Origin of the sequence: Streptomyces sp. NBC_00250, from assembly GCF_036192275.1 — a bacterium.
Lineage (GTDB): Bacteria > Actinomycetota > Actinomycetes > Streptomycetales > Streptomycetaceae > Streptomyces.
Genome location: NZ_CP108088.1, coordinates 1,146,322 through 1,259,168, shown reverse-complemented (window position 1 = coordinate 1,259,168; position 112,847 = coordinate 1,146,322). Strand labels below are relative to the sequence as shown.

The following is a 112,847-nucleotide window of genomic DNA, read 5'->3' as shown; positions in this document are numbered from 1 at the left end:
TCGCACTCCAGGCCTTCGACCTGAAGGCGGTCGACTACGTCCTGAAGCCGGTCCGTCGCGAGCGCCTCGCCGAGGCCGTCCGACGCGTCCACGACCTGGTGCACGCGACCGCCGCCCCCGCCCCGGCCGCGCCCACCGCGCCCGCCGTGCCCGAGCAGGTCCCCGTCGAGCTGGGCGGGATCACGCGGTTCGTCTCCGTCGACGACATCGCGTACGTGGAGGCGCACGGCGACTACGCCCGCCTGCACACCGACCACGGCAGCCATCTCGTCCGCATCCCGCTCTCCACCCTTGAGGAGCGGTGGGCCGCGCGCGGCTTCGTCCGCATCCACCGCAGCCATCTCGTCGCCCTCGCCCGGATCGCCGAGCTCCGCCTCGACGGCGGCGCCACGTCGGTACGGGTCGGCGACACCGACCTGGCGGTCAGCCGGCGCCACGCCCGCCACCTGCGGGACCTGCTGATGCGACGCGCGGGGGGCTGACCGCACCCGTTCCGTCCGCCCCTACCGCAGGTGCTCCCACCTGCGTAGACTCCACGCGTCCCGGGCCCGAGGGCCGCCACTTCCGACGGAGGCGGACGCCGATGTCCGAGCAGCACCCTCCCCCGCCCTTCGGCCGGGGGGACCCCCAGCGCAGACCCCGCCGCGAGACCGTCACCTACGCCTCCGCCCACGGCGCCGGGACCGTGCCGGGCCCCGCGCGGCGGCGACCCGTCCACCCGCCGGCCCGCTCGGAGATCGACGAGCAGACCACCCTCGGCCACACCTACGTCCGTTCCCTGATGCGCAGCCAGCTGCGTGCCGCCCTCACCGCCCTCGGTGCGCTCGCCCTGCTCGTCGGCTCGCTGCCGCTGCTCCTCGCCCTGCCCGCCCCCGAGATCTATGTCTGGGTCGTGCTCGGAGTCGGGGTGTACCCCGTCGTCTGGGGCATCGCCCACTGGTACGTGCGCCGCGCCGAACGCAACGAGCGCGACTTCACCGGCCTCGTCGAACGGTGAACCGCCCCGCATGAACGCCCGCCGCACGAAGGGCCACCGCACGCGCGCCCTCCGCCCGCCCGCCCGCCGCACCGACGAGCCCCGCACGGCCGCCGCGTGAACCAGACCTACGCCGTCGCGGCCGTCACCGCCGTCGTCCTCGCCACCGTCCTCATCGGCGCCCTCGGCCTGCGCATCTCCCGTACGACCTCCGACTTCTACGTCGCCTCGCGCACCGTCCGGCCCGGCCTCAACGCGGCCGCGATCAGCGGCGAGTACCTCTCCGCGGCCTCCTTCCTCGGTATCGCCGGACTCGTCCTCGTCCAGGGCCCCGCGATGCTCTGGTACCCGGTCGGCTACACCGCCGGCTACCTCGTCCTGCTGGTCCTCGTCGCCGCCCCGCTGCGCCGCTCCGGGGCGTACACCCTCTCCGACTTCGCCGAGGCCCGCCTCGAATCCCCGGGGGCCCGCCGGCTCGCCAGCCTCTTCGTCGTCGGCATCGGCTGGCTCTATCTGCTGCCGCAGCTCCAGGGCGCCGGGCTCACCCTGGAGATCCTCACCGGCGCCCCCGACTGGGTCGGCGGGCTGCTCGTCGCCCTCGTCGTCACGGGGACGGTCGCCGCGGGAGGGATGCGCAGCATCACCTTCGTGCAGGCCTTCCAGTACTGGCTGAAACTCACGGCCCTGCTCGTCCCCGTCCTCTTCCTGCTCGCCGCCTGGTTCGGGGACGGGGCGCCCAGGGCCCGTTTCGACGCCCCCGCCGTCCTGCGTGGGCACACCGTCGTCAGGGTCGCCGACACGGTACGGATCGGACTCGACGATCCCCTCACGCTCACCGTCACCGGCAGCGTCGACTCGGTCCCGTACGAGCAGCGGACCGTGACCCTCGCACCCGGCACCCATCACGTCCTCGGCGGTACGACGCTCGCCTTCGCCCCGGGAGCGGAACTGCCCGGGAGGGTCGCCAGCGGCACGGACCCGCTCGGCTGGTCCCAGCCGCTCGCCGGGGGCCGCGACGGGCACCGGCTGTACGCCACGTACGGACTGATCCTCGCCACCTTCCTCGGCACCATGGGCCTGCCGCACGTCGCCGTCCGCTTCTACACCAGTCCGCACGGCCGCGCCGCCCGCCGCACCACCCTCGTCGTCCTCGGACTGGTCGGTTCCTTCTACCTGTTGCCGCCGCTGTACGGCGCCCTCGGCCGGATCTACGCCCCCGAGCTCGCCCTCACCGGTTCCGCCGACGCCGCCGTGCTGGTGCTGCCCGACCGGATCCTGGGCGGACTGCTCGGCGAGCTCCTCGGGGCGCTCCTCGCGGGCGGCGCCTTCGCCGCGTTCCTCTCCACCGCCTCGGGGCTCACCATGTCCGTCGCCGGAGTCCTCACCCAGGACGTGCTGCCCTCCCGGGGCGTACGGCACTTCCGGCTGGCGACCCTGCTCGCCACCGCAGTACCGCTCGCGGTGGGGGTGTTCGCCTCGAAGGTCCCGGTCGCCGACGCCGTCGGCCTCGCCTTCGCCGTCTCCGCCTCCTCCTTCTGCCCGCTGCTCGTCCTCGGCATCTGGTGGCGGCGGCTCACCCCGCCCGGTGCGATGGCCGGGCTGCTGCTCGGCGGGGGTTCCGCCCTCGCGGCCGTGATGGCGACCCGGGCCGGACTCGCCCCCGAGGGCTGGCCGCACACCCTGATGGCCTGGCCGGCCGTCTGGTCGGTCCCGCTCGGCTTCCTCACCATGGTCCTCGTCTCGCTGGCCACACCCCGCCGGGTCCCGCCCGGCACCCCGGCCCTCCTCGCCCGCCTCCATCTGCCCGAGGAGATCACCGGCACCGTCACCGCTCCCGCCCAGGAGGTCCGCCGATGAGCGGCATCGCGCTCGCCGCCGCGGCCGCCGCCGGTGCCGTGCTGCTCGCCGCCGGCTTCGTCCTGGGGCGGTTCGCCGCCCGGCGCGGGGGCCGCACCGCCGATCCCGACCTCGGCACGCCCGTCGAGCGGGCCACCTTCCACACCCTGCACACCGCCTCCCTCGCGGCCCCGCCGCTGCGCGCCGGACTCACCGAGGAGACCGCCCGCAGAGCGGCCGGCACCCTCCGCTCGCTGCTCGGCACGGAGGCGCTCTGCCTCACCGACCGGGGCGCCGTCCTCGCCTGGGACGGACCGGGCGAGGACCATCACCGCGCGCACGCCCCGGAACAGGTCGCCGAGACCCTGGAGACCGGCCGCAGCCGGTCCGCGCACACCGGCTGCGCCGACCCCGTGTGCCCGCTGCGCTGGGCGGTGATCGCCCCGCTGACCGGTGAGGACGGTGTCCTCGGCGCGCTCGTCGCCTACGGTTCGCGGGAGTCGGCCGTCCTGGTGCGGGCCGCGACCGAGGTGGCCCGCTGGGCCTCCGTACAGCTGGAGCTCGCCGAGCTGGACCGCTCGCGCACGCGGATCGTGGAGGCCGAGATCCGCGCCCTGCGGGCCCAGATCTCCCCGCACTTCATCTTCAACTCGCTCGCCGCCATCGCCTCGTTCGTCCGCACGGACCCGGAGCAGGCGCGTGAACTCCTCCTCGAATTCGCCGATTTCACCCGCTACTCGTTCCGCAAGCACGGTGAGTTCGCCCAGCTCGCCGACGAACTGCGCTCCATCGAGCAGTACTTGGCGCTCGCGGGGGCGCGGTTCGGGGACCGGCTGAAGGTGAGGCTGCAGATCGCCCCCGAGGTGCTGCCGGTCACCCTGCCCTTCCTCTGTCTCCAACCCCTGGTGGAGAACGCCGTGAAGCACGGTCTGGAGGACCGTGAGCGGGGCTGCCGCGTCACGATCGCGGCCCGCGACGCGGGCGCGGAGGCCGTGGTGACCGTCGAGGACGACGGCATCGGCATGGAACCGGAGCTGTTGCGCGCGGTCCTGCGCGGCGAGCACCCCGCCGGCTCCGGCATCGGTCTCTCCAACGTGGACGAGCGGCTGCGTCAGGTGTACGGGGCTGAGTACGGGCTCGTCATCGAGACCGGGGTCGGTGCGGGGATGAAGGTGACGGTACGCATCCCCAAGTACCGGCAGGGAGTGCACCGTTCGCCGCCGTGAACCGGTGACGCCGCCGTCCGGACCCCGCTCAGCGCAGATGCAGCGAGAGATGGGCGAGCGGCAGCCCCAGCTTCCAGGCCGGCAGCCAGATCCGCTCCTCCTCGTCGACCGGGCAGCCGGGGTCGTCGCCCGTCCGGCCGTCGAGGTCGGCGGCGAGCACCCAGGTGTCCCGCAGGTGCCGCCAGGCGGTCTCCGCGAGCGCCAGGTCGGGGCTGTCGCCGCCGTCCGTGCGCCGCGCGGCGAGCCGTTCCTCGACCCAGGGCGGCCAGGGCCGGTCGTACGCCGTGTGGTGCAGCCAGTCGTCGATCCGCCCGGCGGGCCGGCCGCCCGCCGGTCCGTCCGGCTCCTCCGAGAGGTGGACGGTGAGGGCGAGCGCCTGGAGGCCCGCCCGGTACTCCAGTGAGCCGGGCGCCACGAGTGCGGCGGCCCGCAGCACCTCGTCGGCCAGGTATTCGGCGCACAGCCAGGCCATCGGGACGGCGAGTCCGCCGCCACTCGTGCCGCCGGCGCCGTTCGTGCTCTCGGGGCGCAACGCTCCCACCTTCTCCCGGACATCGGGGACCCGGACGTGTGGGACCCGGGGAGAGCTTCCTCCGTGGAGGGCGCCCACGTGTCCCGCTTTGCTCAACTCGCCCGTGTGGTTTCGGATACGTTTCCCGGCCGGATCGGTGCCGGTGGGATTCCTGATGACACGGGAGGCGTACGAGGCGGGGGAGGAGTCTCGGGCAGGGGCGACCGGCCGTCGCGGAGGCTCAGCCGAGGAGCGCGTACACCGCGGTCGCGTGGGCCGCGGTCTCCTCCGTGCCCTCGGCCGTCATGGTGATGTCGGCGAAGGCCATCCGCTTTCCCGTCTTGGTGAGCCGGGCCCGCACGAGGACGTCGGCGCCGACGACCGCCCGCTGGAAGCTGATCGACTGCTGGACGGTGGTCATCGGCACGAAGCCGCCTCGGGCCGCGGCGACCGCGATCACCGTCGCCGTGTCGGCGGCGGCCATCAGGGCCTGGCCGGAGAGGCCGCCGCCCTCTCGGGCGAGCCGGTCCGACCACGGGAGCCGGAGCAAGGCCTCGTGGCCGTCGACCGAGGCGACGGTGAGTCCCAGATCGAGCACCCAGGGCGCGAAGTTGTCGGAGAGGATCTTCTCGGCGGCGGCGAGTGTCAGCGTCACGGCGTCATTGTGGGGCCGCGACGCGGGACCGGGCAACGGCCGGTCGCCCGGCGGCCGTGCGGTGCGGCCGGTAGCCGGGCAGGGAGCGGCCCAGCTGCCGCAGCGCGTAGTGCGAGCGGGACTTGACCGTCCCGGCGGGGATGCCGAGTTCGACGGCGGCCTCGTTGACGGTCAGACCGTGGAAGTAGAGCCGGACGAGCACCGCGCGGTGCTCGGGGCTCAGCTCGCGGACGGCCGCCCGTACGTCGAGCGCGGCCTCGGCCGAGGCCGTGGCGTCGGCCGGGTCGGGCGTCACCGCGAGGACGCCGTCCCCGATCTCGGCGGGCCGGGCGAGGCGCGAGCGGCGGGCGTCGATGGCGAGCCGGCGGGCCACGGTGAAGAGCCAGGGGCGCATCGACTCGTAGGGGCCGCCGAAGGCCTCGGGGTGGAGCCAGGCGCGTACCAGGGTCTCCTGGGCGAGGTCCTCGGCCCGCTGGCGGTCCCCGTAGGTGAGCCCGAGCAGGAAGGAGAGGAGAGCGGGGCCGTGGTCCCGCTGCAGCTCCTCGAGGGTCCGTTCGTCGGTGGTCGCCGTTGTCATGCTCCCCGCCTCTCTGCGGCTCGTCGTCCGGGGCGTATCGGAACGCATCCGGACGGCGAGGGACAGGGAACGGACATCGGTCTGCGACGAACGGTCGCACCGAGCGGCGAATGGTACGGCGAGCGGTCACGGAGTGGTCGACCGGAGGCGCTGCGTCCGTTTCAGCGGGGTTCATGATGCTCTGCGGCCTTGACCCTTGACTGCGGCTTTCCCGCGAGATCAATTCGTGTGAACAGATGTTCATCCCACGAATCGGGCGGAGCGCCGTACATGACCTCACGCACCAGACCCGCGGGAGTGGCGGCGCTCGCCGCCGTCCTGCTCGCGGCGGCGACCGGCTGCACCGACGGGAGCGGCCCGAGCGGCGGAGCACCCACCCCCGAGGCCACGTCCGGTCGGCCGGGGTCCGCGCGGCCCGCCGCCCCGTCCGCCGCCCCCGGCGGCGCCTCCGCGCCCGCCGGTTTCACCCTCGTCGCCTCCGGAGACGTCCTCCCGCACGACTCGATCATCCGCCGCGCGGCCCAGGACTCGGGCGGCGACGGCTACGACTTCACGCCCATGTTCTCCGGGGTGAAGTCCGTCGTCTCCACGGCCGACCTGGCCATCTGCCACATGGAGACCGTGTACGGCAGGGACGGCGGGCCCTACACCGGCTATCCCGCCTTCAAGTCGCCGCCCGAGGTCGCCGCGGCGCTCAAGGCCACCGGCTACGACTCCTGTTCCACCGCCTCCAACCACACCCTCGACGACGGCGCCGAGGGCCTCGGCCGCACCCTCGACGCCCTGGACCGGGCCGGTGTCCGCCACGCCGGGTCGGCCCGTACAGCGGAGGAGGCCGCGAAGCCCACCCTGCTCACGGCGGGCGGCGCCACCGTGGCCCAGCTGGCCTACACGTACGACACCAACGGCTATCCGATGCCCGAGGGGCAGCCCTGGGCCGTGCGGACGCTCGACGAGCAGAAGGTGATCGCCGACGCCCGTGCCGCCCGCGCGGCGGGCGCCGACGTCGTGGTGGTCAGCGTCCACTGGGGCAGCGAGTGGCAGACGGAACCCGACGAGCGGCAGCTCACCCTCGGCCGGGCGCTCACCGCCTCGCAGAGCGGCGGCCGCCCCGACATCGACCTGATCCTCGGCACCCACGCCCACGTCCCGCAGGCGTACGAGAAGGTCAACGGCACCTGGATCGTCTACGGGATGGGGGACCAGATCGCCGGAGACATGATCAACCACGAGGGCGCCTACGACCCCCGCGGCAACCAGGGCAGCATCGGCCGCTTCACCTTCGGGCCGCCCCGCGCCCCCGGCGGACGCTGGGAGGTCACCAAGGCCGAGTTCGTTCCCCAGTGGTTCGACACCGTGCGCGGCAGGGTCGTCAACCTCGGCGCCGCCGACGGCTCCGACCCGCGCCACGCCGACATCCGCGACACGATCCGTCAGGTGGTGCTCAGCCGCGGCGCCGACCGGGACGGCCTGGTGATGGGCAAGTAGCCCGCCCCTCACCGGGAGGGCCGGTCACGGCACGACGGTGACCGGCCAGCGGCCCGCCTTCACGAGCCGGACCGCCACCGAGCCCACGAACCGGTGGCCGGCCGACTCGGAGGCGCCCACCACCACGGCGTCCGCCGTCAGCTCGTCAGCGGCCTGGACCAGACCCGCGTAGGCATCGCCCCGGAAGGTGTGGAACTCCCACCGGATCCGCCAGAGGTCCTTCACCCGCTCGGCCGACGCGCGGATCTCCTCGACCAGGTCCCGGGCGATCTCCTCGGTGGTCCCCGCCGTCGGCGCGCCCATGGCGGCGCCCGCGGTGATCAGCGGCTGTACGTACACGAGTGCCAGCAGCGCGTTCTGGCGCCGGGCGAGGCCTGCCGCGTACGCCGCCGCGCGCAGCGAGGAGTCGGAGCCGTCCACTCCCGCCATGATCACCTTCGGACCGTCGGTACCGCGTTCGAACCGACCGGGCTGCTGTTCGCTCACCCGTGGAGGCTATCGGCTCATCGGGTGCTTTCGGACAGGGGGCCGGTGTCGATGAGGTGCGCGGGCCCTCATCCGTATGAACCATTGGTCATGAAAAAGGATCAGATGCCCAACGGGCGCCGGGCGGTGCTGCGGCTCGCCGCCGCCCTCGGGGCCACCGCCACCGTCGGCGCCATCGCGGCGGACCGGTTCGCGCCGCCCGAAGGGGCCTCCGGAGCCGCCGCACCTCCGGCCCCGCCCGGGCGGCGAGGCGCCGGAGCGGGCCCGGCCGCCGGCCCGCAGGCCCAGGCCGCCCGGCTCCGGCCCAGCTCGTACCGGCTCCAGCCGATGACCGCGTACGCGCCCCCGGCCTTCCGGCACGCGGTCCCGCCGGTGCGGCAGCGGCCCTTCCTCAGCATGTCCGGGGTCGGCCGCTCGATGGTGCTGAGCTTCGACGACGGCCCGGACCCCCGCTACACCCCGGGCATCCTGGAGACCCTGCGCCGCTACGACTGCCGCGCCATGTTCTTCGTCTGCGGCGAGATGGCGGTCGAGAACCCGGACCTGCTGCGGGAGATGGCCGCCGACGGCCACGTCGTCGGCAACCACTCCTGGTCCCATCCGCTCATCCCGAAGCTGCGGCCCTCCCGGATCCGCGACGAGCTCGGATCCACCAGCGAGGTCGTCGAACAGACCCTCGGCACGGCCCCGCTCTGGTATCGCGCGCCCTACGGGGCCTGGAACCGGCACTCCTTCGAGATCGGGGCCGAACTCGGCATGGAGCCGCTCGCCTGGACCGTCGACACCCTCGACTGGAAGGAACCCGCCGCCGCCGGCACCATCGTCCGCCGGGTCCTCGACGGCGCCGCCCCCGGCGCCGTCGTCCTCTCCCACGACGCCGGAGGCAACCGCTCCCAGACGGTGACCGCGCTCCGCCGCTATCTGCCCGAACTCCTCGACGCCGGTTACCACATCACCGTGCCCCGGCGCTGAACGCGCCACGGCGAAGGGCCCCGGCACCTCAGGTGTCGGGGCCCTTCGCCGTACCCGCTTAGCGGGAGCCGACCATGCGCGCGTACACGACGACGTTCCCGTCGTACCCGCGCGCGCGCGTGTAGCCGCCGCCGCAGGTGATGACCCGCAGTTCGGGCTCACCGGTGTCGGCGTACACCTGCACGCCCGGGAAGTTGTCCTTCGAGTACACCTCGAGCCCGTAGATCTCGAAGACCGCGATCCGGCCGTCGTAGCGCTCGACCTCGATGTGCTGGCCCTTCTCCAGGGAGCCCAGGCCGTAGAAGACCGCGGGGCCCTGCGCGTTGTCGACATGGCCGACGACCACCGCGGTGCCGCGCTGGCCGGGGGAGATGCCGTTCTGGTACCAGCCGGCGAGGTTGGTGTCCTGGGGCGGCGGGGCCGCCACCCAGCCGTCCGGGTCCAGGCCCACGTCCATGATCGGGGCCGCGACCTGGATCGCCGGGATCTTGATCCGGGAGGCGGGGGCGAAGGGCAGCGGCTCCAGCCCCTCGGTCGCCGCGTCCGGCGGCGTGACGGGCCGCGCCACGGGACGGGCCGCCGCGGCGGGCTGCGGGGGCCCCAGCGCGACGTCCACTCCGTTGCGCATCAACGCGATCCCGGACAGCATGGCGAGGGCCAGGACGCCCCAGGGTTGGCGTCTCCTACGCTCGAAGACGCGGAAGTCCTTCGGGGGCATGGTTCTCCCTTCGTGGCGTCGTCAGAACGGTAAGTGCGACCTGACGGACCGTCGCGCCGGGCGGTGCGAACGGGTGGGGGCCGCCGCCGGACGGGTGTCGGAGCGCGGGTACGGGAGTGCGCCCCCGGCCCCCCGTCCCCGGGGGCAGCATGGAGCACGCCCCGGGAGCCGGGCTGCCGACAGGTGGGTGACATGGGGCTGACCCATCCGAGTAATCGTCAGATAAGCAGCCCAGTCGGCTCTGACCTGCGGTTCCACCTCCTTCAAGGGCCCGATTCCGGGCGTGTCGCCTCACCGGGGTGGACCAGTGCCGAAATGCACAGCTCGCCACGACTTGTGATGGTTCGTCATGGAAGGCGTACTCGTCGAAACTCCCGGAGCACCGCTTTGGGGCGTCTTCCACTGGAGGTTCAACCATGCGTGCTGCACGCACTCTGGCGGTGACCGCCACCGCGATCGCGGCGGTCGGCCTTGCGGCCCCCCTCGCCGCCGCCACCTACGGTCCGGGCAACGTGCTCAGCGGTGGCTCGAACAACACCCCGAGCAACGTCACCGTCAGCCCCTTCGAGGTCCACCCCGGGTCGACGCTCACCATCACCGCCAGGGGCTGCAACCGGGGTGGCACGGTCACGTCCAACGCCTTCCCGGACGCCACCCTCTCGGGCGGCAACGGCGTCTCCACCGCCGTCGCCCGCGTCTACAACAACGCCACTCCCGGCAACTACAACCTGGCCGTCAGGTGCAACGGCGGCTCCAACGTGGTCACGGAGCCGTTCCGGGTCCTCCCGGGCCGCGGGGCCCAGGGCGGCCTCGGCGGCTCGCTGGCCCCCAGCTCTACGGAGATGGCCGTCGGCGGCAGCCTGGTCGCCGCCGCCGCGCTCGGCGGCGGGCTCTTCATCGTCCGCCGTCGCCGTATGACCGGTGCGGGGGTCTGACCGGTCGAACCTCCCGGTCGGCCCACCCCGCCCGTCGCCCCCGGGTCCCTGCAGGGACCCGGGGGCGACGGGCGTCCGTGGACGCCGGGCACCCACACCGGACCGGGCCATGACGGCCGCTCAGTGGCGACGGGTCGCGCCGGAGCGGCGACGGACCACCACGTACACGCCGCCGATGGCCGCGGCGAGCACGAGCGCACCGCCGCCGGCCAGTTCGAGCGGCTCCAGGCCGCCCACCGAACCGCCCAGACCACCCTGAACCCCGCGCGGGGGAGTGAGGATGGTGGAGCTGATCGTCGGGGTGGCGGTCGGAACGCCGCTGATCGTCAGATCGACGGTGTCCGAGATCCCGCCGGTGCAGTTGAACGACACCGTGTACACGGCGCCTCGTCGGGCGTCCGCGTCCACGGTGGCGATGGCCGCCGAGCCCGGTGCGATGGTGACGGTGTCGAAGATGCCGGCCGAGGCCCTCGCCGTACTGGCGCAGCCGGGGGCGCTGAGCGTCACCCGGCCGCCCGGGGAGACGAGCGAGGGCGACACGACGAAATCGCCCGGTGCCTTGGCTCGCGCTACCCGCGGGTTCGGTGCGGGAGCGCCGTCCGCCGCGACGGCGGCGGGGGCGGCCAGGGCGAGGGCGGCCGCCCCCAGCAGGGCAGTGGTCGCGGCACGTATCGCGCGCATGGTGAATCCTCCGGGTCCCGAGGGGCAGCCGCGGAAGGGGGCTTCCGCGAAAGACCGTGCGTGCACCTCGATGTCCGAAACGCTAGGAGCGCACTACCACAGCCGCGATCCCAGACGTGCGAATGGGGCATGGATGTCCCCCGACCGGCCCACACGGGCGTGTCGCCTCAGGGTGTGAGCTGCGGGAACAGATCGGTGAACGGCGCGGCGGTGGCCGAGATGCCCCGGCCGAACGGCGCGTCGAAGTCCCAGATGAGGAACAGCAGGAACGCGATCAGCACACTGAAGAGTCCGGCGAGCAGCAGTTCGCGCCCGGTCCTGCGGATCTGCAGGGTGAAGATCAGGCCGACCGTCACCAGGGCGCCGATGATCAGGCCGAACCACACCACCCCCGGCATGGTCGCCCCCGCGTTCTGCCCCCGGGCCCCCCGGGCGTCGTCGGCCACGGCCACCTGGTCGACCAGCGGCTGGTACGCCTGCCCCTCGAAGTCGTCGGCCGGCTGGTAGTCGGTGACGCTGCGCCGCACCTTCTCCAGGAGCGCGGTGCCCTCCTCGCTCAGCTCGCCGTGCTCCGCCATGTACGTCCACTCGTCGTCGACCACGTAGGCCACGTAGGCGTCCACATCGGCGCGGATGCGCTCGCGGACCGCCTGCGGGTACACCTCGACGCGAGCCGAGATCTCGTGCATCGCCTGGGCCTCCTGCCGCACGGTCTCCTGGGCGGCCCCGCGGGCCTCCCAGACACCGGCGATGGCGAGACCGAGGACGATCGCGTAGATCACGCCGATCATCATCGTCATGTACTCGATGACGTCCGGGGTCTCGCTGGGATCGTCGTCCTCGGGGATCCGGCGGTTGTTGATGACGACGATCGTGAGCACGACGGCGCACGCGGCAGCCATCGCAAGGGTGAGAACAAGCCATTCAGACATGGATTCCTCTTGCGGGACTCGGAGAGACGAAGGGGCCGATGGGCCGGCGGGTCACTTGGACCGGGGGCGCAGGATCGCCGTCGCGAGCACCGCGGGCGCGGTGATCATGAGGGTCGCGGTGACCACGGATGTGCCGTTCTTCGGCTTGGTGTGCGTGGCGCGGCGGTAGTGGGGCAGTGCCACGGGGCCGGGCGCCGGGGGCCGTGGCCGCACGGTGGGCGGCGGCGTCGGGCTCGGGCTCGGCGGCGGGGGCGGCGGGGGCGGCGCGGGCGCGGGCTCCGGCGGCCTCGTGGTCGGAGGGGCGGGCGGCGGCGGCTCCGGGCGGGGTGCCGGCTCGGTGGCCGGTGGCTTCGGTGCCGGCCGGGGCGGGAGAGGGGTGGGCGGGGGCGGCTCCGGCTTCGGTGACGGCGAGGGCGTCGGGGAAGGGGAGGGGGACGGGGACGGCGGTTCGGGCGTCGGCGTCGGCGTCGGCGTGGGAGTGGGAGTGGGCGTGGGAGTAGGCGTGGGCTCGGGCGTGGGGGACGGGCACGGCGGGGGCGGCTCGGTGGGGCAGGGCTTCGGGTGGTGGTGATGGCCGTGCCCCTTTCCCTTGCCGTGGCCCTTCCCGTGCCCCTTGCCCTTGCCTGAGCTGCCGTCGCCGTCGCCGTCGCCGTCGATGTGGCCGTCGCCGGCGATCGCCACCGCGACGTGGGAACCGCCCGGGCCGGTCGAGGCGTAGGCGCAGGCGTCCGCGGCGGCGGGCACCGGGGTGGCGAGCAGCCACACCAGTCCGAGGGCCGCCAGCGGCCGCGCGAGAAGTGATCCGTACAGAGACACGCCGTCGAGCTTGATCACAGACGCGGCGCGCCGGGGCGGAATCGAGCGGGATTCGCCGGATGGAGCGGATCTCCGTGCGCGCCGGTTTGACGTTTCGCCACGATCGAAGGCGGCGGGGGCGACTCGACGGTCTCAATGCCCGCGTATCGCGGGGCAGATGGATTCCGGAAGGCGGCGGACCGGGTCCGTTCCGGCCTCGGATCGATAACTGTCCGGTTGTCGCCCTGTCGGACGGGAAGGTGAACGGGGCATCCTGCACCGGCGACCAGGCCCCTCCGGCGGTAACAGCCGAGGTACGGGCGGGACCTGGGCGTCCCTCGCGGGGAACCGCGCTCGGCCGAAGAGCCGACGCACACTCATATGCACGTGAATTTGCACAGCCTGAAGGCGTGAACTCTTCGTTCCGGGAGCACGTGCCAATGGCGTGTGACCAAGAACGGACCGCGAATTTCCGTTTCTACTCGCTCTCTCGGCGGGCGATCAGTAGCCTCACCTCGAACACCGGCCGCGAACACCTGGCCGCATCCCCCATGGCGACTTGTTGGAGACATTGATGGAGCGTCCCGCCTGGGCTCCGCCTGGTATCGACATTTCGGTGCCGAGCGTGTCCCGTATGTACGACTTCTATCTGGGCGGCTCGCACAATTTCGAAGTGGACCGGGAAGCGGCGCGCAAGGCCATGGAGTTCATGCCTGGCCTGCCCAAGGTCATGCAGGCGAACCGTGCCTTCATGCGGCGCGCCGTCCGCCACGCCGTTGACAACGACGTCACCCAGTTCCTGGACATCGGCTCCGGCATACCCACCTTCGGCAATGTGCACGAGGTCGCCCGGACCGCCGACCCCTCCGCGCGCGTGGTCTACGTCGACCACGACCCGGTCGCCGTGGCCCACAGCCGCGCCGTCCTGGAGGGCGACGAGGGAGCCGCGGTCCTCGCCGCCGACCTGCGCAAGCCGGCCGACATCCTGTACAGCCCCGAGGTGTCCCGACTCCTCGACCTGGAGCGGCCGGTGGCGCTGCTCCTCGTCGCCGTCCTGCACTTCCTGGAGGACGAGGACCGGCCGTACGAGGCCGTCACCGAACTGCTCGACGCCCTCGCGCCCGGCAGCCTCCTCGTCCTCACCCACGCCTCGTACGAGGGCATCCCGCTCTCCGAGGAACAGGCCGGCGGCACCGTCGGGGTCTACCGGAACATCCGCAGCCCCCTGGTGATGCGCTCCGGCGCCGAGATCACCCGCTTCTTCGAGGGCACCGAACTGATCGAGCCCGGCCTCGTCCCGATGCCCCTCTGGCGTCCGGACAGCCCGGCCGAGGAGGAGGATCCCTACGCCTTCTCCGGTTTCGCAGGGGTGGGGCGCAAGGCGTGAAGGTCCCGTCTCAGCCGTCCGGCAGCGTTGCCGAAGCCGACGGCCCGGAGGACAGACTCAGGCGGTTCGTCACCATCTGGAGCCGTGCGATCTTCCCGGTGACCGCCACCTCGCTGACCCGCGCCGAGTTCGAGGGTCATCTGCTGCCGCTGGCCCGCACCCTGTACGACGCGCTGCACGCCCGGCCCTTCGACACGGCCCCGGCGCACCGCACGGGCGGGGCCCTCGTCGCCGCCCACTGCACCGACCCGGACGCCCTCGGCCGCAGCCTCGGGGTCGTCGACTCCTACCTGGTGCTCTACTGCGGTACGGAGTCGGACCTGCCGGCCGAGGAGCTCCGGGCCCGCTGCGCCCGGCTCCAGCACGCCATGGCCACCGGCTACGCCCAGGCCCTGCGCGAGCGGACCCGCGCCGAGCAGGAGGCCATCGCACGCTCCGCGCTCTCCGCCCGCAGCGCCGCCGAGATCGCCCTGCACGCCACCGAGAGCCGCTTCCGGGCGGTCTTCGACGGGGCGGCGATCGGCATCGGCATCGCCGACCTCGACGGCAACGTCCTGGAGGTCAACGAGACCCTCACCCGCATGTTCGGCGGGATGGAGGGCCCGCTCCGCAGCCGGAACGTCAGCGAGTGGGTCCACCCGGAGGACGGCCCGCACGTCTGGAAGCTGTACGAGGAGCTCGTCCGCGGCGACCGCGAGCACTACCGGGTGGAGAAGCCCTACTACCGCGGTGACGGAACGGTTCTCTGGACCAATCTCACCGTCTCGCTCCTCCGCGACGCCGAGGGCAACCCCCAGTACCAGCTGGCCCTCATGGAGGACACCACCGAGCGGCGCCTGCTCCATCTGCGCCTGCGGTACGAGGCCACCCACGACGCCCTGACGGGACTGCCCAACCGCACCCTGTTCTTCGAGCGTCTGGAGAAGGCCCTCGCGCCCGGCGACAACGCCCGCTTCGGCCTCTGCTACCTGGACCTCGACGGCTTCAAGGTCATCAACGACAGCCTCGGCCACTCCACCGGAGACCGGCTGCTCGTCGAGGTCGCCGACCGGCTGCAGAGCTGTGTCACCGGGTCCGGCGAGATGGTGGCCCGGCTCGGCGGGGACGAGTTCGTCGCGCTCACCACCGGCGCGGGCGGTGAGCGCGACGTCACCGAACTCGCCGACCGCATCCTCGCGGCCCTCTCCACCCCCCTCCGCATCGACGGCCGCGAACTCACCGTCCGCGGCAGCCTCGGCGTGGTCGAGGGACCGGCCGGCGAGCGGACCCCGGCCGAGGTGCTGCGGAGCGCCGACATCACCATGTACCGGGCCAAGTCCGCGGGCGGCAACCGCTTCGAGCTGGCCGACGCGGAGGCCGACGCCCGCGCCATCACCCGGCACGGCCTCACCACGGCCCTGCCGACCGCCCTGGAACGCGGCGAGTTCTTCATCGAGTACCAGCCGCTCGTCCATCTCGTCGACGGCAGCGTCCACGGCGCCGAGGCGCTCGTACGGTGGTGCCACCCGCAGCACGGCGTCCTCGGCCCCGACCGCTTCATCCCGCTCGCCGAGGACACCGGGCTCATCGTGCCGCTCGGCCGCTGGGTGCTCCAGGAGGCCGTGCGCCAGGCCCGCTTCTGGCAGACCCGGCACTCCGATGGCGGCCCGCTGCGGATCAACGTCAATCTCTCCCCGACGCAGCTCCACCACCCGCGCCTGGTCGCCGACACCGTCGACGTCCTGGAACGGTCGGGGCTCGAACCGGGCGCGCTCTGCCTGGAGGTGACCGAATCGGCGCTCATCGGTGCCGACGAGGACCTGCTCAAGCCGCTGCGGCAGCTCGCCGAGATGGGCGTGGACATCGCGCTGGACGACTTCGGCACCGGCTACTCGAACCTGGCCAACCTGCGCCGACTGCCGGTGAGCGTCCTCAAGCTCGACCGCTCCTTCACCCGGGGCATGCAGCAGCACCCGGTGGACCCGGTCGACCTCAAGATCGTCGAGGGGATCGTCTCCCTGGCGCACAGTCTGGAACTCGCCGTCACCGTCGAGGGCGTGGAGACCGGAGCCCAGGCCCGCCAGCTCCGCGACCTCGGCTGCGACACGGCCCAGGGCTGGTACTACGCCCGCCCCGGCGCCCCCGACCGCATCCACTCGCTGCTCCTGGCGGACGCGGTCTGAGACCCGAACGTACGAAACCGGCCTCCCCGCGCGAAGCGGGGAGGCCGGGAAGAGTACGGGGGAGGAAAGCGGAGAGGCTAATTCATTGGAGTATGAGAAGGAAGCCTCTCCATGGCCTCGCCCCGGAACGACCGTAGCACTCAGGCGGGCAGCAGGTCGCGCAGATTTTCCGGGGTGATCACGGACGAACCGGGAGCGAGGCCGTCCGGCCGCTCCAGGCCGATGTACGTGACGGGGGCGTCCGGCACCGTCCGGCCGTCCCACAGGGTCGTCGAAGCGCCCGACTCCTCCATCAGAGCCACCAGATGACGAACCGTCAGGGGCGTCCGGGCGAACAGACCGCGCAACAGGACCGCGATCGACACCCGGTGCTCCTCGACCCGGTTCCCCGACGGCGCCCCCCGCAGATACAGATGCAGCCAGTGCGCGTGCCAGCGGCCCTCCTCGTCCCGCCGGAAGGCGAGCGGCAGCGCCACCCGGCCGGGGCCGCGCAGATCCGACTTCATCCGCACGGTACGCGGCTCGAACGGCCGGCCACCCTGCTCGCCCTCGCGCAGCATGAACCCGAAGAAGCCCTCCGCCACCTGGTCGAAGCCCTCACCCGAGAAGACGTGCACCTGCGGGACGATGAACGTGCCCCGCACCGCGCCGAGCCGCAGATCGATGAACTCCGATGCCCCGTCCGGCGCTTCGGTGATGTCACCCGAGTGCCGGCCCTCGACGTCGGTAAGCGCCGTGTACGACAGCCAGGTGATCGTCGCGTAGTTCTCGTCCAGGACGGCCGCCGACAGATCCAGGTCGGTCGTGTGCCGCGCCTCGCGCCAGTACGTGAAGAAGCGCAGCAGCTCCCCCTCGACCGGCGAGACCGAGCCGCGCGGCAGCACGCCGAGCCCCGCCGAGGCCGCCCGGCCGCTCAACGGCAGGGCCACGTCCAGCACGTCCGGGTCGATCAACAGGTGCCCCGGGGTAGGGAGTCGGTGCCGGGTCTCGGCATCGAGGACCGCGATGAGCCGCTCGCGGTCGATGTCCTCAAGGGCCGGACGCGTGTCGGCGGTGACCCAGGCCTTGCCCTCCCGGTTCACGAACACCCGGCGCTCCCCACCGCTCCCGCCCGCCCGGTTCTGCAGGTGCTCGCGCACGGACAGGACGACCCGGCCCGACACCTCCGGCGCGGCCCGCTCGACGGCCGCGAGGACCGCCTCCCGCTCCTTGCCGTCCGCCGCACCGCGAAGGAGCCGGTCCAGGGCACGGAACAGGCGGCCCGGAGCGTGGGACGCCAGCAGCTCCGCCGCGGCCGTGACATCACCCCGACCGAGCATCTCCTCCGTTCGGCTGTCGAACGACGGCACCTTCCGCTCGCCCCGGGCCACGGCGAACACCTCCGCCGCGTGCGGCCGGTGCGGGTGCTCGTGGGGGTGCAGCCGCTCCCCGAGCCGCTTCCACGCCTCGGCGTGCGCGGACACGTCCGCGAGCTTGGCCGGGGACGCGGCCACGACCGCGTCGAGCCCCGCGAGCAGGGCGCGGCGGTACGGGCGGGACAGCGCGCGGAAACGGGTCGGCTCGCGCAGGGTGACATCGCCCTCCGCGAGGGCGCAGGCCAGCCGCAGGACGTCGGTCACGGTGTCGAGCAGCGGAGCCGCGCCCACCCGCAGCCGGGCGTGGTTGACGACGGCGCGGTTCTCCCGGACCGTGATCGTCTCGGGCTGGGGGCCGTCCGCGCAGTGCTCGGCGAGCACGGCCAGATCGCGCAGATGCTCCTCGCCGAGCGGAGTGGTGCTGCCGGCGAGGGCCAGATAGACCCCGGTGACCTCGGCGTCCCCGTCCGCGCCCGGGTGGAGCACCGTCAGCCGGTCACCGGCCGCCGCGATCAGCTCGTCGTGGGCGGCGAGCATCTCCTCGTACGTGTGCCGGTAGCGGCCGTACGACGGGAGGGTCAGCAGGTCGAGGACGCCGGCCCGCAGCCGGTCGACCGTGTCGGCGCGGGCGTCGACGTCGTCGAGCGCCTCGGCCACGCACGCCATCCAGAAGTCGAGCGTGTCCGGCACGTTGGCCGGGAAGTCGACGAAGTAGACGTTGTGCCGCACATGGTCGCCGACGAGTTCGCGGACCGTGGCCAGGGTGCGTACCGCGGTCTCGACGACCGTCGGCTCGGCGAAGCCCGACAGGCGCTCGATCAGCTCGGCCGAGAGCTTGAACCCGGCGGTCATCAGGGCCGCGTCGAACCTGCGAACGGCGGCTGACCCGTCCCCGGCCGGACCGGTGGGGTGGGGGAGACGGTGGGTGTGCCGGACGACCAGGTGTTCGAGAGCGTGGACCATACGGGCATGTTCGCAGTCGCCCGACGTCGGTCGCACGCGGATTTACGGGGGCCCAGGAGGGGCAGGTCACTCGGGCGACGGCTGCCTCAGCCGACGTCCATCGCCCGTTCGGGGCCACCCCGGCGCGAGGCGAGCAGCATCCGCTGGAGTTCCCGCGCCGCCCGTGGAGGCGCCACATCGCTCCGGTGTGCCAGGGCGATCGTCCGGCGCAGGCCCGGCCGGGCGAGGGCGGTCACGCGGAGGTCCCGGCCGGCGCGGGCCGCCACCATCGCGGGGACGACCGCGAGCCCGAGCCCGGCCCGTACGAAACCGAGGACCGCGTCCAGCTCGCCGCCCTCGACCGTGAAGGTGGGCTCGAAGCCCTCCGCACGGCAGGCCGCCACGGTCAGTTCCCGCAGGTCGTAGCCGTGCCGGAACATCACGAGCGGCTGGTCCCGCAGGTCGGTGATGCGCACCGGACGGCGTGGCGCCGGGGCCGACGCCGAGGAGACCACCACCAGGTCCTCCCGGAGCAGCTCGACCGTGGTCAGGGCCGGTGACGGGGTCGGCAGCGGCAGGACGACCAGCGCCAGGTCGAGGGCCCCGCGTGCCAGCTCCCGTACGAGATCGTGCGAGCCGCCCTCCTCGATGAGGAGCTCGATGCCCGGGTGCAGGTCGTGGAAGGCCCGCAGGACGTCCGGCAGCAGCCCCGTGCACAGGCTCGGGGTCGCGCCGAGCCGCACCCGGCCCCGCTTCAGCTGGGCCAGCTCCTGCACCTCGATCCGGGCCGTCTCGGTGTCGGCGAGGATGCGTCGGGCGAGCGGCAGCAGGGCCTCGCCCGCGTCCGTGAGCGTGATGTTGCCCCGGGCGCGGCTGAACAGCTCGGCGCCCAACTCCTGTTCCAGGGCCTTGATCTGCTGGGAGAGCGAGGGCTGCGAGACATGGACGCGCTCTGCGGCCCGGGTGAAATGGCGGGTCTCGGCCACGGCGACGAAGTAGAGGAGCTGCTGGAACTGCATGAACACCAGAGTAGGCGACTTTCATAGGAGTGGCCTATCGATATCAGCCGGACCATGTCTTGGACCTCTCGGGGCCTTCGGCCCTAGCGTCATGGGCATGGCTCTGGCACCCACGAGGGACCGGACGACGGGCCGCCCGCCGTCCCCCACACCGTCACGCGGATTCCTGTCATCGACCCTCGGCAAGAAGACGGTCATGGCCGTCAGCGGGCTGCTCATGCTCGGCTATCTCGTCGCCCATGTCGCAGGCAACCTGAAGGTCTTCTTCGGCCCCGAGGAGTTCAACGCCTACGGCCACTGGCTGCGGGTCATGGGCGCCCCCGTCCTGCACCACGAGTGGGCCCTCTGGCTCGTCCGGATCGTGCTCCTCGCCGCCGTCGTGGCCCACGCCGTCTCCGCGTACCAGCTCAGCCGCCGTGACGTGAAGGCCCGCCCCACCGCGTACGTCCACCGCCGCAAGCGCTCCTCGTACGCCACCCGCACCATGCGCTGGGGCGGGATCATCCTCGCCCTCTTCATCGTCTGGCACGTCCTCGACCTGACCACCGGCACCGTCCACCCCGGCGGCTTCGAGGAGGGCAAGCCCTACCAGAACGTCGTCGACACCTTCTCCACCTGGTACGGCAACGTCGTCTACATCGTCGCCATGCTCGCCGTCGGCCTCCACGTCCGCCACGGCTTCTGGAGCGCCGCCCAGACCCTCGGCATCGGCAGCGCCCGCCGCGAGCGCCTCCTGCGAGGCCTCGCCACCGCCCTCGCGCTCGTCCTGACCGCGGGCTTCGTCTCCGTCCCCGTCGCCGTCATGACCGGAGTGGTGAGCTGACATGAGCTTCCTCGACTTCGCGACCGGAGAACCGGTCGTCGATCACAAGGCCCCCGCAGGACCTGTAGCCGAACGCTGGGACACCCGCCGCTTCCAGGCCAAGCTGGTCAACCCCGCCAACCGCCGCAAGCACCGCGTCATCGTCGTCGGCACCGGTCTCGCCGGCGGCTCGGCCGGCGCCACCCTCGCCGAACAGGGCTACCACGTCGTCCAGTTCTGCTTCCAGGACTCCCCGCGCCGCGCCCACTCCATCGCCGCCCAGGGCGGCATCAACGCCGCCAAGAACTACCGCAACGACGGCGACTCCATCCACCGCCTCTTCTACGACACCGTCAAGGGCGGCGACTTCCGGGCCCGCGAGTCCAACGTCCACCGCCTCGCCCAGATCTCCGTCGAGATCATCGACCAGTGCGTCGCCCAGGGCGTCCCCTTCGCCCGCGAGTACGGCGGACTCCTCGACACCCGCTCCTTCGGCGGCGTCCAGGTCTCCCGCACCTTCTACGCCCGCGGCCAGACCGGCCAGCAGCTCCTCCTCGGCGCCTACCAGGCCCTGTCCCGGCAGATCGCCGCCGGAAACGTCGAGATGCACGCCCGTACGGAGATGCTCGACCTGGTCGTCGTCGACGGGCGGGCCCGGGGCATCGTCGCCCGTGACCTGATCACCGGCGAGATCTCCACCCACTACGCGGACGCGGTCGTCCTCGCGAGCGGCGGTTACGGCAACGTCTTCTACCTGTCGACGAACGCCATGAACTCCAACGCCACCGCCGTCTGGCGGGCCCACCGGCGCGGCGCGTACTTCGCCAACCCCTGCTTCACCCAGATCCACCCCACCTGCATCCCGCGCACCGGCGACCACCAGTCCAAGCTGACGCTGATGAGCGAGTCGCTGCGCAACGACGGCCGCATCTGGGTTCCCAAGGCCAAGGGCGACACCCGCCCCGCCGCCGACATCCCCGAGGACGAGCGCGACTACTACCTGGAGCGCATCTACCCCTCCTTCGGCAACCTCGTCCCCCGTGACATCGCCTCTCGCGCCGCCAAGAACGTCTGTGACGAGGGCCGCGGCGTCGGGCCCGGCGGCCAGGGGGTCTACCTCGACTTCGCCGACGCGATCCGCCGCATGGGCCGGGCGGCCGTCGAGGAGAAGTACGGCAATCTCTTCGACATGTACGCGCGGATCACCGCGGAGAACCCGTACGAGGTCCCCATGCGGATCTACCCCGCCGTCCACTACACGATGGGCGGACTCTGGGTCGACTACGACCTGCAGACCACCGTCCCCGGCCTCTTCGCCATCGGCGAGGCCAACTTCTCCGACCACGGAGCCAACCGGCTCGGCGCCTCCGCCCTCATGCAGGGCCTCGCCGACGGCTACTTCGTGCTCCCGGCCACCATCAACGACTACCTCGCCCGGCACCCCCACGCGGAGCCCGTCACCGACGACCACCCGGCCGTGCGGGAGGTGCTCGCCGAGACCGAGGACCGGCTGAACCTCCTCCTCGCGGTCGACGGCGACCGCACCCCCGACTCCTTCCACCGCGAACTCGGCGAACTGATGTGGGAGTACTGCGGGATGGCCCGCACGGAAGCGGGCCTGCGGACCGCACTGGCCCGCATCCCGGAGATCCGCGAGGAGTTCTGGAGCCGGATCAAGGTCCCCGGAACGGGCCGGGAGTTCAACCAGTCCCTGGAGAAGGCCAACCGCATCGTCGACTACCTGGAACTCGCCGAGCTCATGTGCCTCGACGCGCTGAACCGGGCCGAGTCCTGTGGCGGTCACTTCCGCGAGGAGTCCCAGACGCCGGACGGCGAGGCGGCCCGACGCGACGAGGAGTTCTCCTACGCCGCGGCCTGGGAGTTCAACGAGGGCGCCGCCCCCGTCCTGCACAAGGAAGACCTCGTCTTCGAGTACGTCCACCCCACCCAGCGGAGCTACGCATGAAGCTCACCCTGCGCGTCTGGCGCCAGAAGAACGCCGACGCCGCCGGCGCCATGTCCACGTACGACGTCGACGGCATCTCCGCCGACATGTCCTTCCTGGAGATGCTCGACACCCTCAACGAGGCCCTCATCCTGCGGGGCGAGGACCCCGTCGCCTTCGACCACGACTGCCGCGAGGGCATCTGCGGCGCGTGCAGCCTCGTCATCAACGGTGACGCCCACGGGCCGGAGCGGACCACGACCTGCCAGCTCCACATGAGGTCCTTCGACGACGGCGACACCATCGACATCGAGCCGTGGCGCGCCTCCGCCTTCCCGGTCGTCAAGGACCTGGTCGTCGACCGCTCCGCCTTCGACCGCATCATCCAGGCCGGAGGCTACGTCAGCGCCCCGACGGGCTCGGCCCCCGAGGCCCATGCCACGCCGGTCCCGAAGGCCGACGCCGACCTCGCGTTCGAGCATGCCGAATGCATCGGCTGCGGAGCGTGTGTGGCGGCCTGCCCGAACGGCTCGGCGATGCTCTTCACCTCGGCCAAGGTCAACCACCTCAACGTCCTGCCCCAGGGCGCCCCCGAGCGCGAGACACGCGTCCTGGACATGGTGGGCCAGATGGACGCGGAGGGCTTCGGCGGCTGCACTCTTACGGGCGAGTGCGCGACGGCCTGCCCGAAGGGGATCCCGTTGCCGTCGATCGCGGCGATGAACAGGGAGTGGTTGCGGGCGCAGCGAAAGGTGAAGGGGTAGGGAGGCGGGGGTTCGGGGCGGAGTCCGGATCAGGACAGTCTTGGGGCGTGGGCTCCGCCACACGGCGCACCCCGAGTCGAAAGATCATTCACGAAACGATCACTTTCTCCGTAAGATCTTCGCCTCGGGGCCCTGTCGGTCATGCGGACAGCAAGATCAACTCCGTTCAAGTCTGTACATTTCATGGCACGTTGTCCACTTCGCGGCCAACCGACTTCCGGCGATTTCCGCCCCACCCTCACCCCCGGGTACTGATGAGGACTGCCGGGGGCATATGACCAAACCCCCGGTCGCACAGACCATTTGGGGGTTTCATGTCCAGCATCACCCGCCGCCGGGTTCTCGGCGTCGCCGCGGGGGCCGCAGGGGCCGCCGCGGGCCTCGCCCTGGCCGGCTCCGCCGTCGCCGACGCTCCCCGGGCCGCCGCTCCCGCGGCCGGCCCGGCCCCGGCGTCCTTCGACGAGGTCTACCAGGGCCGCCGCATCAAGGGCGGGCCCGCGCACGGCGGAGGCCACCACGGGGGGCACCACGGAGGCGGCTACTCCGTGACGATCGACGGCGAGGAACTGCACGTCATGCAGAACGCCGACGGCACCTGGATCAGCGTGATCAACCACTACGAGCCCGTCGCCACGCCCAAGTCGCTGGCCCGCGCGGCCGTCCGTGAACTCCAGGGCGCCCCGCTCGTACCCCTCACCCTCGGCTGATCGATCCAGGAACGGCACCCACCATGACCGTACGCAAGAACCAGGCCTCCCTCACCGCCGACGAGAAGCGGCGCTTCGTCAGCGCCCTCCTGGAGCTCAAGCGCTCCGGGCGGTACGACACCTTCGTCACCACGCACAACGCCTTCATCATGAGCGACACCGACAACGGCGACCGCGTCGGCCACCGCTCGCCGTCGTTCCTGCCCTGGCACCGTCGCTTCCTCATAGAGTTCGAGCAGGCGCTGCAGTCCGTCGACCCGACGGTCAACCTCCCCTACTGGGACTGGACGGCCGACCGCACCTCCCGCTCCTCGCTCTGGGCGCCCGACTTCCTCGGCGGCACCGGGCGCGCCCGCGACGGCCAGGTCACCGACGGCGCGTTCGCCCGCAGCGGCAACCGCTGGACGATCAACGTCCGCGTCGACGGCCGCGACTACCTCCGGCGCGACCTCGGCGCGGGCGGCCGCCAGCTCCCCACCCGCGCCGAGGTGGACTCCGTCCTGGCCATGGAGACCTACGACACGGCCCCGTGGAACAGCTCGTCGGACGGCTTCCGCAACCACCTCGAAGGGTGGCGCGGTGTGAACCTCCACAACCGCGTCCACGTCTGGGTCGGCGGTCAGATGGGCACCGGAGTCTCCCCGAACGATCCCGTGTTCTGGCTGCACCACGCCTTCATCGACAAGCTGTGGGCCGACTGGCAGGCCCGCCACCCCCGGTCCCCGTACCTGCCGGCCGCGGGCACCGCGAACGTCGTCGACCTCGGCGACACCATGCGCCCGTGGAACGACGTGACCCCGGCGGACATGCTGGACCACACCCGCCACTACACGTTCGACACGGCGGCCTGACCCCGCCGGACGGACCTCAGTTCCGTCCGGCGGGACCCAGGGCGCGGAGCAGATACGGCGCGGTGCGGCTCTCCGCCGCCCGCGCCACCCGCTCCGGGGTGCCCGTGGCCACGATCCGGCCGCCCTCCTCGCCGCCGCCCGGCCCGAGGTCGAGCACCCAGTCCGCGGTGGCGACCACGTCCATGTCGTGTTCGACGACGACCACCGAATGCCCGGCGTCGACCAGCCCGTGCAACTGGCTCATCAACACCTCGACATCGGCCGGGTGGAGGCCGGTCGTCGGCTCGTCCAGAACATAGAGGGTGTGGCCACGGCGCAGCCGCTGGAGCTCGGAGGCGAGTTTGATGCGCTGCGCCTCGCCGCCGGAGAGCTCCGTCGCGGGCTGACCGAGCCGCAGGTAGCCGAGGCCCACATCGAGCAGGGTGCGCAGACTGCGCGCGGCGGCCGGGGTGTCGGCGAAGAACCCGGCCGCGGCCTCGACCGTGAGGTCGAGCACCTCGGCGATGGTGAGCCCCCTCAGCCGGACCTCCAGGGTCTCCGGGTTGTACCGGGCCCCGTGGCAGTCGGGGCAGGGCGCGTACGTACTGGGCAGGAAGAGGAGCTCCACGGAGACGAAGCCCTCGCCCTGGCAGGTCTCGCAGCGCCCGCCCGGCACGTTGAAGGAGAAGCGGCCGGCCTTGTAGCCGCGCGCCCCGGCCTCCTCCGTCTCGGTGAAGAGCTTCCGTACGACGTCGAAGAGGCCGGTGTACGTGGCCAGGTTGGAGCGGGGCGTGCGGCCGATGGGCCGCTGGTCCACCGTCACGAGCCGTCCCACTCCGGAGAGTTCCTCGGTCAGCGCGCCGACGAGCGTCGACTTCCCGGAACCCGACACACCCGTGACGGCCGTGAGGACCCCGACCGGGAAGGCCGCGTCCACCGCGCGCAGGTTGTGCCGGGTGACCGGACCCGTACGCAGCCAGCCGGCCGGGGCCCGTACCTTCCGCTCGGGCACCGGCTTCCGGTCGAAGAGGAACCGCCGGGTGGCGGACGCCTCGACGTCCGCCAGTCCGCGCGGTGGTCCGCTGTGCAGCACCCGCCCGCCGTGCACCCCGGCGAGGGGGCCGACGTCCACGAGCCAGTCGGCGTGCCGGACCACGTCGAGGTGGTGCTCGACGACGAAGACGGAGTTCCCGGCGGCCTTGAGCCGGTCGAGGACCACGAGCAGGGCCTCGGTGTCGGCCGGGTGCAGACCCGCGGAGGGCTCGTCCAGGACGTACACCACACCGAAGAGCCCCGACCGCAGCTGGGTGGCGAGCCGCAGCCGCTGGAGCTCGCCGTTGGACAGGGTGGGGGTGGCGCGGTCCAGGCCGAGGTAGCCCAGACCCAGTTCGGTCACGGTCGCGATCCGGGCGACGAGGTCCTCGGTGAGGACGCGCGCGGTCTCCCCGCCCTCGGACGTCGTGGTGGCGAGCAGCCCGGACAGCTCCGTCAGCGGCAGCGACGCGAGCTCGGCGATGGTCCGGCCCGCGAAGGTCACCGCGAGTGCCTCCGGCCGCAGTCGCGCGCCGCCGCACACCGGGCAGGGAGCGCTGGTGAGGAACCGCTCGGCCTTGGCGCGCAGCGTCGGGCTCTTCGAGTCCGAGAAGGTGCGCAGGACATGACGCCGGGCACTCATGTAGGTGCCCTGGTAGGGGCGTTGGATGCGATCGGCATCCCGTACCGGATGGACGGTGACGACCGGCTGCTCGTCCGTGAAGAGGATCCACGCCCGGTCCTTCGCGTCCAGCTCGCGCCAGGGCCGGTCGACGTCGTACCCGAGGGCGTCGAGGACGTCACGCAGGTTCTTCCCCTGCCAGGCGCCGGGCCAGGCGGCGATGGCACCTTGACGGATCGACAGTTCAGGGTTCGGTACGAGGAGTTCCTCGCCGGTCTCGTGGACCCGCCCGAGCCCGTGGCACGAAGGGCAGGCGCCCGCAGCGGTGTTGGGGGAGAAGGCGTCGGAGTCGAGCCGCTCGGCGCCCACCGGATAGCGGCCGGCCCGCGAGAACAGCATCCGGAGGGAGTTGGAGAGGGTGGTGACCGTGCCGACGGAGGAGCGGGCGTTCGGCGAGGACCTGCGCTGCTCCAGGGAGACGGCCGGCGGTAGCCCCGTGATCTCACCGACCGCGGGCGCCCCCACCTGGTGGATCAGCCGCCGCGCGTACGGCGCGACCGACTCGAGGTAGCGCCGCTGGGCCTCCGCGTAGATCGTGCCGAAGGCCAGCGACGACTTGCCGGACCCGGAGACCCCGGTGAAGACGACGAGCGCGTCGCGGGGGATGTCGACGTCCACCCCGGCGAGGTTGTGCTCACGGGCACCGCGGACGCGGACGTACGGATCATGCGGACTGTCGTGCATAGGGGGATGGTATCTATTGGTCCGCATCTGTCCTGGTCAGGAGGGCGGCAAGGGTGCCGTCAGACCGACGGCGTGCGCGAGCCGCCGGTACGACTCGCTCAGCGCGGCCCGGTCGTAGGTGCTCGTGGTGACCAGGACCTCCTGCGCCCCGGTCTCCTTCACGGCCCGCTCCAGGGCCTCGGCCACCTGCTCCGCCGTGCCGTGCACATGGCCGTCGAGCCCCGACTCGTAGAAACCGCGCTGCTTCTCCGTCATCGTGAGTCCCTCGATCCCCTCGGGCGAGACGAGTGGCGGGAAGACACCCCGGGTGCGCGAGTACGCCAGCGACCAGGCCTCCGGCATCAGCAGCCGCCGGGCCTCGGCCTCGGTCGCGGCCACCGCGACCGTCCCGGCGATGATCACGTACGGCTCGGCGGCCCACGGGGAGGGGCGGAAACCGGAGCGGTAGGTGTCGACGGCGGCGAGCAGCCGGTCACGGCCGCGCAGATCGCCGATGACCAGCGGCAGCCCGGCCTCGGCGGCGATCTTCGAGCCCTCGCCGGTCGCCAGTACGAACGGCGGGACCCGCAGCCCCTCGGCGGGCCGTGCGTGCACCTGCGGGTGGGCGGTCTGCTCGCCGGTGAACCAGCCGAGGAGCTCGGAGAGCTGCTCGCCGAAGCGGTCGGCGTCGTCCTTGTCGCGGCCGAGCGCCCGGCGGATGCCGTCGGTGAAGCCGACCGAACGGCCGACGCCCATGTCGATCCGGCCGGGGAACAGGGACTCCAGGACACCGAACTGCTCGGCCACGACCATGGGTTGGTGGTTCGGGAGCATCACACCGCCGGTACCGACCCGGATGCCCGACGTGGCGGCGGCCACGGCGGCCGCGAGGATCGTCGGCGCGGAGCCGGCGACCCCGGGCACGCTGTGGTGCTCCGACACCCAGAAGCGGTGGTAGCCGAGGGCCTCCACCTCCTGGGCGAGGCGCACGGTGTCGCGCAGGGCCCGGGGGGCGTCCTCGCCGTCCCGGGTACGGGAGCGGTCGAGGACGGAGAAGCGGATGCCGGCGGGAAAGGTGCTCACAAGGGCTTCAACGTTCGAGGCGGGTAGGGATTCCCGAATCGCCCACCCGCGATCGCACACGTGATCCACCGGGGCGGGGTGCTCCCGCCGCCCGCCTCCTAGGCTGGGGCCCGTGACAGCCGACAACCGGCCTCTGGCCGTCTTCGACCTCGACAACACGCTCGCCGCGACCGCCCACCGTCAGCACTTCCTGGAGCGGCGCCCGAAGGACTGGGACGCCTTCTTCGCCGCGGCGCCCGACGATCCGCCGCTCGACGAGGGGATCGCGCTGTGCCGCGAGGCGGCCGAGGAATGCGACGTCGTCTACCTCACCGGGCGGCCGGAGCGCTGCCGCCGGGACACCCTGGCCTGGCTTGCCGCGCAGGGGCTCCCGGAGGGGCCGATCCACATGCGCCGCAACCGGGACTTCCGGCCGGCCCGGGTGACCAAGGTGGAGATCCTGCGCCGACTGGGCGCCGACCGCCCGATCAGGATGCTCGTCGACGACGACCTGCTGGTCTGCGACGCGGCCGAGGAGGCCGGGTTCCCCGTCGTGCGCGCCCTCTGGGCGACCCCGTCCGAGGAGCTGAGGGACGCCCAGGAGAAGGAGGGCCGGACCTGATGACCGAGGACCGGTATGCCGCGGCGCCGGCCGTGGTCCGGCTGGAGACCTACGAGCAGTCCGAGATCTTCGGGGACACCGTCGATCCGTTCGGGGTGGCCGAGTGGGGTCTGGTCTGGCGGCTCAAGGAGCACCACTTCGGGATCAGGGAGGACGACCGGCTCGTCGCACACGCGGGGCTGCTCGTCCTGCCGCTGTCTGCCGGTGGGAGCCGGATGGATGTGGCGGGCCTCGGAGGCGTCGCCGTCGCCCCGGACCGGCGGGGCCGCGGGCTGTCCGCTCAGGTCGTCAGCGGGGCCCTTGAGCACGCCCGAACGCTGGGGCCCGAGTTCGCGCTGCTGTTCTGCCGCCCGGACGTGGCCGGTCTCTACGCGCGGCTCGGCTGGCGCGAGGTGGCCGGCGAGGTGGAGGTGGAGCAGCCCGACGGTCCGGCGGTGATGCCCCTGCGGACGATGTGGTTCCCGCTACGGGAGGGAAGCCGCTGGCCCGAGGGGCCGGTTCGGCTGCATTCCGCTCCGATGTGACGGCAGGGGGGTGGCCCACCTCGACTCGCGGCGGTCCCCGGTTCCGTGCAGTGTGGATGGAGTCGGAACGCGAAGGAGAGGCCGCCATGGGAGACCACGTTTACCGCGTCACGGAGATCGTCGGATCGTCCTCGGAAGGCGTGGACACCGCCATCCAGAACGGGATCACTCGCGCCTGCGAAACGCTCCGTGCGGTGGATTGGTTCGAGGTCACGGAAGTCCGCGGTCATGTCGAGAACGGCCGGATCGCGCACTACCAGGTGGGCATGAAGATCGGCTTCCGGCTGGAAGAGCCGGGCGCCTAGGGGTTTTCCGGCGGACCGAGCCGCATCGGCCGGGACCGGCCCCGGGCACGCTCGGTGCCGGGGGCCGGTCCGGGGTGCGGGCGCGCGGCAGGTGCTGTCAGAGCATGAGCAGCAGCCGCGTGTTCGCTACCAGCTTCCGGTTCACGCTCGTGCTCTGCACGAAGATCGTGAAGTCGTCGTTGTGGTCCGGCCGGACGCGCGCCTCCGCATCCGGCAGGCCGAGCAGGGCCCGGGCCTCGGGCCCCGTGAACACCCGGTCCGTCTTCTTCTCCAGGACCGCGATCCGCTTCCGTGCCTGGATCTTCTCCGACTTGCTCAGCTGGTAGAACGCACCGCCGGTACGGTAGGTGTGCCCGGATTCGACGACCCAGTCCCGGATGGCCGCGTCACGCGCCACCGGGATCAGCTGGTACCCCGACGGATCCACCGGAGCGAGGCCGGCCGCCTTGACGGTGTCCGAGTTCACTGTGTCCGCGCCCGTGGAGAACACCGCCCGCGATCCCCGGATGCCCTTGGTGCGGCCCACCATGAACTTCTCGGTGGCCTCCTGGATGACCTGCCCGGCCTCCTCCAGGCCCTGGGTGCTGGTGGCGTCCCAGATGGCGACGTTGTCCTTCGGGAAGCCGCTCTGCATGGCCTCGCGCTTGCCCATCTGGTCGGGCACGAGGACGGCCAGCGTCCAGTTGTCCTCCTGCGTCTCGATCATCCGGGCCACGGCCCCGACGAGCTCGCGCGCGTTCTTGGTGGGGGCGTCGGGGCAGCGATGGCTCGCGTTCTCCTGACCGTCGGTGAGCACGAAGGTCAGGAAGCTGTGGTCGCCGTACAGCTGGGCCGTCTGCGCGAGTTCCCGCTGCGACTTCAGCGCGGCCGCCAGCAGGGCCGTCATGCCGCCGACCCGGTAGAGCTGCTTCAGCGACGGCATCCGCAGCACGTCCTTGTCGTAGATGACGCACTCCACCTTGTCGGCGAAGACGTACACCGTGACGCGGGTCTCCTGGTCCAGCTCCCTCGACCGGCGGGCGAGGTACGCGATCTGCTGATCGGCGACGTCGACCACCTTGCGGCTCAGATGCGACATGGACGAACTGGCATCCAGCACGAGAGCGACGTGGTTGATGTAGTTCTGGGTTCCGGACATGGCAACTCCCCCTGTTTTCCGAGCTTTCCGACCCGATGCACCTACCGTCTCACCCACCACTGACAATCGAACGTCTTGTCGATGCGGTGCGCTTCACTGTCCGTCATGGAACTTACGCAAGCGACCGTCAACGACCTGTTGGAACGGATCGGGCCGCGTGACGTGTACGTGTACCTGCCCGGCGACGTGCCCCCGCGGGAACTGGCCGGCCTGCTCGACGGCAGGTACGGCGCCCCACGCACCCTTGTCCTGGACGGCTTCACCGATCCGACCGTCGACGAGTCCCGGGGTGCCGCCCTCCTCGCCCCCTTCGGGGACCGCGTCGTGATGATGCGGGCGTGGGCGTACGGGGATCGATGGGTCGGCACGGGCGCCGTGCGGGACTCCGAGGGGACCGAGCGGCCGGTGCTGGTGGTCGTCCCCAGGGTGGTGCCGGAACCCGTGCCGGTCTCACCGGCCCCGGGCTTCGGCGAGGGTCCGGAGGAGGGCCCGGGCGAGGGCTTCGACTGGAACGAGCGGCTCGAACGAGTCACCGGCTGGACGCAGCCCGCCCGACGGCCGGACTTGGACTGGGCCGAGGTGGAGGCGCGCCTGGGCGGCGCGCTGCCGCGCGACTACAAGCGCATGGTCGAGACCTTCGGTGAGGGCGCGTTCGACGGATTCCTCGACCTGAACCAGGAGCCGTGGACCGATCTCAGGGAGGAGGGTCTGCTGATCTGGGCGGGAACGGAGCACGAGGACCTGTACTGCTGGAGGATCGACGGTGACGACCCCGACCGGTGGCCCGTCGTGGTCCGGTCCTTCGACGACGGGGACGTCCCCTTCGGCTGCGGGACCGCGGAGTTCGTCTGCCGCGTCCTCACCGACCCGCGGCACCCGTACACGATGGCCCGCTATTTCGACACGCACTGGTTCATGAACTACCGGGAACCGGTCGACCAAAAGTGACCGACGGGTAATTACCGTCGGTAACGGAACAGATGGTGCGTCCACGGCGCGGAACGGGATGGTCAAGGACTTGACCATCCCGTTGGTCCAGACCAGAATCCAGGCCACATACCCGCGCGAACACCCCGTTCGGTCCCCCCATGTCGGGTCAGCCCCCCATGCCGCACGACCCTGTGCTGAACCGCAGAAGGTGACCTACGTGAAGAACCGCCATCTCGCCTGCCCCCTGGCAGCCGCCACCGCGCTCGCCCTCGCCGGCTGCGGGATGCTGCCCGGCGGGGGCGGCGGGACGAAGACCGTCAACATCTGGCTCATGCGGGACAGCGCCAGCGAGGACTTCCTCACCCGCTTCACCGAGGCGTACGAGGAGGAGCACGACGGCGTCGAACTCCAGATCACCATCCAGGACTGGACGGGCATCGGGAAGAAGGTCACCGAGGCCATCCAGGGCTCCGGCGGACCCGACGTCATCGAGGTCGGCAACACCCAGGTCGCCCAGTACGCCGACACCGAGAAGCTGTTCGACCTCACCCTGGAGTCGGTCCGCGACCTCGGCAGCGAGGACTGGCTGCCCGGTCTCGCCGAGCCCGGAAGCATCGGCGGAGCCCAGTACGGCATCCCCTGGTACGCGGCCAACCGCATCGTCATCTACAACAAGGACCTGTTCGCCGACGCCGGCATCGACAAGCCCCCGGCCACCCGTGCCGAGTGGCTCGCCGACACCGAGAAGCTCAACAGCAAGGGCTCCCAGGGCATCTACCTGGCCGGACAGGACTGGTACACCCTCGCCGGCTTCATCTGGGACGAGGGCGGCGAACTCGCCACCGACAGGGGCGGAGAGTGGACCGGCGCGCTCCACAGCCCGGCCGCCCAGCGCGGCATGGCCTACTACAAGGAGCTCCAGTCCCTCGGTTCGGGACCGAAGGACGCCGACGAGCAGAACCCGCCGCAGGCCGAGGTCTTCGCCAAGGGCGACGTGGCCCAGCTCGTCGCCGTGCCCAACACCATCGCCACCATCCTCAAGGCCAACCCGGGACTCAAGGACAAGCTCGGCTACTTCCCGGTACCCGGTTCGAAGCCGGGTCAGCCCTGCGCCGTGTTCACGGGCGGTTCCGACCTCATCATCCCGGAGAACGCACCCCAGCGCGGGGCGGCCCTGGAGGTCGTCAAGGAGCTCGCCGGCGAGAAGTGGCAGTCCGAACTCGCCCGCGCCATGGGCTACGTGCCCAACAAGAAGGGCCTCGCCTCCGTCGTCGCCGGCCAGGAGGCCACCGCCGTCATGGCCAAGGGCGCCGTGCGCGGCCGGGCCACCCCGAACTCCCCCCAGTGGGCCGACGTGGAGGCCGACAACCCCATCAAGCCCTACATGACGGCCGTCCTCCAGGGCGAGGACCCCTCGAAGGCCGCCAAGAAGGCCTCGGCCGCGATCACGGACACCCTCGCCGAATAGCATTCAGCGTTCGCACACCCGCGAGCCCCCGGACGGTCATGTCGAATCCAGCCGGTCACGGAAGAAGTAAGGAGCCGGGCCGCCGCTCACACGGCCCGGCGCCGCCCCTTCCCCTTCCGTACGCCGGAGGAGCCCGACATGGCCGCACCGACCCCCACGCTCGCCGTCCCCGGGCAGCCGCTCGCCACCCCCGCGCAGCCGCTCGCCGTTCCCGCCCAGCCCCAGCCCCAGGCCCACACCGCGCCGCCCGCGCCCCGGGCCCTCGCCGAGCCGTCCACGCCGCAGGCCCCCGCCGAGGAGCCCACGCCCCGGTACCTCGTCGGACTCGCCCGCGACCAGGAGGACGTCCGCGCCGCCCAGCGGCTGCGCCACCAGGTCTTCGCCGGTGAGCTGGGCGCCCGGCTCGACGGCCCCGAGCCCGGCCTCGACACCGACGCCTTCGACGCGTACTGCGACCACCTCCTCGTACGGGAGGAGACCACCGGCGAGATCGTCGGCACCTACCGCATCCTGCCGCCCGACCGGGCCGCCGTCGCCGGGCGCCTCTACTCCGAGAGCGAGTTCGACCTCACCCGGCTGGCCCCGATCCGCCACGACCTGGTCGAGGTCGGCCGCTCCTGCGTCCACCCCGCCCACCGCAACGGCGCCGTCATCGCCCTCATCTGGGCCGGGCTCGCCCGCTACATGACGAGCACCGGCCACAACTGGCTCGCCGGCTGCTGCTCCCTCCCGCTCGCCGACGGCGGCACCCTCGCCGCCGCCACCTGGGACACGGTCAGGACCAAGCACCTCGCCCCGGAGGAGTACTGGGTCACCCCGCACAAGCTCTGGAGCCCCGACGGCATCACCCGCCCCGAGGGCCGCACCGAGCTGCCGCCGCTGCTCCGCGGCTACCTCCGGCTCGGCGCCTGGGTCTGCGGCGCCCCCGCGCACGACCCCGACTTCGGTGTCGCCGACCTCTACGTCCTGCTCTCGCTGCGCCGGACCAACCCCCGCTACCTCAACCACTTCCTCTCGCTCGCCCCGGCACGGTGAACGGGACCACGGCCCCCTCGCCGTGGCTCCCCACGGCGCCCTGCACCCCGGGCCACTGCGCCACCCACCCCGAGTCCGCCCACCGTCGGTGCGGCGCCGAGGCGGACCCGGCCGGGTCCGTCCGGGCCGTGGTCCGGCTGGTCGCCGGACTCGGCACCGTCCTCCTCGGCCTCCTGCTCGCCCCCGCCTCCGGCCTCCTCCCGGCCGCCACCCGGCTCGCCCTCGTCCGCTCCTGGATGCGGGCGGTGGTCCGCGCCTTCGGCGTCCACGTCCGGTACGAGGGAGCGGCCGCCCCGGCCGGCGGCCCGCTCCTCGTCGTCGCCAACCACGTCTCCTGGCTCGACATACCGCTGATCGCGGCCGCCCTGCCCGGCCGGATGGTCGCCAAGTCGGAGGTGCGCCGCTGGCCCGTCCTCGGCACGCTCGCCGCCCTCGGCGGCACCCTCTTCATCGACCGGGACGGCCTGAGGGCCCTGCCCGGCACCGTGCGGACGATGGCCGGGGTGCTCGCGGGCGGCGGCCGGGTGGTCGTCTTCCCCGAGGGCTCGACCTGGTGCGGGCGGGAACGCGGCCGGTTCCGCCCGGCCGCGTTCCAGGCCGCCCTCGACGCCGGCTGCGCCGTGCAGCCGGTACGGATCGACTACCGGCCCACGGACGCCGCCGCGTACGTCGGGGACGATCCGCTCGGCTCATCCCTGTGGCGGGTCGTCTCCACCCGCCGGCTCACCGCCGTCGTCCGGCTCCGGGAGCCCCTTCCCGGCGCCCTGTACCCGGACCGCCGGGCCCTGGCGGCCGCCGCTCAGCGGGCCGTCGCGAGGGACAGCGCGAACCTGCCCTCGCTGTCGGTCCACCAGCGGTCCAGGTCGAGCTCCGCCTCCGCGAGCTCGACCCGTACGCCGGCCTGACGGAACTTCGCGGACACCTCCGTCCGCATCTCCTCGCCCGCCGCGAAGGGCACCACGAGATCCAGCTCGGGGATCTTCACGGTCAGCGCGCGGCGGGCCCGCAGCCGCATCTCGATCCACTCCCGCTCGCGGTCCCACACCGCCACGTGGTCGAAGGCGTCCGGATCGAAGTCCCCGCCGAGCTCCCGGTCGATCACCGCGAGCACGTTCTTGTTGAAGGCGGCCGTCACCCCGGCCGAGTCGTCGTAGGCGGCCACCAAGGTCGCCTCGTCCTTCACCAGGTCCGTGCCGAGCAGCAGCGCGTCGCCCGGCGCGAGCATCGCCCGTACGGAGCGGAGGAAGATCCGCCGCTCGTCGGGCAGCAGATTGCCGATGGTGCCGCCGAGGAAGGCCACCAGACGCGGCCCCGGCGTCCCGGGCAGCGCGAGTCCCCGGGTGAAGTCGGCCACGAGCGCGTGCACGTGCAGACCGGGGCGCTCGGCGAGCAGCGACTCGGCCGCCCCGGTCAGCGCGGACTCGCTCACGTCGACGGGCACATAGGCGTCCAGGCCGGGGAGCAGCGCGTCGATCAGGAACCGGGTCTTCTCGGAGGAGCCGGAGCCCAGCTCCACCAGGGTCCTGGCCCCGGAGGCGGCGGCGATCTCCGGCGCCCGTTCCTTCAGGATCGCCCGCTCGGCGCGCGTCGGGTAGTACTCGGGCAGCCGGGTGATCTCCTCGAACAGCTCGCTTCCCCGGGCGTCGTAGAACCACTTCGGGGGCAGCTCCTTGGGAGAGCGGTGAAGCCCGTGGAGGACGTCGGCGCGCAGATCGGCGCCGGCGGCGTCCGGGGCGAGGGTACGGGTCAGCTGGAACGGGCTCACGCGGAGGGCTCCTTGAGCGGGGTGAGGGTGACGTCGGCGCGGGTGGCGGTCACGAGCGTGCGCTCGGGGACCTCCTGCCAGCGCGGATCGCCGTCGTACGGTTCGGAGGCCACGACCACCCGGTCGGGGCCCGTCAGGTACCAGAGGCTGTTCTCCCAGGCGGTCGCGGCGATCAGCGCCCCGTCGGTGAGCAGCAGGTTGAGGCCGGAGCCGGGGGCCGCCTCGGCGACCTCCCGCACCGTGTCGGCCAGGGCGGGGCCCGGCGCGTCACCGGCCCGCAGCCGGTGCAGGACGAGCGCCCAGAGCAGTGCCGAGTCGGTACGGGCCTCAAGGCCGAGCAGCTCGCCGGCCGGGAGGGTCGCGGCGAGCGGCGTGAGCGAGCCCGGCCAGCCCTTGACGGCGCCGTTGTGGCTGAACAGCCAGGGCCCGGCGGCGAACGGCGCGGCCGCGGCCTCCCCGTCGGCGCCCGGCAGCGTCGCCCCCCGGACCGCCGCGAGCAGCGCCCCGGAGCGCACCACCCGCGCGAGGTCCGCGAAGGAGAGGTCGCCCCAGATGGGGCCGGAGCGCCGGTACCGGGCCGGCGCCGGATCGCCCTCGGCGTACCAACCCACCCCGAAACCGTCGGCGTTCACCACACCGCTGGTCTGTGTACGGGGCTCCCAGGACTGGCGCAGCAGAGCGTGCTCCGGCTGGACGATCAGCTCTCCGAGCGCCACCGGCTCGCCCACATAGGCGATATGACGGCACATCAGTCGAGCTCCGCGTTCCGGGCGGTACGGAAGCCGGCGAAGATCTGGCGCCGCACCGGCAGGTCCCAGTTGCGGAAGGTGCCCCGGCAGGCCACCGGGTCGACGGCGAAGGAGCCGCCGCGCAGCACCTTGTGGTCGGGCCCGAAGAAGACCTCCGAGTACTCCTTGTACGGGAAGACGGTGAACCCCGGGTACGGCAGGAAGTCGCTGGCCGTCCACTCCCACACGTCACCGATCAACTGCCGTACGCCGAGCGGCGAGGCGCCCTCCGGATAGCTGCCCGCGGCCGCCGGACGCAGGTGGCGCTGCCCGAGGTTGGCATGCTCGGGACCCGGATCGGCGTCACCCCACGGATAGCGGCGCGAGCGCCCCGAGTCCGGGTCGTACCGGGCGGCCTTCTCCCACTCCGCCTCGGTGGGCAGCCGCCGGCCCGCCCAGCGCGCGTAGGCGTCCGCCTCGTACCAGCTCACGTGCAGGACCGGCTCGTCCTCGGGCACCGGCTCCGTCACCCCGAACCGGCGGCGCAGCCACTGGCCGCCGTCCCGGCGCCAGAACAGCGGTGCCGCGATGCCGTGCTCCCTGATCTGCGCCCAGCCCTCGGGCCGCCACCAGCGCGGATCTGTGTAGCCGCCGTCGGCCATGAAGGCCAGATAGGCCCCGTTGGTGACCGGAACGGTGTCGATGTGGAAGGCGGGCACGACCCGGGTGTGTGCCGGACGCTCGTTGTCCAGGGCCCACGGCTCGTCCGAGGTCCCCATGGTGAACGGGCCGCCGGGGACCAGGACTTCGGCGGGCAACGGGCCGCTCCGCAGGGGTGGCGGCGGGGGAGCGGTGAGCGCGGCGGGACCCTTCCGCAGCTGATGGGTGATCAGCATCGTCTCGTCGTGCTGCTGTTCGTGCTGGGCGACCAGACCGAAGGCGAAGCCGGCGTGGAGCAGCGGCCGTCCGTCGAACTCGGCATGCTCCAGCACGTCGAGGACCCGCAGCCGCACGTCCGCCGCGTAGGTCCGGGCCTCGCCCGGCGCGAGCAGCGGCAGCGACGGGCGGGTGGCCCGGGGATGCTCGAAGGCGTCGTAGAGCGAGTCGATCTCGGGTCGCAGCGCGTCCTTCCCCGCGACGGCCCGCCAGAGCCACAGCTCCTCCTGGTTCCCGATGTGCGCCAGGTCCCAGACCAGCGGCGACATCAAAGGGGAGTGCTGGGCGGTGAGTTCGCCGTCCTCGACGCACGAGGTGAGCAGCGCCGTTCGGGCCCGCGCGGCGGTGAGGGCCTCCAGAGCCTTCCGGCGCAGGGCCTCGGGGCCGAGTTCCGTCCGGGTCTCCGTCATGACGTCACCACCTCCAGGTCGTCGGCCGGGCAGCTCCCGGGGATCACGTACCGCTCGTGGAATGCGGCGACCGCCCGCCGTACCTCCTCGCTCGCCCCGATCCGGGGCAGCGCCTCCATCGCCGTGGCGAACACCGCGAGGGCCGCGGAGTGGAGCTCGGGGTCGGTGAGCCCGTCACGTGCGGCCGCGAGCCAGAGCGGATTGCGCGGGGCGGGGGCGAGACCCGCCCGTTCCGCGAGCGGCTTCATCGCCCGGTACACGGTCTCCGCCGCCTCCGGGTCGTCGAACACCGCCGTCGTCACGGCCACCGGCACCATCCAGCCGTCCGAGCCCGGCTGCGCGTCGACCATCCGCAGCTCCAGATGGCCGCGCGGCCGCACCGGCGGGAAGAGCGTCGTCATGTGATAGCGCAGGTCGTCGGCGTCGGCAGGCCGGGGCAGACCCGTGCGCAGCCAGTCGCGGAAGGTCAGCTCCTCCGGCACGTCCCACGGCCCCTCGTCGGCCCGTACGCACATCACCGGGGTGTCCAGGACGTGCGCCGTGTACTCCGCGCGCGGGTCCCCGTCCGGCGAAGGCGCGAGGGCCCGCCGGGGGTCGAGGTCCGTCCACAGTGCCTGCCGCGTCGAGCGCCAGCCGGTACGACGGCCGCCGTGCAGCGGGGAGTTGGCGAAGACGGCCACCAGTACCGCGCCCAGGAGATGGGCGAGCCGCCAGCGCCGGTGGTAGCCGAGCGGCCCCGGCTCCTCGTGACCGGCGTCGAGACAGATCTGCACCGAGGCCGAGTCGCACATCATCGCCCGGCCGGCCGGGCCCGTGCGGTCGAGCGCGGCCTCCATGGCGTCGTACCGCGGCTCGTGGAGCACCCGGCCGCGCGGCGCGTGCCAGGGGTCCACCCCGTATCCGCTGAGGGTGAGGCCGAGCGGTCCGAGCGCCGACCGCACCGCACGGAGGTCGGCGGCGACGGAGTCGAGACATTCCATGAGCGATCCGGCGGGGCGCGAGCTGAGCTCCAGCTGCCCGCCGGGTTCGAACGTCAGGGCCGACACCAGCGGCAGCGACCGCACGGTGTCGAGGGCCGCCGCGAGCCGCGGAGGGCGGACGGGGAGCCGGGGGTCACGCAGCTCGTGCACGAGCCATTCCAGCTCCACCCCCACGGTGCGGGGCGGGCCGGTCTTGAAGCAGATACATCGCAGCAGGTCCTCTGCCTCCGCCTCGGTGAGAGCGGGGCCGCCGCGCGGTATGCCGCTGGACGACATCCGTACACCTCCTGGTAGTCGGGCCGGTCGTCGGGGCCGGGTTCCGGGGAGTTGCTGCTTCCACCTAAAGCCACCTCCGAGCGGCGTGCAAGAGCGCCCCGGACCGGCCGAACGCGCCCCGTGTGCCCCCGCCCGGCCGAAACTGCCCGCTCCCACGCCGTCCCCGGAAGGCCGTCGGCGAATCCCGGGAGTCCCGCCCGCGTCCCGGGAAATCCTGTTGTCCCGACCGGGACGAAACGATCATCCTGAGGTCATGAGTGCACGACTGCGCGCGATCGCGCGGCAGACCGAGGAGATCGTTGCCGCAGGCCACTACCAGGCACCCGACGGCCGGACCGTCTCCGTCGCCGACGACCTGACCGCCGCCCTGGCCGGAACGCGCCTCCACGGCCCCGAACCCGTCACCGTCACCCCCGACACCGACCGGACGCCCACCCTCGACGTCACCGGCGAGAGCAGCCTCGCCGCGGCCCGGCGCATGACCGCCGCCGACGCGACCCGCCCCGTGGCCGTCCTGAACTTCGCCTCCGCCCGCAACCCCGGCGGCGGCTACCTCAACGGCGCCCAGGCCCAGGAGGAGGCGCTCTGTCGCTCCTCCGCCCTCCACGCCACCCTGCTCCGCGCCCCCGACTACTACGCCCACCACCGCGAGGACCGGGACGTCTTCTACACCGACCGGGTCATCCACTCGCCCCGCGTCCCCGTCTTCCGCGACGACCGGGGCGTCCTCCTCGCCGAGCCCTTCACCGTCGGCTTCCTCACCTCGCCCGCACCCAACGCCGGTGTCGTCCGCCGCCGCACCCCCGAGCACACCGGCCGCCTGCCGGCCGCCCTCGCCTCCCGCGCCGAGCGGGTCCTGGAGACGGCCGCCGCGGCCGGCTACCGACGACTCGTGCTGGGCGCCTGGGGCTGCGGGGTCTTCCAGAACGACCCCGAGCAGGTCGCCGGAGCGTTCAAGGCGCTGCTCACCGGGGACGGCCGCTTCGCCGGCCACTTCGAGGAGATCGTCTTCGCCGTACTCGACCGCGCCCCGGGCACGCCGACGCTGACCGCCTTCGCCCGGGTCGTCGGGCCGACCGCCGTCTGACATGCGGTGCCCGCACCCCCGTGCCAGGCTGAGGGGATACGGACCACAGTCCGACACCCGTCACGGGAGGCACGATCGTGGGCAAGAAACAGACCCGGACGAACCGGGGAGCCCGTACCGGCGGCCATGAACACCGCACCGAGGCAGCCACGAAGGAACAGAGCTCGGCGGCTCCCAAGAGCGAGACGTCGATGCCCCTCGTGGAGCACGCGTCGCACCGCAAGGAACGGAAGTTCGGCCACAACTGAGGCAGAGCCGAACAGAATCGAGCCGAGGCGAACCGAGCCGGGCCCAGCAGAACCGAGCCCGAGCGTGGCGGCCCGGCGGAGCACGGAGCGAGGCGGGGAGCCGACGGGGGTACGAGGCCGGGGCCCGGCGCCATGACGGCGCCGGGCCCCGGCCGTACCCCTCGCTCGCGCTACCCGTCTACTCCTCGTCGCCGACGGTGATCCGAACGCTCTCCTCCGATGCCCGGGGCGCCGGAGGCACCCCGGTGCCCAGCCGCTCCTGAGCACCCGGATTCATCGTGGACAGCAGCTGCCGGGCCAGCCCGAGCCCGGTCCCGCCCATGGTCAGCGCCTTGGCGAACACGTCCGCCATGCCGTCGGCGCCGTTGAGCAGCACCATCTGGTCCACGTTCCCGAACGCCGACGCACCCGCGGAGACGATCTCCGGCCATTTCTCGGCCAGCTGCTGGGCGACCACGGCCTCCTGGTTCTCCGCGAGCGCCGCCGCACGGGCCTTGATCGACTCGGCCTCCGCCAGACCCTTCGCCCGGGTCGCCTCGGCGACCGCGAGCCCCTTGGCGTGCTGCGCCGCCGCCTCCGCCTCACCGGTGAGCCGGGTCGCGGTGGCCTTGGCCGCGCTCGCCAGCTCGGTCTCCTTCGCGTCGGCCTCGGCCGCCGAGATCCGGGCGTCACGCTCGGCAGCGGCCAGTGTCCGGGTCTCGTACGCCATCGCGTCCGCCGGCTTGCGGACCTCCGCCTGGAGCTGCTGCTCCTTGCGGTGTCCCTCCAGCTCGGCGACCCGGGTCTCCTGGACGACGACCTCCTGGCGCGAGGCCGCCTCGGCCAGCGGACCGGCCTGCCGGGCCTTCGCGGAGGCCTGGTCCCGCTCGGCCTGGTAGCCCGCCTGGAGGATCTCGCTGTCGCGGGTCGCCTCCGACATGCGCGCCGCGGCCTGCTGCTCGGCCTCGGTCGCCCGGCGGTTCGCCTCGGCCTGCGCGATCCGCGCGTCCCGCTGGACGGCGGCGGCGTGCGGGGCGGCCAGGTTCTTGATGTACCCGGTCGGGTCCTCGATCTCGTGGATCTGCAGCGAGTCGACGATCAGACCGAGCTTCTCCATCTCCGTGCCACAGGCCGAACGCGCCTGCCCGGTCAGCTTCTCCCGGTCACGGATCATGTCCTCCACGGTCAACCCGCCGACGATGGCACGGAGATGACCGGCGAAGACGATGTGCACCCGCTCGCTCATCAGCTTCTGCTGATCGAGGAAGCGGCGGGCGGCGTTGGCGATCGACACGAAGTCGTCACCGACCTTGAAGATCACCACACCGCGGACCTTGAGCGGAATGCCCTGGTGGGTGACGCACTCGACGGACAGCTGCGTCTCGTTGAGGTCGAGCGAGAGCTTGCGGACCGCCTGCACACCCGGCAGTACGAGCGTGCCGCGGCCGGTCACGATGCGGAACCCCATCCCCGCGCCGAGACCCTCGTTCTTGTGGTTGGAACCGGAGATGATCAGCGCCTCGTTGGGTTCCGCGACGCGCCACATCATCTTGAAGACAGCGATGAGAACGGCGAAGGCGCCGACGACGACGCCCGCGAGAATGCCGATGCCCATGGACAAGGTCCCCCTTCACCGGAGCCGGTGCGGATCCGGTGAAGGGAGTGTGCGCCTGTGACGGGCGCCACTCAACCGTTGCGTCAACTGTCGTACGCGGCTGTGACATAGACGGTGCGTGGAGGGAGATGTTCCATGACCATCACCACCGTTCCGACGTCGATCCGCTCCTTCGGGGAGGCCGGATGGGCGAGGAAGTGCTCGGCACCGCCCCGGATCCGGACGATCACCTCACCGACGAGACCGGGCCCGATCGTGCCGGTCACCCGGCCGAGCAGTCCCACCATCGAGGAGTCCATCGACGCGTCGTCCATGCCTGAACGGTACGTCAGATCCAGTCGTCCAGCGTGGACATGAACCCGTCGAAGTCGTCCCGGTGGATCGTGTGACCCGCCTTCGCCACCGAACGGACCGTGAATCCGCGGCCCGCCAGCATCCGGGCGTCCTCGGGCCAGACCAGCGTGCTCGGGTCGGCCTTGACGATCAGCGAGGGGACGGTGGCACGGGCGGGCCACAGATCGGCCCCCACGAAGTCCTGCAGACCGTACGCGGACCGCTCGTCCCAGCCCCGTACCGACGCCATCTCGGTGTCGAGGTCCTCGTCCGACCAGTCCGGGTTGAAGCCGCGGATCTGCTCCCGGGTCATCGTCGTGCCCCGGACGAAGGCCTCGGCGCGATATCCGGCGGGCCCCGCCCTCAGGTGCCAGGCCGGGTCGGAGTAGACCGCGCGGGCCGGCTTCAGGCGTTCGAGGGCGAGGGCCAGGACCAGCCCGCCGAGCGAGTGCCCGACGGCCAGCTCCGCTCCGGCCGGGAGGGTCTCGACGAGATCGTCGGCGTAGTCCTCCGGCCGGTACTCCCCGGGCCCCGCGGCCCGCCCGCTGGCCCCGTGCCCCCGCAGGTCCACCGCGACCACCCGGTAGCCGCGGTCCGCGAGCGCCGGGCCGACCCGCCGCCAGGTGCGGTGGTCGGCCATGAGGCCGTGGACGAGCAGGGCGATCCGGTCACCCGAACCCCAAGTGGTCGTGTGCAGGCGCACGGTGCTGCCTCTCTGACGGTGCTCGGCGGACGCCGACCGGGGTCAGCGCACGCTGCGGATGGGGCGCACGGCGAGTGCGCCGAGTACCGACAGTACGGCGGCGATCAAGAACAGTGCCGTGTACCCGCCGCTCAGGGAGACGATCAGCGAGGCCACGAACGGGGCGACGATCTGCGGCCCCGCGTTGGCGACGTTCAGGACACCCATGTCACGGGCCGCGTCCTCGGCCTTCGGCAGCACCATGGTCACCAGGGCGGTGTCCACGGCCATGTAGCAGCCGAATCCGAGGCCGTTGACGGCGGAGAAGGCGAGCATCCCGGTCCAGCTCGTCGAGGCGGCCGGGATGAGCAGGGCCAGGGCGGCGAGCGCGGCGGAGGCGCCGACGAAGAGCTTGCGCCGGTCGTAGCGGTCCGACAGCCAGCCGCCGAGCACGGTGGAGACCACCATGGCGACGGCGTTGAGCGGCATGAGGATCGCCACCGCGTCCTCGGGGCTCAGTCCGGCGGGCAGCTCGGTGTGGTCCTTGAGGATGTACAGCTGGAATCCGGCGACGGCGAAGTAGCCGAGGATCAGCAGGGCGCGGCCGATGAAGGCCCAGCGGAAGTCGTGGTTCTTGAGGGCGCTGCCGAAGGCCGCGAGCTGCTCCTTGACCGGCAGCGGGGCCTTCGGAGGCATGCGCCGCTCGCGGGCGCAGGCCGTGAACAGCACGGCGGTGGCCGCGACGATCGCGCCGAAGACGAGGTAGCCGGTCCGGTAGTCCTCGGAGAAGGCTGCGCCGACGAGGGCGCCGATCGTCGAGCCGATGGGGAGACCGAGGCCGACGGCCGCCGAGGCCTTGCCCCGGGCGGCCAGGGGCACCCGGTCGGGCACCACGGAGGTGAGGGCCGCCTGGTAGACGTTCATGACGGCCTGGCCGAGGCACCAGGCGATGGTCACCAGCAGGATCGTGTGGACGCCGCCGAGGAGCAGCATCACCGGCAGGGCGAGCAGGCCGCCGGCGAGGATCCACGGGTTGCGGCGGCCCGAGCGGTCCGAGAGGGCGCCCGCGACCGGGTTGAAGACGGTGGCGAAGATCGCGGATATGCCGGAGACGAGGCCGAAGTTCGCCACCTTGTCGGCGGGGTCGATGTCCTCGATCTGGAGCGCGAGGAGCATCCCGGGAACGCCGACGTACAGGGCGTACATCGCGGTGTTCCCGCCGAGGAGCAGGGGCAGCAGGCCGCGCGTCGGCCGGCCTGCGGGGGAGCCGGGGACCGGCGCGCCGGTCCCCGGGGTGATGGAGCCGGACGGGTCGGCGGGGGTACCGGACGAGCCGGTCTCGGAGCCGGTCCCGGCGGAGGAAAGGGCCACGGTGCCCTCCTGGGGAGATCGCCCGACGAGGGGGCGAGAAGCGGATCGAACGAGGTAGTGACACGTGTCAGTGACACGTGTGAGCATTGTGTAGCACTCGTTTCCGGCCATCCGCCAGACCCTGGGCCGGATCGTTCTGGAAAGATGCCGGAGCGATGAGCCAGCCAACCGAACGCACTCCCGAACGCCCCACCGGGCGCGCGGTCCCGACCAGCGCCGATGTCGCCCGCCTCGCGGGCGTCTCCCGGGCCACCGTCTCGTACGTCCTGAACAACACCTCGGCCGTCCGCATCAGCGAGCCCACCCGCCGCCGGGTGCGCGAGGCCGCCGAGGAGCTCGGGTACGTGCCGCACGCCGCCGCCCGCAGCCTGCGCGCCGGCCACAGCCGGATGGTGCTGCTGCCGACCTCGCACGTCCCGGTCGGGCCCCTCTACAGCCAGTTCTTCAACGAGTTCCAGTGGGCCCTGCGACGCCTCGACTACACGGTGGTCCAGTACGGCAGCGTCGGCCTCGAAGGCGAGGAGGCCGCCCGCGCCTGGGCCGAGCTCCGCCCGGTGGCCGTGGTCTCGCTCGGCGAGGTCCGGCTCACCGGCCAGGGCGTCGAGATCCTCAAGCGGTCCGGGGCACGGGCGGTGATCACCCTCGGCACCCAGGGCGTCGAGGGCACCCACGCCCTCGTCATGGACCAGGGGCGGGTCGGCGAGGTGGCCACCGCCCACCTCGTGGAGAGCGGACGGCGCCGGATCGGCGTCGTCATCCCCGAGGAGCAGGGCCTGGCGATGTTCTCCGGTCCCCGCCTCGAAGGCGCGCGGCGCGCTGTCGAGGGCACCGACGCCACCGTCGTCCCCCTGCCGCTGCGGTACGAGGAGGAGTCGGCGAACGCCCTCGCGGCGCGCTGGCGCGAGCTGGGCCTCGACGGGGTCTTCGCCTACAACGACGAGTACGCCATGCTCCTGATGCGGGCGCTCCAGGACGCGGGCGTCGCCGTGCCGGAGGACACCGCCGTCGTCGGCGCGGACGACCTGCTCCTGGGCCGGCTGCTCAGGCCCCGGCTCAGCACCGTACGGATCGACATGGTGCTCGGACGCGAACTGGCGGAGCTGGTCGACCGGGCCGTACGGGAACCGGAGGTCCCGCCCCGCACCCGCGCCCTCCTCGCCTCGGAGGTCGTCCGGCGGGAGTCGAGCTGACCGGTCGTCCGGCAGGCCGGCGGCCGGGCGCCCGTCCGGTGAAAGGCCTCCGGTCCGGTCGTCCGGCAGTACGTTCCGGTCCGCTTGTCCGACGGCACGTTCCGGGCCGTTCGCCGGGCGGAACGCCCGGGGAGACCTCGTCCGGCGGGGCCGCCGGACCGGTCGTCCGGCGGGAGGCCCGTCGAGCGCTTAGCGTCGGTGCATGAGCACAGTTCCGCAGCGTTTCGAGATCCTGCTGGTGCCGGCGCACGTCGAGGACCGGGGCGGCGCCTCCGTCACGGACAGCGCGGTCCGTACGGCCGTCGTCGAAGCCACCGGACGGCACGGCGAGTCGGGCTACCCGATCTACGAGGGCCACGGAATGAGGGCCGACATCGACCCCGAGACGCGCACGGTGGAGGCGCTGCTCGTCGACGGACGCGAGCTCGACTACGGCCTCACGGCCCTCGCCCGCCCGGCGGAACGCGGCTGACCTGGGGTGCTTCCTCGCCTCATCCCTTCGGCTCCCGCCCGGGCTCCCACGGCCGTGTCCCGAAACGGCCCGTTGACATGGCGGTTTTTCGGGCAGAGACTCTGCGCGCGCGCCAAGACGAAAGTCTTTAGGGCGAAAGTCCTTTCACCAGGCGAACAGAGTCGTTCCGAAGGTCACGTGGGAGAGAACCGATGAGCATCCGCGACGTCTACATCGTCGACGCCGTCCGCACCCCGATCGGGAAGTTCGGGGGCTCCCTCGCCCCGGTGCGCCCGGACGACCTCGCGGCGCACGTCGTCCGGGCCCTCGTGGACCGCTCGCCCGCGCTCGACCCGGCCCGCGTCGACGACGTCTACTTCGGCGACGCCAACGGCGCCGGAGAGGACAACCGCGACGTGGCGCGGATGGCCGTCCTGCTCGCCGGGCTGCCCGTCTCCGTGCCCGGCGTCACCGTCAACCGCCTCTGCGGCTCCGGTCTCGAGGCCGTCGTCCAGGCGGCCCGCGCCATCGCCCTCGGCGACGCCTCCGTGGCCATCGCCGGCGGCGTCGAGTCGATGTCCCGCGCCCCCTGGGTCCTGCAGAAGCCCGAGCGGGCCTTCCCCGCCGGCCACCAGCAGCTCCACTCGACGACCCTCGGCTGGCGCATGACGAACCCGCGCATGCCCGCCGAGTGGACGGTCGCCCTCGGCGAGGGCGCGGAACTCGTCGCCGACAAGCACGGCATCACCCGCGAGCAGCAGGACGCCTTCGCCCTCGCCAGCCACCGCAAGGCGGCCGAGGCCTGGGCGAAGGGGCTGTACGACGACGAGGTCGTCCCCTACCCGTCGGTGGACCTCGCCCGTGACGAGTGCATCCGCGACTCGACGTCCATGGAGGCCCTCGCCAAGCTGAAGCCCTCCTTCCGACCCGAGGGAGGCACCGTGACGGCGGGCAACTCCTCCCCGCTCAACGACGGCGCGGCGGCCCTGCTGCTCGTCGACGAGGACGGACTGCGCGAGACCGGCCGGGAACCGCTCGCCCGGATCCGTACCTCCGCCGTCACCGGCATCGAACCGCAGCTCTTCGGTCTCGGACCGGTCGAGGCGGTCCGCCGGGCCCTGGAGAAGGCGGGCCGCTCCTTCGCCGACCTGCGGACCTTCGAGCTCAACGAGGCCTTCGCGGCCCAGTCGCTCGGCTGCCTCGCGGAATGGCCGGAACTCGACCCCGAGATCGTGAACCCGCGCGGCGGCGCCCTCGCCATCGGCCACCCGCTGGGCGCCTCGGGCGCCCGCCTCGCCGGATCGGTGGCCCACCAGCTGGCGGCGGCCGGCTCCGGCACCGGCCTCGCCGCCCTCTGCATCGGCGTCGGTCAGGGGCTCGCCCTGGTCCTGGAGCGCTGAGGCCCCACCGAGCCCGCGCCGCGCGCCGGCGCGCGGCGCGGGAACACACCCGGACAGCACGCGAGGGAGCGCGGCGGCCGAGCCCCCGGGACAGCGCGCGAGGGGGGTACGGGAGCGACTCCCGTACCCCCCTCGCGGTGGGTCACTGCTGCTTGGCGTCCTCGACGGACTTGCGGACCTCGTCCATGTCCAGCTTCCGGGCCTGGCCGATGACGTCCTCGAGCGCGGCCTCGGGCAGCGCGCCGGGCTGCGAGAAGATCGCCACGTTGTCGCGCACGATCATCAGCGTCGGGATCGAGCGGATCTCGAACGCCGCCGCCAGCTCCGGCTGAGCCTCGGTGTCCACCTTGGCGAAGACCAGGTCCTCGTGGCGCTTCGAGGCGGCCTCGTAGACCGGACCGAACTGACGGCAGGGACCGCACCAGGAAGCCCAGAAGTCGATCAGGACGAATTCGTTGCCGCTCACGACCTCGTCGAAGTTGTCCTTGGTGAGCTCTACGGTGCTCATGCTTCCTACCTTTCGGGGATCTCCTGGCGGTGTCCTCACGGTCCCCTGGGGACTCGCCCGGCACAACGGCGTATCGAGCCGCGCTATTCCGCACCGCTGAGCCAGACTGTCACCCATGACGCGAACGGTGGAGAGCGAGCACGAGTACGAGTACGACGTGGTGGTCCTGGGCGCGGGTCCGGTGGGGGAGAACGTCGTCGACCGGGTGCGGGCCGCCGGCCTCAGCGCCGCGATCGTCGAGAGCGAGCTGATCGGCGGCGAGTGCTCGTACTGGGCCTGCATGCCCAGCAAGGCGCTCCTCCGCCCCGTGCTCGCCCGCTCCGACGCCCGAAAGGTCGCCGGCCTGCGCGAGTCGGTCTACGGTCCGCTCGACGCCCTTGAGGTCTTCGCCCACCGGGACGCCGTCGTCGGAGACTGGACCGACGACGGCCAGGTGGACTGGCTGGACTCGATCGGCGTACGGATCTTCCGGGGCCACGGCCGCCTCCTCGGGCCGCGCCGGGTCGAGGTCGCGGGGCCGGAGGGCGAGCGCCATGTCCTGACCGCCCGGCACGCGGTCGTCGTGTGCGCCGGCAGCCGCGCCGTCCTTCCCGATCTGCCGGGCCTGACCGGGGCACGGCCCTGGACCAGCCGCGAGGCGACCAGCTCCGACCGGGTGCCCGGGCGGCTGATCGTGGTCGGTGGGGGAGTGGTGGGCGTGGAGATGGCCACCGCCTGGCACGCGCTCGGCGCCGAGGTCACGATGCTCGTCCGGGGCGAGCGCCTGCTGCCCCGGATGGAACCCTTCGTCGGCGAGCACGTGGCCGCGGCGCTCACCGCGCGGGGCGCGGATGTCCGTACCGGCGTCACGGTCAGCGCGGTGGTACGCGACGGGGGTACGGGACCGGTCACCGTCGTCCTGGAGGGCGGTGACCACGTCGAGGGCGACCAGGTGCTCTTCGCGACCGGCCGGGCTCCTCGCACCGAGGACATCGGCCTGGAGAACGTCGGTCTGAAGCCGGGCTCCTGGCTCGACGTCGACGACAGCCTCAAGGTGACCGGCAGCGACTGGCTCTACGCCGTCGGGGACGTCAACCACCGTGCGCTCCTGACCCACCAGGGCAAGTACCAGGCCCGGATCGCCGGTGCCGCGATCGCCGCCCGCGCCGGGAACACCGAGCCCCTGGACGGGGCGAGCTGGGGCCCGCACGCGGCCACCGCCGACCACGCCGCCGTACCGCAGGTGGTGTTCAGCGACCCCGAGGCGGCCGCCGTCGGCCTCTCGCTGGCCGAGGCCGAGCGCGCCGGGTACCGGGTCCGGGCGGTGGACCTCGACATGCGTCAGGTCGCCGGGGCGGGGCTCTACGCCCAGGGCTACCGCGGGCACGCCCGGATGGTCGTCGACCTCGACCGGGAGGTCGTCCTGGGCGTGTCCTTCGTCGGCCCGGGCATCGGCGAGCTGCTCCATTCGGCGACGGTCGCGGTCGTCGGCGAGGTCCCGATCGCCCGCCTGTGGCACGCCGTTCCGTCGTACCCGACCCTGAGCGAGGCGTGGCTGCGTCTGCTGGAGGCCTACCGGGGCTGACGGGCCGTCAATTCGTCGTGCCGCCCGGGACGTCGTCCGTATCGGAGGCGTGGGAGGCGTACGGGGTGACGAGCGCCCGTGCGGCCGACCGGGCGGCCTCCAGGGCGGGCCGGGGATCGCGGCCGGACTCCTGCCCCAGGACGACCCGGGTGCTCAACCCGTCGAGCAGGGCCAGGAGTTCGGAGGCGCGGGCACGGACGTCGAGCGGGGCGAAACGCCGTCGGGCGACCCCTGCCGCGAGCAGTGCCTCCAGGTCCTCCTGCCAGCCCCGGTCCAGCTCTTCCTGTGCCTCGCCGAGCGCGCTGTTGCCGGGGGTGCGGGCCCACAGCTCGATCCACAGGGTCCAGCGCGGATCGCGCGGGCCGCGCGGCAGATAGAGCCGGAGGAACCCGTCGAGCTTGCGTTCGGCCGTGGTCCGCCGTGACAGCAGCGCGCGACGCTCCTCGGCGAGCGCGGCCTCGCTCCACCGCAGCGCGGCGAGCAGCAGCAGGTCCTTGCTGCCGAAGTAGTACAGGATGTGCCCGCCGCTGGTGCCCAGTCGCTCCGCGAGGGCCGACATCGTGAGCGAGGAGAGGCCGTCCTCGGCGATCGCCGTCATGGCCTCCTCCAGCATGCGTTCCTGGGTGACGTGTCCGTCCCGCCGTCGTGCCGACCCTGCCACCGCCACTGTCCCCGTTCCGCCGATCCGCCGGTGCCTTTGCTCCGGGTCGACCCTAATCGCAACCCCGAAGGTCTTGACGTGGCCGGAACCCATCGCACATCTTGAATGCCATTCTAAAACTTAGAACGGCATTCAAGATCAGGAGGTGCGGTGTGCTCGGACACGAGACGGCGCCCGGGACCACGGCGGCCACGGTGACGACGGCCCGGGACGAGGTGTTCCAGGTCGAGGAGCACGGGATCGACCCCATACCCGACGCCGAACGCCACGGCAGCGCCAAGGACGTCTTCTGGCTCTGGTTCGGCTCCAACCTCACCTTCACCTACGTGATCAACGGCGCCCTCGCCGTCGCCTTCGGGCTCTCCTTCTGGCAGGCCACCGCCGTCGTCGTGATCGGCGGTCTCTCCTTCCTCGCCATCGGCGCGGCCGGACTCAGCGGCGTCCGCACCGGCACCGCCACCCTCGTCATCTCCCGCGCGGCCTTCGGCCGACGCGGCAACTGGCCGGCCGGACTGCTCAACTGGATCGTCAGCATCGGCTACACGATCGTGAACACCGTGGTGGGCACCCTCGCCCTCGAAGCCTTCTTCGCCGACCTCGGCTGGAGCGGCGGATCCACCGCCCGGGCGCTCGCCCTCGGCGTCACCCTCGCGCTGACCTTCGCCGTCGCCCTCTGGGGCCACGCCACCGTCCAGTTCGCCGAGCGCTGGATGGCCTACGTCCTCGCCGCGGGATTCGCCGCCCTGCTCGTCCTCGTCCTGCCCGGCGCCGACACCTCCGCCCCCTCCGCCGCGCCCGGCGCCGCCGGCTGGAGCCTCGCCTTCGTCGTGATGCTCGCGGGCCCCTTCTCCTACCTCCCCATGCCCGCCGACTACACCCGCTATCTGCCCCGCACGACCTCCCTCAAGGCTGTGACCTGGAGCGGAGCCCTCGGCGGCTTCGTCTCCTCCGTCGCCCTGGGCGTCGCCGGGGTGGCCGCGGCGACCCAGGTCGACATGACCGACGCCGTCGCCGGCACCGAGAGCCTCCTCCCCGGCTGGTTCCAGCCGCTCTTCCTGGCCCTGGTCCTCGGCGGGTCGGTCACCAACTCGATCATCACGCTCTACTCGTCGAGCCTGAACCTCCAGGTCCTCGGCATCCCCTGGAGCCGGGCCCGCGCCATCGTCATCAGCGCCGCCGTGACGGCCGTCGGCTCCCTCGGCGCCCTCTTCCTCACCGACTTCACCACCTCGCTCCTCTCGTTCCTCTCCCTCCTGATCATCGTCTTCGCCCCCTGGGGCGGCGTCTTCCTCGCCGACATGGTGCTCCGCCGCTGCACGTACGACTCCGCCGGACTGCACGCGAGCACCGGCGGCGCGTACGGGTACCGCTCGGGCTGGCACCCGGCGGGCCTGATCGCACTCGTCTCCGGCCTCCTCTTCTCGGCACTCACCTGCGACTCCGAGCTGTGGACCGGCCCGCTCGTCGCCCCGCTCGGCGGCGCGGACCTCACGCTGCTCGGCGCGGGAGTCTCGGCCCTGGTGTACGTGCTCCTCGCCCGACGAACAGTGGCGCCGGTACGCGGCTGAGGTCGCCCCTCACACCACCCCGGCACCCCCTTCACCACCCCTCGTACGCACGTCACGGAGTCACCCGGCATGAACAGCACCACCCCCGCCACCGCGCACACCCCCGTCCCCGCCGACCTCCTCCTCACCGGCGCCCGGATCCACACCGTCGACCCCGCGCTCCCCGAGGCCGAGGCCCTCGCGGTACGTGACGGCCGGATCGTCTGGATCGGCTCCGACGCCGAGGCCGGCGCCTGGGCCGGGCCCGGCACCCGGGTCCTCGACGGCGGCGGACGGCTCGTCCTGCCCGGCTTCGTCGACGCCCACAACCACGTCCGCCTCGGCTCCGACGACGCCTGCGTCCAACTCGCCGGCGCCCGCACCCTCGACGCGATCCACGACCGCATCCGCGCCTGGCACACCGCACACCCGGACGCCGAGTGGATCGAGGCCGAGGCCTTCGACTACTCCGCCGTCCCCGACGGTCGCATGCCCACCGCCGCCGACCTCGACCCGGCCACCGGCGACACCCCCGCCCTCGTGCTCAGCTACGACGTCCACACCGCCTGGCTCAACACCGCCGCCCTCCGACGGCTCGGCGTCGACCGCGACCACACCGACCTCCCCTTCGGGCGGGCCGTCACGGACCCGACGACCGGCGAACCCACCGGTTTCGTCAAGGACTTCGCGGTCAAGGGGCTCTCCCGCGACGGTCACCGCGCCCTTCGCGAACTCGGCGTCCCGTGGGCCTCGCCGGACCGGCAGTACGGCCGCCTCGCCAAGAGCCTCGACGACGCCATCGCCTTCGGCATCACCACCGTCGTCGAACCCCAGAACTCGCTCGACGACCTCGCCCTCTTCCAGCGCGCCCGCGCCGAGGGCCGCCTGCGCTCCCGGATCGTCGCCGCACTGTTCCACCCGCGCGGCACGACCGACACCGACCTGGACGAATTCCAGGCCGTGGCCGAGGAGTTCGCGGACGACCGGCTGCGGGTCGGCCCGCTCAAGCTGTACATCGACGACGTCGTGGAACCCCGTACGGCCGCCCTCCTGGAACCGTACGCCGGCTGCTCCCACCACCGCGGCGACACCTTCTACCCGCCCGAGGAGTTCGCCGACCTGCTCACCCGGCTCGACGCTCGCGGCTTCCAGTGCTTCGTCCACGCCACCGGCGACCGGGGCATCCGTACCGTCCTCGACGCCGTCGAGCGGGCGCGGGCCGCCAACGGGCCGCGCGACGCCCGCCACCAGATCGTCCACGTGGAGTGCCTCGACCCGGCCGACACCCCGCGCTTCGCCGCGCTCGGCGTCGTCGCCTGCATGCAGCCCCGGCACGCTGCCCCGGACATCGCGGGACCGGGTCAGGACTGGGCCGAGAACGTCGGCCCCGACCGCTGGCACAAGGCCTGGCCGCTGCGCAGCCTGAGCGAGGCCGGCGCGGTCCTCGCCCTCTCCAGCGACTGGAACGTGGCCGAGATGGACCCCATGGTCGGCATCCACGCCGCTGTGACCCGTCGCCCGCCCGGTGGCGGGGAGGCCTGGACGGCGGGCGAGACGATCGACGTCGTCGCCGCCGTCGAGGGCTACACGATGGGCTCGGCGTACGCCAACTTCCTGGAACACGAGCGGGGTTCGCTGACGGTCGGCAAGCTGGCCGACTTCGTCGTCCTCTCCCGCGACATCCTGCGCATCGCCCCGGAGGAGATCCCGGGCACGGTGGCGGAGGCGGTGGTGGTGGGCGGGGAAGTGGTCGTGGAGCACTGAGGGGAGCGGCGGCGCGGAGCACCGGTGGGGGTGAACGGCTGCCGGGTCCGGGTGACCCGGCGGCCTTCGCTGTGGGGATGCCGGCGTCGTGGGACGCCGAGGCCGCCGTCGGTCAGTGGCCGTCGTTCCCGGACTTCACCGCCATCCGCCGCTCGAAGGTGAGGCCCGCGTCCCGGGACTCGTACACGCCGTCCTGAGTCGCGACGAGCAGACGGCGGGCGTCCACGACCGTGAGCGCCTGCGGGCCTCCGCCCGGGACGGTGGAGACGCGCGTCCATCCGGTGCCGCCGCCCGTACCGCGGAAGAGGACGCCGTTCGGATCGATGCCGAAGAGGGCGTCGGGGGCACCCCAGGAGACGTGCGCGAGGACCCGGCCCGCACCCGGGGCGAAGCTCCTGCCGCCGTCCGTGCTGCGCGCCACGCCGGTCTCGGTGGTCGCGAGGACGGTGCTCGGGGCGGTGGGGGAGACGGCGATGTCGAGGGCGCGCAGCGTGGCACGGTCGTCCCAGGTGACACCGTCCGCGCTGACCCGCAACAGGCCGTTGGCGCTGTCGTACCCGTAGACGGTGGAGTCGGGGGCGGTGTCCAGGGCGTGGAAGTCGACCTTCCCGGCGAGTGACTTCTCCCGCCAGGTGCGTCCGGAGTCCGTCGACGCGATGAGACCGAGGTCGGCGGGCCCGTCGCCGCCGGGGGCGGGGTGGCCGCTTGCGAGGAAGGCACCCTCGGCGGTGACGGTGAAACCCATGAAGTCGTCGCGGCGGTCGCCGACCGGGGTCGGTCGGCCGTCGGCGTCCGGGGTGTGGAGCCCTTGGTGGGTGGCGACGTAGAGGGTGTCGCCGCGGACGCCGAGGCCGTGGATGTGACTGAGGGCCGCACCGGACCCGCCCTCCGGGGCCGCGGCCCCGGACGACGAACACGCGGTGAGGGCCAGGGCCATGGTGACGGCGGTGGCAGCGGCGGTGAGGGTGGGGGTGCGGCGGAGGGAAAGGGGGAGAGTGAGGGCCGAGAGGCCGGAGAAGGGCTTCTTCATCGTTCTTTCGCCTGAGGATCAGGGGATGCGGCGGGGGCGGCCCGCCCCGGGGAGGGACGGGCCGCCTGCGTCACGCGCGGGTACGGAACGGGTGGAGCCGGGCCCGGTCAGAGGCGGGCGAGGACCTTCTTCAGGGTGGCGACCTCGGCGGACTGGGTCCGTACGACGTCGTCGGCGAGCGCCTTGGCCGTGGCGTTCCGGCCGTTCTTCTGCTCGTCCTCGGCCATGTCGACGGCGCCGTCGTGGTGGGCGATCATCAGCTCGGCGAACTTGCGGTCGAAGGCCTTGCCCTTGACGGCGGCCAGATCCTTCATGTCCTGCTCGGACATCATTCCGGCCATGCCGTGACCGCCCGCGCCGCCGGAGCCGTGTCCGGCGGACTCGGGCTTGCCCCAGCCCTTGAGCCAGGCCTTCATCTTCCGGATCTCCGGGTCCTGGGCCTGCTCGATGGCGGTGACCAGCTTCTTGACCTCGGGGTCCTCGGCCCGGCCCTCGGCGAGCCCCGCCATCTCCAGGGCCTGCTCGTGGTGGGGGATCATCATCTGCGCGAACATGACGTCCGCGTCGTTGAAGGCGCCGGGGGCGGCGGCCGCGGTGGCAGCGGCCGAGGCGGAGGCGGAACCAGGGGTGGAAGCCGCTGCCGACGGGGACGCGGAAGAGGACGCGCCGTGGTCCATTCCGCTCTTGCCGTCGTCCGTGCCGCAGGCGGTGAGCAGGAGCCCGGTCGCGGTGGCGGCGCCGATGAGGGCGAACTTCCGGGCGCTGCGGTGGGTGAAGGAACGCATGGGTGATACCTCGTGTGCTGGTCGTACAGACGGAAATGGGCAGGCCGAAGGCGTTCACGGGCAGCGCGAGGCGCCCGCGGTGGCGGTATGGCCTAGATCCGCAGGACGGACAGCCGGGCGAGGTCGGGAGGTCGGGGCGGGGGCGCGTGCGGCCCCAGCGCGGGGGTGAGCCGCGCGAGAAGGAGCGCCATCCAGTCGGGGCGTCGTCCGAGCGCGGCCCGGACGAGCCCCATGAGCAGCCAGCCGGTGAGGACGGCCACGCACAGCGTGGTCATGTCCATCCCCGTGCCCGGTTCGTGCCGGGCGTCGGAGTCGTCGCCGTCGTGGGAGGCGGCGCCGGAGTGGTGGGCGGACGAAGTGGTCTCCATGCCGCCGCCGGAGTGGTGGGCGGACGCGGAAGTGGTCTCCATGCCGCCGCCGGAGTGGTGGGCGGACGCGGAAGTGGTCTCCATGCCGCCGCCGGACCCCTCCGGGTGGCCGACGGCATGCATCAGGAACACCCCGAGCGCGAGCACGACGACGAGCAGAAGGTGCGCCAGGGCACCTTCTGCTCGTCGACGGCGTTCTGCTCGGTGTGTACGCACGGCCAGGACCTCCTGGCCGCCGAATATACCGGACGGGGGTATCAGGGCGGCGTCAGGAGGCGCATGGCGGATGCCCGCGTCGGAGCGGCGGCGTCACGCGCCGAGCCAAGGCGACGCTGTCACACCACGCGCAAAGGCGGCGGTGTCACGCCCGACGTCGGACCGTTTGCGTCGGACCGGCCGCGTCGGACCGGCCGCGTCAGGCCGGGGGAGTCTCGCCGGCCATCGCGGCGGCCATCCGCAGGTGCGGCGCGGCCTCGTCCGTGCGTCCCAGGCGCTCCAGGGTGCGACCCAGCATCAGTCGGGCGTAGTGCTCGACCGGGTCGCGCTCCAGGATCTCCCGCAGCTCCGCCTCGGCGCGGGAGAGCTGGGCGGAGTGGTAGTAGGCCCGCGCGAGGAGGAGTCGCTGGGCCGTCTGCTCCGGGTGCTCGGCGACCAGGCCGCGCAGGACGCGCACGGCGGTTCCGTACTCCTTCGCGTCGAAGAAGAACCGGGCCCGGTCCCAGCGTTCGCCGGCGGTTCCGAACTCGTAGTACGTGTCGCTCACTTGCTCGCCCTTTCCAGAGGCCCGGATCTGCCACCCTGTGGGGTGGTCGACCAGGTCAACAAACCGAGATGGTTGAACATTCCACTATGGTCACTCTCTCCGGACAGGAACAGGTTGAGCATGAGCAATCTTGATCGCCAGGCCGCGCTGACCGTGTGCGGCGGTCGCGGATTCGTCGTCGCCGAGCCGGTACGGGAACTCCTCAGCCCCCGCCACGTTCAGCTCGGAGAGTCGACCGAGGTCCGCCGACTGCTCCCCAACCTGGGCCGCCGGATGGTCGGAGCCTGGGCCTTCGTGGATCACTACGGGCCTGACGACATCGCCGACGAACCGGGCATGCAGGTTCCGCCGCACCCGCACATGGGACTCCAGACCGTCAGCTGGCTCCACGACGGAGAGGTCCTGCACCGGGACTCCACCGGCGGCCTTCAGACCGTCCGGCCGCGCGAACTGGGCCTGATGACCTCGGGCCGGGGCATCTCCCACTCGGAGGAGAGCCCCACCTCGCACGCCCGCTTCCTCCACGGCGCCCAGCTCTGGGTGGCCCTCCCCGACACCCACCGCCATGTGGAGCCGCACTTCCAGCACCATGCCGACCTGCCCCGGATCACCACCGCGGGCCTCACGGCCACGGTCATCCTCGGCGAGCTCGACGGCGCGATCTCGCCCGGCACGACGTACACCCCGATCGTCGGCGCCGATCTCGCGCTCACGGCCGGCACCGAGACGAACCTCCCCCTGGACCCCGACTTCGAGTACGCCGTCCTGGCCATGTCCGGCGAGGCCCATGTCGACGGCGTCCCGGTCCTCCCCGGCTCCATGCTCTACCTGGGCTGCGGCCGCACCGAGCTGCCCCTCCGCGCGGTCTCCGACGCCGGCCTGATGCTCCTCGGCGGCGAGCCCTTCGAGGAGGAGATCGTCATGTGGTGGAACTTCGTGGGCCGCACGGACGAGGAGATCCGCAAGGCCCGCGAGGAGTGGATGACGAGCGACCGCTTCGGCGAGGTGAAGGGCTACGACGGAGACCGGCTGGACGCACCGGAGGTCCCGGCGGCCCACCTGAAGGCCCGGGGGCGGGTGCGCTGACCTGCGCCTTTCTCCTCGTGGGCGATCCCAGAAGAAGGTTCGCTCGACCATGTCTCCTGCTTTCGGTGTGCCACTGGGAGGGGTGGTTTCGCAGCCCCTACCAGCGGCGCAGCCGATGCGGCGTGCTTCTACGGCTCGTCGGCGGTGACGCCGGCGCCAGCGCCACGGCCGTCTCCGTGCCAGCGAGGTGACGTCGTCGCGGCTTGCCGAGCTGTGTGCCGTGTTCTCGCCGATGAGCATCGTGGTGCACTTCCGCATGCCGGATTACGGACGACAGCGGAGCGAATAGGCTCATTTGGTTGCTGGCTCCTGCGGGTGAGGAGTCTGCTGTCGTGTCCTGGGGAATTGATGCACGTGGGGTTGTCGGTGGGCCGGCAGACAAGGCGGGTATCCGGTACGAGGACTGGTGGACCGCGCTGAGGGTGGCGGAGATCCTGCGTGGAGAAGTGCTCGAAGTTCCGTCCGCACAGTGGACTGCGCTTGATGTTGATGCCTGGGCCGAGCACCACGGAGACACCGAGGGCCGAAGCCTCGCGTGCCACGGCCGCGCCGACGCGGTGCGCGAGTTCCGGGTCCAAGGAGGAGCCGAGGGTGACGGCGGGCGGGAAGCAGGTGGCCGGGAGGCTGTGGCGCGAGACGACAGCCTCGATGGCATCGCCTCCCGGACGCTGGATCCCGTGGGGGCCGTCCGAGAGGTCAGCGCTCGGACCACGTCTCGTACGGGCGTGGTGGTTCAGCGACTGCCGCCCGAGGTGAGCGCCGCCTGTTCTGCCGGCGAGAGGGCCGCGCCGGGGATGCCGGAGGTGCGTTCATGAGGGCTTCCAGAGGTCGGGACGTGATGAGCGGGACGCGGGCGAGGAAGGGGGCCGGGGCCCGCGCCTCAGGTCGCGGCTGCTCGCCGTCCGAAGTGGGCTAGCCACCCCTGGAGGATCTCCGGTGAGCGGGGCTCGTGGGGGGCGTGCCAGGGGACCGGTACGGAGAGGGTGGCGAGTCGCTGCTCCAGGTGGTCGGCCAGGTGGGCGCGGCCGGTGTCCCTGAGGTGCTGGGCGTAGGGACCGGGCTGGCTGTAGTAGATGGGTCCGGTCTGGAGGTTGGCCTGCATGGGGTCGGGCAGGCAGCCGGGCCGGCCGGCGTACTCGTTCCACCATTCGGCGAGATGGGAACGCATCAGAGTGGCGAGTTCCTGCTCCTCGTCGATGAGGTTGTGGGTGAGGTAGGGGTCCTCGGTGAGGTGGAAGAGCTGTTCCCACTCGGTGCGGAAGGTGCCTGGGTGGTAGGTGCGGATGTAGAGGTGGTCGCGGGTCCGGACGGCCCGCTGGTACGTCATGGCGCCGTGGCCGAGGACCAGGTACTCGCGGGAGTCGATCCGTTCGCCGCGCAGGGCGGGGGCGAAGGAGGTGCCCTGCCATCCGGCGGGCTTGTCCAGGCCGATGAGTTCGGCGAGGGTCGGGGCCAGGTCGATGTTGTAGAGGAGCGCGTCGTTGTGGCGGGCCTCGTCGGGAAGTTCGTCCGTGAGGCCGGGCCAGTAGACGACGAGGGGGAGCCGGTGGACGGGTTCGCTGGCCATGCCGTGCTCGGCGTACATGCCCAGCTCGCCGAAGGACTCTCCGTGGTCGGCGCTGACGATCACGGCGGTGTCGCCGGCGATGCCCAGCTCCTCCAGGGTGTCCATGAGCTGCCCGAAGTAGTGGTCCCAGTAGCTGATGGCTCCGTCGAAGCCGTTGACCAGGTGCTCGAAGTCGGCCCGTGAGGCGACCGCGTCGGGCATGTTGTGGGGCACCGGGGAGGTGCCTCGGGGGTTCTTCAGCGAGTGGTGGAGGTCCAGGGCGCTGCGCGGCCCGTAGATCTCGGCGTGCGCGGCGATGGTCTCCTCGTCGGGCCACGCCTGCACGGGCCCGGAGGCTGCCATCTTCTCGGTCCACTCGGCGGGCTGGGTGTAGTTGGTGTGCGGCTCCCAGTAGGTGAGGTGGAGGTACCAGTTCTCCTCGTCCTTGTGCCGGCGCAGCCAGTCGACGGCCGCTCCGTTGATGTCGGGGGCCTCCTCGTCGCCCCAGTTGGCGCTGGCGCGGATCGACTCGCGGAAGTTGCCGTGGAAGAAGTACGCGCGGTGGCGTTCGGCGAAGACGGAGATCGAGGCGGTGTAGTGGTCGCCCCATCCGAGCCATTGGCCGAGGAGCGGCCGGTGCGGCTCGGGGCCGTGTCCCGCTTCGAGGCGGAACTGTGCGTCGGCGCCGTAGTGGCCGATCACTCCGTTGGTGATGCCGAACTGGCCGCTCGTCAGCGCGGCCCGGGAGGGCAGGCACGGTGAGTCGGAGCAGTAGTAGCGGTCGAAGACGACCGACTTGTCGGCGAGCTTCTGGAGGTTCGGAGTGGTCGGACGGTGATAGCCGTAGGGGGTGGTGTGGTCGGCGCGGAGCGTGTCCACGTCCACGTAGATGATGCGCAAGGGAAACTCCTGGCTGTGGATGTTCGGGAGGTGTCGATGAGTCAGGCATCGTGGGCGGCGAGGGTCCGCACACAGCGGAAACCCGTGTTCCCGCCCGAGGCGTCGACGGCGTTGGCCGTGCGGGCGGCGACGCGATAGCGGTTGCAGTACGACGCGTGGCACATGTGGGAGCCGCCCCGCATGGCCTTTGAGGTACCCGTCGCGGGGCCCTGTGGATCAACGAGGGGCGCGGTGGTGCCATGGCCGGTCGACCACCAGTCGGAGCACCACTCCCACACGTTGCCGGCCATGTTGTACAGGCCGTGGCCGTTGGGCTGGAAGGCGTCCACCGGGCAGGTGCCGCGGTAGCCGTCGGCCGCGGTGTTCCTGGACGGGAACTGCCCGCGCCAGATGTTGCAGCGGAACGTGCCGTCCGGGTCGAGTTCGTCCCCCCAGGGGTAACGGCGCTGCTCCAGGCCGCCGCGCGCGGCGTACTCCCATTCGGCTTCGGTGGGCAGCCTCTTGCCTGCCCAGGTGCAGTACGCCTGTGCGTCGTTCCACGAGACGTGCACGACCGGGTGGTCACCACGGCCTCGCAGGGAACTGCCCGGTCCCTCCGGGGACCGCCAGTCCGCTCCCGTCACCCCGCACCACCACGGCGTGGCTTCGGGCCTGGGCGAAACACGGCGCAGGGCCGCGGGCAGGAACCCGGCGAAGACGTACGACCACCCGATACGTTCGGCCTCCGTACGGTAGCCGGTGGCCGCGACGAAGGCTTCGAACCGGTCGTTGCTCACCGCGTGGGCGTCGATCAGGAACGGCGAGACACGGACCTTGCGGACAGGGCCCTCGCCGTCCTCCGGGTATCCCTCGCTGTCGTCCGTGCCCATGAGGAACTCGCCGCCGGAGAGCGGGATCATCTCCGCCCGGTCGTGGCCCGACGCTCCCACGCCCGTCGCGGTGACCGGCATCGGCATGGAGCGTGCGCCGCCTGACGGAGTGCAGCAAGCGGACATGGAACCTCCTGTTGGGGGCTGGGCATGGGTCTGGTGGTGCGTACGGGCGTCAGCAGACGGCCGCGGCGGCGGCGCGGCCGGCTTGGCGGCCGCTGAAGAGGCAGCCGCCGAGGAAGGTGCCTTCGAGGGCGTTGTAGCCGTGGACGCCTCCGCCGCCGAAGCCGGCGACCTCGCCTGCCGCGAAGAGGCCGGTGACGGGTCGGCCGCCAGGGCCGAGCGCTCGCGAGTCGAGGTCGGTCTGGATGCCGCCGAGGGTCTTACGGGTCAGAACGTGCAGCTTCACGCCGATCAGCGGGCCGGCCGCCGGGTCGAGGATGCGGTGGGGGACGGTCGCGCGGCCCAGGCGGTCGCCGAGGTAGCGGCGGGCGTTGTGGATGCCCTGGATCTGGGCGTCCTTGCTGTAGGGGTTGGCGATCTGGAGGTCGCGGGCCTCGATCTGCCGCCGGATGTGATCGGAGTCGAGGAGCGGCCGGTCGGTGAGCTCGTTCATCCCGCCGACGAGTTCGTCGAGTGTGTTCGCGACGACGAAGTCGGCGCCGTGCTCCATGAACGCGGCGACGGGGCCGGGGGCGCCCTTGCCGAACAGGCGGGTGCGCAGGAACGCCGCCCGGTCCTTGGCGGTGATGTCCGGGTTCTGTTCGGATCCGGAGAGGGCGAACTCCTTCTCGATGATCCTCTGGGTGAGGATGAACCAGGAGTGGTCGTGTGCGGCGATGTCGGGGGTCGTGCGCAGGTGCCGCAGGGTGCCCAGGGTGTCGTAGCCGGGCAGACACGGGTCGGGCAGGCGGCGGCCGAGGGCGTCGAACCACAGGGGGGAGGGGCCGGGCAGGATCCGGATGCCGTGTCCGGGCCAGACGGGGTCCCAGTTCCGCAGCCCCTCGGTGTAGTGCCACATGCGGTCGCGGTTGACGAGCCGGGCGCCGGCGCGGGCGCTGATGTCGAGCATCCGTCCGTCCACGTAGGCGGGCACGCCGGTCACCATCTGTGTCGGTGGCGTGCCGAGCCGTTCGGGCCAGTGCTGTCGTACGAGGTCGTGGTCGGCGCCGATGCCGCCGGTGGTGAGGATGACGGCCTGGGCGGTGAGTTCGAACGGGCCCGTCGTCTCCCGGCTGGTGGTGACCCCGCGCGGGGCCGGGTCGTCGGCCAGGTGCTGCCCACGCACCCCCGACACGGTGCCTCCTTCGACGACGAGTTCGTCGACGCGGTGGCGATGGTGGAAGGTGAGCAGGCCGGCCGAGGCCGCCTGCTGGGCGGAGCCGGCGAAAGGCTCGACGATGCCGGTGCCGGTGCCCCAGGTGACATGGAAACGGGGGACGGAGTTGCCGTGGCCGCCGGCCCGCAGGCCGCCGCGCTCGGCCCAGCCGACAGTGGGAAGGAAGCGGATGCCGTGGCCGGTGAGCCAAGGCCGCTTCTCCCCTGCGGCGAACTCGACGTAGGCGCGCGCCCAGCGAACCGCCCAGGCGTCCTCGTCGTCGAGCCGGTCGAAGCCCGCGCTGCCCTGCCAGTCGCTCCACGCGAGGTCGAGGGAGTCCTTGACGCGCAGGCGTCGTTGTTCGGGCGAGTCGACGAGGAACAGCCCGCCGAAGGACCAGTACGCCTGCCCGCCGAGGTTGTTCGGGCCCTCCTGGTCGACAAGGGCGACCTTCCGGCCTCGGCTGGTCAGTTCATGGGCGGCCACCAGGCCGGCGAGTCCGGCCCCGACGACGATGACGTCGGCGTCCATGCTTTCTGTTCTCCGTTTCTGTGGTTCGCGATCAGCTTCTGTGGCCGAGTCGGGTCGGGCGGGTCGGGCGGGTCGGGTCCGGTCCGTCCGGGGACGTCCGGTCCGCGTCAGCGCGGCTCGGTCCGTGCCGGTGCCGGTGCGGGCGCGGGCAGTTCGACGCCGGGCAGCCGGGGATCGGTGGCCGAGGGGATGGTGTCGGTGGTCTCGACCAGCCAGGTGAACAGGGCCTGGTGCATCCGCTGTTCGACCTCTCGGTGGGCGGGGAGTCCGGCGAGGTTGCGGCGCTCTCCGGGGTCGTCGACGCGGTCGTAGAGCTCGGGAGACTCGTACAGCCTCCAGACATACGTCCACTCCTGGTCGCGGACGGCGTACGCCTTGCCGACCAGCGTCGGCTCGTCCGAGGCGAGTTGGGTGCGCAGGTCGTAGGGGAATCTGCCGGGCTCGAGCTGGTGCCGCTCGGCCGTGGTGAAGCCGCCTTCGGTGAAGGCGAAGGCGCGGTGCTCGGTGCCGGGGTCCTTCAGCACGGGCAGCAGGCTGCGTCCGAAGTGGCGGTGCGGTGCGGAGATGTCGGCCATTTCCAGGACGGTGGGCAGGATGTCGACGAGTTCCACCATGGCGGACGACTCCTGGCCCGCCGGCAGGCCCCCGCCGGAGATGATCAGCGGATTGCGCGTGATGCAGGGATGGAAGGAGGTGGGCCACTTCTCGACGAGACCGTGGTCGCCGAGGTACTCGCCGTGGTCCGTGAAGAACAGGGTGACGGTGTCCGCGTCGTCGACCTGCGCCATGACACGGCCGAGGTGGTCGTCCATGCGGGAGACCATGCCGTAGTAGGTGGCGACGACCTCCTGCCACAGTTCAGGGGTGACCCGGTCGAGTCCGTAGCGCTTTCTGATCGCCTCCATGTAGGCGGGTTCCCCGGCCGTCGTCTCCGCCGGCTCGAGCGGTGCGGGGAGCGTCTCCCTGTCGTACATCGAGAACCAGGGCTCGGCCACCTCGAACGGCGGATGGGGAGCGAGGATCGGGACGAAGAGAACCCACGGGGTGTCGGGCGGACTGCTGAGCCACTGCTCGGCCGTGCGGATCGTCGCCTCGTCCAGGTCGGTCCTGCCGTCGTCCGGTACCTGGCCGCGGTAGAAGATCCTGGCCCACACGTCGCCGCCCGGCCACTCCTCCGGTGTGTTGCCCGCGTGCGGGTGGACGGTGGGGAGTGCGGCGAATCCGTGCTCGTTCACGCTGAGTTCGGTGACGCCCGGGGCGAACAGGTCTCCGCGCATGCCCGCCCAGGTGACGTGGTACCCGGACTCCTTGAGGATCCGCAGCAGATTGGGCTCCCACGGCTTGACCAGGTGGGTCTGCGTGCGGTGGCCCGTGGTGTGGGGGTAGAGCCCGGTCATGATCGACGCCCGGCTGGGGGCGCAGATCGGGTTCTGGGCGTAGGCGTTGGTGAAGCGGGTGCCTCGGGCCGCCAGCGCGTCGATGTTCGGGGTGCGGACATGTGGGTTGCCGAAGGCCCCGATGGCGTCGGCGCGCAGCTGGTCGGGGACGAAGACGACGAAGTTGGGGCGTTCACGCATGGGAGGATCGGCCTTTCTCGGGGAGCGGGGTGGTGGCGTCGGTCGTGTCGGGTGTTTCGAGCCACCAGGTCCAGCTGTGGCGGCCCGGTCCGACGCGGTATCGGGGCAGGGCGTCGGGTCCGACCGAGGCCGTGCCGAGCCCGCGGTGCGCCACGTCGAAGTGGACGAAGGTCTGCGGCCTGGGGGTGAGTTCCCAGACGTGGCGGACGGCGGTGAGGTCGGCGACCGTGTGGTGGGAGGCGTTGAACTGGCAGGGCCGGTCGAAGCCGAGTACCAACGTGGTGCCGTCGGCGCCTATGAGCCCGGCGCTCACGGTGCCGGCGCGGCCGCCGTTCTCCTGGGGGCTCAGGTACGGCACGGCGAGGTCGCCGACCGTGGAGGTCCAGGTGCCGGTGAGGGCGGAGGCGCGCCGGTCGGGATAGGTCTCGTGGGGGCCGTCGCCGGTCCACCGCACGGTCTCGAATCCGGGCCGGGTGGCGAGGACGACGCCGAGGCGGGGCAGGTCGGTCACCTCGGCGGGTACCAGGACGTGTTCGTCGAAGCGGAGTCGCCCTGGCGTCTCCTGAGTGATGACCTGGAGGTGTTCGATCTCGTGACCGTGGGCGGTCGTGTACCGGGCACGGACGGTCGCTTCCTTGTCCGGGTCGGCGACGTCGACGGAGACGAGCTGCCGGGTGACCCGTGCCAGTCCGGTGGCGTCCAGGCGGGGGCGGACGAGGCGGCCGTTGTCGTTGTCGGTGAGCGCGCGCCAGAAGCTGAGGCGTGGGGCTTCGGCGAGCAGCGGGTGGACGAGCAGGCCGGAGGCGTCGAGCCGTACGGCACCTTCCGCGTCGGGTACGGGGTGAGGGGACGTCGCGGTGGGGGAGTAGCGGGGCTCTTCGAGCAGCACCTGCTGGACGGCGATCTCGGTGCCGGCGGGCGCCCATGTCGTCGCGAGTGCGGTGGTGACGTGAAGGCGCAGGGCGAGGACAGGACCGTCCTGGCCGTCCTTCAGAGCGGTGGTGATGGTGTCCGGCAGCGGGACGCGGGCGCTGCCCTGCGGTGGGACGGCGGGTACGTCGAGCGGGACTTCGGGGCCTGTCCCGGTGGCGGTGACGACCCGGGCGGTGAAGCAGAGGTCGTCCAGGTGAGCGAAGTGGCGGGTGCTGGCGAGTTCCAGGAACCCGGCCCGGGCCTGCTCGGCCGTCGAGGTGACGTGTACGGGTGCGAAGGTGTGCCGTACCTCGTACATCGCGGGGTGAGGGGTGCCGTCGGGGAAGAGGAGACCGTCGGCGCAGAAGTTCCCGTCGTTGGGTTCGTCCCCGAAGTCGCCGCCGTAGCGGTAGCGTCCGTCGCCGTCCGGGTCGAGGCCGTGGTCCCACAGCTCCCAGATGAAGCCGCCCTGCAGGCCGGGGGTGGAGCGGATGACGTCCCAGTAGTCGGCGAAGGAGCCGTTGGAGTTGCCCATGGCGTGCTGGTACTCGCACATGATCAAGGGCCGGTCGGCACGCGGGTGCCGGGCGTACCCCTGGATGGCCTCGATGGTCGGGTACATCGGGCAGACGATGTCGGTCTGGTGGTGGCCGGTGTGCCAGTCGCTGCGGACGGCCCCTTCGTAGTGGAGGGGACGGCTGGGGTCGTAGGAGCGCACCCAGGCGGCCGCGGCGTCGTGGTTGGTCCCACTGCCGCTCTCGTTGCCGAGCGACCAGGCGACGACGCTGGGGTGGTTCTTGTCGCGCAGCACCATCCGTGAGACGCGGTCGAGGAAGGCGGACAGATAGCGGGGGTCGTCGCACAGGGTGGTGGCGAAGTCGTGGGCCTCGATGTTCGCCTCGTCGAAGACGTAGAAGCCGTACTCGTCGGCGAGGTCGAGGAGCTCGGGCTGGTTGGGGTAGTGGGCGGCGCGGATCGCGTTGATGTTGAACCGCTTGAGGAGGGCGAGTTCGCCGGCGATCTGCTCGCGGGTGAGGGTGCGTCCGGTCCGCGGGTGGAAGTCGTGCCGGTTGACGCCCTGGATCCACACCCGGCGCCCGTTGACGAGGAAGTCCTGTCCGCGCACCTCGACCCGCCGGAAACCGACGCGCAGCCGGGTCGAGTCGACGACCCGGTCGTCGCTGCCGAGAAGGTCGACCGTGACGTCGTGCAGGGCGGGTGCCTCGGCGCTCCACGCCGCGACCTGCGGCACGGCGAAGGTGAGGGTGACGCGCCCGGCAGGCGGGGGGAACATGGCGGCGTGGATGTGTCGCGGCACGTCGACGAGCGGCTCGGGGACGGGAAGTCCGGCCGCAGCGGCGCAGAACAGGCCGAAGACGTCGACGTCGGCGAGTTCCGGCGGCAGCGACCTGGGCATCTCGCCCTGCTGCCGTACGGGAACCGCCTGCTCGCCCTGCTGACCGGCGGCCCGCACTCGTACCCGCAGCGGCTCGTCGGGCAGACCGGCTGCCGGGCCGGCGGTGTCCACGCGGAGGGTGAGGGTGCCGTCGCCGGTGGCGGGGTCGTAGTCGGCGATCGCGTGGACGTCGGCGAGGTAGGTGGGGGGCGTGCTGTAGAGGTACACGTCGCGGGTGATGCCGCCGTGCCACCACTGGTCCTGGTCCTCGATGAAGCTGGCGTCGGAGTACTTGACGACCGTGAGAAGCAGCTCGTTGCTCCCCGGGCGCACGGCGCCCGTGATGTCGAACTCGGCGGCGAGGTGACTGTCCTTGCTCATGCCGACGTCCTGGCCGTTGACCCGGACGAGGAGGACGCTCTCGGCCGCCCCGACGTGGAGGACGATCCGGCGGCCCTCCCACGCGGTGGGGAGGTCGAAGCCGCGTCGGTGGAGACCGGTGGGGTTGTGGGCCGGCGGTTGCGGCGGATGCGTGGAGAACGGCATCCGTACGTTGGTGTAGTGCGGCAGATCGCCGGTGTCCTGCATGGTCCAGGCGCCGGGGACGTTCAGCGGACGCCAGGCGTCGAGCGGTGCGACGTCAGGTGCGGACAGCAGCTGGAAGTCCCAGGTGCCGGCGAGGTCGAGCCGGTCGTGGTGGGTCAGGGCGTGGAGGGGCTCCCGGCCGCGGGAGACCAGTTCAGGAGTGTTCCAGGGGTGCATGGGTTCTCTCGGGACGTTCAGCGGGACGGTTCAGCGGACGGACTTGATGGGCAGGACGCACAGGACCCCGAGGAGCGACAGCGTGAACGCCATCGCGAACAGGGGCCGGTAGCCGAAGTGGACGACGACCAGTCCGGCCAGTACCGGGGCGAGGACGTGGGGCACGTGGCTGGCGAGGCTGGCCACGCCGAGGTCCTTGGCCGCGTCCTCCTGCGAGGGGAGCACCTCGGAGATGAGTGCGGTGTCGACGGTCTGGTAGCAGCCGAAGCCGAGGCCGGCGAGCGCCGCGTAGATGAGGACGCCGTTCAGAGAGGGCATAAGGAAGGGCATCCCGAGACCCAGCCCGATGACCGCCGTGGAGACGGCGACGAACGGCTTGCGCCGGTTCAGCCGGTCCGACAGGCGGCCGCAGACGAGGACCGCCACCAGACCGGCCGAGAGGCTGATGAGCCCCACGGTCGGAATGGCCGCGAGGGCCTCGTCCCGTCCCAGCCCCGCGTAGTCCTGGAGGATGTACAACTGGTAGGCGCCCACCGTGTGGTAGCCGAGCAGGAGGAACATGCGGCTGACGACCGCCCACGCGAAGTCGGGATGCCGGCGCGGATTCACCCAGACCACGTGCACCAGGTCGGCGAGCGACAGACGGGACCGCTCCCGTCTCGGCGCGGCCGGGTCGGGGCACGCGATGACGAACACCACAGCCGTGAGGACGAGCACGCCGGCGACGCACCCGTACGTCAGCAGCATTCCGTGCGGGACCAGCGCGGATGCGAGTACCTGCCCGCCGAGGATTCCGGCCATGCTGCCGAAGCCGAGCACCGCGGACACGGTGCCGCGCACCGCGACCGGAACCCGGTCGGGAAGTATCGCGACCAGGACGCCGTTGCCGCCGGTCACGGCGGCCTGCACGACACACCACGAGACGATCACGGTCATCACCGTGTGCGACAGGGCCGTCGCGATCAGGCCGGCCGCACCCAGGAACGCACCCGCCAGGATGTAGGGCGCGCGTCGGCCGAACCGACTGCGTGAGCGGTCCGAGAACAGGCCCCACACCGGCTGTGCGAAGACCGAGACCACCGCGCCCACCGTGATCACGAGCGCGAGGTTGGCCTCCTTGTTGGCCGGGTCGATCTCCTCCAGGTGCCGCGCGAGCAACACCGTGGGAGCAGCCCCCCATACCAGGAAAGAGCCGAACTGAGCGAAGCCGAGTGATGCCGCGAGCCTGCGGTCGACGCGGGTGCGTGTCTCTGGATCGGGGGCTTTCACGGCCGATGACGTCTGTGTCATGCCATGCCTCTCGGTCATTGGCGGGAAGTGCTCCACGCCTGCCGGTGTCTGCTCCGCCTACGATTGACCACCTGGTAACAAACGTCAACCACTTGGTTACAAACATCTGACTGTTAGCCTCGGACACGCCGAGTCACCGACCGTCGAGAAGGGGGAGCCGCCGTGCCCCACGTCAGCGGCACACCGTCCCGCAGGGGCGTCGCGCGGCGCGAGCAGATCCTGGACGCGGCCGAGGAGACCTTCGCCGCCGGTGGATATGCCGCCACGACGCTGCGCGCCCTGGCCAAGAACATCGGCATGACCCACGCGGGGATCCTTCGGCACTACGCCTCGAAGGAGGATGTGCTCCGAGCCCTGCTGGAACGCTGGCGGAGTCGCACGGAAGCGGCAGGGCGGACCGGGCCCAGCGGCGACGACCTCATCCGCCTCCACCTCACCCTGCTGGGAGAAGCCGCAGGGCCGGACCACCCCGCTCACTCCTTCGTCGCGGACGCACTGCGCACCCGCCGCGAGCGACGGAGCGCCGTCGACTCGGCGCAGGAGGGCTCGGCGCTCGAGTACGTCGCCACTCAGGACGGCCTCCGGATCCTCAGCGCCTACCTGCCCGATCAGATCTCCCCGGCCGAGGTGACACACGCTCACCTCGGCGGCCGCCGCTGCACGTCAGGGACGCGCGCCTCCGCCGACTGGATCCCCAAGATCTCCAGCGGCCGGCCACACGTGCCCAGCGATCGCCGACCGGCATCGGACGACCGCACACAGGAGATCCTCGACGCCGCGTCGACAGCCTTTGCCCAGCACGGGTACCGAGCCACCAGTCTGCGCTCCATCGCCACCGGCATCGGCCTGAACCACAGCACCCTGCTGTACTACTTCGACTCCAAGGAAACTCTCCTCGCGGCGATCCTCAATCGCCGCGACCGCGACGCGGACACGGCCTACCTGACTCCCGTCACCGCCTACGACAAGGTCGCCAACGTCTACCGCAGGGCCGTATACAACGAAACGGTCCCCGACCGCGTACGGCTCTACTCCGCGCTGCTGTGCGAATCCATCGACCCTGGCCACCCCGCGCACGCCCATTTCGCGAGCCGCTACGCCCGCGTCCTCGACGCGCTCACCAGCGAACTCCACTCACTGCAGACCCAGAGACTGATCAGACCCGATCTGAACCCCCGCGCCGAGGCCGCCTGGTTCATCGCGCTGTGGGACGGGCTGCAACTCCATGCCTCGTACGAAAGCGAACTCCACATCCCCGAGAGGCTGTTGCATGCGCTCAACGAGCTCTTCGCCGACAACGTGTCCCACGAACGGCGCGCACAGCTGCTGACCGCAGCCGCCTGAGTGGGAGTCCCTGGCCCCCCCGCCCTTCGCTGATCGCACTGTCCGTGATGTAGCCCGACGCCGTCAGGTCCCGTAGATGCCGCCGAGCGGCAACCCGCGTTGCTCCGACATGAGGCTGACGTACCCGTAAGGCCAGTCGTTTCTCCCCGGAGTCTCCCCAGAGCTCGCTTGGATGCAAAAAATGCTGGTCAGAGGCTCGTTGGGGCAGGGCGAGGAGATCACCCGCATCGATTCTCGTCGGAGACTGCGGCTACGATGCCGCCTACTGAGTTCCCCGCATCATTGTCATATGAAGGCGATGAGCATCACCGATGGCCTCCTCGAGAGAGTCGAATACCTCACCAGTAGTACGTCGGTGTTCCTCCAACAGTGCCAGCGCAATCGCGTCGAGCTTGCGCTGGACAGCACGGTCTGCCCGCCGCTCGGCGTTCTTGAGGAGCGCCAACAGCAGCAGGGTCACCGACACCATGGTGTCCCCGACAAGAAGCTGCCAGCTCAGTGACAAACCCGCGGCATGGATCACGATGAAGGCTCCGACGAGCAGCAGGCAGAACGAGAAGAACAGAGGGGAGCTCGTCAGATTCGACGCTCGCTCCGCGAGGCGTTCGAACTGGCCTCGCCCTTTGCTTCCTCGTTCCGAAGGGTGCTGCAGGGTCATACTCCGTGAGCACCGCAGGAGGACGTGGACCGCATCCTGCCAGTGCGCACAGAGATAGACCCTCTGGAGGGCTTCCACCCACCGCAGCGGGACGCACACGTACGCCCCGGTCACCCGCCCGCGCGACGCAGCGACCCGGGTCATGGGCAGGAAGGGCGAGATCGCCTACCGTGCGGGCTGCGCCCCCAGTGTGCCCGCAGTGTGTGCCCGGCCTGTCGCACGGGTGATCCGCTCCGGTCCGCCACCGCGCGCACACCGTCCGGCAGCGTGAGCCGCAGGCCGCCCCGGAGTGGGACGCTGAAAGGTGAGGGTGCCGACGAGGCTCGGGAGAGCCGAACGGGATGAGGCATCCCCCGCCTGCCACAGCCGGTGGCGGGAGCACCTTGGAGGGCCGACGTGACGCGCGCAGAGTGGCTGCTGGCCCCCGGTGAACGCGGCAATACCGCGACGCGCCTGGACAGCCGCCGCCCGGACGGGAAGGTCTGGTCCGACGGGAATCAGGCACACGCCCTGGTCCACGGCGCCGCGTACTTCGGGGAACTCCTGGCGGCCATCCGCGAGATGCGCTCGGGTGACCTGCTTCTGTTCACCGACTGGCGCGGCGATCCCGAGGAGCGGCTCGCCGGGGAGGGTACCGAGATCGGATCGGTCCTGTGCCGGGCGGCAAGGCGACACGTCGTCGTCAAGGGGCTGCTCTGGCGGTCCCACCTGGACGGTCTCCGGTTCAGCCAGGAGGAGAACCGCCGCTTCGGCAAGGAGATCGAGGAGGCGGGCGGCGAGTGCCTGCTCGACATGCGGGTACGGCCCGGCGGCTCGCACCACCAGAAGATGGTGGTGCTGCGTCACCCCGGCCGCCCGGAGTTGGACGTGGCGTACGTCGGAGGAATCGATCTCTGCCGCAACCGCAACGATGATGACACCCACCGCGGCGACCGCCAGTCCCTGCCCATGGCCTCCGCCTACGGTCCGCACCCACCGTGGCACGACGTCCAGCTCGCCCTGCGCGGCCCGGTCGTCGGGGATGTCGAAGCAGTTTTCCGCGAACGATGGCAGGACCCCGCCCCGCTCAGCCGCAGCCCGGTCACCCGCCTACGCGCGCTGATGCACCGGGAGGACACCGACGCGGACAGCCTGCCGCCGCAGGTCGCCGATCCCGCTCCGTGCGGCACACACACCGTGCAGCTGCTGCGCACGTATCCGAACCGACTGCTGCTCGGGTACCCCTTCGCCCCCGACGGGGAGCGGAGCATCGCACGGGGGTACCTCAAGGCGCTGCGCCGGGCCCGGGCACTGATCTACGTCGAGGACCAGTACCTGTGGTCGCCGAAGGTCGTGGCCTGCTTCGCGCGGGCCCTGTCCAGGCACCCCGGACTGCTGATGATCGGAGTCATCCCCACGGTCCCGGAGCAGGACGGCCGGCTCACCCGGCCCATGAACCTGGTCGGCCGGGTCACCGCCCTGGACGAGCTGCGTCGCGCGGGCGGCGACAGGGTCGCGGTGTACGGACTGGAGAACCATGCCGGGACCCCCGTGTACGTGCACGCCAAGGTGTGCGTGATCGATGACGTGTGGGCCTCCGTGGGCTCCGACAACATCAACCTCCGCTCGTGGACCCACGACTCCGAACTCAGCTGCGCCGTCGTCGATGAGCGCCCGGACTCTCGGTGGCCACGCGACCCCGGAGGACTGGGAGACGGTGCACGCGTCTTCGCCCGGGAGCTGCGCCTGGGGCTCATGCGCGAGCACCTCGACGTGCAGGGGGCCGAGGGGCAGCAGGCGGCGGACCCCGACGTGCTGTGTGACCCGGCGACCGCCTTCGGTGCCTTCGAGGAGGCTGCCGCCGTGCTCGACGCGTGGCACGAAGGCGGCCGCCGTGGTCCGCGGCCGGCGGGCCGTCTGCGCCGGTACACAGCCCCGGACCTCTCCGGGGCACAGAGGGCGCTGTCGACCCCCCTGCACCACGTCCTGGTCGATCCGGACGGCCGTCCGCTGGGGCTGCGGCGCCGCAACACGTTCTGAACGAGTCGTTCCGCCGGCTCGGGGAGGAAGGCGTAGGCCGTCACGGCCCCATGCCCTCATCACGACGTTCCGTCGACGGGCGGGATTCCCGGTGCGGGGCCGGCGTGACCGATGGAACCGATCCGCCGGAAGGGAGCAGTCCCGCCATGGCTGCCAAGAGTGCGGAGAAGTCGAACGGCAAGCTGAAGGAAGCCGCCGGAAGGCGACGGGCATAAGCGCCCGGAGTCGGAAGGCGAGACGGACCAGATGGAGGGCACGGCCCGGGAAGCGGGCGAGGCGGTCCGTGACCGCGCCAAGGGCGCAGCAGGCTGTCTACCAGTAGTGCCGGCGTCCGCCGACCTCGTGACCGACCGCGCCGAGGATCCAGAGGATGGCGCCGATGACCACGAGGATGATCCCGATGGTCCAGAGAATACCGATGCCGGCCACGAGGCCGATCACGAGCAAGATGATGCCGAGGACAATCATGGTGTCCTCCGATTCCGCTGACGATTCCCTCTCAGCGTAGGCGTCACTTCCGCTCGTGGCTTCCGGGACCGGAGCTTCGGCCGGGGACGGTCCGGCACCGTGATCTCAGGCCGGGTGTCCTGGTGAGAGGTCGGCGACGTCACTCAACCGGAGCAGCGGCGGCCTTGCGGGGCCGGGTGGGCTCTGCGCGACGGGGGCGAGCAGGAAGCCGACATGATCTCCTCCGTCGACGATGCCCTGTACCCGGCCCACGAGCCAGGCGCAGGAGTCGTCCAGTACCGGCGCTCCGCCTTCTCCCGGCCGCCAGGCCACCCTGCCGAACTTGTCGATGTCGTCGCCGGTCCGCCCGCCGAACAGCTCGGCGACCTGTTTCTGGTCGCGGCGCAGGGCGTGTACGGCGAGGTGGGAGGCGTGGCGTGCGATGCGGTAGGTGCGGTTGGCGGTGGAGATCCACACCATGAAACGGGGCGGCTCGATCGAGCATGGTGACGCGAAGCCCACCAGGCAGCCGCCCTGCTCGCCGTGTGCTGCCGCCGTGACGGCGTACATCGGGTAGTCGAGCACGTCGGTGAAGCCGTCGAGGCCGGTCACGTTCGGCTCCTCGGCTCCGTAGGCAGCAGGGGACTGCGGAGCGCTGAGCGCCCCGACCTCCAGGCTTCGCGGATGTGGGCGCCGAGTTCGTTCTCGAGCAGGACGGTGGCCTCGCACCCGAAGGCGATGTCCGGCTCCAGTGCGGGTTCGTCGGCGAGGAGGCCGCCGATGACCTCACGCCGTACGACCTGTTCGTGGACGGCGTCGGCTTCGACGTGCTCTGCGTAGAAGTGCTCGGCGGCGGGCCCCGCGCCGCAGCGGCGCATGGCCTTGGCGAGCCTTCGGGAGCCGGGAGGCGAGGTGACCTCGACACAGGCGAAGTGGCCGACCAGGGCTCCGCGCAGGGCCCGGTGGAGTCCGAAGAGGGACATCAGATTGACCGTGGCGAGCAGCGGGGCGGGGGCGTGGTCCAGGTAGTGGCCGTAGGTCGGATCCAGGTCGAGGTCGGTCATGAGGTCCGCGAAGAGCTGCGCGTGAATGCGTTCGGGGTGACCGGCGCCGAACTCGTCGTACTCGACGGCCACCATCGCGGCCTTGGCTCGGCCGGTCAGCCTCGGGATGACCCAGGCGTGCGGGTCCGCCTCCTTGAGGTGGTAGAGGGAGCGCAGGGCGGCGTACTCGCGCAGCTGCCACAGATCGCCCTCGGTTTCCAGGTAGTGGGTGACGCTGTCGGACGGATTCACCTGTTCGACGAGCAGCGGGGCGAAGGCTTCCTCGACGGATCGGGGCCCACCGGTGAGTGTGGCGCGCAGCGCGTCGAGGAACAGGGATTCCGACTCCTGCCGCAGACGGAGCAGGTCCGGGTCCCATTCGCGATCGTCTTCGACACCCTCGAAGCCCCGGTAGTGGAGTTCGTACAGCAGGTACAGCGCGAGCTGGAGGTCTTCTCCCCAAGGGTCCGCTCTTCGGATGCTGGCCTCGGTGTACGCGGGTGGCCGGTCGGTCCGCAAGGCTCTCTCCACGGCGCTCGACAGGTCGCCCCGCGCGGCGGCGAGGCGGGGGCCGGTGGTGGTGTCCGGGGCGCTCGGGCTGGGAGGGGTCATCGGGGTCTCCCGTCCTCGGTGGGCGCGACGGCTCGCTCGCGGGATCGGTGGCTGGTGTCGCACCAGGGATACGCACGGCTGCGGCGGCACATGCAGACCGCGACCATGAACCGATCGGATCGGGCGAGAGTTCCGTCGGCCAGCACGATCTCCACCGGGCCCTCGATCAGGATCGGGCCCTGCGGGTCGATGGCGATCCGGCGGGCGGGACGTGAGGGGATCGGGGCGGTCGCGGAGGTGGCCGACGGGGCCGTGGCGGAGGGTGCTTCGGCGGCCGCCGCGGTGATGGCGCACGGCGCCACACCGTCAGGGGTGCGCGGCACGGATGATCACCAGTTCCTCGCGCTCGGCGCCGTCGCCCGCCAGGCCCTGCCTCCGCAGCCAGGTCCGCCGCGCACGCAGTACCGGACCCCACGGGACCGAGGTACGCGCCGTCACCTCGGCGGCCAGCCCGCCCGCTTCCAGACGGGCCACGGTGGCCGGTGGACCGCACATCCCGGAGTGCACCATCAGCAGGACCCCGCCGGGTCGCAGCAAGGCCGGCGCACACGCGCAGACGCGGTCGATGACTCTCCGCCCGTGGGGGCCGGCGTCCCAGGCGCGGGCCGCCCCGTGCGGCGGCGGCCGGGGTCGCGCCGAGGGAACGTAGGGCGGGTTGGTGAGGACGACGTCGAAGCGTCGGCCCTGGGTACGGGTCGCGAAATCGCCGTGCATCACTCTCAGTGGCAGTCCCTGCCGGAAGGCGTTCAGGCCGGCCGCGATGACCGCGGGCCACGAGACGTCGACCGCTTCGACCCGGGCCCCGGTACGCGCTGCGGACAGGGCGAGAGCACCTGTTCCGGTGCCGATGTCCAGCACGTCGGTGTCGGCGTCCATCCGTTCGTGGGAGAGAGCCTCCGCGAGGAGCCAGGTGTCGGCCTGCGGGCGATAGACGCCAGGCAGGGCGATGAGCCGTCTGGGAGGCATGCCGAAGCTCAGAGCCGTAGTGGGCACCATGAGCCTCCGGATCTCTGGGGCCGTCGGGGTGGGAAACGTCGTCGATGACGAGGGGACGAGTGTCCGGGATCGCGACCCCTCACCGGCGTCCGCCGTTTCCTGCGACTCGACTCGGAGGGAACGGGGTTGCCTGCCTTGCTCGGCCGCCGACATACGGGAGGGGACTCCTTCGTGTCAGGACACTGCTCCATTGTTGCGCGGAGCTACGTCGTCCGCTTGCTCGGTGCGTCCGCATCACCTGTCGGGGCGTGGGCGGAGGCGCTGGCGCGGGCCCGCAACCTCCGCGGTGTCCATGCGGGAATTGTGAGGAGGGAAATTGCGGGTACGGGTGGCGGGAACGGGCTCGGGCAGCGCCTCGGGGACGGTCTCGGGGGTGGCCAGGTGGCCAGGTGGGAATCGAGCGGTTGTTCGCTCTGTCCGGTCAGGTGTGGCGGACGACGACGGCGTTCGGCATCGCCCGGCTCGCCGTGTTGGGTCTCTCGTTCGGCACGGTGGTGCGGAACGGTGCTTCCTCAGGTTTCTCGATGGGCATGCCCAGTCAGAACTAATATGTACGGGTAGTCCTAGTTTGTTAGGGAAGTGGTCGATCATGTCGGGCAAGGAGAAGGGTCGGGCCAAGGCCGAGCAGGCCAAGGGCAAGGTCAAGGAGACGGCGGGCCGTGCGGTGGGCAACGAACGCCTGACCGCCGAGGGGCGTGCCGAGAAGGCGAAGGGGAACGCCCGCCAGGCCAAGGAGAAGGTCAAGGACGTCTTCAAGGGCTGATCCGCCGGCGGCGTGAGTCGTGGTCGAGGAGGCGCCCATGTGAGACGGCGCGTTCCCGCTTGTGGAGAGGGGCGAACGGCGGTGGCTGAATGAGAAGCGTGGGCGTGGAAGAAGAGCTGCTTCTCGTGCATGCCCGCAGTGGGGAGCCCCTCGCTCTGGCCGGTGCTGTCCTCGCGGCTGCGGACCGGTCCGCAGGGCAGCGGCCGCGCGGTGATGGCGCGCCAGGACACGCCTTCGAGAAGGAACTGCAGAAGGAACAGCTGGAGTTCGCCACCAAACCGGTGACGGAGATGGGCGAACTCGGGGACGAAGTCACCCGGTGCCGCGCCGAGGCCGGTCGGCACGCCGCGTCCGCAGGCGCCCTCGTGGCGGCCCTCGCCACCTCGCCGCTACCCGCCCGGCCCTCGCTGAACGCCGGCAAGCGATACGCATGGCTGGGCGAACAGTTCGGCCTGACCGCGCAGGAGCAACTCACCTGCGGCTGCCACGTCCACGTCTCGGTCGAGTCCGACGAGGAAGGTGTCGCCGTACTGGACAGGATCCGGCCCTGGCTTTCCGTTCTGACCGCGATGAGCGCGAACTCGCCCTTCTGGCAGGGGCAGGACAGCAAGTACGCGAGTTATCGCAGCCGGGTGTGGAACAGGCTGCCCTCGGCCGGCCCGATGGACGTCTTCGGCTCCGCCGATCGCTACCACGAGCAGGTCCGTGCCATGCTCGACACCGGAGTCCTGCGCGACGAGGGGATGATCTACTTCGACGCCCGGCTGTCGGCCACCTACCCCACGGTGGAAGTCAGAGTGGCGGACGTGTGCCTCGAAGCGTCGACGCCCGTACTCCTCGCCGCCTTGGTGCGCGCCCTCGTCGAGACCGCCGCCAAGGCTTGGCGCGAAGGAGATCCGCCCTCCCGCGTCAGCACGGACCTGTTGCGGCTGGCGGCATGGCAGGCCGGCCGTTCGGGTGTGGACGGCCCCCTCCTCCATCCCGAAACCATGAGGGAGGCGTCGGCGGCGGAGGTCGTCCAGGCGCTGTACGCCCATGCTAGGGACGCCTTGGTCGAGAGCGGCGACGACGAACGGGTCCGCGAAGGCGTCGCCGGTCTGCTGGAAGGGGGCAATGGGGCTCGCATCCAGCGCGAGCTCCTGCGTACGCATGGCAGTCTCGCCTCGGTGGTCACCCAGTGCGCGCGTATCACGAGCGACTCCCGAGCCTGAGATGCCAGAACCGACGAAGGAGGCGGGCGCCAGGAAGCCCCAGGCCACGAGGCCGGCTTCGTAGCGGGCGGCGACGCTCCGGCGCCGGGCGTCCGCCTGGAAGGCGAGGAGAAGGATCATGGCAGCGAAACGGACCGTCTACCACGTCGCACCGTCCGGCGAGCGGGCGGCGGCCGCGGGGGTGAAGTGGCAGGTCGAGGGCAGAGAAGGCCGCCGGCTGCTGCACGAACCGCACAGGACACAGAAGGACGCGCTCGACGCCGCACGCCGGCACGCCAAGGAGCACACCCCCGCACAGGTCGTCGTCCATGCCCGCGACGGGCACATCAGAACCGCCTACACCTACGGCGACGCCCCCGTGACATCCCCCGACGAACGCGGACGCAGAGCAGGGGAACGCGGGGGCCTCTTCTAGGGCATCCCTGCGCGCTTCCTGTCCTGGTCGCCGCCGTGCGGCATGCCGGACCGGGGCGGGCGTCCACTGGAGCGCGGCGCCATTCATCCTGAAGCGGGTCACCTCGGCGAGCGGTGCGGCCGAGGTGATCACCGGGTGGTCTGCAGCACCGCCCGGCGGCGAACAGCATGTGGGTCTCGCGGTCGAGCCGGACCTGCACGCTGGGCCGGCGCTCGATGTCGCTCAAGCATGTGCTGGAGGAAGCGGCTGAGGTCGGTGAGGGTGGAGAAAGTGCCGGCGATTCCGCAGGTGCCTCCGAGAAGACGGGCAGAGAAGTCGTGGGCGGCGCCCTTGAGGTGGGTGCCGGATTCCTCGTCGAGTTCGGTGGGGGCGCAGCGGGCGGTCGTGTCTGCGGGCAGGGGGCCGAAGCGGGTCTCGGCCATACGGAGGGGTTCCCAGATCCAGCTTGCGGCAATGTGGTCGAGGGGTTGGCCGGCGAGGTACTCGGCCAGGTAGCCGAGGATCAGGGCAGCACGGTCGGTGTACTCGACGGCCTGGCTGGGGTCGCGGTGGAGGGCCTCGTGAAGGACGCCGTCGCGGATGTCCTGGGGGTCGTGCCGTAAAGGTTCTTGAGGTTGGCACGCAGAGGGAGGCCGGCCGTGTGGGTCAGGAGCTCGTGGGTGGTGACCTGGGCCAGAGCGGGCCGCGTTGGTGGCGCCGGCCGTGCGGAGCGCTGGCAGGAGGCCGGGGCTGGTGCGGAGGCGGTCGAGTTCACGAGCGACGGCGTGCGGGTCGGCGAAGTCGGTCGCGAGGCCGGTTGCCGCTCAGTGCCTCGGTGAGGCCGGGAACGGGTTGGTAGAGGACGGGGAGCCCGCATGCCTTGGCTTCGACTGCGACGAGACCCATGGGCGCGGAACCGCGCATGGGGCCTCGCTCAGGAGTTCCCGTCCTCGGGCGAGGCCCACCGCGGAACCCTGTGGCAGGACCGCACAGGCCAATGGAGGGATCTGCATCTGATTCGCTCCGTCCCGTCGATCGACGGCGCACCCGCCTGCGCCGTGCTCGCGGAGCGGCCCTTCCGCGTCCCGTACGGCCTCACCCCGCGCGAGCTCGATGTCCTGGGCCTGATCGTCGCCCACGGCTACTCCAACCCCGAGATAGCCGCCCGGCTCGTGCTCAGCGTCCGCACCGTCATCACGCACATCGTGCACATCTTCGACAAGCTCGGATGCGACAGCCGTGTCCGAGCTGCGGCGATCGCCCTGAGGGAGGGGCTGGTCCGAGTGGAGTTCGCGGGCGGATGACCTCTGCCGCAGCGTGCGTCAGATCTTCTCCGGGGCACGCGGTGGTGCGGCCAGCTGGACGGCGGTTGGCCCGGTGGCGCGGGCGAGCCGCGGTTGGCGGCTCCGGTTCTCCCCGGATTCTCCCCAGCGTCTGAGGGGACCTCGATAGCCCAGCTCCGGGGCCCCTTTGATGTCTTTCCGTCGGCCGATACCCGGAACGGGGATCGCGCGGCAGGGCCGGCCTTCGCCGCCTTGCTGACCGATCGTCAAGTCCGGGTTGGGTGCAGCAGCTTCCACCCCGACGCACGTCGCCCCCGCCGTCGACGAGGCCGGTCCTCTCCGCGTGAGCGGAGGTGGACCGGCGAAACCGTACAGGTGAGGCGGCGGTGGTCCCGGCCCTTGCTGTGGGGCCGCAGGCGGGTCGTCGCGAGCGGGCCCCTACGCGCAACCCCACCTGAACTGCCATCGAAGTGGTGGGCGGCGACGTTTCCGCTGCCGAGACCACGCCCTCGTGCGCGTGAGCGCGTTGCGCCCCCGCAGTCGAACCCAGCGGCCACGGGCGGCGGCCCTCCACGGGGGACCCCCGGTCGGCAGGAGCGCGGTCGACACCCCGCCGGATGCCGCCCGTCGCGCCCGGCTGCTCCGAGTGGACCCCACCGGTGGTGGACCTCCCGCCGCGAATTCAGGCTGGTCCACGGCGGTGCCCGCTCGAACCACGCGGCAGCGGGCCGAGCCGGACGGCATCGTCCCGGCCGGGACGGTCGAGAGGGTCAACCACGCGGGAGAGACGGGATCATGACGGGACAGGACGACAGAACGGGCCGCGTACCGGCCGTTCGGGGGAACGCCCGGCACGTACGGAAACGGGGGGAACGCCACCACGCGCGGCGACGCCCCGGGGACGCGCGCACCTGGGCGGCCGTTGCCGCAGCGGGCCTCGCCTTCCTGGGTGCCGTCGCTCCGACACCGAGCAGCGCCGCGTCGTCAGCCCTCCCATGGCCCCCGCCGGGTGGTGCTCCGGCGCGGTTCGTGTCCGGTCCCTGCCCGGACACACCCGAGCCGATCCCCGGCCGGTGCGGAACCCTGGAGGTGCCCGAGAGCCGGGCCCATCGTGGCGGACGGACCATCGAGTTGACCGTGGCCATCATTCCGGCCACGTCGACGAAGCCGGCCCGGGACCCGGTGGTGTTCATGGAAGGGGGGCCCGGCGGCGACGCGATCGGGGCCATCCCCTTCCTGATCGACTCCAAGGTCAACCGCGACCGCGACCTGATCGTCATGACGCAGCGCGGAGGGCTCCACTCGCGTCCGAACCTCGCCTGCCCGGAGATCGACCGGTTCTACGGGGAGGCCGTCGGGCTGCGCTACGACGCGCCCTCGACCGGACGGCGGCTCGTACGGGCGGCGAAGGAGTGCCGGGACCGTCTGACGGCCGAAGGCGTCGATCTGCGCGCCTACAACACCACCGAGAACGCCGCCGACTTCGCCGCCCTGCGCAAGGCGCTGGGCATCGAGAAGTGGAACGTCTACGGCTACTCCTACGGCACCGACCTGGCCCTCACCTACCTGCGCCGGCACCCCCAGGGGATCCGCTCGGTGGCGATCGACTCGGTCGTACCCCCGCAGATCGTCAGCCTGCCGTGGACCTGGGACAGTGCCCGCGAGGGAATCGGCGCGATCTTCGACGCGTGCGCGGCCCAGCCGAGCTGCAAGAACCGCTACCCGGACCTCCCGCGGACACTGACCGAACAGGTCCGGCGCCTGGAGGCGAGCCCCCTGACGCTGACGGTGGAGCCGCCCGGGGGAGGGAACCCGGTGAAGGTCGTCCTCGACGGGGGCACCCTGGTGAACATCCTGGTCACCAACGGCCGCGCCATGCCGGCCGCGGACGTCCCCGCGGCGCTCGACGAACTCGCCCGCGGCAATCCCGAGCGCCTCGCGAAGGTACAAGCCGCCGGCGCGACGCCCGTCATCGGTGAGATGGCCCACGGTCTGACGCATTCGGTGGCGTGCAGCGAATGGGTGCCGGGCCATTCGAAGTCCGACCTCCTGGCGGCGGGGCGCCGGGCCTTCCCCGGGTGGCCGGACACGGTCCTCGCCCAAGCACCGCAGCTGCCCTTCGAGCACGACCTGTGCCGCGTCTGGAACGTCCCGGACCGCACCGCGATCCAGCGGGTGGCCACCTTCAGCAAGGTGCCGACGCTCATCGTCTCCGGAACCTTCGACGCCAAGACCGGAGCGAAGTGGGGGCCGTACACGGGCCGCACGCTGCCCCGCTCGACCGCCGTACGGATTCCCGGGATCGGCCACTTCGTGGTTCCCCAGTCGCCCTGCGCACAGAGCGTCCTGGCGTCCTTCCTCGCGCGTCCGACCGCGCCCGAAACCGGTTGCGTCGCAGGACTCACACCCGCACCGTTCACCATCACCCCCCTCCCGGAGAGAACATGACGTCCCTCTGCCCACCCCCTCACCGGCGCGCGCCGCGCCGCCTCACGGCCCTGCTCGCCGGGGCCACCGCGGGTGTCCTGGTCACCGGACTCGCCGCGATGCCCGCACAAGCCGAGTCCGGCGTCGCGGAACCGCTGGGCACGGTCGCCCGGACGGCGGGCGACGCCCGATTCGAGCCCGGCCCCTGCCCGAGGACGGCGGACCCCATCCCCGACCTGGAGCGCGCCCGCTGCGGAACGCTCACCGTGCCCGAGAAGCGGAACCGCCACAAGGCGCGCAAGAAGATCACCCTCGGCGTCGCGATCATCCCCGCGGCCACCAGCAGACGGGCGTCCGACCCGATCGTGTGGCTCGCCGGCGGACCCGGCGACGACGCGGTGTCCGAGATCCCGATGGCCGTCGCCGGTGGGCTCAACCGCGACCGTGACGTGATCTTCATGTCCCAGCGGGGGACGTACTCCGCCGACCCGGAGCTCACCTGCCCGAACGTGGACGCGTTCGCCGCGCGTGCCCTCGGTCTCGTCTTCGGCGCGCCGTCCACCGGACGCCTGCACGTCCAGGAGACGCGGGAATGCCGCGACCGGCTGGTGAGCCGCGGAGCCGACCTCAGCGCCTACAACGGCACCGAGAGCGCCGCCGACTACGACGGCCTGCGCAAGGCGCTGGGCATCAAGCAGTGGAACGTCTTCGGCATCTCCTACGGCACCGACCTGGCGCTCCAGTACATGCGCCTGCACCCGAAGGGCATCCGGTCGGTCGGCATCGACGGCGTCCTGCCGCCGTCCCTCGCCGGAGGGGCCGTGACCTGGAAGGCCGCACGAGAAGGCTTCGACGGCATTTTCAAGGCCTGCGCGGAGCAGGCCGCATGCAACGCCCGCTATCCGAACCTCAAGGCCACCTTCGAGCGCCTCGTCCGCGAGCTCGAGGCCCGACCGGTCACCACCACCGTGACGGTCCCGGGCCACCCGGAGCCGGTGAAGGTCGTGCTGGACGGCGGACTGCTGGTGAACTGGCTGACCTTCGCCAGTCATCTCGCGGCCGGAGTGCCCCGCTCCCTCGACGAGTTGGCGCACGGCAACCCGCAGCGGATCGCCGAGCAGTTGGCGGGCGGGAGGCTCAGCCCGCAGGCCAACGGGAGGGTCTCCCACGGCCTCGCCTTCGGCGTCTTCTGCAGCGAGTGGACACCGTACGAGAGCGAGGAGGACGTGGTCAGGGCCGGGCGGCGCCTGTTCCCGTCGTTCCCCCGCTCGGTGCTGGCCAACGCTCCGCTGCTCACCTGGCTCCACGCGGACTGCCGCGCCTGGGACGTCCCCGCGGCACCGCGCTCGATCCGGAAGGTGACGCGCAGCGACATCCCGACGCTCGTCCTGTCCGGCGGGTTCGACTCCCAGACCGCGCCGAGCAGCGGGGCGTACGCCGCCCGTACGCTGAGCCGCTCCACGGCCGTCACGGTCCCCTACGTCGCCCACGTGGTCTTCGCGGACTCCCCGTGCGCGCAGGAGATCACCACCTCCTTCTTCGACACCCCGAACGCGCCGGACACCGGATGCCTCGCAGGCCTCCAGCCGCCTCAGTTCGAGATCACACCGTAGAAGCCGACCACTTCCGGCACCCTTCCCCCGCCCGGTCCGCTCCCTCCACCCGGAGGCGCGGGCCGGGCTCCGTGCCGCGGTGGACGGTGATCGGTGACTCAGGTGGGGTGGGTGTCGTCCGAGCGGAGGGCGGTGCGGACGCCGTGAACGACCACGGCGATCAGGCACAGTGCGATGACGGTCTCGGCCCACAGGAAGGCGAACCAATCGATCACGCAACCGATCGGGGGTGTGCCGGGAGCGGTGTTGCGGAACGCCGCGAGGGCGAACAACGTGGCGGCCATCCAGGCCATGGCAGGCCACACCAGGCCCTTGCTGCGGGTCGTCAGGTACCAGGCCCCGAGGAGCACGGACGCCGCCAGCGCCCACATCACGACCATCATGAAGACCGCGAAGACGAGCAGGCTGGGCGATCGGGACAGCCTCAGCGCCACGACGGCCTCCTGCCCGGAGGGCGGGGGTGTCGCCGAGACGGAGAAGAGCGTGCTGTTGTTGGTGAGGAGCATCCGCACCGGCACCGGCTTGCCACCCAGCAGCGCCCAGAACTCGATGTCGGTCTCGTACGTGTCGAACGGGTAGTCGCCGACCGAACCACCCGTCGTCGCGACCTGCACGTCCTTGGGCGCGAGCCGCTCGTGCGCCGTGAACGCCAGGTCGCTGAGGGTCGCCACGGAGGTCTGGAGGCTGAGATCGGCCACCGGGGCGGTCCCGTCCTCCTCACCGAGAGCCCCGCGCGGGATGACCCGGACCCGCAGGACGAGCTCTCTGGCCGCGGCGTCGACGCTCTGGACGGTGGCCTCCACATCCACCCGGTCGGGGGCCCGGGAACCCACCGCGTGGACCGTGTCGTTCGTCTCCCGCTCGCTGACCTGCAGCCACGACCCCACGGACACGGCCACCAGGATCAGGACCGCGAGCGGAAGCACGACCGGCAGGATCGACGTCCCGAAGCGTCGTGGGCGTGGGCGGGGGGATGGCGAGGGTGGGGCCATGGTGACTCCGACGAGGTGAGGAGGGCAACGGGCTCGTCCCGCCCGGCGGAGGGAAGGGGTCGGGTCACCCTCCGGGTCCGGGTGGCCACTTTAGGTGTTCGGCGGCTTGTCGCCGCGGAGGCGGCGGCGCTGCGCGGCCGTCCGGGCCGGGTCCCCGACCGTGCCGAGGGCGGTGTCCTGGCCGAACCCCGGTCCGGTGCGTCCGTACGGCGGTGAGCGCCGTGTCTCCGCAGGGGCTCGCACCCGTGATGTCCGGGCCGACGCGGCGGGCAGGTCGCGAGCGCGCGCGTCACCCCGACGGTCGGAGCCCGAGCCGGGTCGGGCGGGACATTCCCGGTGAGTCGGAGGAGCATCTATGGGTGTGAGGTCGGTACGGCGCGCCGCGCCGCCGATGGCAGGAGGCGGCGCACGTCGGCCGGCCGGGAGGAGGCGGCCATGATCGTCGACTGCGCTCATTACCGGGACGGGCGTCGGCAGCACGAGGGTGCGATGCCACTGGAGCAGGCGGCCGCGCGCTGCAGGCTGGGCGGATTCGTCTGGCTGGGCATGTTCGAACCGAGCCCCGAGGAGCTGAGCCGGGTCCGTGAGGTCTTCGGACTGCATGAGCTGGCCGTCGAGGACGCCCGGACGTTCCACCTGCGGCCGAAGGCGGAGCAGTACGAGGACGGCACCGAACTGATCATCCTGCGCACGGCACGCTACGACGACGAGCGGGAGGAGGTCGACACCGGCGAGATCAGCATCTTCCTCGCCGAACACTTCGTGATCACGGTTCGCCAGGGCATCGCGAGCGAGCTGCACGAAGCCCGCAGCCGGCTGGAGAGCCGCCCCGAGCTGCTGAAGTCCGGCAGCGCCTCCACGCTGTGGGCCATCTTCGACCAGGTGGTCGACAGTTACGCGCCGGTCGTCGAGGAGCTCGAACGCGACATCGAGCAGATCGAGGCCACCGTGTTCTCCGGGGCGGTCGCCCCGACCCAACGGATCTACTTCCTGCGCCGTGAGGCGACCGACTTCTACCGCGCCGTACACCCGCTGCTCGCAGTGCTCGGGCGGCGTCTGCAGTCCGGCAAGTCGCCCCCCGCGCTCCTGCCGTACATCCGCGACGTCCACGACCACCTGCTGCTGGTCAACGAGGAGGTCGCGGCCCAGCGCGACCTTCTGACCACCGTCCTGGAGGCGAACATCGCGGTGATCTCCGTCGAGCAGAACAAGATCAACCTCCGGCAGAGCGCCACGATGGAACGGCTCACCATCCTCGCCAGTGTGTTTCTCCCGCTGTCCTTCGTCGTCGGCTACTTCGGGCAGAACTTCGACTGGCTGGTCAGCCACATCAGCGGCTTCCCGGCCTTCCTCGCCCTCACCGTCGGCGGAGTGCTGCTGCCCTGCCTGATGCTCTACATCTGGCTGCGCCGCCGCCGCGACCCTCTGCCACAGCCGACGCCGGAAGTGACCAACCCGGTCCAGCGGGATGCGCCGGCCTCCACCGAGTGAGGACCCCGCGGGCGAACCCGCCTGCCCACCGGCCGGACGTCGCCGTTCCCGTGCAGGGATATTCAGTGGGGTCAGGGAGCGCCCGTCAGGCACAATGCCCGCGATGATCTCCACTGCCGACCAGCTGCTCGCCGCCCTCGAACCCCTGCCGCACGCCGCCCGGCTCCGGTTCACCGCCGTCACCGCTCACCGGCTCGCCGCCCGAGGCGGACTGCGGCCCCTGCTCACCGCTCTGGCCGCGTGCGGCCCGTACGAACGCCGCTTCGCCGCGCTGGCGGCCCTGACCGGCGGAGAGCTGGATCACCTGGTGGCAAGGCTCGGCGACCCGGACCCCGTGGTCCGTCGGTACGCGCTGCGCGGCGCCCGGCGGCTGCCCGTCCCGGACGCCGCCGTCGAGGCCGCCTACGACGACTCGCCCGCCGTGGTCCGCGCCGACCTCGCGCGGCTGCTGCGTGACGGGCGAAGGCCCGAACTCGCCGAGCGGCTCGTGCTCCGGGTGCGCGGCGAGTACGGCGACCGGGACGCGGCGCGCCTGCTGCCGGGTTGCTCGACGGAGTTCACGGCACGGCTGCTGCCCGAACTCGCCGGGGCGCTCGCCTTCGAGGACTGGAGCGCACTCGCCGTACGCCACCCCGCCGCCGTCCTCGACCACGCGGAGCGGGAACTCGGGGGCATACCCCGGCGGTTGCGCGACCTCTGGTGGAGGCGGCACGCCGCCGGAATCGCCGCAGCGCTGCCCGCCGCACCGGGTCGCGCCCTGGGCCTGCTGGAGCGGTACGGCCCCGACAACCTGCCCGGTCCGCTGCACGACCGGCTGGGCGACCTCGTCGCCGTCGACGCCGAGCGCGTCGTGCGCTGGTTCGCCGCCCCCGACCGGACGGCCGCACGGTGGGAGCGGACCCCCGGCCGAGCCGTCATGCGGCAACTGGTGGCGGCGGACCCGCCCTCCCTGCCCGGGCTGGGGGCCCGGTGGTTCCACCGGGAGGCCTTCGGCGTGCTGCTGCGGGCGATGCCACCGGGCCGCCGGGCCCGCTTCGTGGACGCGGTCGTCACCGCGGGAGATCCGCGCGGGAACGTCCGCGCGCACGCGGGGGTGATCGCCCAGCTGCCGCCCTCGGAGCGGCACGCCCGGGCCCGTACCGCGATCGATGCGATCCGCGCCGAACCCCATGAGGGCTGGGACCTCTGGGGCCTCCTCGCCCTGCTGCCGCCCGCCGAGGCCCGCCCCGAGCTGCTGGCCGGCCTCGGTACCGATGACGCCGACGAGCGCGGGACGATCTGGTGCCAGTTGATCGCCAACGCCGGCCACAGCCGTGATTCGGGACAGATCGCGGAGGTCCTCGCGCTGGCCTCCGGCCGACTCGCGAACGAGCGCGACCCCGTACGCGAGGAAGCGCTGTCCGCGGTCGCCGGCCTCCCGGCTCCCGCGCTCCTGGCAGCCCTCACGATCCGCGCGTCCGCCGGGGGTCGCACCGGATCCGCGTCCCTGGAACGGCTGTGCCTCGACGGCCTGAGGGCCAGGGACTGCTCGCACGCGACCCGGGACACGGTCAGGACGCTGGCCGTGACGCTCCTCTCCCGTGCCACGGAAGGGCGCGCCGCCGACGGCGCGGCCACCACGGAAGCGCCCGCCGACGCTGTCGGCGCCACCGCCCTGCTGACCGCCGTCCACCTCGTCGAAGCCCTGACCGCGCACACCGGAGCGGTACGGCTCGGAGGTCTGGGCAGCCTGTTGCGCGGCGGCGGTGCGGGTGCCGTGCTCGGCGCGATCGGACCGTGGCTGGACCGGGCCGCCGCCTCCGGCGACGTCGCGCCGCTGCTCTCGCTGGTCAGGTCGGCCGGACGCCACGCGTACCGTGTCCCGGACCTCCAGGAGCGTCTTGAACGAGCCCTGAGCGCCTGCCCCGACGGGGTCTTCGGCGAGGTCGCCGCGGCCTGGCTGGCCGATCCGGCGTCGCGGGGCGACCGCGTGGCCCGGTTGCTGGCGCGGGAGCCGTCCGCGGCCTTCGTGCCCCAGGTGCTGGCCGTCCTCGCCGCCGAACGCACCGACCTGCTGGACCGCGCCCTGCTCGGGACACCTCCTCCGGGCGGCCGGTTCCCGGCGGCCGGCGCTCCCCGGCCGCTGCCCCCGTTCCGGTACGCCGACCGGTGGCTGCCCCGGCAGCAGGAGGCCGCGGTCCGGCTGGCCGCGACCGTCATCGCCGATCCCGGCCGGGGTCTCGACGAACGCGCGGCGCTGCTCCGTGCGGTGGCCCCGGTGCCGGAGCACGGCAGGGCCCTCCTCCGGCGGTACACCGCCCCGGTGCCGAGCATGCCCGGGCGCGAATGCACGGCGGATCCTGCGACCGACGATGTCGGGTCGCCCTTGACGGCGGCGGCTCTGGACGCGGCCGCCCACACCGACGACCCGGCCTCGGCCCTCGGCGCCCTTCTCGACCACGCGGGCGACGACCGGGCGGCGGCCGCCTGGTCCGCGGCCGCCCGCGCCGCGGCCCACGCCCGTCCCACCCGGGTGGCCGCCCTGCTCCATGACGCCCTGACCCGCGAGACCGGGGTGAAGGTCACCGTCCGGAAGGCGGCCGCCAGGCTCGCCGCCCGCCATCTGCCCCCGGGGGCCGCCACCGCGCTCCTGTCCACCGTCGGCCGCGCCCCGGGCATCCACCGGGACGTGCACGCCACCGTCGTCGGCCTGGCCGCGACGCTGCTGCCGGACGAGCGGATGTGGGCCCTGCTGGAGTCGGCAGTGGCCGACGGCCCCGAGGCCGCCCGGAACGCGGTCCTGGACCTGAGCCCGGCGGAACTGGCCCCCGCCCACCGGTCGCGGTACGGAGAGCTCGTCGCCCGGCTGGCCCTCGCCCCCGAGGAACAGGCGGCGAACCAAGCCCTGTACGGCCTCCGCGACTGGGCGCTGTACGCGCCCGCCGCCGGCCACGCCCTGACGGACGTCTACAGCGACCTCGACTCGCCCCTCAGCGTCTATCGGGCGGGGTACGGACTGACGGAGCTCGCCCAGTCCGGACTGCCCCATCCGATCGGTGGCGTGGCGCCCGGCAGCCTTCTGCACGACGTCGTGGACCGTCTGCTGGTGCTCATCGCGGCCGGCGAACCGGAGGGCGGCGGGCGCGGCGGTGATCTTCCGGCGCGGCGTCGCCTCGACTCCCTCTTCGGCTCGACGATCCGGGACCCTCGGATGTGCGCGGTCCTGGCCCGGCAGCTGGCCGCCGAACCGGCGGCCACCGCCACCCGCACCGCCCTCCTCGTACGGGCGGTCGATCTGGAGGCGGCGGAGCCCGAACTACTGCTCTCACTGCGTGAGTTGACCGCCGCGATCGAGGGCCGGCCCGTCCTCGCGGCTCGGGTGGCCGAGGATGTGGAGGAGGCGCACCGGTACGGCAGGCCGCTCGCCGACCCCGCCGCCGCGCTGACCGCGGTCCGCGTTCTGAGCGGCGACGGCGGCCTGGTGGAGGGACTGCTCGCCGTCGGCCTCGCCTCGGCCCTCGGCGCCCGCCTGGACTGGCCGGAGCGTTGCCGAACGGCCGTCGTGGAACTGCGCCGCCACCCGGAGTTGGAGGTCCGGGAGGCCGCGTACGCCACGGTCCTGGGCGGCGGCTGACGCGCCGCGGGCGCCGGCTGAACCCGCCGCGGGCGCCGGCGGGAAAATGGTTCGATCAGCCATGGCCGCGCGGTCTAGGGTCAGCGACGTGGCAACGAAACTCAATCAGATCATCGCAGTGGAAAAGGGCGTCAAGTCCCGGGCGCACCAGGACCTGACGGCAGCCCATCACGGGCTGCAGAAGCCCGCGTTGCTCGCCGGCATCTCCCGCACCTACCAGCCGAAGGACGAGGAGGGCGAGCAGCTGCCGCCCGAGTCCACGCTGGTGCAGGTGAAGGCCGAGGACGTCCTGCGCGACACCGCGCGGGCGCTGACCCGCCTGTTCGATGTGACGGCCACCAAGGACTGGGCGAACTGCGAGGCACGCGCCGACATCACGGTCGACGGGCGCGTGCTCGTGGAGCGGGTGCCCGTGGGGTACCTCCTGTTCCTGGAGAAGCAGCTCACGGACATCAACACCTTCGTGCGCAAGCTTCCGGTGCTGGACGCGGCGGAGTCGTGGACGCAGGACCCGTCGACCGATGCGTGGAAGACCGAGGTCGTGCGCACGGTCCGGACGAAGAAGGTGCCGCGCAACCACGTGAAGGCGGAGGCGACGGACAAGCACCCGGCGCAGGTCGAGGTGTACTACGAGGACGTGCCGGTCGGTTACTGGACCACCGTGAAGTTCTCCGGTGCGCTGCCGGCCCGGCGGGTCAACGAGCTGCTGGAGCGGGTGGAGAAGCTGCAGCAGGCGGTGAAGTTCGCCCGCGAGGAGGCGAACAGCGCCGAGGTCACCGACCAGCGGGTCGGCGACGCCGTCTTCGGCTACCTCTTCGGGTAGCCGGGACACCACAGACTCCCCGGCCACAGAACACGGCCGGGGTGCGCGAGGAGCGCAAAGCTGAAGCTGAGCCTTGTCGTGACATCCGCGGTTCCAGTGGAGGTTCGAGTCCTCCTCCCGGCACTTCCCGCCGGGATGGCCCAACCAGGCAGAGGCAGACCGCGGTCAATCTCAGACTATTGCTCCAGACTCAGCATTCGCCGCTCATCGCCGGATCGACCGGGCCCGGGCCCTGGTGCGTCGAAATGCCAGTTCGAATCTGGTCCGCCGAGCTCGATCGGCGGTGGTCCAAAGGCAGGACGCGACGCAATGACGAATGACCCGGGTTCTCAAGTGTGCCGGCGTGTGATGTGAGCGGCATCGACAGGGTCCGGGGGCAGGCTACGCCCTCGGACCCGCTCCTTTTCCAGACCTGCGGCTCTCGTGGTCAGCGCCGTTGCGCGGGCACGTGCTCCGGACCCCTGTGGTGCGTGCAGCCCTGCGAGGGGTGACGGGGAACGAATTCTGGCGCAGAAAAGACTGGAGAATTGACTGGGGGCCGATCGTCGGACAGTGAAACGCGCCCGAATCATCGTCCCCCGGTTCTCATGTGTCAGAACTTCGTGCTGCACTTCATCGGGTACTCGTTGCCGACGAAGGAGACGCAGACGCGGTAGTAGTAGCCGCCCCCGCCCAGCATGTTCGACCAGTCGACACCGCCCGTGGTGGACGGGACCCGGATGCTGAGCGAACGGATCAGCTTGCCGGACACGTCGTACTTCTCGATGTAGCCGAAGGAGTTGTAGACCGAGTTCGAGGAGTTGTTCGTCACGCGGACCCAGGCCGCGGTGCACCCCATCGACCAGCGCAGTTCGGCCTTGCGGCCGTTGTTGTCGATGGTCCGTTCCGTGGAGACGTTCGCCGTCTCGCAGGCCGTGGCCTTCGGGCCCTGGTTGTCGCAGCCCGCCCCGCTACAGCTCGCGGCGAAGGAAGTGCCGGCCAGGGGAACCATGCTCATCGCGATGACGGCCGAAGAGACGGTCGCGGCACGGGTCAATATCTTGTTCACGTGGACTCCGATTTGAAATCAAGCCATGCGGGCACTTATGTGCGGCGCCGGATGATCATAGGAGCCGAGCGTCGGGCTGGCAATCATCACCGATGGCGAAAGCGAGATTTTCGGTCGAAGTTCGAGTGAAGGGCACGCGAGTGAATGGCAAATTTAATCACCCTTTGCGCTGTTTCCCCGTTTACTGCCCTTGCTCCGGTATGGCCCCTCATGATGCCGCTCGCCTTTATGAGGTAGGGGCGAGGAGCAGGAGGAGATGACTGGAGCGGTACCTCGGTGCCGTCGCGCAGGACGAGTGAAGGAGCGCCCGGCCCGAACGGGCCCGTCCCCCGAAGGCTGGTGGTCACCTCACTCGGCGAGCACCAGGGGACGGAAGGAGTCGGCCCGTGCCGCGGAGCCCTGCGGCGACGGCACCGACCACCTTCCGGTCGCTCACGAAGTGCGTCGCCTCATCTCGTCCTGTGCCCTCTGCGCGCTCCGGTGCACCTTCTCGATCCCCTCGCGGGCCGCGGCCGCCATCCGGTCGGCCTTTCCCTCCCACTCCAGGCGTGAGTCGCCGGTCGCCTCGCCCGTGGTCTCCTTGATCTCGCCCTTGACCTTCCCCACGGTGCTCTTGCGCATGATCGGGTTCCTCTCTCGTGGTGCTCAGCCGGCCCGGCCCTCCAGGGTGCGGACGATCGCCGCCGAGAAGGCGTCGAGGTCGCGAGGTCTGCGGGAGGTGATCAGCGGATGGCCACCGGAGGTGTCGACGACGACCTCCCGGTCCACCCAACCGGCGCCCGCGTTCTCGAGGTCCGGGCGGAGCGACGGGTAGGAGGTGAGCTCACGGCCCCGGGCCAGACCGCTGTCCACCAGGAGCCAGGGGCCGTGACAGATCGCCGCGACGGGCTTGCCGGCGGCGGCGAACGCCGCCAGCAGACGCCGCGCCCGGTCGTCGGTGCGCAGCCGGTCGGCGTTCACCGTGCCGCCCGGCACGACGACGGCGTCGTACTCCTCCGCGTCGCCGACATCGGCGAGGGTCGTGTCCGGCATGACGTCGGCGCCCGGCCGCCGGTCCGACACCAGGGTGTGGACGGGTTCGTGCCGCTGGGCGGCGACCGTCACGCGGGCGCCCGCCCCGCGCAGCACAGCGACCGGCCTGTTCAGCTCGTCCTGCTCGGTCCCGTAGTTCGTGGTGAGGACGAGAACGCTCATTCCGTCGAGTGTCACGTCGTCGCTCCTCGGCGCCCGGCACCGTGCCGGGCCTTCTCCCGGGCTGCTGCCCCCGTCGCCGCGGTTCATGCGACGGGGCCAGGTCCCACCCGGCTGTGCCACGCCTGGGACACGCGGTGCCGGGTAGCCGAGAAGATGTCGCGGAGTGAGCGAGTCAGTCCGTTCCCCGTCGTGCCGATACGTTCCTGCGGCGTTCGACCGCGCGCTGCAGGAGCCGTATCAGGCATACCGCGGTGACCACCCACACAGCGGCGAAGAACCAGATCGGTGCGGGCGAAGAGGACGCGGCGGCGAGGCCGAACAGGGCCACGCAGGCGATGCCGAGGACGGTGGTGCACCAGCCGAGCCGATTCCGCAGGGCCGCGCCCCAGGCGCCTCCCGCACCCTCGTGCCGCCGTGCGTGCGCGAGACCGAGCGTACGCAGCCGGCGGTTGAGGGATTCATCGCCCCGAAGGCCCTCTTCGATGCCTTCGAGGATCATCCGTTCCTGGTGGGTGAGCTTGGGATCGTGCATGACGAACTCCCGTCGAGCGGTCCGGTCACGGTCACGTCCAGGTGGCACGCGGACTGAGTACCGGACCATGTTCCCCGACTCGCCCGCGCCCGGGAATCCCCGCGCACGATTGTTCGCGTTCATGCGTGACCCACGGGACACCGACTACGCGTCCGCGACCGCCACGGGTGTCTCCTTCGACGAATCCTTCGGCGACGCCTCCGACTGCTCCGACGCCTCCTTCGGTGAGCGTCCCAGCGCGCGGATCGCGGGTACGGCGAGCATGACGCCGATGAGGGCGATGCCCATGACCGAGGAGAACAGCAGCACCCGATCCGCGCCGAAGGCGTCCGCCGCCGGGCCGGCCAGGGCTCGGCCCAGGGGGATGACCATGATGGAACCGGCCACGTCGTAGGCCGAGACACGGCTCAGGACCGCGAGGGGAATGTGGGACTGCACGCTCGTCGCCCACATCACGCCCCAGAAGGCGAAGCCGCAGCCCGCCACGACCCCGGTCAGAGCCGTCACCGTGAACGACCAACCGAGGGCCGGTGCCAGGGGGTTGAGGGCGAAGAAGAACATCGCGCAGGCCCCCGCGACGAGCGGGCGGCGCGGGCGGACCCGCATGCCGAGCAGGCCGCCGATGATGGTTCCGGCGCCGTCGGCCGAGGCGATCCAGCCGTAGCCGCCGGCCCCGTGCTGTTCGGTGAGCAGCGCCGCGCCCAGCGGCAGGGCCGGGCCGAAGACGAAGAGGCCGTACACCGCCCATACGGCGATGACCCCCCAGAGCCAGGAACGCGACCGGAACTCGTGCCATCCCGTGGCCAGCCGCTGCCACATCGGGTCGTCGCTCTCGTCCTTGGCGGTGCTCAGCCTGCGCAGCGGCGCGAGGCCGAGCGCGCTCAGCGCGTACGCCGCCGCGATGACCACGAAGGAGCCCGCCACGTCCCAGTAGGCCACGAGGAGACCGGCGACGCCCGGACCCAGCAGGGTGCAGATCGCCTCGGAGATCCGCAGCAGCGCGTTGGCCCGCTGGATGTCCTCGGCGACCTGGGGGACCAGGCTCGCCAGACCCGGCTGGAACATCGCGGTCGCGGCGCCGCTGAGCGCCAACAGCGCCATGATCTGCCAGAGTCGTATGTCCGTGGCGATCAGCAGTACGGCGAGCGCGAGCATGGCCACCATGCGCACCACATCGGCGCCGACCATCATCACCTGCGGGGTGAACCGGTCGGCGAGCACGCCGCCGAACAGTACGAGCAGCACGATCGGCGCCATCCACGCGGCCAGCGCGTATCCCACCCCGGCAGCCCCGTAGCCCGCGCCGAGGACGGCGGTCGTGAGCGACACCATCAGCATGCCGTCGGCCAGCAGCGAGGTGCTGCGGGCCGTGAAGAACAGCCGGAAGCGACTCGACCGCCACGGGCTGGGGGGAGAGCCCTGCTCCTGCTGCGCGGTTACCTCATCCATCGTCATGTCACATCCGCCGGTCCCGGCCGGTCCCTTCCCTGAGAATCTGCTGCCGGAGCCAGGCGCTGCTCCGGTCCGCCTCCGCCGGCGGGTCCTGGACGATCACGTACCGGCGCGGTGCCAGTACTCCGGGGCGGCCGGGGAGCGCGTCCATGAGTGCGGTGTGGGCCTCTGCCGGTGTCAGCGGGGTGTCACCGGCGGCGATGTACGCCGTCAGGGCCCACTCCTGCGGCACGCTCTCGTTCGGCCCGTCCACGGTGACGTGGACGGGCAGGCCCCCAAGGGCCTCGCTCAGCGTCTCCGCCACGAGCGGCGGCGAGGTCCAGCAGCCGTCCACCCGGCACCATCGCGGCCCGCGCTCGACCGGACGGACGCCCGTCACCTCGGTGAGCGAAGCGAGGGGTACGTCGTCCGTGGCGGCCGTCTCCAGGAGCCGTACCAGACCGGTGAGGAAGCCCTCCGCCTCGTCCCGCTTGAACAGCGCGGGATCCACCCACGTGCTCAGATGGATCAGCGGCTCCGTCGCGTAGACGAAGGTCAGGATGCGGGTCGGCAGCACTTGCTCCGGTCCCCAAGCCAGTTCCGGTTCCGGGCTGTCGGCCCCCTCCGGCTCCGCGCCCGTGCCCCTCTTCGGCTCCGCGTCCGACGACTTCTCATCGCTCGGGCCCGCGATCGAGGCGACGGTCGAGGGCAGGGTGCTGACGTCGTTGAAGACGACATCGCGCGCGAACCGGCTGCCGCGCTCGAAGGTGGTCTCTCCGATCGTGTCCCAGAGGCGGACCGCGTCGAACCGGCTGTGCCGGTACGCGTTGAGCGCGGCTCCCCAGGCCTTCTTGAGCAGGGCGTCGAAGGTCGGCACCCGGACGTCGAGGGAGAGCAGCGCGTCCTGGGACAGGGTGTTCACCGAGCGGGCGAGCCGGGAGTGGTGGCGGTTGGCGGTGGGGGCGGCTGCCACGCACGTCGTCTGCTCCGTACGGTGGGCGACGAGTACGCACCACGCGGTCAGGAGCACGGTGGACGGCATGGCGCCGGTGCGTTCGGCCACGAGCGCGAGGGCACGTGCCGCCCGCCGGGACCGGAGGGTGAGCTGCGGGGCCCGCACCTCGGTACCCTCGGCGCCCGGTTCCGCGAACATGGCCTGGGGCCCGGTGCGGATGATCCGCTCCCAGTACCGCAGTGAGGCCTCGGACTTGCGGAGCCCGGCCGGGGTCGTCTCCTCGGTGGCGAGGTCGAGCGGGGTGAGGAACGTCGGCGGGGGGAGCGTGCCACCGGCGAGCAGGATCAGCCACTCCTCCTTGAGGACCGCGAGGGCGCTGACGTCGGCCACGGCGTGGCTCGCCGCCATGGCCACGAAGACGGGTTCCCCGGACACGGCGACGAGGGAGATGCGGAGGGGGAAGTCCCGGTCCAGGTGGAAGCGTTCGGCGCGGGCCCGGCGGGCCAGCGACTCGGCGTACCCGGCGGCGTCTCCGGGCAGCTCCTCGTGGTCGAGGACCGTGACCGTGAACACTCCCTCCGCCGCGACCACTTGCTCTCGGGGAGGGCTTCCGGGCGCGCTTGCGGGGGCCTGCGGGAAGGTCGTGCGCAGTGCTTCGTGCCGTACCGCGAGCGCGCGCAGGGCGTCGAGCGCCGCCTCCGTCCGGGTCCCTTGGGGCACCGGCCACACGTCGTGGATGTTGATGTGCTCGGGCTCGTCCCGCAGCATGCAGCGGATCATGTTGGCCTGCCCCATGGTGACGGGGCCCCGGCGCTCCTCGCCGCCCGCGTAGGCGACCGTCAGGGTGTGCTGGCTGTCCGGGGGGCGGTGACGGTGCGGGCTCATGCGGTGCCTCTCGCGGACTCGTGAAGCGGCTCGGGGCGGGAGCGCGCCCGGCTCGCGCGGGTCAGGGCCTCCCAGGCCTCGGTCAGGAGGGCGAACTCCTCCATGTCCTGCCGGGCCTCGTCGAGGAGCTGTTCACGGAGGGAGGCCAGGACATCGGCGGCCGTGGTGTAGCGGCTGCCGAGGGCGCGGTACGAGCGGTCGAGGACGGCGAGCCGTTCGGCGTTCTCCGACCGGTCCACGCCGGTGCCGTCCCTGACGAATCCGGCGACGGCGGACGCCCGGACGTGGCCCTCGGTGTCCAGCAGTGCGTCACCGGCCTCCTTCATCGCGGCGTACACGGCGTTGAAGTGGGGCGCGGAGAGGAGGAACTTGGCGAAGCGCAGCTGGTAGGTGAGGAAGCCGCTCTCGGAACGGCGTTCGCGCGTATGGAAATTGACGATGTGTCGGTTGTGGAGGACCCCTGGGAGCCCGGCGTGCTGGACCAGGTGGATGAGGAAGTAGTCACTGCCGATGGTGTCGGTGGCGGGCGGCAGGGGAACCCGGCCGTACACCTCGCGGTCGAAGGCGATGTTGCACATGTCCACGCGCATCGGGCTGACGCTCATGAGCGTGGTCCGGTCCCCGGTGTACGCGGCGGTCCCGGCGCCCCGGAAGGACTCCGCGATCAGGTTCCTGCGCCAGATCTCCGGGTAGCCGTCCGGGATCGACAGGCCGACGACGTCCTCGTAGACGACGGGGTCGAGGCGGCGGATCTCCTCGACGTCCACGGACATCTCGCCGACGAAGGAGCCGCCGACCAGGGCCACCGGCCGGTCCGCGTACGCGGGGTCGAGCCTGCTGCGGGACACCAGGCCGGCCACGTCGGCGGCCCGCAGCCCCAGCGTCGACAGCTCGTGGTGGAGCGGAAAGACCGGCTCGCCGTCCAGGCACTGGTAGCGGCTGTCCGAGTCCCGGCGGTGGACCGACGTACAACCGAGGGCCTCCGCGATGAGGAAGGCCCGGTTGGTGCACGCTCCGTAGGAGACCCGGTCCGGCAGCATCAGACCGAGCACACGGTCGGGCGCGGTGACGCCGGACCGGGCGATCACGTCCCGAAGGAAGGCCCGCTGCTCGTCCTCGTCGAAGTGGTGCACGGTCACGCCGGGGACCGCGGGCAGCGAGGCCACTGCCTTCCGGTGTTCGGCGAGCACCGTCGCGTCGGAGGAGTCCAGGACGAGGAGACGTACCTCGACGCCGAAGCGGCGGGCACCGTACGCGGCCTCCTCGGCCACCGCCCGGAGGGTGTCGGCGCAGGACCGGTTGGTGGGGAGGGTCAGGCAGACACGGCGCACGCCGGCTCCCCGCCCTGGCCGGAGACGCCCGACCTCTCGGCCTCGCCCCGGTCCTTCCACGAGGTGAGTCCGAGCAGTCGGCTGCCGAGTTCGTTCAGGGTGGCCGTGGGGTACCGCTCGGACTCGTGGAGTACGGGGTCCCCGACCAGCGTGCGGTTCCAGCGAGGGGTCCGCAGGTGGCGCCAGGAGTCGACGCGGGAGCGCTTCAGGCGCTCGTGCTCCTCGAGGGCCGGCATCATCGACAGGTACTGGACCGCCCGCACCTGGTCCCGGGAGACGTTGCGCGCGACGCCGTGGGCGAGGAGGCCGTTCCAGATCAGCAGGTCACCGGGGTGCAGGTCGGGGCGTACGACGGGGTACTCGGTGCGGTCCACGGCGGGGCGGAGGGGGTCACGGTCGGCCGGCTGCCCGAACTTCCACTCCTCGAACCTGCGGAACAGCTCCGGATTGCACTGGAATCCGCCCGATTCCGGCCGGGTGTCGTTGAGCGCGATGATCCCCTGCACCCGCTGCGGCGGGACCCCGAGCGTGGTGTCGATGTCCCAGTGGAGCTCGATGTCGAAGCCGCGGTCGGTGGGTTCGATCAGGGCGCGGTCACGGTTCCCGACGTTGGGCGGGTTGAGGTTGAGCCGGTCCTGGGTGACCCACAGCTCCTCGCAGTCCCACACGTCCACGAAGGCGTCGTACACGCGCTGGGCCTGCCGGTTGTCCCAGAGGAGCTGGTGGTGGTACGCCTCGACGAAGCCGTAGACGTGCAGCTGCTGGTCCAGTTCGGAGCGGAACGGCCGGTCCTCGTACCAGCTCTCCGGCCTGTCCGGATCGAGGCCCTGGAAGTCCCAGGTGAAGTCGAGGAGGCGCTTCGCCGCCTCCGCGGGGATCGCCTCCCGGACGATCACGTAGCCGTACGTCTGCCAGTGGGCGAAGTCCTCCTCGGACAGCACCCTCAGCGGCTGGGACTTCTTCAGCTCCCGCAGAGTGGTCTGGGCGAGATAGGACTCGCCGTCCGCGCTGAAGTACGGCAGGTCCGAGGCCGCCCGGTGGAGATGGGGGCGGCGGCGGGGGCGATGGGGTGCGGGTGTCGTCATGCGGTCCCTCCAGCGGGAGTCGGGGAGGCGGTTCGGCTCGGCTCGGCGGCAGCGCGGGCCGGGCCCGGAGCGCGAGGAACCCCTCGTGGAGCACCCGCGGGGCGAGGGGCCGGGCGTCGTCGGTGGCCACGTCGTTCAGAAGAATTGGTTTAGACCATAGCCGCTGTCAAGTGTCATCTCAATATGCGGAGTTGTGACGTCTTCGCGATCCGGATGTGACTCGGACATACTCCACGCCCCGGCGGCTTTGGTCTAGACAACAGCTGCGCGGCTGGCTTAGTGTCCCCCTGCGCAGTCCGGTCCCTGACGGGACATCAGCCGGTTGTTCGCTGCTGCGCGCTGCGGTCAACGGCGACCACATCCAGGGACGTTCGTACGTACCCGCGTACACGAAGAAACGTGTACGCGGCACTGCGACGACGCCGCAGCGAATTCGTTCCGACCGTCCGGCCGACACCCTTGAATGTTCGCCCACGCCCAGAGGGAGCGGTTTCCATGAGCACACCCAGCACCACGGCCCTGCCGGACGGTGGCCTGAAGAGCCCCGGCCCGGGCCTGATCACGCTGGACCCGGTCCGCACCGCGCTCCTGCGCGGACTGGACGACCTGCTCACCGGACTCGCCGCACGGCTCTCCGCGCCCGAGGTCGTCGGCCCACCGCTGCTGTCCGTGGACGGACTGTCCCGGCTCGACTTCTTCCGCAACTTCCCCCATCTCGGCGTCTCCGCGGGGCGGTTCGCCCCCGACGCGCTCGACGGGCTCGCGGCCGGAGGGACACCGGGGGAGCTGCCGCTGCAGCCGACCGGCTACCTGCTGCCGTCCGCCACCTGCTACGGACTGCTCCTCTCCCTCGAAGGCCGTGACGTCGGCGAGGCCGGCCTCCGCCTCTCCGCCGCCGGACGCTGCTTCCGCAACGAGACCCACTACGACGGGCTGCGCCGCCTGTGGGGCTTCCACATGCGCGAGGTCCTGTACCTCGGCACCAAGCAGGGCTCGCTCGAGCACCTGGAGACGGGCGCCGAGTTCATCCTTGAGGCGGCGGCCCTCCTCGGTCTGGAACTGAACAGGGCCGTGGCCGACGACCCGTTCTACGACAAGGGCGGCTCCCGGGCCCGGCTGATGGCACTCGACCCGGTCAAGCACGAGTTCTGCGCCCCCGACGGCACGGCCATCGCCTCGGTGAACCGGCACCGCAACTTCTTCGGCGAACGGCTGGACATCCGCGCGGGCGAGCAGGGCCCGGCGTACAGCGCGTGCGTCGCCTTCGGCATCGAACGCTGGGTCCACGCCATGATCCTCACCCATGGCAGCCCCGAGCGGGCCCTGGACCGGCTCCACGACGCCCGCCGGTGACCCGGCTGCCCGGCGCACCCACCCACACCCTCACGTGACCCCGCACCACCAGTAAGGAGCGACCCCTCCCCATGGAACGCATCGCCGAGTGGCTTCACGAGAAGAACCCAGGCCTCGACGGCCCGATCGCCGACGACGAGGACCTCATCGAGGCGCGTCTCATCGACTCGATGGACTTCCTGGAGTTCATCGACCTCCTGGAGGAACTCTCCGGGAACACCATCGACCTCCAGGAAGTCACCATCGACGACTTCCGCACCCTCGGCCGCGTCCAGGAACGCTTCCTGAGCGCCGCCGCCGGCTGACCGCCCGCCGACGGTGACGGACGGTCCGGGGCCGGCCCGGGACACGGCCCTCGCGGTCGTGGCGACCACCCGGGAGGTACTGGCCCATCCGGACCTGGACGAGGGCCTGCTGACGTCCTGGGAACTGCGCCGCCTCGCGGGGATACGAGTCCCGGGCCGCCGCGACGACGTGATGGCGGCGCGACTCCTCGTCCGCCTGTGCGTGGCCCGCTACACCGGCCTGCCGCCGGCCGCGGCGGACCTCGCCCAACTGTGCCCCGAGTGCGGTCGGCACGGCCACGGACGCCCGTATCTGCGCGACCGCCCCGGGGTGGGCGTCAGCCTCAGCCACGCCGACGGCCTGGTCGCGGCGGCCGTCGGCCCCGACGCGATCGGCATCGACGTCGAGCCCTCGACACGCCGGCCGGGCCCCCTGCGCGTCCTCCGGCGTCTGCTGCCCGAGGCGGAACTCGCCGAGGCCGTCGCCCACCCTGACCCCGACCCGGCGCTGCTCCGCCTCTGGGTCCGCGGGGAAGCCCGGCTGAAGGCCGGCCGGGACGACGACCTCAGGCTGCTGGAGTGGACCGACGGGGACCGCGGGGCCGTCGCGGCGGTGGCCGCCACGACGGGGACCACGATCTTCTCGGTCTGACGCGATGCGGCGGCGTGCTCGGCTGCCCCGGCCTTCCCAGGCTTCCCCGGCGTTTCCGGCTTCCCTGGCCCTCCCGGCTTCCCCGGCCTTCGCAGGCTCCCGGCCTGCACTCGGCTTTCCCGCCTCCCGGCCTCCCGGCTCGGCTTCCCCGGCCTACGCAGGCCTCCCCGCCTCCCGGCCCCCTCGGCCCGGGCGCCTCCGCCTCAGCCTCTACCCCAAGGGGTCCCTCCCTGTCCCTCCGGAAGGTTCCGGGTGCTCCGGCCCGTGGCCCGGTCGCTAACTTCCAAGCGGCCGGAAACCACGTTCGTCACGCTCCCCACCCGGAGGTCACGTTGACCGCGCAGCGCCCCACCCGCAGAAGCATCCTCAAGTCCGCCGGAGGACTCACGGCCGCGATGGCCCTGGGCGCCGGAGGCGTCCTCGCGGGGGCTTCGGCGGCCTCGGCGGCCGGCGACGGCTTCGGTCTGCGCATCGTGGACCGCAACGAGAGCGACCACCGGATGTGGTACTACCGCTTCGCGACCGACGCGATCGGCTGGAACCCCGCCGTGAACGTACTGCTCCCCGACGACTACCACTGGAGCGGCCGCACGTACCCCGTCCTCTACCTCTTCCACGGCGGCGGCACGGACCAGGACTTCATCACCTTCGACCGCGAGGGCATCCGCGCCTGGACGGCCGGCAAGCCGATCATCGTGGTCATGCCGGACGGCGGCCACGCGGGCTGGTACTCCAACCCCGTCAGCTCCAACGTCGGCCCCCGGAACTGGGAGCACTTCCACATCGCCCAGCTGCTTCCCTGGGTGGAGGCGAACTTCCGTACCTTCGCGGAGTACGACGGCCGCGCGGTGTCGGGGTTCTCGATGGGCGGCTTCGGCGCCCTGAAGTACGCGGCCAAGTACTACGGCCACTTCGCCTCGGTCAGCGCCCACTCCGGCCCCGCCAGCCTGCGCAGGGACAACGGTCTCGTGGGCCACTGGGCCAACGCCTCGGCCGCCGCCCTCGACCTGAACGGCGGCACGATCTACGGGGCCCCGTTCTGGGACGAGGCCCGGGTCAGCGCCGACAACCCGGTGCAGCGGATCGAGAGCTACCGCCACAAGCGTGTCTTCCTCGTGGCCGGCACCAGCCCGGACCCGATCAACTGGTTCGACACCGCGAACGAGACCCAAGTGCTCGCGGGGCAGCGCGAGTTCCGCTCCCTGCTCGGCAACGCGGGGATTCCCCACGAGTGGTACGAGCTGCCCGGCGGTCACTTCATCCGCCACGACATGATGCAGCGCGACATCGACGGCATCATCGGCCGACTCCGCAAGGCGTGACCCGCGCGCGCTCCCCGCGCCGTCACCGCGACCATCCCACCCACCCCGAGCCGACCAAGGGGAGGAGCGTCCCGTGCTTCTGGGACTGTCCCCACTGACCCGCCTGTCCCCACCGCCCCGCTCGTCACTACTGCCCCGCCTGTCACCGCTGTCGCGACGTGCCGTGATCTACGTTCTCGCTGTCGTCGCCGCGCTTCTGCCGGGCCTGGTGGCCACGACTCCCGCCGCCGCCCGGACCGCCACCTCCGCAGCCGCGTGCCCGACCACCGGAGTGGTCACCCAGCCCTATCACAGCGGTCACAACGGCGTGGACATCGGCGACGACCTCGGCACGCCGATCTACGCCGTCGGCGACGGCGAAGTGACCATCTCCGGCTACGTCGGCGACTACGGCCAGTGGATCCGCATCCAGCACGCCGACGGGAGGATCTCCGAGTACGGGCACATGTACCAGCGGGACGTCTCCGTCGGCGACCACGTCGTGGCCGGCCAGCGGATCGCCCTGATGGGCTCCGAGGGCAACTCGTCCGGCTCCCATCTGCACCTGCGGATCTGGGGAGACCCGTCCGCCTCGTACGGCATCGACCCCGAGCTCTACCTCGCCGAGGGCGGCATCACACTGCCCTGCGTCCCGGGCACCGGCGGTCCGCCGCCCAGGCCGCCGCTGGTGTACCCGGCGGAGTCGGGCCGGGTGGTGTCCGCGAGGTCCGCGGACGGGCGCCTCGAGGTGTTCGCCGCGGCTGCCGACGGTGTGCACCACGCCTGGCAGCTGCAGTCCAACGGCAACTGGTCCGCGTGGGAGTCGCTCGGCGGTCCGGGCAACGCGGAACTCGCCATCGCTCCGAACGCGGACGGTCGTCTGGAGGTGTTCGCGCTGAACGGGAGTACGTTCCAGCACCGTTATCAGCTGTCTCCGTCGGGTGGTTGGTCGAGTTGGGAGGCCTTCGGTGGGGGTGGTCGTGATGTGGCGGCGGGTGTGAATGCGGACGGCCGGATCGAGGTTTATGCGTCTGGTCCGGTGGGGTTGTTCCATCGGTATCAGGGGGCTCCGAACGGTGGTTGGTCGGAGTGGGAGTCCGCTGGTGGTGGTCCTGCCGACAGTCGTGTGGAGATGGAGAAGTCTCCGGACGGTCGTCTTGAGGTGTTCGCCATGAACGGGAGCACGTTCCAGCATCGGTACCAGACGGCTCCGAATGGTGGCTGGTCGCAGTGGGACACGTTCGGGGGCGGTGGGCATGACGTGACTGTCGATCACAATGCCGATGGTCGCCTGGAGGTGTTCGCCTCGGGGCCGGTGGGTGTGTTCCACAAGTATCAGACGGGTCCGGCGAGTTGGTCGGAGTGGGAGCCGACCGGTGGTCCTGCGAACGCGCAGCTCAGTAGTGAGCGTACGCCGGACGGTCGTGTCGAGGTGTTCGCGATGAACGGGGAGACGGCGGTGCATGCCTGGCAGACCGGGGTCAACGCGCCGTACAGCGAGTGGGCCACGTTCGGCACCGGCGGCACGGAGGTCACCGCCACCACCAACGCGGACGGCCGCATCGAGGTCTTCGGCACCAACCCGACCGGCACGTACCACCGATGGCAGACCGGATTCTCGTCCTGGTCCGAGTGGGGCTGGGTGAACAACACCGCTGGTCCTCCCATGAACTGACCCGTCGTCCGACCGCCGCCGAAAGCCCGACCCGTGCTCGGCCGCGCCCCTGTGGCGCGGCCGGCCACGAGGGCCCTCTGGAGAGACGAGCATGTTTCCGATCAGCCGACGGAACCTGTTGCGCGGCGCCGCGGGGGCGGGCGCGCTTCCGCTCCTGCTCCCCGGCGGAGCCGCAGCGACCACGGCCGGCACCGCAGCCCGCACCCCCGCCGTTCCGCCCGCTTCATGGGTCGGCGCGGCCGCACCCTTCACCCACGTCTACGACCCGTCCACCCCTGCCCGTCCGCGCTATCTCAACGACCACACGGTGATCAGGGCTCAAGGCCGCTGGCACCTGTTCAGCATCGTCGGGGACAGCGCACCGCCCGGCGAGTCCCCCGACAGCTCGGGGGAGGTCTCCTTCGCCCATGCCTCCGCGGCGACTCCGCACGGGCCGTGGACCAGCCACGCCGACGCGCTCACCGTCGACCCCTCCTATTTCGGGGAGGAGCACCTGTGGGCGCCGCACGTCGTCGAGGCGGGCGGCACGTTCTGGATGTTCTACGCCGCCGGTGGCGCCAGCGGTGCCGCGATCAACCTCGCGACCTCGACCGACCTGGTCACCTGGACCCGTGAACCGTCCGGCCCCCTCTTCCGGGGGCTCGCGGCCCGCGACCCGATGGTCGTCCGGATCGGCGGCGAGTGGGTCATGTACTACACCGAACTGTCCGGCCCGGGCGGCCACCACGTCGTGTCCCACCGGCGGTCCGCCGACCTGGTGCACTGGAGCGCGCCGGGCGTCGCGTTCACCGACGCGAGCACGGACGCGACCGTCTCGGTGACCGAGTCGCCGTTCGTCGTCGAACGGGACGGCTGGTACTACCTGTTCATCGGTCCGCGCAACGGCTACGAGGGCACCGACGTGCTGGCCTCGCGCGACCCCTTCCACTTCGACCTGACCGGGTACGCGGGTCACGTCGCCGGTCATGCCGTCGAGGTCTTCGCCGACGGGGAAGCCTGGTACGCGAGTGCCGCCGGATGGTTCCGGCGAGGGCTGTACGTGGCTCCGCTGGCCTGGCGGGACACACCACCGTCGTGGCAGAGCCCGGACAACCCCGTCGCCGGGCTCGACGTTGACGGCCGCCTGACCGTCTTCGCGCTCGACGCCGGTGACCGCTCGATGCTGCGGCGCGTCCAGGTCGACCCGTCCACCGACACCTGGGCGGAGTGGGAGGCCTTCGGCGGGCCGGCCGGGGCCGTGCCCACGCTGGGCCGTGACGCCGACGGCCGTCTGGAGGTCTTCTCGCTCGCCCCGGGTGGCGTCCACCTGCACCACCGGGCGCAGCGCCCGGACGGCGGCTGGCGGGACTGGGAGGAGTTCGGCGGTCCGGCGGGTGCGGCCCCCGCCGTCGCCCGCAACGCCGACGGCCGCCTTGAGGTCTTCGCCCTCGGCCCGGGGGGCGCCTCCGTCGCGCGACGGAGGCAGTCGTCCCCGGGGTCGCCGGTCTGGGAGCCCTGGGCCGCCGGATTCGGTGGTCCGGCCGGCGCACCCCCCGTCGTCGCGGCCAACGACGACGGCCGCCTGGAGGTGTTCGTCCTGGCGCCGGGCGGGGCGGCGCTCCACCACCGGTGGCAGACGTCGGCCAACGGCCCCTGGGCCGAGTGGAACGCTTTCGGGACCGCGGCCGGCGCCGCGCCCCGGGTGGCCCGTGACGGCAGCGGCAGGCTCGCCGTCGTAGCGATCGGCCCGTCGGGCATGGGGGCCTTCGACCGCCGCCAGTCCGTGCCCAGCGGCGGCTGGGACGGCTGGCAGTCGCTGTTCGGCTGGACGGAGGCGGCCCCGTTGCTCGCGCCCAGCGCCGACGGGCGCCTGGAGGCCTTCGCGCTGTCCCCAGGGGGCGCTCGAATCAGCCACCGATGGCACCGCGCGCCCGGTGGCCCCTGGGATCCCGGCGACGACTTCGGCGAGTCCGGCATCCTGCTCGCCGGTACGCCGTCGGCCGCGGCCGACGCCACCGGTCGGCTGCACGTCTTCGCCGTCACGGCGGACGGCCGGATCCGTACCCGCGTACAGGACCGGCCCAGTGGCGGCTGGCGCCCCTGGACTTCGTTCGGCGACCGGGCGGTGGCCCCGCTCCGGCCGGGCGTCCCCGCCTACTGACGACCGATGTGAAGAGAGAGGAAGAGACCATGAGACCCATTCGGCCCGCAGCAGCCCTCCGCACCGCCCTCCGTACCGCCGTGGTGACCTTCGCCGCGGCGGTCGCGGTCGCGGTCACCACCGTCACCGGCCCCGTGGCCGCCGCGGACACCCCCGTGATCCCCGAGTTCACCGACGGGCAGGGACTGACCCGGGTCACCGCCGCCACCCAGGTGCACTCGGCCACGGACTTCACCCTCACCGTCACCACCCCCGAGCTCTCGGGACAGCACAGGATCCGGGTGTTCCTGCCGGGCGACTACTACACGGCCCCGGACAAGCGCTGGCCCGTGACGTACTTCCTGCACGGCGGAGCCGGCACGGTGGACGATGCCGCGGCCGCCCCCGCCCTGCGCGACGACCGGATGATCACGGTGGTGCCGGACGGCGGCCTCAAGGGCTGGTACGCCAACTGGAAGATGCAGAACACCGCACTGGGCAAGGCCAACTGGGAGAACTTCCACCTCCGGCAGGTCGTCCCCTTCATCGACGCCAACCTGCGCACCCTCGCCGACCGGGACCACCGCGCGGTCGTCGGCCTCTCCATGGGCGGCTACGGCGCCCTCCACTACGCCCAGGCCCGGCCCGACCTGTTCGGCCACGTCGCCGCCCTCTCCGGGGCCGTCGACCTCGGCCTGTGGGAGGTCCGCGGGGTCGTCCTCGCCACGGAACTCAACCTGCCGCACGCCATGTGCACCGCAAGCACCTCGGGTTCGGGTGGAGGCTGCCCCGACTACGGGCCCGTCGTGGACAGCGACGCGATCTTCGGCTCCCCGTACGCCCTCTTCGACGACCGGATCTGGAACGAGGTCAACCCCGCTTCCCCGGCCAATCTGCGCACACTCTCGGACACCGGCGTCACCCTCTACACGGGCGACCGTGGCCTGATCGACAGCAGGACGGCCGTCGCCTCCACCAACGTGAAGAACCGCCTCGACCAGCTGGGCATCCCGAGCCGCTTCGTCAACTACGGCAACGGCGGCTCCCTCTCGCCGCAGTGCAACGGCGAGCACAACTACGGCTGTTGGTCCGCCGTGTTCGCCGACTACATCCCCCGTCTGGCGGACGAGTTCGACCAGGCGGACTGAGCGGAGCCGCTCACCCTTCTCCCGCTTGCGCACGGTTCGGCCGGGTCACGGAAGTGGCCGATGCCATACGGTGAACCGTCGCGTACTACCGGTAGCGTTCTGTGTGCATGACAGCTGTCTACGCGCGGGACGGGGGGATCGGTGAGCGGCATAGTCGTCCATCTGCCGCAGGGGAGCGGCGGCGTCGTCGACGGAGAGCCGTACGGCGAGGCGGTGACTCTCAGGCTGGGCCCGGGGGAGCGGGCGCGCTTCGGGCGCGGCTCGTCGCGGACCCCGGTCGAGCTCCGTCTCGCCGACGAGGCGATCTCCCGCCTGGCGGGCGAGATCCGCGTCACGGACGACCACTGGCAGTTGAGCAATCACAGCACGACCCACAGCTATCTCGTGGAGAACCCGGAGGGTGCGGGCGAGTACCTGCGGGTGCCTCCCCGTCGGGCCGGTGCGCCGATCCCGTTCGAGTTCTCCCGGGTGGTGCTCCCCACGCGCCGTGACACCACCGTCTCCTTCCAGGTGTTCGCTCCCGACCACGTCTACCTCGATCCGCACGGCATGGGCGGCTCCTGGGAGAGCCGTACGGTCACGGCGTACTCGCTCGACGAGACGGCCACGTACTTCCTGGTCCTCGCCGCGCTCTGCGAACCCTGGTTACGCGACCAGTCCCCGGTGGCGGTGCCGACGACCCCGCAGGTCGTCGAACGGCTCAGAGGGCACTCCTCCTGCGCCAAGCTCACTCCCCGGGCGGTGAGTTCGCACATCGACTACCTCGCCGAGGAGAAGCTGAGGGTCGGTGGCGGTCAGGTCTCCGACGCGGGCCGGGGGGACCGCCGGCACGGCAAGCGCGAGGCCGTGGTCGGTGTCGCGCTGAGATTCGGGATCGTACGGGAGGAGCACCTCGCACTGCTGCCGCCCCGGGCCGAACCGGCCGCACGGGGACGGTAGGGGCGGTGGTGCCGGTGGGGGGCCGGGGCACGTCGTGGGGGAGTGAACGCACGGAACTCCTGCCCGAGGGCTACCGGTTGGGGAACTGGCTGGTCGCCGAGCCGATCGGGTCGGGCGGCTGGGCGACCGTGTACGCGGGCCGGCCGGCGGCCGACGGGGAAGGGTCCGCGGCGCGGGACGAGGTCGCGCTCAAGGTCATGCCGACCGCGGGACTCGCGCCCCGCCAAGCTGCTCGCGTGGCCGAAGCGGCCCGGCGCGAGGTCGAACTCGGCCGCGGGGCAGCCCATCCCCGGCTCGTCCGACTGATCGACTCGTTCGTGCTCACCTCACCCGGACATCCGGCGCTGGACGGCGCGATCGTCCTGGTCATGGAGCGCGCCCGCTGCACTCTGCGGGACCTGATCGGCGCCGGGGCGAGCGGCCACGGGGCGACTTCGGCCGGCGTGACCGAAGCCAAGTCGACCGAAGCCAAGGCGACCGAGGTCAGGTCGACCGAGGTCAAGTCGACCGAGGCCTGGTCGACCGGCGCCGGGTTGACCGAGGCCGAGGGCGGTCGGCTGATCGCCGGGATCTGCGAGGGCCTGGCCCATCTGCACGCGGCCGGCTGGGTGCACGCCGACCTCAAGCCGGAGAACGTCCTGATCGGCCAGGACGGTGCGGTGAGGCTCTCGGACTTCGGGCTCGCCACCGAGCTGACCGGCACGCACGGATACGCGCCCCCGATGGGCACCCTGGACTACCTCCCGCCCGAGCGGTGGAAGGCGCCGCTGGGAGAGCTGGGCGTGGAGGTCCGGCCGAGCGCCGACATCTGGGCCCTGGGCATCGTGATCCACGAGGTGTTCGCGTCCGGTGCCCCGCCGTTCACCGGCGCCACGCCGATGGCGCGGGGAGCCGCCGTCCAGGAGTACGCGGAGGGGCGCGCGCCGCTCCGGATGGACCAGTCGGTCCCGGAGTTCTGGCGGGCCCTGGCCGCCGACTGCCTCGCCCCCACCCACGCCGACCGCGCCGCGCACACGGCCGAGAGTCTGCGCGGGCGGATCTCCTCCCACGAGCCACGAGGGCTCGCGCCGACGCTCCGTACCGTACGAAAGGGGCGCCGGGCCCGGGCCGCGCTCCTCGCCGCCACGGTGTGCGGGGCGGTCGCCGCGGCGACGTGGACGTACGCGGGACGGGACGGAGGGCCCGGGCGGGGGGAAGGTTCCGCGGGATCCCCGGTCCGCATCCGGGTGTTCAACGCCGAGCGGGGCTGCCAGGATCGCGCCGACCGGGACCCCCAGTGCAGTCTGGGCCTGGCGATCGACCCCCTGCGGCCGTACACCGCCGAGAACGTCGTCCCCACCCGGGTCTGGCACGGCGACCTCCTCGACGCCGACTGCGAGGTCCCCCGCGGTCAGCCGATCATCGACGAGGAGGACCTGGAGTCGACCCGCTGGTTCCGCGTCAGCCTGCCGGGCGGGCCCGCCCGGCAGGCCTGGCTGCCGGCGGTCCGGACGAAGGACCGCCCGGTGCTCCCGCGATGCCCACGCCCCGCCTCCTGACGGACGGACGCACGGACGGGGCGGAGGCCACGGAAGGCGCGGAGCGCTACGGAATGCGGGCGCTGACCGTCCGGGCGACGTGGGTGAGGACCTTGTCGCTCCAGTTCTTGTTCGACTCCGGGTACTCCCCGACCCCGTCCGCCGTGGACATGCCGTCCACCTCGAACTTGTACGGCCCCCGGAAGCAGGTCGGTCCCTCCGAGAGGTCCGGCAGGAAGCAGCCCTCCGCGCCCAGCGCGGCCCCGAGGTCGCGGAACTCCTTCTTGAGCCGGGTCGCCTGCTCGCGCGCGTCCTTCATGTCCTCGGCGTAGCTCTCCCGTACGAGGGCGGGGTCGGCGATGGCCGTGAAGGTCAGCTTGATGCTGCTGTTGCGCTTGCTCTCGTACTCGGAGGGGAGCCCGAACTTGTACGAGCAGCCGCCGGCGGCCACGTCGCCGGTCGTACCGGGAGCGGACTCGGCCAGCGGGTTGAAGTTCATGATGGTGACCTTCAACGGCTCGCGCTCGAAGTCGGTCGCCTGCGGCAGGATCGCGTGGATCTCCGTGTCGCTCAGCACCTCGCAGGCGTTCGGCCACTGGGCCACGGGCAGCGAGCCGTTGGCGGCGGGCTGCGCGGCGAGCCGGGGGCCCGACGGCTCGGCCGTCCCGAACTCCAGTGCGGGCGGTGGGCTGCTGCAGCCGGCGAGCGCCAGCGGGGCGGTCACGGCGAGGACGGCACACCATCGGTTCAGCCTGGACACGTCACATTCCCCCGAGAGTGAGGACTCCGATCGAGCGCCCATTCTTTCCAGGGCCGCACCGCCGATCGGCGGAGTTCCCGGCATCGGACCTGTGATCCTCACGACAGGTGGTCGCCGTGGGTGGTAGGTCGGTGGGATGCAGCCAGGCACAGCACCGACGGTCACCCCCTTCCTTCGTACGGCCGCCGCCTACGCGTGGCGACTGCTCGTCGTCGGCGCGCTCGTCTACAGCCTGTTCGCGGTGCTCGGGCGTTTCCACGAGATCGGCGTGGCCGTGTTCCTGGGGCTCGTGATCACCGCACTGCTCCGCCCCCTGGCCGACGTGGTCGCCCGCGGGCTGCCCCGGCCGCTCGCGGTCGCCCTCACCGTGCTGGGGAGCATCGCGCTCGTCCTCGGCGTGCTGGCGCTGGTGGGCGAGGCGGTGGCGGGGGAGCGGACGACCCTCGTGCGCGAGTTCCGTACGGGGATCATCCGGATCGAGGACTGGCTGGAGCGGCCGCCGTTCCGGCTGGAGCCGGGGGCGCTGTCCGACCTCCAGGCCAGGATCGGACAGTTCCTCTCCAGCCACCGCTCGACCCTGGTCAGTACGGCTCTGAGCGGCGCCCATCATGTGGTGGCCGTGCTGACGACCCTGGCCCTCGCGCTGTTCTCCGCGGTGTTCTTCATCCACTCGGGCGACCGGCAGTGGGCCTGGTTCAAGGAACAGCTCCCCGCGTCGGTCCGTGACCGGGTGGCCGTCGGCGGGGGCGCGGCCTGGCGGACCTTCACCGGCTACACCCACGGGATCGTCCTGGTGGCGGCCGTGAACGCGGTGCTCGTCGGGATCGCCCTGTGGCTCCTCGGCGTTCCGCTGGCGGTTCCGCTGGCCCTCCTGGAGTTCCTGGCCGCGTTCGTGCCCCTGATCGGCTCGCCGATCGCCCTCGCGGTCGCCGCCGTCGTGGCGCTGGCCTCACAGGGGCCGCTGGTGGCCGGGATCGTGGTCGGCCTGATCGTGGTGATCGGCCAGATCGAGGGCCATCTGCTGCACCCGATCGTCATGAGCTGGGCCGTACGCCTCCATCCGCTGGTCGTGGCGATCACGGTGATCGCGGGCTCGATCGCCGCCGGCATCGTGGGCGCCGTGGTGGCCGTACCGCTGGTCTCGGTGGTCTGGTCGGTCCACACGGCGCTGCGGGAGGCCCGTGCGGCGGCGCCGCCGGAGGGCTGATGCGGGGTGGTGAGGGGCGCGGAGCCCTCACCACCTCACTTCGGTGCCGACAGGTCGGATGTGGACCTGGCTGCCGGGCACCCCCGCACCGGGGGCGATCTGACCGGCGGCGGTCCCGGGACGGAACGGAGGGGTCGGCGTCCAGCCCCCGCGGGGGCGTGGGGTTGTCCCCAGGGAGGATGCAGGAGCTGGCAGGTTGGTTCCGTTGATCTTGGACGGCGAGGCTTGGCGGAGCCGGCGCAGCGAGGTGACCGGCCTGTCGAGCAGGGGAGTTCACTCATGTCCATGCGTACGCGGAAGAGCCGGCCCACCGACGGAACGGGGCCGTCCGGGCGCCGCGGGCGGGCCGGCGCCGTGGCCGCGATCGCCGCCGCGTTGGCCGTCGCCGCAGTGGTGCCCGCGACCGCGGCCTCGTCCGCCCCGGCGCACGGGCCGCGCGACGCCGTCCGTGCGGGTCTGGAGCGCGTGGTGACCGAGGACGGCTTCCCCGCGGCCCTCCTCGCCACCACCGGGCGCGACGGCCGGACCCGGAACCACACCGCCGGAGTCGGGGACCTCGGGACCGGGGCGAAGGTGCCGGTCGACGGGCAGGTGCGGGTGGGCAGCAACACCAAGACCTTCACGGCCGTGGTGGTCCTGCAGCTGGTGGGCGAGGGGAAGGTCGCGCTCGACGCCCCCGTCGAGCGCTATCTGCCGGGTCTGCTGCGCGGCGACGGCATCGACGGCCGGCGCATCACCGTCCGCCAGCTGCTGCAGCACACCAGTGGTCTGCCCGAGTACACGAGCGTCCTGATGGACCGGGTCTTCGGCGAACAGCGGCACACCTACTACCAGCCCCGCGCTCTGCTCGACGTGGCCCTGGAGCGCAAGGCCGAGTTCGCCCCCGGGGCGCGCTGGTCGTACAGCAACACC

Annotated in this window: 103 protein-coding genes and 3 pseudogenes (2 of these 106 only partly in view); 54 read left to right on the top strand and 52 right to left on the bottom strand. The window is 72.0% G+C overall.

What is annotated here, in order from left to right:
• The 4 genes from OG259_RS05565 to OG259_RS05550 form a co-directional block, all read left to right on the top strand.
• Positions 1–482: the 3' portion of a LytR/AlgR family response regulator transcription factor gene (locus tag OG259_RS05565; RefSeq protein ID WP_328941167.1), read on the top strand. 286 nt of this gene lie to the left of the window's left edge; the window shows 482 of its 768 coding nt (coding positions 287–768); its start codon lies beyond the left edge, outside the window; it ends in the stop codon at positions 480–482.
• Positions 483–583: 101 nt separating this feature from the next.
• Entirely contained in the window at positions 584–997 is a 414-nt protein-coding gene (locus tag OG259_RS05560; protein ID WP_328941166.1) for a hypothetical protein, read from the top strand.
• A 96-nt stretch (positions 998–1,093) separates the two neighbouring features.
• A complete protein-coding gene (locus tag OG259_RS05555) occupies positions 1,094–2,833 on the top strand; it encodes a sodium/solute symporter (RefSeq protein WP_328941165.1) in 1,740 nt (579 codons plus the stop codon).
• Entirely contained in the window at positions 2,830–4,038 is a 1,209-nt protein-coding gene (locus OG259_RS05550; RefSeq protein WP_328941164.1) for a histidine kinase, read from the top strand. Before OG259_RS05555 ends, OG259_RS05550 begins: the two co-directional genes overlap by 4 nt.
• A gap of 28 nt (positions 4,039–4,066) precedes the next feature.
• On the opposite strand, the gene OG259_RS05545 is transcribed toward OG259_RS05550, so the two are convergent.
• The 3 genes from OG259_RS05545 to OG259_RS05535 all read right to left on the bottom strand — a co-directional run bounded on the left by OG259_RS05545 (position 4,067) and on the right by OG259_RS05535 (position 5,781).
• A complete protein-coding gene (locus tag OG259_RS05545) occupies positions 4,067–4,570 on the bottom strand; it encodes a hypothetical protein (RefSeq protein WP_328941163.1) in 504 nt (167 codons plus the stop codon).
• A gap of 220 nt (positions 4,571–4,790) precedes the next feature.
• Positions 4,791–5,204 (bottom strand): PaaI family thioesterase, encoded by a 414-nt coding sequence (locus OG259_RS05540; protein ID WP_328941162.1) that lies wholly within the window; start codon positions 5,202–5,204, stop codon positions 4,791–4,793.
• A 4-nt stretch (positions 5,205–5,208) separates the two neighbouring features.
• Positions 5,209–5,781 carry a sigma-70 family RNA polymerase sigma factor gene (locus OG259_RS05535; RefSeq protein ID WP_328941161.1) on the bottom strand — a complete coding sequence of 191 codons (573 nt, stop codon included), beginning with the start codon at positions 5,779–5,781 and terminating at the stop codon, positions 5,209–5,211.
• 270 nt (positions 5,782–6,051) lie between these two features.
• On the opposite strand from OG259_RS05535, the gene OG259_RS05530 reads away from it, so the two are divergent.
• Positions 6,052–7,269 carry a CapA family protein gene (locus OG259_RS05530; protein WP_328941160.1) on the top strand — a complete coding sequence of 406 codons (1,218 nt, stop codon included), beginning with the start codon at positions 6,052–6,054 and terminating at the stop codon, positions 7,267–7,269.
• A gap of 24 nt (positions 7,270–7,293) precedes the next feature.
• Here the strand turns inward: OG259_RS05530 and OG259_RS05525 are convergent, their stop codons facing one another.
• Positions 7,294–7,755, bottom strand: a complete 462-nt coding sequence (locus OG259_RS05525; protein WP_328941159.1) for a universal stress protein — start codon at positions 7,753–7,755, stop codon at positions 7,294–7,296.
• 105 nt (positions 7,756–7,860) lie between these two features.
• Here OG259_RS05525 and OG259_RS05520 point away from each other — a divergent pair, with 105 nt between their 5' ends.
• The gene (locus OG259_RS05520) at positions 7,861–8,727 is read left to right on the top strand and encodes a polysaccharide deacetylase family protein (protein ID WP_328941158.1); all 867 of its coding nucleotides are present in this window, start codon (positions 7,861–7,863) and stop codon (positions 8,725–8,727) included.
• Between the two features lie 58 nt (positions 8,728–8,785).
• Here the strand turns inward: OG259_RS05520 and OG259_RS05515 are convergent, their stop codons facing one another.
• Positions 8,786–9,445: a class F sortase gene (locus tag OG259_RS05515; RefSeq protein WP_328941157.1), complete on the bottom strand. Its 660-nt coding sequence runs from the start codon at positions 9,443–9,445 to the stop codon at positions 8,786–8,788.
• A gap of 416 nt (positions 9,446–9,861) precedes the next feature.
• On the opposite strand from OG259_RS05515, the gene OG259_RS05510 reads away from it, so the two are divergent.
• On the top strand, positions 9,862–10,380 hold the full coding sequence (locus OG259_RS05510) for a hypothetical protein (protein ID WP_266899587.1): 519 nt from the start codon (positions 9,862–9,864) through the stop codon (positions 10,378–10,380).
• Between the two features lie 120 nt (positions 10,381–10,500).
• On the opposite strand, the gene OG259_RS05505 is transcribed toward OG259_RS05510, so the two are convergent.
• The 3 genes from OG259_RS05505 to OG259_RS05495 form a co-directional block, all read right to left on the bottom strand.
• Positions 10,501–11,061 (bottom strand): hypothetical protein, encoded by a 561-nt coding sequence (locus tag OG259_RS05505; protein WP_328941156.1) that lies wholly within the window; start codon positions 11,059–11,061, stop codon positions 10,501–10,503.
• A gap of 167 nt (positions 11,062–11,228) precedes the next feature.
• Positions 11,229–11,993, bottom strand: a complete 765-nt coding sequence (locus OG259_RS05500; RefSeq protein WP_328941155.1) for a bestrophin-like domain — start codon at positions 11,991–11,993, stop codon at positions 11,229–11,231.
• Between the two features lie 51 nt (positions 11,994–12,044).
• A complete protein-coding gene (locus tag OG259_RS05495) occupies positions 12,045–12,809 on the bottom strand; it encodes a hypothetical protein (RefSeq protein WP_328941154.1) in 765 nt (254 codons plus the stop codon).
• Between the two features lie 553 nt (positions 12,810–13,362).
• Between OG259_RS05495 and OG259_RS05490 the strand changes: the two genes are divergently transcribed.
• Both OG259_RS05490 and OG259_RS05485 read left to right on the top strand, forming a co-directional pair.
• The gene (locus OG259_RS05490; RefSeq protein WP_328941153.1) at positions 13,363–14,175 is read left to right on the top strand and encodes an SAM-dependent methyltransferase; all 813 of its coding nucleotides are present in this window, start codon (positions 13,363–13,365) and stop codon (positions 14,173–14,175) included.
• On the top strand, positions 14,172–16,337 hold the full coding sequence (locus OG259_RS05485) for a putative bifunctional diguanylate cyclase/phosphodiesterase (RefSeq protein ID WP_328941152.1): 2,166 nt from the start codon (positions 14,172–14,174) through the stop codon (positions 16,335–16,337). Before OG259_RS05490 ends, OG259_RS05485 begins: the two co-directional genes overlap by 4 nt.
• 140 nt (positions 16,338–16,477) lie before the next feature.
• On the opposite strand, the gene OG259_RS05480 is transcribed toward OG259_RS05485, so the two are convergent.
• Together OG259_RS05480 and OG259_RS05475 are read right to left on the bottom strand one after the other, a co-directional pair.
• Positions 16,478–18,655, bottom strand: a complete 2,178-nt coding sequence (locus OG259_RS05480) for a hypothetical protein (RefSeq protein ID WP_328941151.1) — start codon at positions 18,653–18,655, stop codon at positions 16,478–16,480.
• A gap of 86 nt (positions 18,656–18,741) precedes the next feature.
• Positions 18,742–19,653, bottom strand: a complete 912-nt coding sequence (locus tag OG259_RS05475; RefSeq protein WP_328941150.1) for a LysR family transcriptional regulator — start codon at positions 19,651–19,653, stop codon at positions 18,742–18,744.
• Positions 19,654–19,750: 97 nt separating this feature from the next.
• Here OG259_RS05475 and OG259_RS05470 point away from each other — a divergent pair, with 97 nt between their 5' ends.
• The 5 genes from OG259_RS05470 to melC2 all read left to right on the top strand — a co-directional run bounded on the left by OG259_RS05470 (position 19,751) and on the right by melC2 (position 24,722).
• Complete coding sequence (locus OG259_RS05470; protein WP_443051918.1) at positions 19,751–20,476, top strand: succinate dehydrogenase; 726 nt, start codon at positions 19,751–19,753, stop codon at positions 20,474–20,476.
• Between the two features lies 1 nt (position 20,477).
• Positions 20,478–22,421, top strand: a complete 1,944-nt coding sequence (locus OG259_RS05465; RefSeq protein ID WP_328941149.1) for a fumarate reductase/succinate dehydrogenase flavoprotein subunit — start codon at positions 20,478–20,480, stop codon at positions 22,419–22,421.
• Positions 22,418–23,164: a succinate dehydrogenase/fumarate reductase iron-sulfur subunit gene (locus tag OG259_RS05460; protein ID WP_328941148.1), complete on the top strand. Its 747-nt coding sequence runs from the start codon at positions 22,418–22,420 to the stop codon at positions 23,162–23,164. Before OG259_RS05465 ends, OG259_RS05460 begins: the two co-directional genes overlap by 4 nt.
• Before the next feature lie 314 nt (positions 23,165–23,478).
• Positions 23,479–23,871 (top strand): apotyrosinase chaperone MelC1, encoded by a 393-nt coding sequence (gene melC1 / locus OG259_RS05455; protein WP_328941147.1) that lies wholly within the window; start codon positions 23,479–23,481, stop codon positions 23,869–23,871.
• Between the two features lie 23 nt (positions 23,872–23,894).
• On the top strand, positions 23,895–24,722 hold the full coding sequence (gene melC2, locus OG259_RS05450) for a tyrosinase MelC2 (RefSeq protein ID WP_328941146.1): 828 nt from the start codon (positions 23,895–23,897) through the stop codon (positions 24,720–24,722).
• Positions 24,723–24,738: 16 nt separating this feature from the next.
• Here melC2 and OG259_RS05445 read toward each other — a convergent pair whose 3' ends face one another.
• Positions 24,739–27,099 (bottom strand): excinuclease ABC subunit UvrA, encoded by a 2,361-nt coding sequence (locus tag OG259_RS05445; protein WP_328941145.1) that lies wholly within the window; start codon positions 27,097–27,099, stop codon positions 24,739–24,741.
• Positions 27,100–27,135: 36 nt separating this feature from the next.
• The gene (locus OG259_RS05440) at positions 27,136–28,161 is read right to left on the bottom strand and encodes an LLM class flavin-dependent oxidoreductase (RefSeq protein WP_328941144.1); all 1,026 of its coding nucleotides are present in this window, start codon (positions 28,159–28,161) and stop codon (positions 27,136–27,138) included.
• 112 nt (positions 28,162–28,273) lie between these two features.
• On the opposite strand from OG259_RS05440, the gene OG259_RS05435 reads away from it, so the two are divergent.
• From OG259_RS05435 to OG259_RS05425, 3 genes are all read left to right on the top strand, one after another.
• Entirely contained in the window at positions 28,274–28,762 is a 489-nt protein-coding gene (locus OG259_RS05435; RefSeq protein ID WP_328941143.1) for a phosphatase domain-containing protein, read from the top strand.
• Positions 28,762–29,286 carry a GNAT family N-acetyltransferase gene (locus OG259_RS05430; protein WP_328941142.1) on the top strand — a complete coding sequence of 175 codons (525 nt, stop codon included), beginning with the start codon at positions 28,762–28,764 and terminating at the stop codon, positions 29,284–29,286. The genes OG259_RS05435 and OG259_RS05430 overlap by 1 nt, the downstream gene beginning before the upstream one ends.
• Positions 29,287–29,372: 86 nt before the next feature.
• The gene (locus tag OG259_RS05425) at positions 29,373–29,591 is read left to right on the top strand and encodes a dodecin (RefSeq protein ID WP_266899618.1); all 219 of its coding nucleotides are present in this window, start codon (positions 29,373–29,375) and stop codon (positions 29,589–29,591) included.
• Between the two features lie 97 nt (positions 29,592–29,688).
• Here the strand turns inward: OG259_RS05425 and OG259_RS05420 are convergent, their stop codons facing one another.
• Positions 29,689–30,729 carry a vWA domain-containing protein gene (locus tag OG259_RS05420; protein WP_328941141.1) on the bottom strand — a complete coding sequence of 347 codons (1,041 nt, stop codon included), beginning with the start codon at positions 30,727–30,729 and terminating at the stop codon, positions 29,689–29,691.
• A gap of 105 nt (positions 30,730–30,834) precedes the next feature.
• Here OG259_RS05420 and OG259_RS05415 point away from each other — a divergent pair, with 105 nt between their 5' ends.
• From OG259_RS05415 to OG259_RS05400, 4 genes are all read left to right on the top strand, one after another.
• The gene (locus tag OG259_RS05415) at positions 30,835–31,677 is read left to right on the top strand and encodes a hypothetical protein (protein WP_328941140.1); all 843 of its coding nucleotides are present in this window, start codon (positions 30,835–30,837) and stop codon (positions 31,675–31,677) included.
• A 199-nt stretch (positions 31,678–31,876) separates the two neighbouring features.
• Complete coding sequence (locus tag OG259_RS05410) at positions 31,877–33,127, top strand: extracellular solute-binding protein (protein WP_328941139.1); 1,251 nt, start codon at positions 31,877–31,879, stop codon at positions 33,125–33,127.
• Positions 33,128–33,265: 138 nt separating this feature from the next.
• Positions 33,266–34,162 carry a GNAT family N-acetyltransferase gene (locus OG259_RS05405; RefSeq protein WP_328941138.1) on the top strand — a complete coding sequence of 299 codons (897 nt, stop codon included), beginning with the start codon at positions 33,266–33,268 and terminating at the stop codon, positions 34,160–34,162.
• Positions 34,159–35,067 (top strand): lysophospholipid acyltransferase family protein, encoded by a 909-nt coding sequence (locus OG259_RS05400; RefSeq protein WP_328941137.1) that lies wholly within the window; start codon positions 34,159–34,161, stop codon positions 35,065–35,067. The genes OG259_RS05405 and OG259_RS05400 overlap by 4 nt, the downstream gene beginning before the upstream one ends.
• Here OG259_RS05400 and egtD read toward each other — a convergent pair.
• Genes egtD through egtA form a run of 4 tightly spaced genes read right to left on the bottom strand, consistent with a single transcriptional unit; the run spans position 34,962 to position 39,257 of the window.
• Positions 34,962–35,927, bottom strand: a complete 966-nt coding sequence (egtD, locus tag OG259_RS05395) for an L-histidine N(alpha)-methyltransferase (RefSeq protein ID WP_328941136.1) — start codon at positions 35,925–35,927, stop codon at positions 34,962–34,964. The genes OG259_RS05400 and egtD overlap by 106 nt on opposite strands.
• A complete protein-coding gene (egtC, locus tag OG259_RS05390; RefSeq protein WP_328941135.1) occupies positions 35,924–36,676 on the bottom strand; it encodes an ergothioneine biosynthesis protein EgtC in 753 nt (250 codons plus the stop codon). Before egtC ends, egtD begins: the two co-directional genes overlap by 4 nt.
• The gene (egtB, locus tag OG259_RS05385) at positions 36,676–38,001 is read right to left on the bottom strand and encodes an ergothioneine biosynthesis protein EgtB (protein ID WP_328941134.1); all 1,326 of its coding nucleotides are present in this window, start codon (positions 37,999–38,001) and stop codon (positions 36,676–36,678) included. Before egtB ends, egtC begins: the two co-directional genes overlap by 1 nt.
• Positions 37,998–39,257 carry an ergothioneine biosynthesis glutamate--cysteine ligase EgtA gene (gene egtA / locus OG259_RS05380; RefSeq protein WP_328941133.1) on the bottom strand — a complete coding sequence of 420 codons (1,260 nt, stop codon included), beginning with the start codon at positions 39,255–39,257 and terminating at the stop codon, positions 37,998–38,000. Before egtA ends, egtB begins: the two co-directional genes overlap by 4 nt.
• A 253-nt stretch (positions 39,258–39,510) precedes the next feature.
• Here egtA and OG259_RS05375 point away from each other — a divergent pair, with 253 nt between their 5' ends.
• Positions 39,511–40,344 carry a TIGR02452 family protein gene (locus tag OG259_RS05375; RefSeq protein ID WP_328941132.1) on the top strand — a complete coding sequence of 278 codons (834 nt, stop codon included), beginning with the start codon at positions 39,511–39,513 and terminating at the stop codon, positions 40,342–40,344.
• A 77-nt stretch (positions 40,345–40,421) separates the two neighbouring features.
• The gene (locus OG259_RS05370; protein WP_328941131.1) at positions 40,422–40,592 is read left to right on the top strand and encodes a hypothetical protein; all 171 of its coding nucleotides are present in this window, start codon (positions 40,422–40,424) and stop codon (positions 40,590–40,592) included.
• A 178-nt stretch (positions 40,593–40,770) separates the two neighbouring features.
• Here OG259_RS05370 and OG259_RS05365 read toward each other — a convergent pair whose 3' ends face one another.
• The 4 genes from OG259_RS05365 to OG259_RS05350 all read right to left on the bottom strand — a co-directional run bounded on the left by OG259_RS05365 (position 40,771) and on the right by OG259_RS05350 (position 44,572).
• Entirely contained in the window at positions 40,771–42,186 is a 1,416-nt protein-coding gene (locus tag OG259_RS05365) for a flotillin family protein (protein ID WP_328941130.1), read from the bottom strand.
• 83 nt (positions 42,187–42,269) lie between these two features.
• Complete coding sequence (locus OG259_RS05360; protein WP_189833889.1) at positions 42,270–42,500, bottom strand: hypothetical protein; 231 nt, start codon at positions 42,498–42,500, stop codon at positions 42,270–42,272.
• 14 nt (positions 42,501–42,514) lie between these two features.
• Positions 42,515–43,222, bottom strand: a complete 708-nt coding sequence (locus OG259_RS05355; RefSeq protein WP_328941129.1) for an alpha/beta fold hydrolase — start codon at positions 43,220–43,222, stop codon at positions 42,515–42,517.
• A 42-nt stretch (positions 43,223–43,264) separates the two neighbouring features.
• On the bottom strand, positions 43,265–44,572 hold the full coding sequence (locus OG259_RS05350; RefSeq protein WP_328941128.1) for an MFS transporter: 1,308 nt from the start codon (positions 44,570–44,572) through the stop codon (positions 43,265–43,267).
• 155 nt (positions 44,573–44,727) lie between these two features.
• Between OG259_RS05350 and OG259_RS05345 the strand changes: the two genes are divergently transcribed.
• The 3 genes from OG259_RS05345 (at position 44,728) to OG259_RS05335 (ending at position 47,613) form a co-directional block, all read left to right on the top strand.
• Positions 44,728–45,762, top strand: a complete 1,035-nt coding sequence (locus OG259_RS05345; protein ID WP_328941127.1) for a LacI family DNA-binding transcriptional regulator — start codon at positions 44,728–44,730, stop codon at positions 45,760–45,762.
• A 202-nt stretch (positions 45,763–45,964) separates the two neighbouring features.
• The gene (locus OG259_RS05340; protein ID WP_328941126.1) at positions 45,965–46,234 is read left to right on the top strand and encodes a hypothetical protein; all 270 of its coding nucleotides are present in this window, start codon (positions 45,965–45,967) and stop codon (positions 46,232–46,234) included.
• Between the two features lie 191 nt (positions 46,235–46,425).
• Positions 46,426–47,613, top strand: coding sequence for a thiolase family protein (locus tag OG259_RS05335; protein WP_266899654.1), 1,188 nt, complete (start codon positions 46,426–46,428; stop codon positions 47,611–47,613).
• 142 nt (positions 47,614–47,755) lie between these two features.
• On the opposite strand, the gene trxA is transcribed toward OG259_RS05335, so the two are convergent.
• The gene (gene trxA, locus OG259_RS05330) at positions 47,756–48,121 is read right to left on the bottom strand and encodes a thioredoxin (protein WP_266899656.1); all 366 of its coding nucleotides are present in this window, start codon (positions 48,119–48,121) and stop codon (positions 47,756–47,758) included.
• Positions 48,122–48,236: 115 nt separating this feature from the next.
• On the opposite strand from trxA, the gene OG259_RS05325 reads away from it, so the two are divergent.
• Entirely contained in the window at positions 48,237–49,685 is a 1,449-nt protein-coding gene (locus OG259_RS05325; RefSeq protein WP_328941125.1) for a dihydrolipoyl dehydrogenase family protein, read from the top strand.
• 7 nt (positions 49,686–49,692) lie between these two features.
• On the opposite strand, the gene OG259_RS05320 is transcribed toward OG259_RS05325, so the two are convergent.
• Positions 49,693–50,298: a TetR/AcrR family transcriptional regulator gene (locus OG259_RS05320; RefSeq protein ID WP_328941124.1), complete on the bottom strand. Its 606-nt coding sequence runs from the start codon at positions 50,296–50,298 to the stop codon at positions 49,693–49,695.
• Between the two features lie 200 nt (positions 50,299–50,498).
• On the opposite strand from OG259_RS05320, the gene OG259_RS05315 reads away from it, so the two are divergent.
• Both OG259_RS05315 and OG259_RS05310 read left to right on the top strand, forming a co-directional pair.
• Positions 50,499–51,914 carry a purine-cytosine permease family protein gene (locus tag OG259_RS05315; RefSeq protein WP_328941123.1) on the top strand — a complete coding sequence of 472 codons (1,416 nt, stop codon included), beginning with the start codon at positions 50,499–50,501 and terminating at the stop codon, positions 51,912–51,914.
• A gap of 69 nt (positions 51,915–51,983) precedes the next feature.
• The gene (locus OG259_RS05310; RefSeq protein WP_328941122.1) at positions 51,984–53,657 is read left to right on the top strand and encodes an amidohydrolase; all 1,674 of its coding nucleotides are present in this window, start codon (positions 51,984–51,986) and stop codon (positions 53,655–53,657) included.
• Positions 53,658–53,769: 112 nt separating this feature from the next.
• On the opposite strand, the gene OG259_RS05305 is transcribed toward OG259_RS05310, so the two are convergent.
• From OG259_RS05305 to OG259_RS05290, 4 genes are all read right to left on the bottom strand, one after another.
• Positions 53,770–54,687, bottom strand: a complete 918-nt coding sequence (locus OG259_RS05305; protein ID WP_328941121.1) for a F510_1955 family glycosylhydrolase — start codon at positions 54,685–54,687, stop codon at positions 53,770–53,772.
• 107 nt (positions 54,688–54,794) lie between these two features.
• Positions 54,795–55,472 carry a DUF305 domain-containing protein gene (locus tag OG259_RS05300; protein WP_328941120.1) on the bottom strand — a complete coding sequence of 226 codons (678 nt, stop codon included), beginning with the start codon at positions 55,470–55,472 and terminating at the stop codon, positions 54,795–54,797.
• A gap of 92 nt (positions 55,473–55,564) precedes the next feature.
• Positions 55,565–56,056, bottom strand: coding sequence for a hypothetical protein (locus tag OG259_RS05295; protein WP_328941119.1), 492 nt, complete (start codon positions 56,054–56,056; stop codon positions 55,565–55,567).
• 199 nt (positions 56,057–56,255) lie between these two features.
• Positions 56,256–56,603 (bottom strand): tetratricopeptide repeat protein, encoded by a 348-nt coding sequence (locus tag OG259_RS05290; protein WP_328941118.1) that lies wholly within the window; start codon positions 56,601–56,603, stop codon positions 56,256–56,258.
• A gap of 120 nt (positions 56,604–56,723) precedes the next feature.
• On the opposite strand from OG259_RS05290, the gene OG259_RS05285 reads away from it, so the two are divergent.
• The gene (locus tag OG259_RS05285; protein WP_328941117.1) at positions 56,724–57,689 is read left to right on the top strand and encodes a pirin family protein; all 966 of its coding nucleotides are present in this window, start codon (positions 56,724–56,726) and stop codon (positions 57,687–57,689) included.
• Positions 57,690–57,817: 128 nt separating this feature from the next.
• Here the strand turns inward: OG259_RS05285 and OG259_RS05280 are convergent, their stop codons facing one another.
• From OG259_RS05280 to OG259_RS05250, 7 genes are all read right to left on the bottom strand, one after another.
• Positions 57,818–58,339, bottom strand: coding sequence for a glycoside hydrolase family 3 N-terminal domain-containing protein (locus tag OG259_RS05280; protein WP_328947000.1), 522 nt, complete (start codon positions 58,337–58,339; stop codon positions 57,818–57,820).
• A 230-nt stretch (positions 58,340–58,569) separates the two neighbouring features.
• Positions 58,570–60,135, bottom strand: a complete 1,566-nt coding sequence (locus OG259_RS05275; RefSeq protein WP_328941116.1) for a sulfatase family protein — start codon at positions 60,133–60,135, stop codon at positions 58,570–58,572.
• Between the two features lie 41 nt (positions 60,136–60,176).
• On the bottom strand, positions 60,177–61,130 hold the full coding sequence (locus OG259_RS05270) for a formylglycine-generating enzyme family protein (RefSeq protein WP_443051917.1): 954 nt from the start codon (positions 61,128–61,130) through the stop codon (positions 60,177–60,179).
• A gap of 49 nt (positions 61,131–61,179) precedes the next feature.
• Entirely contained in the window at positions 61,180–62,853 is a 1,674-nt protein-coding gene (locus OG259_RS05265) for an FAD-binding dehydrogenase (protein ID WP_328941114.1), read from the bottom strand.
• A gap of 107 nt (positions 62,854–62,960) precedes the next feature.
• A complete protein-coding gene (locus tag OG259_RS05260; RefSeq protein WP_328941113.1) occupies positions 62,961–64,430 on the bottom strand; it encodes a sulfatase-like hydrolase/transferase in 1,470 nt (489 codons plus the stop codon).
• On the bottom strand, positions 64,423–67,500 hold the full coding sequence (locus OG259_RS05255; protein WP_328941112.1) for a glycoside hydrolase family 2 TIM barrel-domain containing protein: 3,078 nt from the start codon (positions 67,498–67,500) through the stop codon (positions 64,423–64,425). The genes OG259_RS05260 and OG259_RS05255 overlap by 8 nt, the downstream gene beginning before the upstream one ends.
• Positions 67,501–67,530: 30 nt before the next feature.
• Entirely contained in the window at positions 67,531–68,790 is a 1,260-nt protein-coding gene (locus OG259_RS05250; protein WP_328941111.1) for an MFS transporter, read from the bottom strand.
• A gap of 162 nt (positions 68,791–68,952) precedes the next feature.
• Here OG259_RS05250 and OG259_RS05245 point away from each other — a divergent pair, with 162 nt between their 5' ends.
• Positions 68,953–70,134 (top strand): TetR/AcrR family transcriptional regulator, encoded by a 1,182-nt coding sequence (locus OG259_RS05245; protein WP_328941110.1) that lies wholly within the window; start codon positions 68,953–68,955, stop codon positions 70,132–70,134.
• 262 nt (positions 70,135–70,396) lie between these two features.
• On the opposite strand, the gene OG259_RS05240 is transcribed toward OG259_RS05245, so the two are convergent.
• The gene (locus tag OG259_RS05240) at positions 70,397–70,792 is read right to left on the bottom strand and encodes a low affinity iron permease family protein (RefSeq protein ID WP_328941109.1); all 396 of its coding nucleotides are present in this window, start codon (positions 70,790–70,792) and stop codon (positions 70,397–70,399) included.
• A 396-nt stretch (positions 70,793–71,188) separates the two neighbouring features.
• Here OG259_RS05240 and OG259_RS05235 point away from each other — a divergent pair, with 396 nt between their 5' ends.
• The gene (locus tag OG259_RS05235) at positions 71,189–72,811 is read left to right on the top strand and encodes a phospholipase D family protein (protein ID WP_328941108.1); all 1,623 of its coding nucleotides are present in this window, start codon (positions 71,189–71,191) and stop codon (positions 72,809–72,811) included.
• Between the two features lie 312 nt (positions 72,812–73,123).
• Here OG259_RS05235 and OG259_RS05230 read toward each other — a convergent pair whose 3' ends face one another.
• The 5 genes from OG259_RS05230 to OG259_RS05210 all read right to left on the bottom strand — a co-directional run bounded on the left by OG259_RS05230 (position 73,124) and on the right by OG259_RS05210 (position 75,879).
• Positions 73,124–73,279 carry a DUF6131 family protein gene (locus OG259_RS05230; protein ID WP_099054363.1) on the bottom strand — a complete coding sequence of 52 codons (156 nt, stop codon included), beginning with the start codon at positions 73,277–73,279 and terminating at the stop codon, positions 73,124–73,126.
• A 105-nt stretch (positions 73,280–73,384) separates the two neighbouring features.
• A complete protein-coding gene (locus OG259_RS05225) occupies positions 73,385–73,870 on the bottom strand; it encodes a flavin reductase family protein (RefSeq protein WP_328941107.1) in 486 nt (161 codons plus the stop codon).
• A complete protein-coding gene (locus OG259_RS05220; protein ID WP_328941106.1) occupies positions 73,867–74,913 on the bottom strand; it encodes an iron-containing redox enzyme family protein in 1,047 nt (348 codons plus the stop codon). The genes OG259_RS05225 and OG259_RS05220 overlap by 4 nt, the downstream gene beginning before the upstream one ends.
• Positions 74,910–75,134: a CDGSH iron-sulfur domain-containing protein gene (locus OG259_RS05215; RefSeq protein ID WP_079037864.1), complete on the bottom strand. Its 225-nt coding sequence runs from the start codon at positions 75,132–75,134 to the stop codon at positions 74,910–74,912. The genes OG259_RS05220 and OG259_RS05215 overlap by 4 nt, the downstream gene beginning before the upstream one ends.
• Positions 75,135–75,219: 85 nt before the next feature.
• Positions 75,220–75,879, bottom strand: a complete 660-nt coding sequence (locus OG259_RS05210; protein WP_328941105.1) for a HemK2/MTQ2 family protein methyltransferase — start codon at positions 75,877–75,879, stop codon at positions 75,220–75,222.
• A gap of 419 nt (positions 75,880–76,298) precedes the next feature.
• On the opposite strand from OG259_RS05210, the gene OG259_RS05205 reads away from it, so the two are divergent.
• From OG259_RS05205 to OG259_RS05190, 4 genes are all read left to right on the top strand, one after another.
• Positions 76,299–76,457, top strand: coding sequence for a hypothetical protein (locus tag OG259_RS05205; RefSeq protein WP_328941104.1), 159 nt, complete (start codon positions 76,299–76,301; stop codon positions 76,455–76,457).
• Positions 76,458–76,498: 41 nt separating this feature from the next.
• Positions 76,499–76,672 (top strand): CsbD family protein, encoded by a 174-nt coding sequence (locus OG259_RS05200; protein WP_328941103.1) that lies wholly within the window; start codon positions 76,499–76,501, stop codon positions 76,670–76,672.
• 89 nt (positions 76,673–76,761) lie between these two features.
• Positions 76,762–77,883, top strand: a complete 1,122-nt coding sequence (locus tag OG259_RS05195) for a glutamate--cysteine ligase (protein ID WP_328941102.1) — start codon at positions 76,762–76,764, stop codon at positions 77,881–77,883.
• Between the two features lie 118 nt (positions 77,884–78,001).
• Positions 78,002–78,298 (top strand): DUF2188 domain-containing protein, encoded by a 297-nt coding sequence (locus OG259_RS05190; RefSeq protein WP_024757207.1) that lies wholly within the window; start codon positions 78,002–78,004, stop codon positions 78,296–78,298.
• 200 nt (positions 78,299–78,498) lie between these two features.
• On the opposite strand, the pseudogene OG259_RS05185 reads toward OG259_RS05190, so the two are convergent.
• A pseudogene (locus tag OG259_RS05185) lies at positions 78,499–78,974 on the bottom strand (serine hydrolase); the annotation flags it as partial.
• A gap of 1 nt (position 78,975) precedes the next feature.
• Positions 78,976–79,183: pseudogene (locus OG259_RS05180) on the bottom strand (glycosyltransferase); the annotation flags it as partial.
• Between OG259_RS05180 and OG259_RS05175 the strand changes: the two are divergent.
• The 3 genes from OG259_RS05175 to OG259_RS05165 all read left to right on the top strand — a co-directional run bounded on the left by OG259_RS05175 (position 79,153) and on the right by OG259_RS05165 (position 83,600).
• Complete coding sequence (locus OG259_RS05175; RefSeq protein WP_328941101.1) at positions 79,153–79,581, top strand: response regulator transcription factor; 429 nt, start codon at positions 79,153–79,155, stop codon at positions 79,579–79,581. The pseudogene OG259_RS05180 and the gene OG259_RS05175 sit on opposite strands and share 31 nt — an antisense overlap.
• 1,116 nt (positions 79,582–80,697) lie before the next feature.
• Entirely contained in the window at positions 80,698–82,008 is a 1,311-nt protein-coding gene (locus OG259_RS05170) for an alpha/beta fold hydrolase (RefSeq protein ID WP_328941100.1), read from the top strand.
• Positions 82,005–83,600: an alpha/beta hydrolase gene (locus OG259_RS05165; protein WP_328941099.1), complete on the top strand. Its 1,596-nt coding sequence runs from the start codon at positions 82,005–82,007 to the stop codon at positions 83,598–83,600. The genes OG259_RS05170 and OG259_RS05165 overlap by 4 nt, the downstream gene beginning before the upstream one ends.
• Before the next feature lie 98 nt (positions 83,601–83,698).
• Here the strand turns inward: OG259_RS05165 and OG259_RS05160 are convergent, their stop codons facing one another.
• Positions 83,699–84,535: a DUF4436 family protein gene (locus OG259_RS05160; RefSeq protein ID WP_328946999.1), complete on the bottom strand. Its 837-nt coding sequence runs from the start codon at positions 84,533–84,535 to the stop codon at positions 83,699–83,701.
• A 492-nt stretch (positions 84,536–85,027) separates the two neighbouring features.
• Here OG259_RS05160 and OG259_RS05155 point away from each other — a divergent pair, with 492 nt between their 5' ends.
• From OG259_RS05155 to OG259_RS05140, 4 genes and pseudogenes are all read left to right on the top strand, one after another.
• The gene (locus OG259_RS05155) at positions 85,028–86,083 is read left to right on the top strand and encodes a magnesium and cobalt transport protein CorA (RefSeq protein WP_328941098.1); all 1,056 of its coding nucleotides are present in this window, start codon (positions 85,028–85,030) and stop codon (positions 86,081–86,083) included.
• 103 nt (positions 86,084–86,186) lie between these two features.
• On the top strand, positions 86,187–89,696 hold the full coding sequence (locus tag OG259_RS05150; protein WP_328941097.1) for a hypothetical protein: 3,510 nt from the start codon (positions 86,187–86,189) through the stop codon (positions 89,694–89,696).
• Positions 89,697–89,784: 88 nt separating this feature from the next.
• On the top strand, positions 89,785–90,519 hold the full coding sequence (locus tag OG259_RS05145) for a DUF7873 family protein (protein ID WP_328941096.1): 735 nt from the start codon (positions 89,785–89,787) through the stop codon (positions 90,517–90,519).
• A gap of 35 nt (positions 90,520–90,554) precedes the next feature.
• A pseudogene (locus OG259_RS05140) lies at positions 90,555–90,642 on the top strand.
• Positions 90,643–91,111: 469 nt separating this feature from the next.
• Here OG259_RS05140 and OG259_RS05135 read toward each other — a convergent pair.
• From OG259_RS05135 to OG259_RS05100, 8 genes are all read right to left on the bottom strand, one after another.
• Positions 91,112–91,567 carry a DUF2690 domain-containing protein gene (locus tag OG259_RS05135; RefSeq protein ID WP_328941095.1) on the bottom strand — a complete coding sequence of 152 codons (456 nt, stop codon included), beginning with the start codon at positions 91,565–91,567 and terminating at the stop codon, positions 91,112–91,114.
• 432 nt (positions 91,568–91,999) lie between these two features.
• On the bottom strand, positions 92,000–92,188 hold the full coding sequence (locus tag OG259_RS05130) for a CsbD family protein (protein WP_328941094.1): 189 nt from the start codon (positions 92,186–92,188) through the stop codon (positions 92,000–92,002).
• A gap of 24 nt (positions 92,189–92,212) precedes the next feature.
• Positions 92,213–92,761 carry a DJ-1/PfpI/YhbO family deglycase/protease gene (locus OG259_RS05125; protein WP_328946998.1) on the bottom strand — a complete coding sequence of 183 codons (549 nt, stop codon included), beginning with the start codon at positions 92,759–92,761 and terminating at the stop codon, positions 92,213–92,215.
• 172 nt (positions 92,762–92,933) lie between these two features.
• Positions 92,934–93,293, bottom strand: coding sequence for a hypothetical protein (locus OG259_RS05120; RefSeq protein ID WP_328941093.1), 360 nt, complete (start codon positions 93,291–93,293; stop codon positions 92,934–92,936).
• 144 nt (positions 93,294–93,437) lie between these two features.
• Positions 93,438–94,748, bottom strand: a complete 1,311-nt coding sequence (locus tag OG259_RS05115) for an MFS transporter (protein WP_328941092.1) — start codon at positions 94,746–94,748, stop codon at positions 93,438–93,440.
• A gap of 1 nt (position 94,749) precedes the next feature.
• Positions 94,750–96,564, bottom strand: coding sequence for a condensation domain-containing protein (locus OG259_RS05110; RefSeq protein ID WP_328941091.1), 1,815 nt, complete (start codon positions 96,562–96,564; stop codon positions 94,750–94,752).
• Positions 96,561–97,895, bottom strand: coding sequence for a DUF6271 family protein (locus OG259_RS05105; RefSeq protein WP_328941090.1), 1,335 nt, complete (start codon positions 97,893–97,895; stop codon positions 96,561–96,563). The genes OG259_RS05110 and OG259_RS05105 overlap by 4 nt, the downstream gene beginning before the upstream one ends.
• Positions 97,877–98,980, bottom strand: coding sequence for a phytanoyl-CoA dioxygenase family protein (locus OG259_RS05100; RefSeq protein ID WP_328941089.1), 1,104 nt, complete (start codon positions 98,978–98,980; stop codon positions 97,877–97,879). The genes OG259_RS05105 and OG259_RS05100 overlap by 19 nt, the downstream gene beginning before the upstream one ends.
• A 495-nt stretch (positions 98,981–99,475) precedes the next feature.
• On the opposite strand from OG259_RS05100, the gene OG259_RS05095 reads away from it, so the two are divergent.
• The 9 genes from OG259_RS05095 to OG259_RS05055 all read left to right on the top strand — a co-directional run bounded on the left by OG259_RS05095 (position 99,476) and on the right by OG259_RS05055 (position 109,989).
• On the top strand, positions 99,476–100,333 hold the full coding sequence (locus tag OG259_RS05095) for a hypothetical protein (RefSeq protein WP_328941088.1): 858 nt from the start codon (positions 99,476–99,478) through the stop codon (positions 100,331–100,333).
• Between the two features lie 71 nt (positions 100,334–100,404).
• Positions 100,405–100,638, top strand: a complete 234-nt coding sequence (locus OG259_RS05090; RefSeq protein WP_328941087.1) for an acyl carrier protein — start codon at positions 100,405–100,407, stop codon at positions 100,636–100,638.
• A 13-nt stretch (positions 100,639–100,651) separates the two neighbouring features.
• On the top strand, positions 100,652–101,269 hold the full coding sequence (locus tag OG259_RS05085; RefSeq protein ID WP_328941086.1) for a 4'-phosphopantetheinyl transferase family protein: 618 nt from the start codon (positions 100,652–100,654) through the stop codon (positions 101,267–101,269).
• A 332-nt stretch (positions 101,270–101,601) separates the two neighbouring features.
• Positions 101,602–102,591, top strand: coding sequence for an alpha/beta hydrolase (locus tag OG259_RS05080; RefSeq protein WP_266899708.1), 990 nt, complete (start codon positions 101,602–101,604; stop codon positions 102,589–102,591).
• Positions 102,592–102,754: 163 nt separating this feature from the next.
• A complete protein-coding gene (locus OG259_RS05075) occupies positions 102,755–104,245 on the top strand; it encodes a peptidoglycan DD-metalloendopeptidase family protein (protein WP_328941085.1) in 1,491 nt (496 codons plus the stop codon).
• A gap of 91 nt (positions 104,246–104,336) precedes the next feature.
• On the top strand, positions 104,337–106,385 hold the full coding sequence (locus tag OG259_RS05070) for a family 43 glycosylhydrolase (RefSeq protein WP_328941084.1): 2,049 nt from the start codon (positions 104,337–104,339) through the stop codon (positions 106,383–106,385).
• Between the two features lie 29 nt (positions 106,386–106,414).
• Positions 106,415–107,512, top strand: a complete 1,098-nt coding sequence (locus OG259_RS05065; RefSeq protein ID WP_328941083.1) for an alpha/beta hydrolase — start codon at positions 106,415–106,417, stop codon at positions 107,510–107,512.
• Positions 107,513–107,653: 141 nt separating this feature from the next.
• Positions 107,654–108,451 (top strand): serine/threonine protein kinase, encoded by a 798-nt coding sequence (locus OG259_RS05060; protein ID WP_328941082.1) that lies wholly within the window; start codon positions 107,654–107,656, stop codon positions 108,449–108,451.
• Positions 108,452–108,456: 5 nt separating this feature from the next.
• Positions 108,457–109,989 (top strand): serine/threonine-protein kinase, encoded by a 1,533-nt coding sequence (locus OG259_RS05055; protein WP_443051916.1) that lies wholly within the window; start codon positions 108,457–108,459, stop codon positions 109,987–109,989.
• Between the two features lie 46 nt (positions 109,990–110,035).
• Here the strand turns inward: OG259_RS05055 and OG259_RS05050 are convergent, their stop codons facing one another.
• Positions 110,036–110,728, bottom strand: coding sequence for a hypothetical protein (locus tag OG259_RS05050; RefSeq protein ID WP_328941081.1), 693 nt, complete (start codon positions 110,726–110,728; stop codon positions 110,036–110,038).
• Between the two features lie 136 nt (positions 110,729–110,864).
• On the opposite strand from OG259_RS05050, the gene OG259_RS05045 reads away from it, so the two are divergent.
• Positions 110,865–111,935 carry an AI-2E family transporter gene (locus OG259_RS05045; protein WP_328941080.1) on the top strand — a complete coding sequence of 357 codons (1,071 nt, stop codon included), beginning with the start codon at positions 110,865–110,867 and terminating at the stop codon, positions 111,933–111,935.
• Between the two features lie 279 nt (positions 111,936–112,214).
• On the top strand, positions 112,215–112,847 hold the 5' portion of the coding sequence (locus tag OG259_RS05040) for a serine hydrolase domain-containing protein (protein ID WP_328941079.1). The gene runs 579 nt beyond the window's last position; 633 of the gene's 1,212 nt are visible here — the first part of the coding sequence; it begins with the start codon at positions 112,215–112,217; its stop codon lies beyond the right edge, outside the window.

What these genes read in the sequence shown, in the direction of transcription:
- OG259_RS05045 (WP_328941080.1), top strand. Translation starts at nt 110,865, where the DNA reads ATGCAGCCAGGCACAGCACCGACGGTCACCCCCTTCCTTCGTACGGCC.
- OG259_RS05425 (WP_266899618.1), top strand. Translation starts at nt 29,373, where the DNA reads ATGGGAGACCACGTTTACCGCGTCACGGAGATCGTCGGATCGTCCTCG.
- OG259_RS05365 (WP_328941130.1), bottom strand. Translation starts at nt 42,186, where the DNA reads ATGGGCATCGGCATTCTCGCGGGCGTCGTCGTCGGCGCCTTCGCCGTT.
- OG259_RS05510 (WP_266899587.1), top strand. Translation starts at nt 9,862, where the DNA reads ATGCGTGCTGCACGCACTCTGGCGGTGACCGCCACCGCGATCGCGGCG.
- OG259_RS05270 (WP_443051917.1), bottom strand. Translation starts at nt 61,130, where the DNA reads ATGTCCGCTTGCTGCACTCCGTCAGGCGGCGCACGCTCCATGCCGATG.
- OG259_RS05195 (WP_328941102.1), top strand. Translation starts at nt 76,762, where the DNA reads ATGAGAAGCGTGGGCGTGGAAGAAGAGCTGCTTCTCGTGCATGCCCGC.
- OG259_RS05100 (WP_328941089.1), bottom strand. Translation starts at nt 98,980, where the DNA reads ATGACGACACCCGCACCCCATCGCCCCCGCCGCCGCCCCCATCTCCAC.
- OG259_RS05300 (WP_328941120.1), bottom strand. Translation starts at nt 55,472, where the DNA reads ATGCGTTCCTTCACCCACCGCAGCGCCCGGAAGTTCGCCCTCATCGGC.
- OG259_RS05470 (WP_443051918.1), top strand. Translation starts at nt 19,751, where the DNA reads ATGGCTCTGGCACCCACGAGGGACCGGACGACGGGCCGCCCGCCGTCC.
- OG259_RS05070 (WP_328941084.1), top strand. Translation starts at nt 104,337, where the DNA reads ATGTTTCCGATCAGCCGACGGAACCTGTTGCGCGGCGCCGCGGGGGCG.
- OG259_RS05065 (WP_328941083.1), top strand. Translation starts at nt 106,415, where the DNA reads ATGAGACCCATTCGGCCCGCAGCAGCCCTCCGCACCGCCCTCCGTACC.
- OG259_RS05175 (WP_328941101.1), top strand. Translation starts at nt 79,153, where the DNA reads ATGCCTTGGCTTCGACTGCGACGAGACCCATGGGCGCGGAACCGCGCA.
- OG259_RS05255 (WP_328941112.1), bottom strand. Translation starts at nt 67,500, where the DNA reads ATGCACCCCTGGAACACTCCTGAACTGGTCTCCCGCGGCCGGGAGCCC.
- OG259_RS05120 (WP_328941093.1), bottom strand. Translation starts at nt 93,293, where the DNA reads ATGCACGATCCCAAGCTCACCCACCAGGAACGGATGATCCTCGAAGGC.
- OG259_RS05360 (WP_189833889.1), bottom strand. Translation starts at nt 42,500, where the DNA reads ATGGACGACGCGTCGATGGACTCCTCGATGGTGGGACTGCTCGGCCGG.
- trxA (WP_266899656.1), bottom strand. Translation starts at nt 48,121, where the DNA reads ATGAGCACCGTAGAGCTCACCAAGGACAACTTCGACGAGGTCGTGAGC.
- OG259_RS05095 (WP_328941088.1), top strand. Translation starts at nt 99,476, where the DNA reads ATGAGCACACCCAGCACCACGGCCCTGCCGGACGGTGGCCTGAAGAGC.
- melC1 (WP_328941147.1), top strand. Translation starts at nt 23,479, where the DNA reads ATGTCCAGCATCACCCGCCGCCGGGTTCTCGGCGTCGCCGCGGGGGCC.
- OG259_RS05335 (WP_266899654.1), top strand. Translation starts at nt 46,426, where the DNA reads ATGAGCATCCGCGACGTCTACATCGTCGACGCCGTCCGCACCCCGATC.
- OG259_RS05305 (WP_328941121.1), bottom strand. Translation starts at nt 54,687, where the DNA reads ATGAAGAAGCCCTTCTCCGGCCTCTCGGCCCTCACTCTCCCCCTTTCC.
- OG259_RS05310 (WP_328941122.1), top strand. Translation starts at nt 51,984, where the DNA reads ATGAACAGCACCACCCCCGCCACCGCGCACACCCCCGTCCCCGCCGAC.
- OG259_RS05325 (WP_328941125.1), top strand. Translation starts at nt 48,237, where the DNA reads ATGACGCGAACGGTGGAGAGCGAGCACGAGTACGAGTACGACGTGGTG.
- OG259_RS05340 (WP_328941126.1), top strand. Translation starts at nt 45,965, where the DNA reads ATGAGCACAGTTCCGCAGCGTTTCGAGATCCTGCTGGTGCCGGCGCAC.
- OG259_RS05415 (WP_328941140.1), top strand. Translation starts at nt 30,835, where the DNA reads ATGGAACTTACGCAAGCGACCGTCAACGACCTGTTGGAACGGATCGGG.
- OG259_RS05550 (WP_328941164.1), top strand. Translation starts at nt 2,830, where the DNA reads ATGAGCGGCATCGCGCTCGCCGCCGCGGCCGCCGCCGGTGCCGTGCTG.
- melC2 (WP_328941146.1), top strand. Translation starts at nt 23,895, where the DNA reads ATGACCGTACGCAAGAACCAGGCCTCCCTCACCGCCGACGAGAAGCGG.
- OG259_RS05465 (WP_328941149.1), top strand. Translation starts at nt 20,478, where the DNA reads ATGAGCTTCCTCGACTTCGCGACCGGAGAACCGGTCGTCGATCACAAG.
- OG259_RS05200 (WP_328941103.1), top strand. Translation starts at nt 76,499, where the DNA reads ATGTCGGGCAAGGAGAAGGGTCGGGCCAAGGCCGAGCAGGCCAAGGGC.
- OG259_RS05260 (WP_328941113.1), bottom strand. Translation starts at nt 64,430, where the DNA reads ATGCGTGAACGCCCCAACTTCGTCGTCTTCGTCCCCGACCAGCTGCGC.
- OG259_RS05320 (WP_328941124.1), bottom strand. Translation starts at nt 50,298, where the DNA reads ATGCTGGAGGAGGCCATGACGGCGATCGCCGAGGACGGCCTCTCCTCG.
- OG259_RS05165 (WP_328941099.1), top strand. Translation starts at nt 82,005, where the DNA reads ATGACGTCCCTCTGCCCACCCCCTCACCGGCGCGCGCCGCGCCGCCTC.
- OG259_RS05230 (WP_099054363.1), bottom strand. Translation starts at nt 73,279, where the DNA reads ATGATTGTCCTCGGCATCATCTTGCTCGTGATCGGCCTCGTGGCCGGC.
- OG259_RS05535 (WP_328941161.1), bottom strand. Translation starts at nt 5,781, where the DNA reads ATGACAACGGCGACCACCGACGAACGGACCCTCGAGGAGCTGCAGCGG.
- OG259_RS05430 (WP_328941142.1), top strand. Translation starts at nt 28,762, where the DNA reads ATGACCGAGGACCGGTATGCCGCGGCGCCGGCCGTGGTCCGGCTGGAG.
- egtB (WP_328941134.1), bottom strand. Translation starts at nt 38,001, where the DNA reads ATGACGGAGACCCGGACGGAACTCGGCCCCGAGGCCCTGCGCCGGAAG.
- OG259_RS05150 (WP_328941097.1), top strand. Translation starts at nt 86,187, where the DNA reads ATGATCTCCACTGCCGACCAGCTGCTCGCCGCCCTCGAACCCCTGCCG.
- OG259_RS05190 (WP_024757207.1), top strand. Translation starts at nt 78,002, where the DNA reads ATGGCAGCGAAACGGACCGTCTACCACGTCGCACCGTCCGGCGAGCGG.
- OG259_RS05125 (WP_328946998.1), bottom strand. Translation starts at nt 92,761, where the DNA reads ATGAGCGTTCTCGTCCTCACCACGAACTACGGGACCGAGCAGGACGAG.
- egtA (WP_328941133.1), bottom strand. Translation starts at nt 39,257, where the DNA reads ATGTCGTCCAGCGGCATACCGCGCGGCGGCCCCGCTCTCACCGAGGCG.
- OG259_RS05155 (WP_328941098.1), top strand. Translation starts at nt 85,028, where the DNA reads ATGATCGTCGACTGCGCTCATTACCGGGACGGGCGTCGGCAGCACGAG.
- OG259_RS05210 (WP_328941105.1), bottom strand. Translation starts at nt 75,879, where the DNA reads ATGCCTCCCAGACGGCTCATCGCCCTGCCTGGCGTCTATCGCCCGCAG.
- OG259_RS05265 (WP_328941114.1), bottom strand. Translation starts at nt 62,853, where the DNA reads ATGGACGCCGACGTCATCGTCGTCGGGGCCGGACTCGCCGGCCTGGTG.
- OG259_RS05090 (WP_328941087.1), top strand. Translation starts at nt 100,405, where the DNA reads ATGGAACGCATCGCCGAGTGGCTTCACGAGAAGAACCCAGGCCTCGAC.
- egtC (WP_328941135.1), bottom strand. Translation starts at nt 36,676, where the DNA reads ATGTGCCGTCATATCGCCTATGTGGGCGAGCCGGTGGCGCTCGGAGAG.
- OG259_RS05375 (WP_328941132.1), top strand. Translation starts at nt 39,511, where the DNA reads ATGAGTGCACGACTGCGCGCGATCGCGCGGCAGACCGAGGAGATCGTT.
- OG259_RS05530 (WP_328941160.1), top strand. Translation starts at nt 6,052, where the DNA reads ATGACCTCACGCACCAGACCCGCGGGAGTGGCGGCGCTCGCCGCCGTC.
- OG259_RS05480 (WP_328941151.1), bottom strand. Translation starts at nt 18,655, where the DNA reads ATGGTCCACGCTCTCGAACACCTGGTCGTCCGGCACACCCACCGTCTC.
- OG259_RS05240 (WP_328941109.1), bottom strand. Translation starts at nt 70,792, where the DNA reads ATGACCCTGCAGCACCCTTCGGAACGAGGAAGCAAAGGGCGAGGCCAG.
- OG259_RS05520 (WP_328941158.1), top strand. Translation starts at nt 7,861, where the DNA reads ATGCCCAACGGGCGCCGGGCGGTGCTGCGGCTCGCCGCCGCCCTCGGG.
- OG259_RS05285 (WP_328941117.1), top strand. Translation starts at nt 56,724, where the DNA reads ATGAGCAATCTTGATCGCCAGGCCGCGCTGACCGTGTGCGGCGGTCGC.
- OG259_RS05475 (WP_328941150.1), bottom strand. Translation starts at nt 19,653, where the DNA reads ATGCAGTTCCAGCAGCTCCTCTACTTCGTCGCCGTGGCCGAGACCCGC.
- OG259_RS05490 (WP_328941153.1), top strand. Translation starts at nt 13,363, where the DNA reads ATGGAGCGTCCCGCCTGGGCTCCGCCTGGTATCGACATTTCGGTGCCG.
- OG259_RS05500 (WP_328941155.1), bottom strand. Translation starts at nt 11,993, where the DNA reads ATGTCTGAATGGCTTGTTCTCACCCTTGCGATGGCTGCCGCGTGCGCC.
- OG259_RS05505 (WP_328941156.1), bottom strand. Translation starts at nt 11,061, where the DNA reads ATGCGCGCGATACGTGCCGCGACCACTGCCCTGCTGGGGGCGGCCGCC.
- OG259_RS05345 (WP_328941127.1), top strand. Translation starts at nt 44,728, where the DNA reads ATGAGCCAGCCAACCGAACGCACTCCCGAACGCCCCACCGGGCGCGCG.
- OG259_RS05110 (WP_328941091.1), bottom strand. Translation starts at nt 96,564, where the DNA reads ATGAGCCCGCACCGTCACCGCCCCCCGGACAGCCAGCACACCCTGACG.
- OG259_RS05250 (WP_328941111.1), bottom strand. Translation starts at nt 68,790, where the DNA reads ATGACACAGACGTCATCGGCCGTGAAAGCCCCCGATCCAGAGACACGC.
- OG259_RS05560 (WP_328941166.1), top strand. Translation starts at nt 584, where the DNA reads ATGTCCGAGCAGCACCCTCCCCCGCCCTTCGGCCGGGGGGACCCCCAG.
- OG259_RS05420 (WP_328941141.1), bottom strand. Translation starts at nt 30,729, where the DNA reads ATGTCCGGAACCCAGAACTACATCAACCACGTCGCTCTCGTGCTGGAT.
- OG259_RS05515 (WP_328941157.1), bottom strand. Translation starts at nt 9,445, where the DNA reads ATGCCCCCGAAGGACTTCCGCGTCTTCGAGCGTAGGAGACGCCAACCC.
- OG259_RS05115 (WP_328941092.1), bottom strand. Translation starts at nt 94,748, where the DNA reads ATGACGATGGATGAGGTAACCGCGCAGCAGGAGCAGGGCTCTCCCCCC.
- OG259_RS05460 (WP_328941148.1), top strand. Translation starts at nt 22,418, where the DNA reads ATGAAGCTCACCCTGCGCGTCTGGCGCCAGAAGAACGCCGACGCCGCC.
- OG259_RS05445 (WP_328941145.1), bottom strand. Translation starts at nt 27,099, where the DNA reads ATGCACGACAGTCCGCATGATCCGTACGTCCGCGTCCGCGGTGCCCGT.
- OG259_RS05405 (WP_328941138.1), top strand. Translation starts at nt 33,266, where the DNA reads ATGGCCGCACCGACCCCCACGCTCGCCGTCCCCGGGCAGCCGCTCGCC.
- OG259_RS05220 (WP_328941106.1), bottom strand. Translation starts at nt 74,913, where the DNA reads ATGACCCCTCCCAGCCCGAGCGCCCCGGACACCACCACCGGCCCCCGC.
- OG259_RS05130 (WP_328941094.1), bottom strand. Translation starts at nt 92,188, where the DNA reads ATGCGCAAGAGCACCGTGGGGAAGGTCAAGGGCGAGATCAAGGAGACC.